General features: G+C 59.7%; 109 protein-coding genes, 2 pseudogenes and 1 riboswitch (2 of these 112 running past the window's edge). Of the genes and pseudogenes, 64 read left to right on the top strand and 47 right to left on the bottom strand.

What is annotated here, in order from left to right:
- The 9 genes and pseudogenes from ABTV87_RS27910 to ABTV87_RS27870 all read left to right on the top strand — a co-directional run.
- Positions 1-486, top strand: the 3' portion of a protein-coding gene (locus ABTV87_RS27910) for a sulfite exporter TauE/SafE family protein (RefSeq protein ID WP_433898685.1). It extends 297 nt beyond the left edge of the window; only the last 486 of its 783 coding nucleotides appear in the window; the start codon falls outside the window, past its left edge; its stop codon occupies positions 484-486.
- Positions 487-582: 96 nt separating this feature from the next.
- Positions 583-1,398, top strand: coding sequence for a prolipoprotein diacylglyceryl transferase (lgt, locus tag ABTV87_RS27905; RefSeq protein ID WP_007953463.1), 816 nt, complete (start codon positions 583-585; stop codon positions 1,396-1,398).
- Between the two features lie 50 nt (positions 1,399-1,448).
- Positions 1,449-2,117 (top strand): annotated as a pseudogene (locus tag ABTV87_RS27900) (thymidylate synthase); the annotation flags it as partial.
- A 126-nt stretch (positions 2,118-2,243) separates the two neighbouring features.
- On the top strand, positions 2,244-3,491 hold the full coding sequence (locus ABTV87_RS27895; protein ID WP_433898684.1) for a tyrosine-type recombinase/integrase: 1,248 nt from the start codon (positions 2,244-2,246) through the stop codon (positions 3,489-3,491).
- The gene (locus ABTV87_RS27890; protein ID WP_433898683.1) at positions 3,488-5,836 is read left to right on the top strand and encodes a site-specific integrase; all 2,349 of its coding nucleotides are present in this window, start codon (positions 3,488-3,490) and stop codon (positions 5,834-5,836) included. The genes ABTV87_RS27895 and ABTV87_RS27890 overlap by 4 nt, the downstream gene beginning before the upstream one ends.
- Complete coding sequence (locus ABTV87_RS27885; protein WP_433898682.1) at positions 5,833-7,914, top strand: tyrosine-type recombinase/integrase; 2,082 nt, start codon at positions 5,833-5,835, stop codon at positions 7,912-7,914. The genes ABTV87_RS27890 and ABTV87_RS27885 overlap by 4 nt, the downstream gene beginning before the upstream one ends.
- The gene (locus ABTV87_RS27880) at positions 7,911-8,417 is read left to right on the top strand and encodes a hypothetical protein (RefSeq protein WP_433898681.1); all 507 of its coding nucleotides are present in this window, start codon (positions 7,911-7,913) and stop codon (positions 8,415-8,417) included. Before ABTV87_RS27885 ends, ABTV87_RS27880 begins: the two co-directional genes overlap by 4 nt.
- A complete protein-coding gene (locus ABTV87_RS27875) occupies positions 8,414-9,247 on the top strand; it encodes a thymidylate synthase (protein ID WP_433898680.1) in 834 nt (277 codons plus the stop codon). The genes ABTV87_RS27880 and ABTV87_RS27875 overlap by 4 nt, the downstream gene beginning before the upstream one ends.
- Before the next feature lie 133 nt (positions 9,248-9,380).
- The gene (locus tag ABTV87_RS27870) at positions 9,381-10,577 is read left to right on the top strand and encodes a hypothetical protein (RefSeq protein WP_433898679.1); all 1,197 of its coding nucleotides are present in this window, start codon (positions 9,381-9,383) and stop codon (positions 10,575-10,577) included.
- Between the two features lie 52 nt (positions 10,578-10,629).
- Here the strand turns inward: ABTV87_RS27870 and ABTV87_RS27865 are convergent, their stop codons facing one another.
- Entirely contained in the window at positions 10,630-11,187 is a 558-nt protein-coding gene (locus tag ABTV87_RS27865; protein WP_433898678.1) for a helix-turn-helix domain-containing protein, read from the bottom strand.
- 104 nt (positions 11,188-11,291) lie between these two features.
- Here ABTV87_RS27865 and ABTV87_RS27860 point away from each other — a divergent pair, with 104 nt between their 5' ends.
- The 8 genes from ABTV87_RS27860 to ppa all read left to right on the top strand — a co-directional run bounded on the left by ABTV87_RS27860 (position 11,292) and on the right by ppa (position 15,875).
- Positions 11,292-12,026 (top strand): metallophosphoesterase, encoded by a 735-nt coding sequence (locus ABTV87_RS27860; RefSeq protein WP_433898677.1) that lies wholly within the window; start codon positions 11,292-11,294, stop codon positions 12,024-12,026.
- A gap of 76 nt (positions 12,027-12,102) precedes the next feature.
- A complete protein-coding gene (locus ABTV87_RS27855; protein ID WP_392489205.1) occupies positions 12,103-12,420 on the top strand; it encodes a hypothetical protein in 318 nt (105 codons plus the stop codon).
- Between the two features lie 97 nt (positions 12,421-12,517).
- Positions 12,518-13,015, top strand: a complete 498-nt coding sequence (locus ABTV87_RS27850) for a hypothetical protein (RefSeq protein WP_392489204.1) — start codon at positions 12,518-12,520, stop codon at positions 13,013-13,015.
- 80 nt (positions 13,016-13,095) lie between these two features.
- Positions 13,096-13,725, top strand: coding sequence for an HAD family hydrolase (locus tag ABTV87_RS27845; protein WP_433898676.1), 630 nt, complete (start codon positions 13,096-13,098; stop codon positions 13,723-13,725).
- A gap of 134 nt (positions 13,726-13,859) precedes the next feature.
- Positions 13,860-14,126: an antitoxin Xre/MbcA/ParS toxin-binding domain-containing protein gene (locus ABTV87_RS27840; protein ID WP_392489202.1), complete on the top strand. Its 267-nt coding sequence runs from the start codon at positions 13,860-13,862 to the stop codon at positions 14,124-14,126.
- Between the two features lie 249 nt (positions 14,127-14,375).
- A riboswitch (Fluoride riboswitch) is annotated at positions 14,376-14,437 on the top strand.
- Between the two features lie 142 nt (positions 14,438-14,579).
- Positions 14,580-14,963 (top strand): fluoride efflux transporter CrcB, encoded by a 384-nt coding sequence (crcB, locus tag ABTV87_RS27835; RefSeq protein ID WP_392489201.1) that lies wholly within the window; start codon positions 14,580-14,582, stop codon positions 14,961-14,963.
- Positions 14,964-14,973: 10 nt separating this feature from the next.
- Entirely contained in the window at positions 14,974-15,327 is a 354-nt protein-coding gene (locus tag ABTV87_RS27830) for a DUF190 domain-containing protein (RefSeq protein ID WP_433898675.1), read from the top strand.
- A gap of 2 nt (positions 15,328-15,329) precedes the next feature.
- Positions 15,330-15,875: an inorganic diphosphatase gene (gene ppa, locus ABTV87_RS27825; RefSeq protein WP_392489200.1), complete on the top strand. Its 546-nt coding sequence runs from the start codon at positions 15,330-15,332 to the stop codon at positions 15,873-15,875.
- 400 nt (positions 15,876-16,275) lie between these two features.
- On the opposite strand, the gene ABTV87_RS27820 is transcribed toward ppa, so the two are convergent.
- The 3 genes from ABTV87_RS27820 to arsN2 all read right to left on the bottom strand — a co-directional run bounded on the left by ABTV87_RS27820 (position 16,276) and on the right by arsN2 (position 18,373).
- Positions 16,276-17,361 carry a flavin-containing monooxygenase gene (locus ABTV87_RS27820; protein ID WP_433898674.1) on the bottom strand — a complete coding sequence of 362 codons (1,086 nt, stop codon included), beginning with the start codon at positions 17,359-17,361 and terminating at the stop codon, positions 16,276-16,278.
- 37 nt (positions 17,362-17,398) lie between these two features.
- Positions 17,399-17,734 carry an ArsR/SmtB family transcription factor gene (locus ABTV87_RS27815; RefSeq protein WP_433898673.1) on the bottom strand — a complete coding sequence of 112 codons (336 nt, stop codon included), beginning with the start codon at positions 17,732-17,734 and terminating at the stop codon, positions 17,399-17,401.
- 192 nt (positions 17,735-17,926) lie between these two features.
- A complete protein-coding gene (gene arsN2, locus ABTV87_RS27810; RefSeq protein ID WP_392489237.1) occupies positions 17,927-18,373 on the bottom strand; it encodes an arsenic resistance N-acetyltransferase ArsN2 in 447 nt (148 codons plus the stop codon).
- 144 nt (positions 18,374-18,517) lie between these two features.
- On the opposite strand from arsN2, the gene ABTV87_RS27805 reads away from it, so the two are divergent.
- Genes ABTV87_RS27805 through ABTV87_RS27775 form a run of 7 tightly spaced genes read left to right on the top strand, consistent with a single transcriptional unit; the run spans position 18,518 to position 23,394 of the window.
- Complete coding sequence (locus ABTV87_RS27805) at positions 18,518-18,940, top strand: arsenate reductase ArsC (protein ID WP_433898672.1); 423 nt, start codon at positions 18,518-18,520, stop codon at positions 18,938-18,940.
- Positions 18,937-19,293: a metalloregulator ArsR/SmtB family transcription factor gene (locus ABTV87_RS27800; protein WP_236166795.1), complete on the top strand. Its 357-nt coding sequence runs from the start codon at positions 18,937-18,939 to the stop codon at positions 19,291-19,293. Before ABTV87_RS27805 ends, ABTV87_RS27800 begins: the two co-directional genes overlap by 4 nt.
- A gap of 24 nt (positions 19,294-19,317) precedes the next feature.
- A complete protein-coding gene (locus ABTV87_RS27795; protein ID WP_433898671.1) occupies positions 19,318-20,601 on the top strand; it encodes an arsenic transporter in 1,284 nt (427 codons plus the stop codon).
- A gap of 16 nt (positions 20,602-20,617) precedes the next feature.
- Positions 20,618-21,088, top strand: coding sequence for an arsenate reductase ArsC (locus ABTV87_RS27790; RefSeq protein ID WP_392489195.1), 471 nt, complete (start codon positions 20,618-20,620; stop codon positions 21,086-21,088).
- Between the two features lie 47 nt (positions 21,089-21,135).
- Positions 21,136-21,849, top strand: a complete 714-nt coding sequence (gene arsH / locus ABTV87_RS27785) for an arsenical resistance protein ArsH (RefSeq protein WP_392489194.1) — start codon at positions 21,136-21,138, stop codon at positions 21,847-21,849.
- A gap of 20 nt (positions 21,850-21,869) precedes the next feature.
- Positions 21,870-22,292 (top strand): arsenate reductase (glutaredoxin), encoded by a 423-nt coding sequence (arsC, locus tag ABTV87_RS27780; protein ID WP_392489193.1) that lies wholly within the window; start codon positions 21,870-21,872, stop codon positions 22,290-22,292.
- Between the two features lie 28 nt (positions 22,293-22,320).
- Positions 22,321-23,394 (top strand): ArsO family NAD(P)H-dependent flavin-containing monooxygenase, encoded by a 1,074-nt coding sequence (locus tag ABTV87_RS27775; protein ID WP_392489192.1) that lies wholly within the window; start codon positions 22,321-22,323, stop codon positions 23,392-23,394.
- A 24-nt stretch (positions 23,395-23,418) separates the two neighbouring features.
- On the opposite strand, the gene ABTV87_RS27770 is transcribed toward ABTV87_RS27775, so the two are convergent.
- Entirely contained in the window at positions 23,419-23,970 is a 552-nt protein-coding gene (locus ABTV87_RS27770; protein WP_433898670.1) for an arsinothricin resistance N-acetyltransferase ArsN1 family B, read from the bottom strand.
- 1,167 nt (positions 23,971-25,137) lie between these two features.
- Entirely contained in the window at positions 25,138-26,229 is a 1,092-nt protein-coding gene (locus ABTV87_RS27765; RefSeq protein WP_392489191.1) for a TauD/TfdA family dioxygenase, read from the bottom strand.
- A 144-nt stretch (positions 26,230-26,373) separates the two neighbouring features.
- Here ABTV87_RS27765 and ABTV87_RS27760 point away from each other — a divergent pair, with 144 nt between their 5' ends.
- The 5 genes from ABTV87_RS27760 to ABTV87_RS27740 all read left to right on the top strand — a co-directional run bounded on the left by ABTV87_RS27760 (position 26,374) and on the right by ABTV87_RS27740 (position 36,443).
- Positions 26,374-27,336 carry a hypothetical protein gene (locus ABTV87_RS27760; protein WP_392489190.1) on the top strand — a complete coding sequence of 321 codons (963 nt, stop codon included), beginning with the start codon at positions 26,374-26,376 and terminating at the stop codon, positions 27,334-27,336.
- A 2-nt stretch (positions 27,337-27,338) separates the two neighbouring features.
- On the top strand, positions 27,339-30,644 hold the full coding sequence (locus tag ABTV87_RS27755) for a UvrD-helicase domain-containing protein (protein ID WP_433898669.1): 3,306 nt from the start codon (positions 27,339-27,341) through the stop codon (positions 30,642-30,644).
- A gap of 112 nt (positions 30,645-30,756) precedes the next feature.
- The gene (locus ABTV87_RS27750; RefSeq protein WP_433898668.1) at positions 30,757-31,470 is read left to right on the top strand and encodes a hypothetical protein; all 714 of its coding nucleotides are present in this window, start codon (positions 30,757-30,759) and stop codon (positions 31,468-31,470) included.
- Between the two features lie 186 nt (positions 31,471-31,656).
- Positions 31,657-34,884 carry a hypothetical protein gene (locus ABTV87_RS27745; protein WP_433898667.1) on the top strand — a complete coding sequence of 1,076 codons (3,228 nt, stop codon included), beginning with the start codon at positions 31,657-31,659 and terminating at the stop codon, positions 34,882-34,884.
- Between the two features lie 203 nt (positions 34,885-35,087).
- Positions 35,088-36,443, top strand: a complete 1,356-nt coding sequence (locus ABTV87_RS27740) for a DUF6602 domain-containing protein (protein WP_433898666.1) — start codon at positions 35,088-35,090, stop codon at positions 36,441-36,443.
- Positions 36,444-37,185: 742 nt separating this feature from the next.
- On the opposite strand, the gene ABTV87_RS27735 is transcribed toward ABTV87_RS27740, so the two are convergent.
- Positions 37,186-38,166, bottom strand: a complete 981-nt coding sequence (locus ABTV87_RS27735) for an Abi family protein (RefSeq protein WP_433898665.1) — start codon at positions 38,164-38,166, stop codon at positions 37,186-37,188.
- A gap of 337 nt (positions 38,167-38,503) precedes the next feature.
- Between ABTV87_RS27735 and ABTV87_RS27730 the strand changes: the two are divergent.
- Positions 38,504-38,818 (top strand): annotated as a pseudogene (locus ABTV87_RS27730) (thymidylate synthase); the annotation flags it as partial.
- Between the two features lie 172 nt (positions 38,819-38,990).
- On the opposite strand, the gene cadR reads toward ABTV87_RS27730, so the two are convergent.
- On the bottom strand, positions 38,991-39,440 hold the full coding sequence (cadR, locus tag ABTV87_RS27725; RefSeq protein ID WP_258712545.1) for a Cd(II)/Pb(II)-responsive transcriptional regulator: 450 nt from the start codon (positions 39,438-39,440) through the stop codon (positions 38,991-38,993).
- An 84-nt stretch (positions 39,441-39,524) separates the two neighbouring features.
- Here cadR and ABTV87_RS27720 point away from each other — a divergent pair, with 84 nt between their 5' ends.
- From ABTV87_RS27720 to ABTV87_RS27690, 7 genes are all read left to right on the top strand, one after another.
- On the top strand, positions 39,525-41,834 hold the full coding sequence (locus tag ABTV87_RS27720; RefSeq protein WP_433898664.1) for a heavy metal translocating P-type ATPase: 2,310 nt from the start codon (positions 39,525-39,527) through the stop codon (positions 41,832-41,834).
- 16 nt (positions 41,835-41,850) lie between these two features.
- Positions 41,851-42,714: a LysR family transcriptional regulator gene (locus tag ABTV87_RS27715; protein ID WP_007953452.1), complete on the top strand. Its 864-nt coding sequence runs from the start codon at positions 41,851-41,853 to the stop codon at positions 42,712-42,714.
- Positions 42,715-42,871: 157 nt separating this feature from the next.
- Positions 42,872-43,948, top strand: coding sequence for a putative 2-aminoethylphosphonate ABC transporter ATP-binding protein (locus tag ABTV87_RS27710; RefSeq protein ID WP_007953451.1), 1,077 nt, complete (start codon positions 42,872-42,874; stop codon positions 43,946-43,948).
- Positions 43,948-45,672, top strand: a complete 1,725-nt coding sequence (locus ABTV87_RS27705) for a putative 2-aminoethylphosphonate ABC transporter permease subunit (protein WP_433898663.1) — start codon at positions 43,948-43,950, stop codon at positions 45,670-45,672. The genes ABTV87_RS27710 and ABTV87_RS27705 overlap by 1 nt, the downstream gene beginning before the upstream one ends.
- Positions 45,673-45,707: 35 nt before the next feature.
- A complete protein-coding gene (locus ABTV87_RS27700; protein ID WP_064600170.1) occupies positions 45,708-46,733 on the top strand; it encodes a putative 2-aminoethylphosphonate ABC transporter substrate-binding protein in 1,026 nt (341 codons plus the stop codon).
- Positions 46,734-46,900: 167 nt separating this feature from the next.
- Complete coding sequence (locus tag ABTV87_RS27695) at positions 46,901-48,034, top strand: TIGR03364 family FAD-dependent oxidoreductase (protein WP_433898662.1); 1,134 nt, start codon at positions 46,901-46,903, stop codon at positions 48,032-48,034.
- Positions 48,034-48,594: a phosphonate degradation HD-domain oxygenase gene (locus ABTV87_RS27690; protein WP_433898661.1), complete on the top strand. Its 561-nt coding sequence runs from the start codon at positions 48,034-48,036 to the stop codon at positions 48,592-48,594. The genes ABTV87_RS27695 and ABTV87_RS27690 overlap by 1 nt, the downstream gene beginning before the upstream one ends.
- A 10-nt stretch (positions 48,595-48,604) precedes the next feature.
- Here ABTV87_RS27690 and ABTV87_RS27685 read toward each other — a convergent pair whose 3' ends face one another.
- Together ABTV87_RS27685 and ABTV87_RS27680 are read right to left on the bottom strand one after the other, a co-directional pair.
- The gene (locus tag ABTV87_RS27685; RefSeq protein ID WP_433898660.1) at positions 48,605-49,990 is read right to left on the bottom strand and encodes a GTPase/DUF3482 domain-containing protein; all 1,386 of its coding nucleotides are present in this window, start codon (positions 49,988-49,990) and stop codon (positions 48,605-48,607) included.
- Positions 49,983-51,356 (bottom strand): DUF2868 domain-containing protein, encoded by a 1,374-nt coding sequence (locus ABTV87_RS27680; RefSeq protein WP_221535574.1) that lies wholly within the window; start codon positions 51,354-51,356, stop codon positions 49,983-49,985. Before ABTV87_RS27680 ends, ABTV87_RS27685 begins: the two co-directional genes overlap by 8 nt.
- Before the next feature lie 85 nt (positions 51,357-51,441).
- Between ABTV87_RS27680 and ABTV87_RS27675 the strand changes: the two genes are divergently transcribed.
- Positions 51,442-51,954, top strand: a complete 513-nt coding sequence (locus ABTV87_RS27675) for a dihydrofolate reductase (protein ID WP_433898659.1) — start codon at positions 51,442-51,444, stop codon at positions 51,952-51,954.
- A 122-nt stretch (positions 51,955-52,076) separates the two neighbouring features.
- Here ABTV87_RS27675 and ABTV87_RS27670 read toward each other — a convergent pair whose 3' ends face one another.
- Entirely contained in the window at positions 52,077-53,468 is a 1,392-nt protein-coding gene (locus ABTV87_RS27670; RefSeq protein ID WP_433898658.1) for an L-cystine transporter, read from the bottom strand.
- Positions 53,469-53,708: 240 nt separating this feature from the next.
- On the opposite strand from ABTV87_RS27670, the gene ABTV87_RS27665 reads away from it, so the two are divergent.
- Positions 53,709-54,770, top strand: coding sequence for a haloacid dehalogenase-like hydrolase (locus ABTV87_RS27665; protein WP_433898657.1), 1,062 nt, complete (start codon positions 53,709-53,711; stop codon positions 54,768-54,770).
- Between the two features lie 201 nt (positions 54,771-54,971).
- Here ABTV87_RS27665 and ilvD read toward each other — a convergent pair whose 3' ends face one another.
- From ilvD to ABTV87_RS27635, 6 genes are all read right to left on the bottom strand, one after another.
- Positions 54,972-56,813, bottom strand: coding sequence for a dihydroxy-acid dehydratase (ilvD, locus tag ABTV87_RS27660; protein ID WP_007953430.1), 1,842 nt, complete (start codon positions 56,811-56,813; stop codon positions 54,972-54,974).
- 255 nt (positions 56,814-57,068) lie between these two features.
- Entirely contained in the window at positions 57,069-58,286 is a 1,218-nt protein-coding gene (locus ABTV87_RS27655; protein ID WP_433898656.1) for a multidrug effflux MFS transporter, read from the bottom strand.
- Positions 58,279-59,235 (bottom strand): diiron oxygenase, encoded by a 957-nt coding sequence (locus tag ABTV87_RS27650; RefSeq protein ID WP_433898655.1) that lies wholly within the window; start codon positions 59,233-59,235, stop codon positions 58,279-58,281. The genes ABTV87_RS27655 and ABTV87_RS27650 overlap by 8 nt, the downstream gene beginning before the upstream one ends.
- Positions 59,232-60,305 (bottom strand): SagB family peptide dehydrogenase, encoded by a 1,074-nt coding sequence (locus ABTV87_RS27645; protein WP_433898654.1) that lies wholly within the window; start codon positions 60,303-60,305, stop codon positions 59,232-59,234. Before ABTV87_RS27645 ends, ABTV87_RS27650 begins: the two co-directional genes overlap by 4 nt.
- Positions 60,306-60,744: 439 nt before the next feature.
- Entirely contained in the window at positions 60,745-61,941 is a 1,197-nt protein-coding gene (locus tag ABTV87_RS27640; RefSeq protein WP_085605910.1) for a class I SAM-dependent rRNA methyltransferase, read from the bottom strand.
- A gap of 123 nt (positions 61,942-62,064) precedes the next feature.
- Entirely contained in the window at positions 62,065-62,604 is a 540-nt protein-coding gene (locus tag ABTV87_RS27635) for a type 1 glutamine amidotransferase domain-containing protein (protein ID WP_085746705.1), read from the bottom strand.
- Positions 62,605-62,831: 227 nt separating this feature from the next.
- On the opposite strand from ABTV87_RS27635, the gene ABTV87_RS27630 reads away from it, so the two are divergent.
- The 3 genes from ABTV87_RS27630 to ABTV87_RS27620 all read left to right on the top strand — a co-directional run bounded on the left by ABTV87_RS27630 (position 62,832) and on the right by ABTV87_RS27620 (position 64,875).
- A complete protein-coding gene (locus ABTV87_RS27630; RefSeq protein ID WP_173940172.1) occupies positions 62,832-63,644 on the top strand; it encodes an HDOD domain-containing protein in 813 nt (270 codons plus the stop codon).
- Positions 63,645-63,669: 25 nt separating this feature from the next.
- Positions 63,670-64,482, top strand: coding sequence for a bifunctional DNA-formamidopyrimidine glycosylase/DNA-(apurinic or apyrimidinic site) lyase (mutM, locus tag ABTV87_RS27625; protein WP_433898653.1), 813 nt, complete (start codon positions 63,670-63,672; stop codon positions 64,480-64,482).
- A gap of 69 nt (positions 64,483-64,551) precedes the next feature.
- Positions 64,552-64,875, top strand: coding sequence for a hypothetical protein (locus tag ABTV87_RS27620; RefSeq protein ID WP_007953415.1), 324 nt, complete (start codon positions 64,552-64,554; stop codon positions 64,873-64,875).
- Between the two features lie 38 nt (positions 64,876-64,913).
- On the opposite strand, the gene ABTV87_RS27615 is transcribed toward ABTV87_RS27620, so the two are convergent.
- The 5 genes from ABTV87_RS27615 to ABTV87_RS27595 all read right to left on the bottom strand — a co-directional run bounded on the left by ABTV87_RS27615 (position 64,914) and on the right by ABTV87_RS27595 (position 69,501).
- Entirely contained in the window at positions 64,914-65,165 is a 252-nt protein-coding gene (locus ABTV87_RS27615) for a YfhL family 4Fe-4S dicluster ferredoxin (RefSeq protein ID WP_003195146.1), read from the bottom strand.
- A gap of 102 nt (positions 65,166-65,267) precedes the next feature.
- Positions 65,268-65,747, bottom strand: coding sequence for a pantetheine-phosphate adenylyltransferase (gene coaD / locus ABTV87_RS27610; RefSeq protein WP_007953414.1), 480 nt, complete (start codon positions 65,745-65,747; stop codon positions 65,268-65,270).
- 115 nt (positions 65,748-65,862) lie between these two features.
- Positions 65,863-67,458 carry a GMC family oxidoreductase N-terminal domain-containing protein gene (locus tag ABTV87_RS27605; RefSeq protein ID WP_433898652.1) on the bottom strand — a complete coding sequence of 532 codons (1,596 nt, stop codon included), beginning with the start codon at positions 67,456-67,458 and terminating at the stop codon, positions 65,863-65,865.
- A 42-nt stretch (positions 67,459-67,500) separates the two neighbouring features.
- Positions 67,501-68,046 (bottom strand): twin-arginine translocation pathway signal protein, encoded by a 546-nt coding sequence (locus ABTV87_RS27600; RefSeq protein WP_085605907.1) that lies wholly within the window; start codon positions 68,044-68,046, stop codon positions 67,501-67,503.
- A gap of 24 nt (positions 68,047-68,070) precedes the next feature.
- Positions 68,071-69,501, bottom strand: a complete 1,431-nt coding sequence (locus tag ABTV87_RS27595) for a coniferyl aldehyde dehydrogenase (protein ID WP_258712522.1) — start codon at positions 69,499-69,501, stop codon at positions 68,071-68,073.
- Between the two features lie 146 nt (positions 69,502-69,647).
- On the opposite strand from ABTV87_RS27595, the gene ABTV87_RS27590 reads away from it, so the two are divergent.
- Entirely contained in the window at positions 69,648-70,319 is a 672-nt protein-coding gene (locus ABTV87_RS27590) for a TetR/AcrR family transcriptional regulator (RefSeq protein WP_007953407.1), read from the top strand.
- A 28-nt stretch (positions 70,320-70,347) separates the two neighbouring features.
- Positions 70,348-71,202: a sulfurtransferase gene (locus ABTV87_RS27585; protein WP_115079521.1), complete on the top strand. Its 855-nt coding sequence runs from the start codon at positions 70,348-70,350 to the stop codon at positions 71,200-71,202.
- 4 nt (positions 71,203-71,206) lie between these two features.
- Here the strand turns inward: ABTV87_RS27585 and ABTV87_RS27580 are convergent, their stop codons facing one another.
- The 6 genes from ABTV87_RS27580 to ABTV87_RS27555 form a co-directional block, all read right to left on the bottom strand.
- Positions 71,207-72,037, bottom strand: coding sequence for an AraC family transcriptional regulator (locus tag ABTV87_RS27580; protein ID WP_102716712.1), 831 nt, complete (start codon positions 72,035-72,037; stop codon positions 71,207-71,209).
- Between the two features lie 4 nt (positions 72,038-72,041).
- Positions 72,042-73,040, bottom strand: coding sequence for a hydrolase (locus tag ABTV87_RS27575; RefSeq protein WP_085605900.1), 999 nt, complete (start codon positions 73,038-73,040; stop codon positions 72,042-72,044).
- Between the two features lie 63 nt (positions 73,041-73,103).
- Positions 73,104-73,712: a 16S rRNA (guanine(966)-N(2))-methyltransferase RsmD gene (gene rsmD / locus ABTV87_RS27570; RefSeq protein WP_433898651.1), complete on the bottom strand. Its 609-nt coding sequence runs from the start codon at positions 73,710-73,712 to the stop codon at positions 73,104-73,106.
- Positions 73,712-75,199: a M16 family metallopeptidase gene (locus ABTV87_RS27565; RefSeq protein ID WP_085605896.1), complete on the bottom strand. Its 1,488-nt coding sequence runs from the start codon at positions 75,197-75,199 to the stop codon at positions 73,712-73,714. Before ABTV87_RS27565 ends, rsmD begins: the two co-directional genes overlap by 1 nt.
- The gene (locus ABTV87_RS27560) at positions 75,192-76,547 is read right to left on the bottom strand and encodes a M16 family metallopeptidase (RefSeq protein ID WP_127800427.1); all 1,356 of its coding nucleotides are present in this window, start codon (positions 76,545-76,547) and stop codon (positions 75,192-75,194) included. The genes ABTV87_RS27565 and ABTV87_RS27560 overlap by 8 nt, the downstream gene beginning before the upstream one ends.
- A 152-nt stretch (positions 76,548-76,699) precedes the next feature.
- Complete coding sequence (locus ABTV87_RS27555; RefSeq protein WP_080511029.1) at positions 76,700-76,894, bottom strand: hypothetical protein; 195 nt, start codon at positions 76,892-76,894, stop codon at positions 76,700-76,702.
- On the opposite strand from ABTV87_RS27555, the gene ftsY reads away from it, so the two are divergent.
- The 4 genes from ftsY (at position 76,893) to rpoH (ending at position 81,101) form a co-directional block, all read left to right on the top strand.
- A complete protein-coding gene (gene ftsY / locus ABTV87_RS27550; protein ID WP_433898650.1) occupies positions 76,893-78,440 on the top strand; it encodes a signal recognition particle-docking protein FtsY in 1,548 nt (515 codons plus the stop codon). The genes ABTV87_RS27555 and ftsY overlap by 2 nt on opposite strands.
- Positions 78,437-79,108 carry a cell division ATP-binding protein FtsE gene (gene ftsE / locus ABTV87_RS27545; protein ID WP_007953396.1) on the top strand — a complete coding sequence of 224 codons (672 nt, stop codon included), beginning with the start codon at positions 78,437-78,439 and terminating at the stop codon, positions 79,106-79,108. Before ftsY ends, ftsE begins: the two co-directional genes overlap by 4 nt.
- Positions 79,105-80,130, top strand: a complete 1,026-nt coding sequence (gene ftsX / locus ABTV87_RS27540; protein ID WP_007953395.1) for a permease-like cell division protein FtsX — start codon at positions 79,105-79,107, stop codon at positions 80,128-80,130. Before ftsE ends, ftsX begins: the two co-directional genes overlap by 4 nt.
- Positions 80,131-80,246: 116 nt before the next feature.
- Positions 80,247-81,101 carry an RNA polymerase sigma factor RpoH gene (gene rpoH / locus ABTV87_RS27535; RefSeq protein WP_003229146.1) on the top strand — a complete coding sequence of 285 codons (855 nt, stop codon included), beginning with the start codon at positions 80,247-80,249 and terminating at the stop codon, positions 81,099-81,101.
- Between the two features lie 71 nt (positions 81,102-81,172).
- Here the strand turns inward: rpoH and mtgA are convergent, their stop codons facing one another.
- Entirely contained in the window at positions 81,173-81,895 is a 723-nt protein-coding gene (mtgA, locus tag ABTV87_RS27530) for a monofunctional biosynthetic peptidoglycan transglycosylase (protein ID WP_007953390.1), read from the bottom strand.
- Between the two features lie 74 nt (positions 81,896-81,969).
- Here mtgA and ABTV87_RS27525 point away from each other — a divergent pair, with 74 nt between their 5' ends.
- The 4 genes from ABTV87_RS27525 to trmB all read left to right on the top strand — a co-directional run bounded on the left by ABTV87_RS27525 (position 81,970) and on the right by trmB (position 84,213).
- Entirely contained in the window at positions 81,970-82,350 is a 381-nt protein-coding gene (locus ABTV87_RS27525; protein ID WP_221535382.1) for a DUF423 domain-containing protein, read from the top strand.
- A gap of 72 nt (positions 82,351-82,422) precedes the next feature.
- A complete protein-coding gene (gene thiS / locus ABTV87_RS27520) occupies positions 82,423-82,623 on the top strand; it encodes a sulfur carrier protein ThiS (RefSeq protein ID WP_007953386.1) in 201 nt (66 codons plus the stop codon).
- A 60-nt stretch (positions 82,624-82,683) separates the two neighbouring features.
- On the top strand, positions 82,684-83,478 hold the full coding sequence (locus ABTV87_RS27515) for a thiazole synthase (RefSeq protein WP_007953385.1): 795 nt from the start codon (positions 82,684-82,686) through the stop codon (positions 83,476-83,478).
- Between the two features lie 9 nt (positions 83,479-83,487).
- Positions 83,488-84,213: a tRNA (guanosine(46)-N7)-methyltransferase TrmB gene (trmB, locus tag ABTV87_RS27510; RefSeq protein WP_039767926.1), complete on the top strand. Its 726-nt coding sequence runs from the start codon at positions 83,488-83,490 to the stop codon at positions 84,211-84,213.
- 129 nt (positions 84,214-84,342) lie between these two features.
- On the opposite strand, the gene ABTV87_RS27505 is transcribed toward trmB, so the two are convergent.
- From ABTV87_RS27505 to ABTV87_RS27460, 10 genes are all read right to left on the bottom strand, one after another.
- Positions 84,343-84,666 carry a DUF3392 domain-containing protein gene (locus tag ABTV87_RS27505; protein ID WP_007953368.1) on the bottom strand — a complete coding sequence of 108 codons (324 nt, stop codon included), beginning with the start codon at positions 84,664-84,666 and terminating at the stop codon, positions 84,343-84,345.
- Between the two features lie 19 nt (positions 84,667-84,685).
- The gene (gene hemW / locus ABTV87_RS27500) at positions 84,686-85,891 is read right to left on the bottom strand and encodes a radical SAM family heme chaperone HemW (protein ID WP_085611979.1); all 1,206 of its coding nucleotides are present in this window, start codon (positions 85,889-85,891) and stop codon (positions 84,686-84,688) included.
- Positions 85,888-86,484: an RdgB/HAM1 family non-canonical purine NTP pyrophosphatase gene (rdgB, locus tag ABTV87_RS27495; RefSeq protein ID WP_011336379.1), complete on the bottom strand. Its 597-nt coding sequence runs from the start codon at positions 86,482-86,484 to the stop codon at positions 85,888-85,890. Before rdgB ends, hemW begins: the two co-directional genes overlap by 4 nt.
- Positions 86,481-86,915, bottom strand: coding sequence for a DUF4426 domain-containing protein (locus ABTV87_RS27490; protein ID WP_127800412.1), 435 nt, complete (start codon positions 86,913-86,915; stop codon positions 86,481-86,483). The genes rdgB and ABTV87_RS27490 overlap by 4 nt, the downstream gene beginning before the upstream one ends.
- Before the next feature lie 26 nt (positions 86,916-86,941).
- Positions 86,942-87,562: a methionine biosynthesis protein MetW gene (gene metW / locus ABTV87_RS27485; protein WP_007953362.1), complete on the bottom strand. Its 621-nt coding sequence runs from the start codon at positions 87,560-87,562 to the stop codon at positions 86,942-86,944.
- Positions 87,563-87,569: 7 nt separating this feature from the next.
- Positions 87,570-88,709, bottom strand: coding sequence for a homoserine O-succinyltransferase MetX (gene metX, locus ABTV87_RS27480; RefSeq protein WP_085605883.1), 1,140 nt, complete (start codon positions 88,707-88,709; stop codon positions 87,570-87,572).
- A gap of 189 nt (positions 88,710-88,898) precedes the next feature.
- Positions 88,899-89,186 (bottom strand): DUF167 domain-containing protein, encoded by a 288-nt coding sequence (locus ABTV87_RS27475; protein WP_127800408.1) that lies wholly within the window; start codon positions 89,184-89,186, stop codon positions 88,899-88,901.
- Positions 89,183-89,773 carry a YggT family protein gene (locus ABTV87_RS27470; protein WP_007953355.1) on the bottom strand — a complete coding sequence of 197 codons (591 nt, stop codon included), beginning with the start codon at positions 89,771-89,773 and terminating at the stop codon, positions 89,183-89,185. Before ABTV87_RS27470 ends, ABTV87_RS27475 begins: the two co-directional genes overlap by 4 nt.
- Before the next feature lie 10 nt (positions 89,774-89,783).
- Positions 89,784-90,602, bottom strand: coding sequence for a pyrroline-5-carboxylate reductase (gene proC, locus ABTV87_RS27465; protein WP_127800406.1), 819 nt, complete (start codon positions 90,600-90,602; stop codon positions 89,784-89,786).
- 23 nt (positions 90,603-90,625) lie between these two features.
- The gene (locus ABTV87_RS27460; RefSeq protein WP_039767933.1) at positions 90,626-91,312 is read right to left on the bottom strand and encodes a YggS family pyridoxal phosphate-dependent enzyme; all 687 of its coding nucleotides are present in this window, start codon (positions 91,310-91,312) and stop codon (positions 90,626-90,628) included.
- A gap of 56 nt (positions 91,313-91,368) precedes the next feature.
- Here ABTV87_RS27460 and ABTV87_RS27455 point away from each other — a divergent pair, with 56 nt between their 5' ends.
- On the top strand, positions 91,369-92,403 hold the full coding sequence (locus ABTV87_RS27455; protein ID WP_007953348.1) for a type IV pilus twitching motility protein PilT: 1,035 nt from the start codon (positions 91,369-91,371) through the stop codon (positions 92,401-92,403).
- A gap of 124 nt (positions 92,404-92,527) precedes the next feature.
- Here ABTV87_RS27455 and ABTV87_RS27450 read toward each other — a convergent pair whose 3' ends face one another.
- A complete protein-coding gene (locus ABTV87_RS27450) occupies positions 92,528-93,145 on the bottom strand; it encodes a C40 family peptidase (protein ID WP_007953345.1) in 618 nt (205 codons plus the stop codon).
- A gap of 249 nt (positions 93,146-93,394) precedes the next feature.
- Between ABTV87_RS27450 and ABTV87_RS27445 the strand changes: the two genes are divergently transcribed.
- Positions 93,395-93,829: an NINE protein gene (locus tag ABTV87_RS27445; RefSeq protein ID WP_007953343.1), complete on the top strand. Its 435-nt coding sequence runs from the start codon at positions 93,395-93,397 to the stop codon at positions 93,827-93,829.
- Positions 93,830-93,864: 35 nt separating this feature from the next.
- Here the strand turns inward: ABTV87_RS27445 and ABTV87_RS27440 are convergent, their stop codons facing one another.
- The 7 genes from ABTV87_RS27440 to gshB form a co-directional block, all read right to left on the bottom strand.
- The gene (locus ABTV87_RS27440) at positions 93,865-95,136 is read right to left on the bottom strand and encodes a dihydroorotase (protein WP_433898649.1); all 1,272 of its coding nucleotides are present in this window, start codon (positions 95,134-95,136) and stop codon (positions 93,865-93,867) included.
- A complete protein-coding gene (locus ABTV87_RS27435) occupies positions 95,133-96,137 on the bottom strand; it encodes an aspartate carbamoyltransferase catalytic subunit (protein WP_007913665.1) in 1,005 nt (334 codons plus the stop codon). Before ABTV87_RS27435 ends, ABTV87_RS27440 begins: the two co-directional genes overlap by 4 nt.
- 27 nt (positions 96,138-96,164) lie before the next feature.
- Entirely contained in the window at positions 96,165-96,668 is a 504-nt protein-coding gene (gene pyrR, locus ABTV87_RS27430) for a bifunctional pyr operon transcriptional regulator/uracil phosphoribosyltransferase PyrR (RefSeq protein WP_433898648.1), read from the bottom strand.
- A gap of 81 nt (positions 96,669-96,749) precedes the next feature.
- Positions 96,750-97,187 (bottom strand): Holliday junction resolvase RuvX, encoded by a 438-nt coding sequence (gene ruvX / locus ABTV87_RS27425; RefSeq protein ID WP_007953334.1) that lies wholly within the window; start codon positions 97,185-97,187, stop codon positions 96,750-96,752.
- Positions 97,187-97,759 (bottom strand): YqgE/AlgH family protein, encoded by a 573-nt coding sequence (locus tag ABTV87_RS27420; protein ID WP_007953333.1) that lies wholly within the window; start codon positions 97,757-97,759, stop codon positions 97,187-97,189. The genes ruvX and ABTV87_RS27420 overlap by 1 nt, the downstream gene beginning before the upstream one ends.
- 170 nt (positions 97,760-97,929) lie before the next feature.
- Entirely contained in the window at positions 97,930-98,829 is a 900-nt protein-coding gene (locus ABTV87_RS27415) for an energy transducer TonB (RefSeq protein WP_433898647.1), read from the bottom strand.
- 107 nt (positions 98,830-98,936) lie between these two features.
- A complete protein-coding gene (gshB, locus tag ABTV87_RS27410; protein WP_221535388.1) occupies positions 98,937-99,887 on the bottom strand; it encodes a glutathione synthase in 951 nt (316 codons plus the stop codon).
- A 225-nt stretch (positions 99,888-100,112) separates the two neighbouring features.
- Between gshB and pilG the strand changes: the two genes are divergently transcribed.
- The 10 genes from pilG to ABTV87_RS27360 all read left to right on the top strand — a co-directional run.
- Positions 100,113-100,517: a twitching motility response regulator PilG gene (pilG, locus tag ABTV87_RS27405; RefSeq protein WP_007953330.1), complete on the top strand. Its 405-nt coding sequence runs from the start codon at positions 100,113-100,115 to the stop codon at positions 100,515-100,517.
- A 60-nt stretch (positions 100,518-100,577) separates the two neighbouring features.
- A complete protein-coding gene (pilH, locus tag ABTV87_RS27400) occupies positions 100,578-100,943 on the top strand; it encodes a twitching motility response regulator PilH (protein ID WP_007953328.1) in 366 nt (121 codons plus the stop codon).
- A 10-nt stretch (positions 100,944-100,953) separates the two neighbouring features.
- Positions 100,954-101,493, top strand: a complete 540-nt coding sequence (locus ABTV87_RS27395; protein WP_007953327.1) for a chemotaxis protein CheW — start codon at positions 100,954-100,956, stop codon at positions 101,491-101,493.
- A 13-nt stretch (positions 101,494-101,506) separates the two neighbouring features.
- Positions 101,507-103,567: a methyl-accepting chemotaxis protein gene (locus tag ABTV87_RS27390; RefSeq protein ID WP_115079501.1), complete on the top strand. Its 2,061-nt coding sequence runs from the start codon at positions 101,507-101,509 to the stop codon at positions 103,565-103,567.
- Between the two features lie 35 nt (positions 103,568-103,602).
- Positions 103,603-109,518: an Hpt domain-containing protein gene (locus ABTV87_RS27385; RefSeq protein ID WP_433898646.1), complete on the top strand. Its 5,916-nt coding sequence runs from the start codon at positions 103,603-103,605 to the stop codon at positions 109,516-109,518.
- Entirely contained in the window at positions 109,511-109,981 is a 471-nt protein-coding gene (locus tag ABTV87_RS27380; RefSeq protein ID WP_433898645.1) for a chemotaxis protein CheW, read from the top strand. The genes ABTV87_RS27385 and ABTV87_RS27380 overlap by 8 nt, the downstream gene beginning before the upstream one ends.
- Positions 109,982-110,080: 99 nt before the next feature.
- Positions 110,081-111,751, top strand: a complete 1,671-nt coding sequence (mdcA, locus tag ABTV87_RS27375; protein ID WP_221535391.1) for a malonate decarboxylase subunit alpha — start codon at positions 110,081-110,083, stop codon at positions 111,749-111,751.
- Entirely contained in the window at positions 111,751-112,623 is an 873-nt protein-coding gene (locus ABTV87_RS27370; RefSeq protein ID WP_433898644.1) for a triphosphoribosyl-dephospho-CoA synthase, read from the top strand. Before mdcA ends, ABTV87_RS27370 begins: the two co-directional genes overlap by 1 nt.
- Entirely contained in the window at positions 112,623-112,922 is a 300-nt protein-coding gene (locus ABTV87_RS27365; protein ID WP_258712499.1) for a malonate decarboxylase subunit delta, read from the top strand. Before ABTV87_RS27370 ends, ABTV87_RS27365 begins: the two co-directional genes overlap by 1 nt.
- Positions 112,915-112,932, top strand: partial view of a biotin-independent malonate decarboxylase subunit beta gene (locus ABTV87_RS27360; RefSeq protein WP_433898643.1) — the start only. 834 nt of this gene lie beyond the right edge of the window; 18 of the gene's 852 nt are visible here — the first part of the coding sequence; its start codon is at positions 112,915-112,917; its stop codon lies beyond the right edge, outside the window. The genes ABTV87_RS27365 and ABTV87_RS27360 overlap by 8 nt, the downstream gene beginning before the upstream one ends.

Raw genomic sequence — 112,932 nt, 5'->3', positions numbered from 1 at the left:
GCGATCTCCGGGCCCAACCTGCAAAAGATCATCGGTGTGTTCGCCCTGGTGATCGCGGCGCAGCTGGCGCTGGACGTCAAACCCAAGGCCAGCCGAACGGTGCCCGGCAAGCTCGGTCTGACCATGGCCGGCAGTGTGATCGGCTGGGCCTCGGCGATTTTCGGGATTGGCGGCGGCTCGCTGACCGTGCCGTTCCTGACCTGGCGCAGCGTGCCGATGCAGCAGGCGGTGGCGACATCGTCGGCCTGTGGCCTGCCAATCGCTGTCGCCAGTGCAATAAGTTTCATGATTCTGGGCTGGCATGATCCGTTGCTGCCGGCCCATAGTCTCGGTTTTGTGTATTTGCCGGCGCTGCTGGGCATTGCCCTGACCAGCATGGTGTTCGCCCGTCTTGGCGCGCGGCTGGCGCACAGGTTGTCGTCGAAGTTGCTGAAACGGCTGTTCGCGGCTTTGCTGTTTTGCGTGGGCCTGAGCTTTCTGTTCTGAGCCGTCTGTTTTGGCCGGTCGCAATCCTGGCTTAATCCTGAGGTGACAGCGTCGCCCGGGAATTTTTGAAGATTTGAATGCTAACGAGGAGTCGCAATGCTGCCTTACCCGCAGATCGATCCGGTGGCTTTGGCCATCGGTCCGCTGAAAATCCACTGGTACGGCCTGATGTACCTGGTCGGCATCGGCGGCGCGTGGCTGCTGGCATCGCGCCGGCTCAACCGTTTCGACCCGACCTGGACCAAGGAAAAGCTGTCCGACCTGGTGTTCTGGCTGTCGATGGGGGTGATTGTCGGCGGGCGTCTGGGCTATGTGCTGTTCTACGACCTGAGTGCCTACATCGCCAACCCGACGCTGATTTTCGAAGTGTGGAAGGGCGGCATGTCGTTCCATGGCGGTTTCATCGGCGTGATGCTGGCCGCGCTGTGGTTCGGCAAGCGTAACGGCAAGTCATTCTTCCAGCTGATGGACTTTGTCGCGCCGATGGTGCCGATCGGTCTGGGCGCCGGGCGTATCGGCAACTTCATCAACGCCGAGCTGTGGGGCAAGGCCACCGACGTGCCGTGGGCCATGGTGTTTCCGCCGTTCAGCGACCCGGCGCAACTGCCGCGTCACCCGTCGCAGCTGTATCAGTTCGCACTGGAAGGCGTGGCGCTGTTCCTGATCCTCTGGCTGTTCTCGCGCAAGCCGCGGCCGACCATGGCGGTCTCGGGCATGTTCGCGCTGTTCTATGGCATCTTCCGTTTCATCGTCGAATTCGTCCGCGTGCCGGACGCGCAACTGGGCTATCTGGCCTGGAACTGGCTGACCATGGGTCAGGTACTCTGCGTACCGATGATCATCGGCGGGTTGTTCCTGATCTGGCTGGCCTACCACCGCGCCCCGGCGGCGCCGGTTGCACCGACAGCTTAAATATTCGAACCCCGGCGCCGTTTGCCGGGGCTCAAGGACACAGGTAACTCATGAAGCAATATCTCGATCTGGTGTCGCACGTCATCAACAACGGCACCAAACAGGCCAACCGTACCGGCGTGAACACCATCAGCTTTCCGGGCGCCATGCTGCGCTTCGATCTGCAGGAAGGTTTCCCGGCGATCACCACCCGCAAGATGGCCTTCAAATCGGCCATCGGCGAGATGTGCGGCTTTCTGCGTGGCGTGAACAGCGCTGCGGAATTCCGTGCGCTGGGCTGCAAGGTCTGGGATCAGAACGCCAACGAAAACGCGCAGTGGCTGGCGAATCCGTTCCGTCAGGGCGAAGACGACCTCGGCGAAATCTACGGCGTGCAATGGCGCAAATGGCCGGCGTACAAGCAGATCCCGTTGAGCAACACCGCCGCCATCGAACAAACCTTGAGCAACGGCTACAAGCAGATTGCCCAGGGCGAAGAAGACGGCCAGGCCTATGTGGTCTTGTACAAAGCCATCGATCAGGTACGCCAGTGCATCGACACGATCATCAAGGACCCGGGCAGCCGCCGTATCCTGTTCCACGGCTGGAACTGCGCCCAGCTCGATGAAATGGCCTTGCCGCCGTGCCATCTGCTGTACCAGTTCCACCCGAATGTCGAGACCAAAGAGATCTCTCTGACCCTCTACATCCGCTCCAACGACCTGGGTCTTTTATACCCCCGCGAAGAATCCGCACATTACGCAATGGCTGCGTAGTAAAGCTCTACCTTCCAAGCTCATTTATTGTGCCCCGGTACGAAATGCACATTGTGTATAGTACGGGCCGCTTTGAGGAGAACGGAAGCAGTGAAGGTCATCGCAATAAAGGGCAAACCCCTAGATTTCAGAGAGTCCCCAACTAGGCGGGACGACTCATCCGAAGAACTCCAATTTCATGAAGCTGTGAACGTCACAGGGACAGCCGTCTTTGATGATGATGAGCGCCTCATGCCTTTGATTTCGGGTTACCTATCCTACGCGCTCCGGGAAGCCGATATATCCCAGCAGACGGCTATCACCTATGGTCGCAACCTCGGGTACACCTGCAAATACCTGATGAACCGCCGTGAGTTTCGTGATTGCGAGCGTGACTCAGCGTTCTTGGAAATCCGCACCCACGTGATCGAGGAGTACTTCGCTCACTTGCGCGAGGCAGAAGGCCTTTCCAAGAAGACGGTGCGCAACCGCGATTCGTCTTTGATGGCGTTTTTCAACGATTCTCTATGTCGGGGAGTGGACGACGTACCCGCACCTCGTACCGCGCCTAACCCTTACACTGCCGGGTACCTATCTCCCCGTCCTAACAAGAACTTGGTGGTGGCCTGTTCCCTGAATAATCTCAGAGAGCTCATCCTGGCTACGCAGAGTGAGCGTGAACGTTGCTTGCTCCAGTTCATGTACGACGCAGGCGTGCGCCGCTCAGAAGTCCCGCGAGTCACGCTCAAGGCCATCGATGATGCCCTTCGATTCCAGGACACACTGTTCATCTCGCCTGGCGTCTCGGAGCCGGTGAATGCGGACTACTGCCCGCTGCACATTGATGGAAGCAAAGGCCCTGCCGACTCCTTCAAGCCCCGCCAGACGTTGGTCAGCCGCGCCACGCTGCTGCGCATCAAGAAGTACCATGCTTCGCCGCTGTACAAAATGACTAAGCGTCAATTCAAGGGGGCTGAGAACACCCCTGCTTTCCTGAATGCGGAGGGGGGTGAGTACACCCCTCGTTCGATCTCCAAGCTCTTGGAGCGTACGTCCGAGCGAGCGCTGAACCTGCTGAAAATCGACAGGATGATCTCTCCCCACAAGTTGAGGCACGGGAACGCCTATGCCCTGTTGAGGACGCCAGACATTGGTAGTGATTACCTTGACCGGCTAGTGACCGTGCAGAAGACGCTGGGTCACTCGCGTCTCAGCACGTCGGAAACCTATACCCAGATCCCCTACGACCTCTACCAGAAGCTCGTACGCCCCGGAACCGAGACCAAGACGAAAGCAGGCGAGATGGCTGAGCTTTCCCAACAGACGCGCTTGAAAATTGATGCGGGAGATATGAAATGAGTCGGTTGACTAGCGCTCAGGCAGACGCCGTCATTGAGTCATTTGTGGCTCGCGCCACTGATGATCGGGAGTCGTTGCTGAAGGTATGTCTGAGCAGGGGGGGCGTATTGGCGGTGGCTCCTAAATACGCCATCGAACAAACCAATCTAAACCCCGCAACGATCTCGAAACGTGCCTCAAGCTTTGAGCCGATCTTCGATGCGATGCGCGCTGAAGGGATTATTGTTCCTGGTCATCCGCCCACTGCCTGCGATTGGCGCCGTAGGCTGCTTGCCTGGTACGAAGGCATGTCTATGGAGGAGAAGCTGGCGATTCCAGTGACTGCCAATACCATCAGGGATCGTGGTTTCATGAGCGAGATCCCCGAGCTGGCGGGTCTTAAAGCAGCGAGGGCGAGCTTCGAACTGGTGCGGATCACGTTTGAGGGGATTCTCGATGATCTTCGCAGACTTGGTGTTCTTGATCCGAACTACCAAACCGTCGAGCAGCGTATCGCCTCGAAGACGGTAGTCGAAAAGACTGAGTCATTGCGGGACGTCTTCAACGCTTTGCGCTCAGTCCGCATCCATCGCCTGTCTGACCTCGCAAGCCCGGAAGCGGAGCGTCCCTTCCAGCACTTGCTGCACCTCTTCAGCGCTTCATCAATGAAGAGCAGTAGCACTTCTGGTCAAAACAATTTCATCGAAGCTTTCAAATACTACCGAGCCTATCTCACGGAGGCCAACTACACAGGCTTGGAGGATATCCGGGAGTTGGTAACCCCGTATTCCCTCCCCAAGTTCAGGGGATATCTCCAGGACAAGATTCTTGAGCGTTCACTGTCGACCAGCCACAGCAGCACCCTGATGAGCTCGGCTCGGAAGATGATGGCCCGTGCAGTCCAGATCGAGGGCCTAGGGCTGACCAGTTTCGTCGGCGCTGCAGGGTTTGATACTGAACGTGAGACTGACCAGTACAAGCCTTACCCCCAGGCCGTGCGAAACCGCATTTCGCAGGCCATTGAGCAAGAGATTGAGGAAACCAATCGCTTGGCCCAGCCTTACGTTCCAAGCGAGGTAGGGGAAGATCCGCTGAACCCTGACGGAAGAGTACGCCGGGGCTTTAACACTCTCGATAACGCGCGGTGGATTTTTGAGAACAAACTCGACTGCAAGCCCCTGAACTTCGAATCCGTTGATAAAAACGACCCCTATCAACGGGCGTTTATGTCGATTATTTCGACTTCGTCAATTTCGATCTTCGAGGTTTATAAAAGCTGGGGCGTGCAGTATCAGGTTGATGGTCGAGTCATTGCGCCATACATCGCTCGACTTGCCCAGGTCACCGGTATGAACGCTGACTCGCTGCTGGGACTGGAGCTGAATGATTTCATCGAGCGCCATGATTTAACTGATCGACCTTGCCTGCTGTATTGGAAAGAGCGTTCTGAAGGCGCGAAGATGCTTCATCTTGATATTTTCCATGCGGAAATCTCTTGGCTGACCACCTCTCAAGGCCGTGTGGTCAAACAGATCTTTGACGATGTGACGCATCTGACCCGTGAGATCCGCTTGAATGCGCCTGTCGAGGCTCAGAACAAGCTCTTCATCTACCGCTCAAGCTCTCCCAGGAAATACGGGGTTGTAGATTCCTTTGAGAACTCAGGTGCCAACCAGCTCAAGAAGACTCTGGATAAGTTCTCTCAGGATCACGGGCTGCTTGACGAAGATGGCAATCCTCTCACGCTCTCACCGTCACGTTTCCGACCAAGCTTCGTGAGCGAGCTGATCGAGCGCGGCGTCTCTCCGCGTGAGATTCAGGTGCTACTGGGGCATAAGAACCTGAGCACCACCATGGCCTATCTGGATCAGATGGACTTCAACCCCATGGCGCGCCGAATGTTGAACAAGGTTCTCCATGAAATGCAGCAAGACACGTTGGAGGAGGCTCCGAAGCTCATCCCGACCACGACTATCGAGTCCGCGCCTGAAGCTATGCCGCTGCGTTCTGGCCTGGCGACCTGCATGAACGTCTTTGATCCACCAGCATTCATCAAGGCTTTGGCAAGCTACGACCCCAGCAAGCCCTGCACGCTTTTCAACATGTGCCTTTCATGCAGCAACAGCATTATCACGGTATCGCACCTGCCAGAGCTCTTTGCCATGCGGCGCGACTATCAAAGGATAATTGAGGTCAACCGGGTGCTCGATACACCCTACGGAGCCGTCATCCTGGACAACCTTGATGTGCTCAACAATCTTCTAGATCCTGATACTTCGGACTTTTCCGCAGAAGAGCTGACCAAGGCTGAGCGTCTCTCTGAAAACCTGCAGGTCAGCATTCTGACCGAGGGAGTAACGCTGTGAACCATGCCCTGATCCCTGAACTTGCTGCGTACAAACAGTGGCGTACAGCTGCTCACACCCTGCTGCTTGAGTTGCACAAGAACGTTGCCGATCCGACCCCTGTGTCGATGGAAGCCCTCTCTTGGTACCAAGCGCTGATGGCGCTGCCTGTCAGTAAGACATCAGTCTTGGGCGACGCCGTCTGGGACTTCAATGAAGATCATCCGAACGCCGCCAGGAACGTCCAAGGAGCCAAACTACGGCTCAATTTTGAATCGTATCCATTGCTCAACCAGTCGGCGGTCTTGGAGGTCAAGGTGGCCCTGTATTGCTGGCTGAAGATGCCAGCGGCAACGCGCTCGTTTGCCTCCCCAAGGAACATCAAGGCCAACACCGCCATTTCATGCATGAAGGCTGGATTGAGCTTTCTGGATACGATGTCAGGTCAGGCGCGTCAGCTGATGACGGATGAGTTCTTCGAGGTTGGACACCATGGTCTGACGTACTTCGACGCGGGCATGTACCGGGAGGCAGCGCTCGTTCATCCCTACGCCTTTGGCCCTGATCTCAAGAAGTTCTTTACCTTGGTCAGGTCGCCATTTTTCGAGGAGCAGATTTTCGAAGAGCCACTGCCTTACGTTCAGCTGGAATCGCTCGCCTGGGCCAAGGTAATCAAGCACGTCCCTGATTCCGAGCGCACATACCGTATTTTGCCAAACGATGTGTTCGAGAAGGCTTCCCGCGAGGCGTCGTTCGCAGTCGTCGATTTCCTAAGCACTCTAGGGGAGCCTGTAGATGACTTGGTAGCCCTTACCCGCCAAAACGCTAGCGGCTACTCGTTGGCCAACGCTCAAGAACTGTCGCGTTACAATTTCGAGTTGTACGTAGCGCTTAGGCTGCGGAGAAAAGGCTATGACTCCGGTGCGATGGCGAATGCACTGTCCGCAGCTTTTGGCTGCATTCCATCTACGTTCCAATCTGGCTCTGGTCGACATGATTTTAAGGCGACCGAAACGTTACTCAAGCTCTCAGATTCCAAACTGGACGATGATTTCCGCAGGTACATCAATTTCGTCTCGTACAGTGCCTGCTATCTCGTGGCGCAGTACACCGGTATGAGGCCCTCAGAGCTCTCCGAGATCATGGTCGAGTCATGCATGGAGCAAGAGAGCGACTACTGGTTGCTGATCAGCAATGTGATCAAACATCGCCAAGGCTTGGCCAAGCTGTTCGACGACAAATGGATCGCGATCCCAATTGTGCGTGACGCTATTCGTGCAGCTTGCCTTATCGCGAAGGTAAAGCAGAACCCTTACCTGTTCTCCAATGTGGATACTGTCGCGCAGGACGCCGAACCAAACTCGATGTCCTCGCTTGGAATCACTCACCAGTTCAAAGCTTTCTTCGAGGATATTCTGACGGACGAGGAGTTCGAGGCGCTGGAATTCTCGCCTTACACGTTGCGACACACCCTGGCTTACCAGATGGCCAGGGCTGAGCTTGGGCTTCCGTTCATCTCTCACCAGTTGAAGCACTTTGGTGACCTCATCGGTAGTGCTGGCCAGAACAAAGCGTTCAGTGCTGTCACGCTTGGGTACGGAGCGATCGCTGAGATCTTGTCCAAAGGCGGGCGTTCGTCTAGCAAGACGCCGACGCAAATGGCAGAGGAGGAGTACATCCAGAGCTATTGCGATCCTGACGGGAACTACGCCGGCCCCAATGCAGAGAGCCATAAGGAGCGGATGAAGAAGGTGTTCAGCGGGTACATGGCGGCTGGCTACACCAAAGAGCAAATCATCGCCCAGATGGCCAAGAAACGCATGGCGATCATCAACGTGGGGCAAGGCTTCTGCTACGGTGGTCAGCGCGAGGTATTTGACGAGTCTCTGCCCTGCATCGGATCGCTGCGTTGCAACCCGAACCGCTGCAAAAACGCCGTGGTGACCAAGGCTCATGCCCCGAAATGGCGGGAAATCTATGTGCAGAACAGCTTGGCGTTGAGCTCTCCGAATTCTGCAGGTTCGGAGGAAGAGTTGAGGGCGGCGATGGAGGAGGCCAAGGGTGTGCTGGAACATCTGGGTGAAGAGGTTGAGGTATGACAGGCCAGGCGTTTGATGCCAAGAATAAGCTGGACTACGACCGGAACACTGAGCTGCTGGCTCAGGGGCTTATGCAGATTGCCTCTGATCCGAATTTGAAGCCGACGATGGCGGAGCTTAGCCGCATCACCGGCATTCATCGCAACACTATCCGGCAGCGTGACTTCCCGGCGCAGCGGCTTGAGGCGATCAAGGACAACCGCCGCATTGCAGTGCTCGCTCAGAGGGTCAAGGCTGAGAAAAAGCAGGATCCCAAGACGATTCTCATGCAACGCCTTGAAAAGAGTCGAGTGGAAGTGCTTTATTGGTTCAATAGGTATCAGGAATCTGAGAACTCTTGTGCAACGCTCGATAAGAGATTGGACACTGTCCGCGAGTCTAGGGACTACTACGTTCAGGTCGCAGATGAGCTGCGTAAGAAGATCAAAGAGCAAGAGACTGAAATTTTGAAATTGCGTGACGCGCTGGATTTGGTCAGCGCGAACATTGAGGAACCGAAATGAAGATGTACCACGATTTGCTGGCCGACGTGCTAGAGAATGGCGTCGAGAAAGGCGATCGCACCGGCACAGGCACGCTGAGTGTCTTTGGTCGCCAATTCCGCCACAACCTGGAGGATGGCTTTCCGCTCCTCACCACCAAGAAGCTGCATTACAAGAGCATCATCAACGAGATGATCTGGTTCCTGAACGGTGACACCAACACCAAATGGCTCAAGGAGCACGGTGTCAGTATCTGGGATGAATGGGCGACTGAAGACGGTGACCTCGGCCCGATCTACGGCAAGCAGTGGACGGCCTGGCCTACCCAGGACGGCAAGACCATCAATCAGATCGACTACGTCGTCAACACACTCAAGACGAACCCGAATAGCCGTCGCATTCTCTTCCACGGGTGGAACGTCGAGTACCTTCCCGATGAGTCGGTGAGCCCACAAGAAAATGCACGTAATGGGAAGATGGCATTGCCACCGTGCCATTTGCTCTATCAATTCTATGTAGCCAACAATAAGTTGTCGGCGCATCTATATATTCGGTCGTCAGATCTATTGCTTGGGAATCCCTATAATTTGGCTGGAGTTAGTTTTTTAACTCATATGTTGGCACAGCAGTGTGATTTGGGCGTTGGCGAAGTTGTAGTCACCATGGGTGATGCACATATTTACTTGAATCATATTGAACAAGTAAAACTGCAACTTACTCGGGAGCCTCGTCCTCTGCCCAAGTTGGTATTCAAGCGTAAGCCAGAGAGCATCTACGACTATAAGTTTGAAGACTTTGAGATTGTGGGCTATGACCCACATCCTCATATCCCCGCTCCTGTATCGATTTAACTGAATCGATGCCTGGCTAGCCAAATCTTGGTCGGCCAGGATGCGGGTGTTGAATGGCAAAACCAGGCCTACACTCATCGCTTTAGGCTTCAGGTCATGCAGGATGTAATCAGGCAACCGCCAAGGAACTCCCATGTACCTCACGATCATGAAGCCACAGGCGCTTCAGCAAGTCGCTGTTTTAGCCCGTGGATTGTGGATCGTTGAGGGCCCAGAAGGCTTCGTACTGGTAATCAAGGCAGGGAAAGAGCTGATTCTGGCCGCTCAGCAAAGACGTGAATTGAAGCTTTACCTCGCGCCATACAAGGCAGGCGAAACAATGGGGCTTACGCTTCTCACTGCCTGCTTTGATGACCCACAATGCCCACTGTTGATCAAAACCCCACTCATCCCTGGTGACCCACTCACCGAGGCACTGCAGAGTTTCCCTGACGAGTTCAGTGTGTGCTTTTTCGACGAGCACAACCGTGAGCTGTTCAGCTGTAAGGCCCAGGCCGAGCTCGGTCAGCTCCGAAAGGAACTCGGTACACTCAGCCACATTGGAGCAGACCACTGGCCCGAGATGTATGAGCAAGCGGACATATGGTTTAGCCTCACCACCTATGAGGACGACGCTCGTGCCACAACAGTGTTTCTTCAGGAGGATCTGTTCCCTTCCGACTATTTCATCACCGATCTTACCCGCCAGGACTTTCGAGGCTCCAAAGGCTTCTCCAACACACAGTTGGAGCGCACTGAGCCCGGTACCTTTCAGGAGCTGGATATTATCTATCTACTCCAGCGTGCATACGCGTCCGAGCGGCTCGTCCATGGGCCCTTGAAGGTGTCCGATGGCGAAGAGCTGGCTGACGTAGTGGTTATGGGCGACGAAGTGACTGTGCTGCTGCAGGCGAAGGACAGTCCCAATACACCAGCGATGTTGAACACAACGCTTGAGAGAAAGCGAAAGAAGGCCATAGGGCAGTTGAAGAATGGCCTTCAGCAACTACGTGGCGCTATTTCAACGATCAGGCGAGAAGGAAATCCAGCCTTGGCGCTTGTAGACGGCACGCCGTTGGACATTGATCTTGCTGCGCGCCCCCTGGTGGGGGTTGTAGTGGTCAAAGAGTTTTTTATCGACAACTATGATGAGTACAGCACCATGATTTTGAAATTCATGGATGAGGTAGGTGTCCGTGTCCTCGCGTTCGATTACAACGAGTTTGAGGTCATGACCCGCCACTGTCCTTCGGAAGATGCACTGCTTTCAGCGTTCTTCCAGATATCCAAATGCGCTGAGGAAAGGCGGATTTATCCTAGGCTGCGCTTCACGGATCTGCCGCCCCGTTAAATCGACTCGGGCAGGTGGAGAGCTTATCGCCTGTGACCTCGACAACTCCCTTCTAACTAGGCAGCTCTTTGAGCCAGTAACGCCTGACAGTCGCTTCAGGCAACCCCAGCGCTCGACTCACCTCCGCCTTCGACATACCACAGGCCTTGAGCTCCAGCACAGCTCGGATTCGATCTGGGCTGCTGGGTTTGCCTCGCGTGCGCTTTACCAGCCCTTCACCAGCGTCCCAGTGCTTCTTTAGGCCCTGTAAGCCTCCTAGGGCTATGAAGCTCTCCAGATCCTTCGAAGCCTTCGCCATGACATCGATAGGTGATGACCCATCTTGGAGAGCCTGACACAGCGCGACCAGAGCCACGAGGTCGAAATCTAGGGTCAGCGCGATCTTGCTCAGCTTGACCAAAGAGACCTGCGTTTTCCCTTGCTCCAATCGCGACAGATTGGCTTGGGAACTGATCTCGGCCAGCTCTTCCTGGGCAGATCCTTGCAGGTCGCGCAGAGCTCGGACTACCGCTGCTATCTCGTTCTGCATGCTGGAGGCGCTCAAAACGAAGAATAGGGCCACAGCGCTGACCGCCAATAAATATCGAATACTGGCAATAATGGCGCTCATCGTTTATCGTGGCCCCACTGATCACAGCTGTGCTGGCGCCGTCGGCATCGTAACGACCCAGATGATGATCAATTAATTGGAAAATCGTAGTCAGTGGGCCGAGGATGAAGCTTCATATACTGTCCGATCTGCATTGTGAGTTCGCTGATTTCGTTCCCCCGGTGGTGGACTGTGACGTGGTCGTATTAGCCGGCGACATCCACGTAAAGTCCAGGGGGGCCAGATGGGCCAGCCTGACCTTCGGCACGCCTGTCGTATATGCCCTGGGCAATCATGAGCACTACAGCGGGAATATAGATCGAACCCACAGCAAGCTGCTTGACGCTGCTGAGGAGCACGTCCACGTCTTGGAAAATCAGGTTTTAGAGCTCGGTGATGTGCAGTTTCTCTGTGCTACGGCTTGGACAAGCTTGGCCGCGACCGGCGACACAGTTGCTGCTTCTTGGTGTGCTCGTAACTCACTGAATGACTTTCGCGCTATCCGTGTCGGTGAACAGTATCGGCGTTTGCGCCCTGATGATCTGATCGCGAGAAACCGGAAAACGAAGGAGTGGTTAGAAGCTCAGCTGTCGCTGCCATTCAACGGAAAACGTGTAGTTGTGACTCACCATCCGCCCCTTATGAAGTTCGTGAGTGACCAAGGAGCCGATCCTCACCTGCGAGCAGCCTATGGCAACAATTGGGATGGCCTGATGGATTTCAAGATCGATCTATGGATCTTTGGCCATACCCACGAAGCTGTGGATGAGGTTGTTAATGGCGTCCGGTTTGTGAGTAATCCTCGTGGTTATCCCAATGAAGAGACTGGCTTTCGGCCAGACCTCGTTATAAATATCTAACGCCTGATAGGGCTGCCTAAAAGTTGGCATTTTCAGTAAGTGAGTAGGTTTCAAATTCGAACGTGATGGAGAATCCATGAGTTGTCTGAATTCCCAGGACTGGATGGCTGAGGGCGGAATACGATTGCCCAGTTTGGTGTCAGCCAAGTTGGCGGTTGCGCAGGCCCATGATTGGGGTGCGCTAGTGGACGCGTATCTGGTAGATGCGGCTGAAGTTGGTGATCGTTTCGTTGCGTACGTGTATGGCGATCTTTCAGGGCAACTGGTTGATGGGATGACAATTGTCACACCCCCTAGTGAGGTGATAGCGGAGGTCGAGGGCATGGCGTTATTGCGGACAGTGTCAGGCAACGATCATTACGTCATGGTCAGCCGATTGCCTGTCGCTGCTTGAGTGCCCTCGCGTCGTCAAGGACGCTATCTCTGCCTGCTTCATCGATCCGGGCGTCATCAAATTCGCTAATGGTTAATGTGTGTTTAAGGGAAGAAGCATGTCCGATTTAAAAAAGTTGACATTGACTGTTAAGAACTATGATGCTCAAGCGAGCGGTGATCTAGACGCTCTCTATCGACGTGTTAGATATGAAGATGAGCACGGCGCTACGCTCTATTTCAAAGAGGTTGTGATGCTGAAGTATCTAGCGAAACATGGTGCTTTGGCGACTGATGTTCCGCGAACTTGGTACTATAAGCATGCCTCAAAGAAATCGATAATTGTTGTCGCTTTTGAGAAGGCTGGTGGGAAAGTTGAGTGCGACTTAGATGATCTGCGGATTATTGCAAGGTCGACTTTGATAAAGGGTGTGGTTATATCGCTAGCAGCGTTCCCAGCTGGGCTTATTGCCGCAACGGCCACCTTTGGCGTTGGGCTTGTCATTATTCCGATGTTTTTGTGGTATGGGTACAGGAACGTCTTCAAGCTTCCGAAAATGCTGGGTCGAAAAACGCTGGTGGATGATTTTTCAAAATTTGGCGTTACCCTTCGATAGCTTAGTTTCTGGCTGTTGAACTAGATCCTCGTTAAAGTGGTTTGCTGTCTTGTGGGCGCTGGCCAGCGAAGGAAACTCAGATGAAGGCCCGTGCTGTAATCTTTGACGCCTTCGGAACGCTTGTAGAGATACGGCAGCCGACACACCCGTTTCGACAGTTGCTTCGAGAGGGGCGACGCCAAGGCCGCCTGCCTTGCGCTGATGACATTCGAACGATCATGACTCGTTGCCTTTCCTTAAGTGACGCTGCGCTGCACTTTGGTATCAAGATCTCTCCCTCCCAACTCGCATTTCTAGATCAATGCTTAGAGGAGGAGTTGGGTAGCATTCGGGCATATCCAGACGCGGTTGAGGCCGTTGGGCTACTGCAAGATGCAGGATTGAGACTGGCCGTATGCTCCAACCTGGCCATGGCCTACGGCCCCGTAGTGGAAAGAATTTTCCCGCACCTTGGGGCCTATGGTTTCAGCTATCGCGTTGGTGTTATGAAACCGCAAGCCGCCATCTACCAGTACACCTGCGATCTACTTAATGTCCAGCCAGAAAATGAGCTCCGTGGTCAGAGACGGATCGTCATGATTGGCGACTCAGAAAGGTGTGATCGGGATGGGCCTGGCCAGGTGGGTATCAAGGGTTACCTGTTGCGTAGGAGTGGAGACGGCGCTTCCAATCTTTCCCATTTTGCACGATCAGTGCTGAGCGATATGTAGCCACGAGCCGATCTTCAATTCGATGGTAAGCGTTGCGTCTGAGCTAAAGGGCCGCGCCACGAGGTGGCCCTGCCGGGATGCCCCCTGCACAGAGTACGAGGGGCGATCAGACCAGTATCACCAGAGGGTGAAGCATGAATGAGCTTAGGATTGTCGGGCGATGCGTTCGCTCCCCGATCGGCTGCTGGAGTGCTAGGCATCGCTGTTTTCAGACGCGTTACGAGCAGGTCTTCTCAATCGCGCTGGAAGTGTTTGGAAGCCGAAAGAAGGCGCAGCGATGGCTTGTAAGATCTGTAGTAGGTTTAGGCCGTCAGACACCCTGCAGGGTGCTGTGCACACCTATGGGATTCACAATTATCCATGACGAGATTATGCGGCTTGATCACGGCATATGTGCCTAATCCCATTTAGCCTGTTGTTGCTCTCTATCGAGTTAGTGGTCGCCATCCCAGAAGCTATGCGATTTATAGGTAAGCGTCTGCCGAACCCGTTTTGAACAACTGGATTGGAATTCCGATGTACCTATTTTCGAATTTCCATTGAGGTCGCTGGGGTAGGCTCAGGTCACTATGACAGTAGAGACAGCGTCCCTATAGGCCGCACTGATTTCGGTGCGTGGAGGTTGAAGTTATCGGTACTGTTGCTATAGGATCTTCTCAGGAGATGGCATTCCTCCTTGAAACCGCCTCGTGCTGATGATGCCTACGTAAACCCTGGACAGGGTGCGTAGGTGTGCCTCCCTGTCCCCTAATTTAGGACAGGATCTTGACTCCAAATCTCATATCAGCTCTCTATCGCAATCTGCGATTATCAGCACCTCCTCGGCTCTACCAGCCCAGAGGAGAATTGCAGCCATGCTGAAATCACTATTAGTTATCGCCATCGGTGCATCACTTGGTGCTTGGTTGCGCTGGCTCCTGGGCGTGAAGCTCAACGCACTCTTCCCGACAATTCCCCCAGGTACTGTGGTGGCGAACATGGTCGGGGGGTACATCATCGGCCTAGCCATCGCGTTCTTGGCCGCATCTCCCTCCTTAAGCCCCGAATGGCGCCTGCTAATCATCACGGGTTTTTGTGGGGGACTTACCACCTTTTCCACCTTTTCAGCCGAAACAGTTGCCCTAATCCAAGAAGGGAGATTGCTGTGGGCGCTCGGCTCAATTTCATTGCACGTCGTAGGTTCGTTAGCGATGACCGCTGCCGGACTATTGTCCTACCAAATGATTGGTACTCGCTGAGGAGATTAAAATGAAAGGTTATATGGTCGTTTTCTTCACCCAACAAAACCGTCGTTATCAAGGAAAGATGCTTGGCGAATGGATCGTCGACGTAGCTAAGGAAATGGGGCTGCGCGGTGCCACGCTATGTACTGGAATCGAAGGTTTTGGACACACTGGGAAACTACACTCATCGCACTTTTTTGAGCTGGCTGATCAACCCACGGAGATTCGCTTGGCAATCACGGAGGATGAGGCAGAGCGGTTATTCGAGCGACTGGACTGTGAGGAAATATCGGTGTTTTTCACCAAGACGCCAATCGAGATGGGCACACTTGGGAAAACACCTTCCAGCGCAGCCCCTTCCAAAGCTTCGGAGCTGTGAACATGAGCTATACGGACATTCCAGCTGGTAACGCGATCCCCGATGACTTTTTCACCGTTATCGAGATTCCTGCAAACCACTCTCCGATCAAATACGAAGTGGACAAGCCAAGTGGGCAGCTCTTCGTCGACCGCTTCCTCAGCACACCAATGTTCTATCCGGCCAACTACGGGTTTATTCCGAACACGCTAAGCGATGATGGCGATCCACTGGACGTACTGGTGGTCTGCCCTTATCCGGTCTCTACTGGCGTTGTCATTCGCAGTCGTCCGGTTGGCGTGATGTACATGACAGACGAAGCAGGCGCCGATGCCAAAGTAATCGCTGTTCCTCATGACAAACTCAGCTCGATGTACAGCGATATCAAGGAGTGCGAAGACCTTCCCGCACTTCTGCTTGCGCAGATCCAGCATTTCTTTGAGAACTACAAGGCGTTGGAACCGGGTAAGTGGGTGAAGATGGGGCGCTGGGGTAGCGCAGATGAGGCTAGGGAAGAAATCCGCAGGTCAGTAGCAGCCTACGTTCCAAAATGCCTGGTGTCTCACTAGAAAATCTGGACTGTTAGATGTGACTCCACTTATGCGGGAGTAGCTCAGTAATCTCACTCGCCCGCTGTGTCGGCAGGCGGGTACCCATCGCCAAAAATAACGAGCTAGCTGCCAACACGGGGCGTCCCCCACTTTGATCGATCCATCGTCCCACCATGGGCGAGCAAGCCCCTGCGACCAGCAGTCCCCAAGACAATCCAATCACTACGCTCGTAACTGACCATCCTGTTTCTTTGGTGATTGGTGTTGCAAGAACTGCTGGCAGGTAATAGGTCGAACTCCAAGCAAGGATTTGTGCGATGCCTAATGCCCACACAAGCTTGAATCGGTTGATAGGTCGTTGGCTGCTTTCTAGGTTTTTCACTAGCTACGGACTCTTGTTTTTTCGGACGCCAGCTGCTTAGTTTTGCGTCACGAGCGTAGGGGCGGCTTCCAACTTACGAACTCGCTTTAGCAGGTACGGAAGTATGTGTTCGGCGTCAGGCCCCACGCCTCGTAAGGTTGCAGAGGCGAAGTTGCGTTGTTTGGGCAAGCCTACAAAGTACAAGCCTGGGACGTAAGCAGCCCGCCCGTCGCGCTGCGCCACGCTTCCCCGGTCATCTATTACTGGAAGACCTTGGAGAAACTGCAGGTTCGGACGAAAGCCGGTGGCAAAAATAAGGCTATCAACGGTTTCATGCTGCCCTTCGGCCCAAATAACGCCTGTTGAAGTGACCTCGGCGAACATTGCTGCTTGATTGACGTGTCCAGATTTCAGAGCCTTTCTGTACGTACCGTTGTCCAGTACAGGTGTGCTTTGATCGTTTAGCCACTTGGTTTTCTCTAGCCCTGTCCATTTCAGCCAGGTATGAAAATCTGCTCCTAGTATCCGCTTTGGCGCGAAGCGAATCGCCTCTCGCGTAGCCAGGGTCACTGTTGCAACTTTGGATAAATCGTAAGCGATTTGTACAGCGGAGTTAGCGGCCCCAACTACGACGATGCGTTGCCCACTGAATGCTTCTGCATTCCGATAATGAGCACTGTGAAGCTGAGTGCCGCTGAAGCTTTTGAGCCCAGGGATGTCGGGTATGTAGGGACGACTGAAGGCTCCTGAGGCCACGACCACCGCTCTCGCCCAAAAGCGTTGTCCGTTCGTTGCAGTGATCTCAAATCGTTCGCCTTCCTGAGCTACGTTCGCGACCCTAATCCCTTGGAGGATAGGTAACCGGAAGAAGTCGGCATAACCTTCCAGATAACGCACTACTTCATCCCGAGAAGGGTAGTGGCCTGCTGCTCCAGGAAAAGGACGCCCCGGAAGAGAGGAATATGCAGCTGGCGAGAACAATTCAAGGCTATCGTAGTAATTACGCCAGTTTCCACCAGGCTGCGATTGCTCATCAAAAATGCAGAAATTGAGGCCGTGCTGCTTCAGGTGCCAGCCGGTCGCCAGCCCTGCTTGGCCAGCACCAATGACAATAACATCGAGCATTTCATTTATTATGTTCATATGTGCGCACTCATGCACGTATTTATGCGAAGAAGGATTAGTCCTTTTTGCCTGGACAGCACTGCGGGGCGATGCTTTTGGTGTGGACGAGGATGGCCTCTAGGCGTTTGATAATCGCTGGGCCGTCCACTTCATAGAACGTCTGGCGCCCTACCTTAGTGGCTCGAACAATCCCCGCCTCTAGTAGCACCTGGAGGTGGCGAGACACAACCGAACGCTCTTGTGGCAAGTCAGCCGCAATTTCAGTGATATCAGCACGGCCTAGTAGCATGACGCGCTTCAGCACTGCGATACGCGGCGGCTCGCACAGAGCTTTGAAGAATGCGCCGTCTAGCGATTCGATGGCAGCCTCGATCGCCTGGGTTCGGTTCATTGATATATTCATGTAACAACTATATGTGCATGTGTGTGCACATGTAAAGGGCGGGTTAACCTCGCACGGTTCTGCCAGCCCTCCGGAGGGCAGTGCCTATCTATTGACGAGCAACACCCCAGCCCAGGTGCCAAATGTCTCAATGGGATGATCGGCCAACCTTCTGCTGCAAGGCGTCGGTAGGCTAGATAATCAGCCATCCCCCATCGATAACGCCTTGCACATGTAGGACGCGGATCCAGGGCAGAGCTTTCTGAACTGTTCTGTCTGGGAAATCCGTGCCGGCTCAGAACCCCGTTGATGCACTGCGTACCCTTGCTGCTCAAAAAATCTTAGCGCTGTTGTTGTCAGCAAATGGAATCGAGCGATTCCCTGCTCGGCGGCTTTCGATTCAATAACCCGAAGCGCCGCAACACCAACCCCTTTCGATCTGTATGCCGGCTCTACGACCAGGGATCGCAGTAACCCGTCTGTGCCATGCGTTTCGAATCCTCCCCATCCGACAGTCTTGCCATCCCATGTGAACTCGAAAAAAGTTCGGCCCGGAAGATCAATATCTTCTGATGGAAGGTCAGCAGATCTCAGTGCATCTCGAAAGTGCTGCCATTGCCCACCGGCTATTTCCGTTGCCTGGATCATCATCTCCCACCCCATCCTGCCAGCTCCCTTGTGCCGCTTTGCATGGATCGTTAAGGCTCAAGCCGAAGCATCAGCGATCATATGCGCTTTACCGAATATTCGACAAAGCGTATATTCGATTTTCCATATGCATCGAGTTCAGCCATGAGCCCTCCTATCAAAGTGCTTTTCGTGTGCGTAGCCAACTCCGCCCGCTCCCAGCTTGCAGAAGCTTTGCTGCGCCATACCGATCAACGCTTTGAAGCCTTCAGCGCAGGATCCGAACCGTCTGGGGTTGATCCGCGCACGATTCAGGCACTGGAGGCAGTTGGGGTCGATGCAAAGGGCCTGCGCAGCAAATCCATCAGCGAGGTTCGAGCCGATCGATTCGATTACGTAATCACTCTTTGTGATAAATCCGCAAGCGAGTGCCTACCGATGCCCAGTGCAGGTGAAGTCATTGCATGGGATTTTCCTGACCCAGTAACGAGCGATGATCCTGGCGCATTTCGCCATACGCTTCACGACATTCACGAGCGCATCAAGCTCTTCGTTTTGGTCAAGACCAAACACCTGGAGGATCTATGACAGAACCCATGACTCCCACCACTTTATTCAAGTGCCTGGCGGATGACACCCGAGCAAAAATTTCGCTGCTCGTCGTGAGTGAAGGTGAGCTGTGTGTCTGCGAGCTAACGGCAGCACTCGACCTGAGTCAGCCGAAGATTTCTCGTCATTTGGCGCTGCTACGCTCTGCCGGTTTGCTCTTGGATCGTCGCCAGGGCCAATGGGTGTACTACCGACTGAATCCTGATTTGCCCACGTGGGTGACGGCAGTTTTGAAGGAAGTGGTAGACGCCAATCAGCAATGGCTGGAAACCGAAGCTAAGCGCCTCTGCGGCATGAACGACCGCCCGATCAACCAAGCCGTGTGTAGCTGATTCACGCCCAACCGGATTAATGAAATGCTGATTGCCGTATTGATCTTTATCGCCACCATCGTCCTGGTCATCTGGCAGCCCAAGGGGCTTGGGGTTGGCTGGAGTGCGACGTTCGGTGCCATCGTAGCGTTGCTGGCAGGCGTCGTTACCCTTGCAGACATACCAGAGGTCTGGCGCATCGTTTGGAATGCCACCGGGACTTTCATTGCGGTCATCATCATCACTTTGCTGCTTGATGAGGCAGGCTTTTTCAAATGGGCTGCGCTGCATGTAGCCCGATGGGGAGGCGGGAGCACCCGCAAGCTGTTCGCATTTATCGTCCTGCTGGGCGCAGCGGTGTCGGCCCTGTTCGCCAATGACGGAGCAGCATTGATCCTCACACCCATTGTGATCGCGATGTTGCTGGCGTTGCGTTTTTCTCCTGCTGCGACGTTGGCATTCGTCATGGCAGCCGGTTTTATCGCCGATACGGCGAGCTTGCCGCTGGTGGTTTCCAACCTGGTCAACATCGTTTCTGCCGACTATTTCGATATCGGTTTCAACGAATATGCTTCGATCATGGTGCCGGTAAACGTCGTCAGCGTGGCGGCGACGCTAGCCATGCTGCTGTGGTTTTTCCGCAAAGATTTACCAAAGACCTATGACCTCAACCAGCTGGACAATCCGGACGAAGCAATTCACGACCGCGCCACGTTCGTAGCCGGCTGGTGGGTGCTGGCGTTACTCCTGATCGGCTTCTTTGTCATTGAGCCATTGGGGGTGCCAATCAGCGCCATTGCAGCCGTCTGCGCATTCGTTCTCTATGCCATTGCGGCTCGTGGTCACGCCATTAACACGAGCAAGGTGCTCAAAGAGGCGCCATGGCAGGTGGTGATTTTTTCTTTGGGTATGTACCTGGTTGTTTATGGCCTGAAGAACGCCGGCCTGACCGACCACATCGCGCAGATCCTGAACGTGTTCGCCGGTTATGGCGTTTGGGGCGCGTCCCTGGGTACAGGGCTGCTAACAGCATTGCTGTCTTCGATCATGAACAACATGCCCACCGTTCTGGTAGGCGCTTTATCTATTCATGCCGCCGAAGTCGATGGTGCAGTCCAGCAAGCGATGGTTTACGCCAACATTATTGGCTGCGACCTGGGCCCGAAGATCACCCCAATTGGGAGCTTGGCGACTCTGTTGTGGCTGCACGTGCTGGCCCGGAAAAACATAACGATTAGCTGGGGTTACTACTTCAAGACCGGGATCGTGCTGACCGTGCCCATCCTCATCGCCACATTGTCCGCCCTGGCACTGCGCCTCAGTTTCTGAATCAAGGAATCGTCTGATGAAAGTCTTGTTCATGTGCACCCACAACAGCTGCCGCAGCATTCTGTCCGAGGCGCTTTTCAATCACTTGGCGCCCCAGGGTGTGGAAGCCGTCAGCTCAGGAAGTTTCCCCAGTGGCCGAGTGAATCAACGGGCATTGCAAACTCTGGAGGCGGCGGGTATCTCCACTGCGGGCTTGAGCAGCAAGGCTTCGGATGCTTTTGAAGGCTCGCCTCCAGACATCGTGATCACTGTCTGTGACCGGGCAGCGGGTGAGGCATGCCCAATCTTCTTCGGGCCAGCTTTGAAAGCGCATTGGGGGCTGGCCGACCCGTCTGAGGCTAGCGGGTCGGAAGCCGAGATCACCGCAGCGTTTGAAACCACACTAGCCAAAATTCACGAGCGCGTGAGCGCATTTCTTGCGCTGCCGCTGAAGACCATCAGCGCTGACCAGTTGAAAGCTGAACTGAACCGCATCGGTTCGCTTTAAAGATCAACCGAGGCGGTACCCAACCAGGCGCCGCCGTAGGAGTTTGTATGCAAGACACATTGCCGAACGTACACGCCGACCTGATCGACATTCCTTCGCTGGAGCAACTGGCGTCCCGTACGCCTTCGCTCCATAAACCTCGCATTCTCCTGTTGTATGGATCAACGCGAGAGCGCTCATTCAGCCGGTTGGTCACCCAGGAGGCGGCACGCCTGCTGAATGAATTTGGCGCTGAAACCAAGATCTTTGACCCATCAGGTCTCCCGCTGCCGGATGACGCTCCTGAAACACATCCCAAGGTCGCTGAGCTGCGCGAGCTGATGCAATGGTCTGAGGGGCAGGTGTGGTGCTCCCCTGAGCGTCACGGCTCCATGAGTGCAGTATTCAAAGCCCAAATTGACTGGGTACCGCTGGCGATGGGCGCTGTACGGCCTACGCAAGGCAAAACCCTTGCGGTGATGCAGGTCTGCGGCGGCTCGCAATCTTTCAACGTGGTCAATCAGCTACGCGTGTTAGGTCGATGGATGCGAATGTTCACCATCCCAAACCAATCTTCCGTGGCCAAGGCGTTCACTGAATTCGATGAAGCAGGCCGTATGAAACCATCCTCCTATTACGACCGTCTTGTGGACGTGATGGAGGAGTTGATGAAGTTCACGCTGTTGTTGAGGGATCGGCAAGACTATCTGGTTGATCGGTACTCCGAGCGCAAAGAGTCTGCCGAAGAGCTGTCCAAACGCGTTAACCAGCGCTCCATTTAATGCCAGTGCGAGGAAGTTGTATGAGCCAGATCACGATCTATCACAACCCGCAATGTGGCACCTCTCGCAACACCTTGGAGCTGATCCGCAACAGCGGAGAGGAACCGACTGTTATCGAGTACCTACAGACACCACCTGAACGCACCACGCTTGTCAGGTTGATCAAGGATATGGGTATCGAGGTGCGGGCCCTCCTTCGAATCAAAGGCACGCCTTACGAGGAGCTCGGGCTGGGCGATACGTCACTTACTGATGATCAGCTCATCGATGCCATGATGGTTCACCCCATCCTGATCAATCGCCCCATCGTCGTGACGCCCTTGGGCACACGGTTGTGTCGTCCGTCAGAGGCAGTCCTCGACCTACTACCGCAAGAGCAGCGCGGCAGCTTCGTCAAAGAAGACGGACAAGTCGTCATTGATGAGAATGGCCGCAGGGTCTAAACCGTTGTAAAGCAGGTGGGCCAGGGGGATGCTGGTGAATCAAAACTCGAAATTTGATGTAGTGATCATTGGCGGTGGCCAATCCGCGCTCACCGTAGCCTATTTCTTGAGGCGGACGGGCCTTTCCTATGTATTACTCGACGCCGAGTCAGCACCGGGAGGGGCTTGGCGGCATGGGTGGGATTCTCTCCGACTATTCTCGCCGTCTGCTTGGAGCTCAATTGCCGGCTGGCCCATGCCAGCAGTATCCGAGGATACTCCTGGGCGGGACGACGTTATCGACTATCTAACTTTGTACGAGCGTCGATATGACTTTCCCATCATCCGATCCACGCGGGTGAACCGTGTCGAGAAAATCGAAGGCGGATTACGGGTTGTCTCCGAGGACAGAGCCTGGGAGGCCAAAGCGGTTATCAGCGCAACTGGCACTTGGAGCCGCCCATTTATCCCAAGCTATCCTGGACAGGAGTTGTTCATCGGGCAGCAGCTTCATTCCGCTCATTACGTGGGGCCGAATGAGCTTGAGGGAAAAACTGTCCTTGTCGTCGGTGGTGGCAATTCGGGAGCCCAGATTTACGCCGAGGTTTCTAAAGTGGCTCAGGCAACCTGGGTAACTCAAGAAGCCCCGAAGTTTCTACCCGATGAGGTTGATGGGCGCGTCCTGTTCGAACGAGCGACAGCTCGATTGAAGGCGCAACAAGAGGGTGTGGAGCCTGAGCAGCCCACAGGCGGGCTGGGCGACATCGTAATGGTGCCATCGGTGAAGGATGCTCGTGAGCGCGGTGTATTGAGCGCGGTACGGCCATTCACACACTTCACATCGACAGGCGTTGCGTGGCCATCGGGAGACGAAACAAAGGTGGACGTCGTCATCTGGTGCACGGGATTCTCTCCAGCGCTTGACCACCTGAGCAGCCTGGGTGTTGTGGGCCAGGATGGTAAAGTGGCTGTGGACGAAAATAGAAGTGTTGCATCACCCAATTTGTGGCTGGTGGGTTACGGCGATTGGACGGGGCTCGCTTCAGCCACATTGATCGGCGTCACGCGTTCCGCTCGAAATGTGGTTAACCAAGTGGAAAGCTATTTGGCTGGTGAAGCCTGATAGCTTGCACGCAGTCCGGTGAACCTACCGTGGTGCCATTTCAAGCTTGGGGAAGAGAATAGGATCTAACGGAGGGGTTGTCTGACACAGCCCCAGTCTCCAATAGCCGACGTCGTGCCATTTCCCAAGCTTGAAGCCTACTTCCGGATAGGTGCCGATGTGGACGAAGCCCAGCGACTCGTGCAGCCCAACGCTGCCTTCATTTGGTTGCGCAATTCCGGCGTAAGCTGCGCGAAATCTCTGTTTTTCCAAGATCGGAAGCAAAGCCTCATAGAGCTCACGGCCAACGCCCTGCCGGCGAGCCGATTCAGCCACATAAACCGTGACGTCGACAGCCCATCGATAGGCAGCACGAGCCCTGTGTTGGCTTGCGTAGGCGTAGCCCTTGATCTCGCCATCCTCTTCAGCCACCAGGTAAGGATATGTCTGAAGTGTCGTCGCTATCCGCTGGGCAATTTCCTCAACGCTTGGCGGGGTCTCTTCGAATGAGATCGCTGTATTTAGAACAATGGGAGCATAAATGCTCTGGATGGCTTCTGCATCGGTGATCACTGCCGTACGAATTTTTAAGCCCATCTCAGCCATCCCTGATCTAAAGCAAAAAGATTAACTTTTCCGACCAGCTCTTGGTAAGGCCGGAATGTGACGGTATCGAAATTTTGGGATGCATGTCTGATCAGCGCTCAAGACTCGCAGCTGGCGAATCGAAACTCCCCAAAATTGGAATTTTCTCCGAGATTAAAGACTCATTTGATAGGTTTTCGATGATTTTCTAGCAATAGATGAAATTGACAAATGGGCAATTTTTTTACCGTTCGTCGTCTGAGTCCGTTTTATTTTCACCCCCCCTCTTGAAAATTTTTAAGCTACACGGAGTTCTTATATTTGAGGGCAAGAGAAAAAGCTGCGGTGGCCCAGGTACCGCATGTCCCGCAGGATCACGCCGGCTTTTCCATGTGATATTTACGGCTTCTAGATCACACGGTTTTGAGGACTGGAGGTGAATCTGAGGTTGGAATGATGGGGTTGGGGGCGGAGAAGAAATCGCTCTACTTTGCAGCCGCAGGCTGCTGCTTACGCTTTGACGTCAAACAATAAGGCTCTTTTGCTGGGATCAGTCCGTCTGAAATTCCACCCGTCTCGGACAACAGGCTTGGCTGGCGTCCGTCGCCTTCAATGTTCCAGCAAGACGCACTCGGTGACCTAGGCGCTTCGAAATTCGGATCTGTAAACTAAATTTTTGATCTGTAAACCTCAGCGGTTAACACGTCAAAAAATTGGTTTACAGGTGGATCTGGATTCTGGCCGCGCTTGGGGCTATTTTGCCAATTTATTGATAACGCGAGCCCGATGACCCTACTGTCTGATGGTCAGCTCTGGTCTCTTGCCTGCAAAGCTTATGGGGATGATCTTCCTGGAATCCTTGGATCGATTGTGAGCGCCTACGAGCGTCGTCCGGGGCTGAACAATCTCATCCGTGTCCACAGGTCGTTTGTCGGCGTTGATGGCTTTACAGCGCTCCGAGAGGCTCTTACTACGCACGGCTCTAGCTTCCATCAGCTCGAAGGCTGCTTGGAGATCCGTGAGCCTCTGGCGTGGCATCTCGTACGCCATCTGCAGCATAGGCTGATAATCGATGGGCAGGCCCCTGCTTCAATCCGTGATCAGTGTTTTGCGGGAGGCCTAGGGCTTTGACCTTATCCCATTGAAACACTTATCAGTGCCGAGATGCTCGCGTTGTATCTACGGGTACAGCATGAAAGCGCTGCCTTCATGCCACTGGGTAGGATCGATTTCCGTGATGTCCAGCCCATAGGTGCGTAGGAGCCAACGTGTTTGCTCGCCGTATTCACTTCCAGGCTCACTGCGACCATGTAGCGCAATGCGATTGTTGACCAAGGCGATATCGCCTGGCTGCAGAGCCACAGGTATCGCACAGTCAGCACATGCATGCTTCAAGGCGTCCATTGCCTCCTGAGCAGATGTTTGTCCGATATCAGCAATCTGCGTGGTGCGGTGGCTGAATCGAATCCACCAGTTCCCATTCACTTGGAAGAGCAGCTGCGCATCATCGACATCAAGCTCGTCACCAAGGATGGCTGCCATTCCATCGCGGAAGGTCTCCTGTGAACCGATGATGTACTGGGGCTTCTGGAGCTCATCGATATGCTCTTGGCTCAGCCGCGCCATGAGATGGTCGAGTGGCATCACCGTGGTCGGCACTTGCTTCGGGTTACGCAATGCCGACAAGCACACGAAATCCGGAGAAGGTGCAATGCGGTCATTGAGGGGGTCGCGATACCCGCGCAGTGGGAAGGTCACGCCATCGGTGTGCCCGCTCATCTTTTCCGTCGATTTGACTGTGAATTTACCTCGGCCAGGCGGGAATACCACCAGGTTCACGAACAGATCGCCTCCGTTCTCGGAGCCGTAGGAAACTGTGGCGGAATTGATAGCCGCAAGGCACGCGATCGCAGTTACTCGGGCAATGACTGTGCCTTCTGCTTCAGGCACCGGGCAAAAATCAATGGGGGTGTCGGGTAGGTCATCTGGCTGGAAGATACCCTCCAGGGTCAGGCAAGGCTGCGCCCACGCAAAGGCTTGCACCTCTGCACAGCTACTACCCCGGCTATTGAGCTCGCGTTCGATCGCAGGCTGCAGCTCACGTCCCAGATCGCTAGGGCGCTCCAAGTACTCAAGCACTTGCTCAAAGGTCATGTTCGCTCGCCATTCGCTGACTGCGACACGCACTGATTCTGAAAAGATTGCCTGGATCAATTGTGTCCCTACACGCGCGAGTGATATAAAAGTGATGTATGCCAGCGTGATTCTCACGCACGATCTCACCAGCGACCAAATCTGTCTATGAAAATGCCTAAGCTTCAGCCTGCCGATTATCTCCAAGGGTGCGCTAGTTTCCTAGCCTGCCTTAAGCCATTCATGCACCTGCGGGAGACCTCCCAGGGGATTGAGTGCGAGATGACCCTGGCTAATGGCCAGCCTGTGGTGGTCACTGGCAAGGACGAGCCGCATCTGCTGCTTGGCTTGATGTCCGTGCTCGTAGAACTGATTCCTCAAGTTCCTGCTGACGAACGGTCAGCGATGTCACCTGTCTCACGCACAGCGCCTGCGGTTAAGCAGACTTTGGAGACGACCATGCAACCTACCGCTACTACCAAAAATATCGATGAACGAACCCAAGCCCGCTTGCAAATTGGTTTAACAACCAAGGTCTCGCTTCACGAGTTGGTAAGAGACGTAGCAAAACGCCGTGGGGTATCGCTGTCGATCGCTGCGCGAGATCTGGTGCAGGACGGGCTGACTCGGTTCGATAAGGAATCAAGGACAGTAGACCCTTCGGAGCTGCTGACCGATTACGAGCGTACTGCCAATGATTACGCAGGTGCCGACTCGGAGAGTTGGATCATTCGGGCTGACAGGCGTCTGGTGATGAGAACGCGTTTACGCGCAGGCGAATATGAGCGCTCGTTGTCATCATTTGCCAACTTCCTTCTCGCCAACGCGTTGAGCCATTGCCCTCACGCTGCCGCCGTGCGTGAGGAAATGGCTAGTTCGTTTACCAGTGATGAGGCTGTCGAAGAGGCTATCAAGGCGATCGAGCAGGTCAGTGGGGTTAAAGCTCGTGCTCTCGCCCCTCAGATCGATCTAGGTGATCAACGCGGCCTGACCAACATGATCCTCGGTGGTTCGGTACTCGCGCCTACGCGTGTCTTGGCGAAGCTGGCCGTCGTTTTGAAGAAGCCGTTGGACGTTGTGTCGGTAGCCTTGGAGCGGCGGTTCGCCACCCAATGCGTTCCAGCGTTCAAAGCGACTGACGGAAAACCCACTGTGCAAGCGGAACGCAAGACGTGGAGTGTTGCAGTCAAAGAGCTTCAGCTGCCGGCTGAGGAGCAAGAGCGTCTCCTGAACCTAGAGGGCTAACTGTGAATCCATTCGACCGGGCACGTCGGCAAGCATTCGAAACCCGAGAAGCCCTGGTCGGATTGGCCGCCTCTCTAGGTGGGGTTAGCTCCTCTGAGCTCCTGGCTCATGTTGAGGACACGCTCGAAATCGCAATTGAGCGCTTACCTTTCGGGCACCCAGAGCTGGGTGGCGGAAGCGGGGTGCTCAAGCGAGAAATCCAAACCATCTACATCCGCAACGACGTGTCTCCTGGAGAAACGGCCTATCTCATCGCTCATGAGTTGGGTCACTGGTACCTCGACGGCGATCGCCCGGCACAGACGGTCGCTCATCTGGCCAGCATGACGGACTCCTACGGGAGTCAGGCAACGGTCGCGGTGGAAGCATACGGTGCTCGTGAGCGCTTGGAGCTTCAAGCCAACGTGTTTGCCCGTGAGCTACTGCTACCCCGTGGTGTCGCGAGCCAACTGTTCCATGGCGGTAGTGGTGCCACGGTCATCGCGGCCACTCTGGAGGTACCGCTGGAGATCGTTCGCCTTCAGCTCTTCGACGGCATTTTGCTCCCCATATTGCCTCCTGCTCCACCTCCTCCTCTGCCGCTTATGACGCAGGGACAGCAAGATGCTGCTACCGCGCCGGAAACCTTCGTCAACGTTGTTGCCGGGCCAGGTACTGGTAAAACGACGACACTGATTCATCGCATCAAACACCTGGTCGAGCGGGGTATACCTCCCAGCCAAATCTTGGTGCTGACCTTCACGAACAAGGCGGCTCATGAATTGGTGGAGCGCCTGAAGGTATCTGGTATCGCCGGAGCCGCCGACGTGTGGGCCGGTACTTTCCATGCATTCGGGCTCGAATTCCTTCGCAAATATCATCAGATTTTCGGCTTGGAGTCCGATGTTCGGCTCGCAGATCCGCTGATGCAAGTTCGCCTGATGGTGAGCACGCTGCCCAAGGTGCGGCTCAAGTATTATCTGCGGCTTCAGAACCCCTACGATTGGCTACCTGGCGTTCTGGGCCATATCAAGCGACTCAAGGAAGAATGCCTTACTGTTGCTGACTACCGAGCACGCCTGGCTGCACTGCCGGCCTGCGAGCCGGATGTAGCCAATGAACGCGAAGACATCGCCACCCTGTTTGAAGCCTATGAAACCGCAATGCGGGCTGAGCATTTGGTCGACTACGTTGACCTTATTGCCCTCCCTGCATCCCAGGCCAAGCGGGATCGAACGAGCGTTGCTCAGTACATCGACCATTTCTCGCACGTGCTAGTGGACGAGTATCAGGATGTCACCGAGGTCATGGTCGACCTCCTTCGGCAATTGGCTCTCAATGCTCAGTCATTCTGGGTCGTTGGTGACGTGCGCCAGGCCATCCACCACTGGCGAGGCGCATCGATCCGTAGCTTGATGAACTTCGGCGCCACCTTCCTGAGCACCATTCCCGGAGCCACGGTGCGCCGTTACGCTCTCGACCTGAACAGGCGAAGCACCCCTGAGATCCTGGAGCTATTCTCCTGCGCTGGCATCCATCATGCACTCAACGATCGGATGCCTCTGGAGCCAGTCGCAGCGTTTCGTCCCTCGATCGGGGTCATACCAACCCTGTATGAATGCGACTCGAAGCCCTCCCAAGCCGTCACGATCGCTCAGCGCATTGATGGGCTGGTGCAGAGGGGTGTCCCGTACAGGGATCAAGTCGTGATCAGCCGTAAATCGGCAAACGTTGAGCAAATTGTTGAAGCACTTGAAAACCTGAATGTGCCAGTGCTGCACATCGGCGATGTCTGTCAGCGCCCTGAGATCAAGAAGCTGCTGTGCCTGATGGAATTGCTGTGCATGCGACAGCCGCGCTCCTTGGTCGGGCTGATCTCTGAGCCAGCATTTCGGATGCCACCCCAAGACATCGAGCACCTCATATTCCTGACCCGCAAAGGCGCGGGATTGAGCATGCAGCGAGGCCGTTGGCTGTGGCTGCCTACGCCAGGCCTATCGCCCGCTGGCCAGCAAGCCAAGTCAAATTTGGCGTCGCTGTTGGAAGGGCTCAAGCGCAATTCAAGGCCTTGGGATTTTGTCTCCAAAGTACTGCTCGATCAGCGCTACGGTCTTCCAAACCCTGCTGATCAGACCATACAAGCCCATACTCAGCGCTTGGCAACATGGCTGTTCGTCTACGCCGTACGCAATGGTGACGGCGATGTCCGCCAGGCACGGCTTTCTCAGTTCCTGCTTCGCGAGGAGCTACGCCGTAGGATCGGAGAAAAGCTAGGGGATCGTGGTTTACCGCCTGAAGCGCGAGTCCTGGATGCGGTGAGCGTCATGACCGTGCATTCCAGCAAGGGGCTTGAGTACCCAGCAGTTCACGTCACCGATGTTGACGACGCGTCATACGGCGCCAATCGACCCTATGCATACGATGTGCGGGGATTAGATCTCATCCCCCCGGAAGTGCTTAACAGCAACGGGGCAGAGTTCATGTTCGAAGAACGGGTGGAGCGCAATAACCTGCTCTATGTCGCTCTGTCTCGGGCCCGTGATTACCTATATCTCTATGAGATCAGCGGGTGGCCACGTCCAGTTCCGCTCAATCGCGCTGCTGCCACGAGTCTGGTTAAGCGCTCGGGGGTGAAGGTACCGCCCGCACCCATCATACCTCTGCCGTTGGCTAGCAGCACCGTGATACCCACTGTGAGCTATGAGGCCTTCCAGGCCTACATGAGCTGTCCCCTCCAGTACCACTATCGCTATGAGCTAGCGCTCACTGCCGAGCAGGAAATCGACGTCTCGATCCGTGCTCGTTGGGCGATTATGGACATGCTGTTGGCCGTGGCGAGGGACGGCACTGATCCCAACACGGCATTTCAAGCCGCATGGGCGTTACACGGTCTACCAGATAGCGCAGAAGATCCTGGCTTGATGGATGACGCGATTGCCGCCGCCAAACGTGGGCTGGTGGTGGTAAACAGCGTCGGCGGTTCCGTTGAAGAAGGGATGGTTTCCGAAGTCAACGGTGTGCGCATTGAGCTCCCTTGGATGATCGCCGATAAAGGGCAACTGCACTGGATTCGAGCTCAGACGGGGATCCAGTACACCCTTAGTCACCTCCGGCCCATGATGCTTGATATCAATGGCTCTCGAAGGCCGAGTGCGAAGATCTATTCCATAATCACTGACCAGCACGTGATGGATGGCCCTTCCAGGCAGGTCGCAAGTACGTCCGTATACAAGATGGCTCAACGTTTTGCTGCAGGTGATCGCTCTGCTTCCAGAGGTCGCCATTGTGGGCGCTGCGCCTATCTGAGCATCTGTGCCAACATCCCCTGATTAACCTCGTACTCCAGCGCTGTATCGCTGGGCTATCTCTCAAAAGCGCGGAAAGGCGTGTGCTGAGATGAGGCGATTGCTTGGCCACCATTACACAAGGACAGTTTTGGGTATGACCTACATTAACCTGCCGAGTAATCAGCAAGCTGCAATCAGCGACGTCGACGAGACAGCGCTTCGGACAGCAGTGCGCAAGTGCCTGGATGAAGAGCGCATAGGGCCGATTCATGGCCTTGGGCTCAGTGACTGCGGCCCTTACGTGGCTACTAGGCTTCATGGGTTCCAACAAGCGATCGCTGAGTACAGCAAAGCCAAGGCCCATGCCAAGCGCGAACGCACTCGGCAGGATGCGCTGTATGCCGGCGATGACCTCATTCACGCTTTGCAACAGATGAAAGGGCGGCTCGAAACTGAGCGTAAAGAGGGTGAGCTGTTCTTCATTGATGATCAGATCAGGCCGCCTTTCCATCTCAGCAAGCGGCTATCGGTGTCTGTGTCGTTTCGCTGGCGAGCGTCGCCCTCTGCGGACTGGAAGCACGGGCACCTGACGTTCGTCTACGATTTCTCCCCTCAGCCGAATTACACCTTGCCGCTGCCCAAGCGCAAACCCAGCGCGGCACAGGTGGAGAGGGATCTTGAAGACAGTCGGTACCGAGAATGGGAGCGCCTAAAGGCTCAGGCGCTCTTCTCTATGAGAGAGTTCTTCCGCGATGGCGGCGATGGGGATGCTGTGCCTGAGGTGTTCGCGGTTAGGCCTAGTCCCTACGGCGGTGGCTTGAATAACTTCAGCTGCAATTTCTGGCAGTCCGAAAGGCCGGCCCGATAAATTTGGCAAGCCATCAGATTCGAGCCGGTGGCTGATACAAACGAGCGTGTCCGCCCACCATGTCTGCGTGGGCGTCCCGCAGCGTCGCGAACCGAAGACTAACACGATGACGTCGTGCCTTTATTGACCCAGGGCCAAGCGTCGGTGGTAGCCGGGCGATGCCATTGGTCATTTCAGGAGTGGATGATGGAAAAGGAACGATCGGCTACCAAGATCGCTGGCCCTAAGCCGCAAGACTTCCTGCGAGCGAGGCGTCCGGAACAGTTCTCAGATTCTGTGAAGCTACAAGAGTCGACCATCGACCGCACCATGCTGGAGTACCATTTTGAGACTCTGAATAATCGAAGCCAAGAGCTTGAGTTCGAGATCTTCGTACGGAAACTGTGCGAGCGGGAAATTTGTCCGAATTTGGTTGCTCAGACTGGCCCGACTGCGGGTGGAGACGGAAAAACCGATACCGAGACCTACCCTGTTTCCAGCCAGATCGCCTTTTTCTGGGGGCTAAACGAGACCCCGGAGTCCGAGCGATGGGCATTCGGTGTCAGCACCCAGAAAGATTGGAGGGCAAAATGCAGGAAGGACGTCGAGAGCGTCATGTCGACAGGGCGTGGCTACGTCCAGATCTTCTGTGTCACCAGCCGTTTCATCAAGAACAGCTCCAGAGCGGAGCTGCAAGACGAGCTTTCCAAAAAGTATGACGTCAAGGTCACTATCCTTGATCGAACCTGGCTGCTTGATAAAACGCTACAACCCAAGAATCAGCATCTTGCTATCGATTACCTAGGTCTCACAGGCAATATCGAGAGCAAGATTCAGATCGGCCCGTTCGATGCTGACAAGCAAATCCAGCTAACAGCGATCGAACGCCAGATCGAGCAGATCGAAGACCCTGGCCATTTGACGCTCTCTCAGGTCGACCTCTACACCAAGCGCGCCATCATCTACAAAGAGCTGGAACGGGATGCGGTTGCCGTTGAGCATCAGTTCAATATCGCTGTGCGGACAGCGAAAAAGTTTGGTACCCAGAGGCAGCATTTCGATGCCCTTTACCAACTGACCTGGGCTGCGTACTGGTGGCTGGAAAATGCGGAACTCTTTGAGGAAACGTTTGAGAAAGCACTCGGCGTGGCTCAAGAGACCGAAAACGTGGAGGTGTGGGAGAAAGTCGTAACGTTGTTCAATTTGATGGTCACCAGTCATCGAGACGGTAAGTGCACGCTCGATGTGGACTCCTTGGAGACCACCATTAGAGGGAGATTGAACTCGATAGCCGCTAACGCGGATATGGTCAGCGGGGCATTGCAAGCCAAGACCTCTTTGGCGCTTCTAGATCTGCTGGTTGCGGAAAATGAGGAGCAAGCCAACAACACCTTCCAGTCTTTGAGCGAAATCGCTGATAGTGCTCATAAGCTGATTGGCTACCCTATGGCTCGTCTCGTCAATTTGCTCGAAGCACTCGATGTGGCCTTCGGAGATCTCAAGGCCTACGAAGATCTCATGGATAAGCTCATTGATGATGCCGGTGCACGGGAAAACAGCCGGATTAAGGCAGATAAGTACCTGAGGCGAGGAGCGCTGAGCAGCGATAAAAAGGACTACTACAGGGCGATCAAGTGCTTCGGATTATCCCTGTATGGGCTGTATAGCAGTGAAAGCAAGGCAGAAGTCTTCGCTGCCCTGTATATGTTGTCGCATGCATACGACAAGCAGGGCCTGCTCTGGGCTGCGCGAGGAGCAGCGCTGATGGCCGCCTACGTGGTAACCACTGACGCACTGAAGGAACAGCGAAGCAGTGCTAAGCAAGCTGCTATTTACCAACGACTCATGTGGATTGAAGGCCAGCTAGGCCGCGTGGGCCAGTCTTTGATTTGGTATCACTTAGCTCAACTGATCTCTCAAACGCTGGATGAAAGTCAGTGGACAGAAAATCAGAAAATGAATTATGAGGTTCTGATTGGTAAGCTATTTCTCAATGCCAATTTTTCAGACGTTGAAAGAATCGCCTGGCTGCCGGACAAGTTAAATCAACTGGATCTAGGGCTCAGTGCAGATGCGCTATTAGTTTGCTTAGGTCATGAAGATAAGGCGGGGCCTGAGGGTGAGCCAATTGATCTCAACTTTATGAACATGTGGCGCAGTGTTGATATGGGAGCCCCGGTGGCCCCGCTCGACCTCTATCTGGATCGTTGGACGACCATAAGTTCATATATCCTCGGTTGTAAGGTGTCTGTGTCTTTTCCGGTGAAATCACCATGCATTGAGTTAGCGCAGCAATTGCTGGCTGTACTTGAGAGCTTCTGCGCACCGATGATGGCAGACCATGCAGCGGCTACAGTGCCCGCCGTGAATATTGATGTCCTGCTGGAAGATGAGGACGACTTCATACTGCGGCACAGCTTCGACACCGCTGCGCAGGTAACCTCTGCAGAAATCCTCTGCTCGCCATTCAGCATTGCCAATTTGACCGATGAACAACGAGACACGATCCGGCAATTTTACAGTGAATTCTGCCTCCACTTTGTGTCCACCATCTGTCCTCAAATTGGCTGGTCGAAATTCGAAGTGATGCTTCGAGACGACAAAGCCCTGGAACGAGCAGTCGTCTTCAACTGTAATATCGGATTGGACAGCTATTTCATGGGGCGTGATGCCGTCCCTGGCATCGGGTCTCATCAGGACGCTACCCTTGAATTGCATAAGCCAACACGGCGTGTGACTTGGTTTGAGCACCACAATATAGCGCCCATGGATTGGCCGCCTAAGTCTGATGTGCCTGAGGAACGTCCAAAACATCCGTTTCAGTTTTCAACAATCAAGCATCGAGAGCTAAAAGTTGTTTCTCTCATCCAAGAGAGCCTGTGGAATCAAGCCGGCTGGAAGGGGTTGGGCTTTCAAACATGCGAAGGCGAAATTCCAGTGTTGATTTTCGGCTTCGAGAATGCCGCTGTTGGGCATAAGATATTCGAAAATATCGCGAAAACCATCGGGGATAAAGATCCAAATAACGCGCTGCGCATCGCATTGATACGAGGCATTAGCAGGCAGAACCCTGCGCATTATCGCGTGGCCGTCACAAGTAATCTTGATCGTTCTGATGATGGGGCTTCGAGGATCCAAACGGCACTCTCTAGGCTTCATACTATGACCCCGAACTCTTCTGAGAATATTGAAAGGTTTTTGAAAGATTACGAAGTGCATAAGAAGTGTCATGTTGCCACGGTGAACGGCAAGGGGAAGCTTGTAAGCCATCTAATAACTTCTGGCGTAATTGTCATTCATGCCTGGGGAATCGATGAAAACGACCAGGAGATTTCGGCAATTCAGCCTGAGGACGATATCTTTGTGCCGGCAGGCGTGGAAAACCCTCCAATCAGCCGTGCTCTGGCGAAGATTCGTTCATTTGAAGTTAGGTAGAGGTTATTCACCTACGAAGGTTGCTCCAGAAAAGTCTTCTCGACTATCCGGGGCAAGGTGCCTTCTATGCTGACTAGTAGTTTGATGCAGACAAACCTCATCTTGTGGTGTGAGGTTGACGTCGCTGATTATGATCGCTCTTGGGTTTATTTTCTCAAGAGTTTTTGATTTGTCCCACAGGATTATGGCGGGGTATAAAGCGGGTGAAAGTCATCGCAGAGATTCTTCGGAAACTTTATGATCAGAAGGTTGCGTTGTTGAACGGTCACAAGTCAAAGCAATCAACGCTGATGGGAAGTATGTATGAAGGTCTTACTATCGAGCTATTGGAAAAAATTGACCTTTCCCGTTATGGATTAAAAGTAGTCTCCGGGGTCATCACATCTGGCGACGAAGAGTCGCAGCAGATTGACTGTATGGTAGTGGTCGGAGAGGGGGAGCCGTTTCACTGCACTTCACAGTTTTCTTATCCGATTGAGCAGGTTTTGGCCGTATTCGAAGTAAAAAAGACGCTCTATGGTAAGAGCCTTAGCAAGGCATATGGGCAGCTTGAGGAAGTATTTCAGTTGTCCAAGCGTGATTATGAGCGTCGGCAGGCGCAAGGCACTCTGGAATTCAGTACCCGCAAGGTTGCCCATGAATATCTAAACCTCTTCCGTGAGTGGCCATGTCATTATGAGGAAAGCGCCAAGCTCGCATTCAACAAGCGCGTTGTTTACCACAGCTTGGTCAGGGATATGCTGACCCCCCTACGCATCGCCATCGGATACAACGGCTATAAAACCGAGAAAGGCCTGCGCAATGCGTTTTACAATCTGTATCACGGCAATGAAGAGGTTGAAGGTTACGGGGTAATCAATATGCCAAATCTGATGATCAGTGAGGGATATTCCGTCATCAAACTTAATGGCATGCCTTACAAGGGTGTATGGAGCGAAGAGTTCGAGGAGTGGTGCTGGCTTGGCTCTACCAGCGCTGATCCGATGGTGCTGATCCTAGAGCTCCTTTATGATCGAGTGGAGCTTGCGCTTAATATCAAGTTGGACAGGGGCGACGATCAAAGTGAGGAGCCGTGGTTTCCACTAATGATTAGCAAGCCGATCGCCCGTGATGGCGCCGTCTCAGGATGGATCCATAAATACAATAACGCACCTATTCCGAAGGCTGATCCCCAGCAACGCACATGGGCGCCGTTTATGATCTCAACTATCGAAAAGGAATTTCTTAGATTGCTCGTTCAGCAAGGGCCCCAATTTATAGGGTCTGACAAGCTAATTACGTTTATGGAAGAACATGGCATCGATGACATTCGTGAATCAATGCGCACTCTATTCACCGCTCGGATAGTGCTGGATGTCGATGGTGGCTTTTCAATATGTGCGGGTTATTGGACTCTAGCGAAGGTTAGAGGCGAATTTTATTGTGGTGATAATTCCGGGAATCGGTTCGAGAAATGGCTCAGCAAGCATACGGTACCCATGCGGTACCCACTAAAAATGATCAAGGTTAGTCCGAGGGACTTCGGGCCCAACACACTTGGCCCGCTGAATAAGATATGAAATTGGCCTTTACAGATCTGTCCCGAGTGAATTTTTTGCCACTGATAGCTCGCGATCCGCTCTGTCGACGCCCTATACCTGCATTCGGCTGATAAGCATGCTACATGCGCTGCCATGGGACAGGCTCAGCTCACCCTTTCGATCTATACTCGGGGTCTAAGCCGGGCGAAAGCCCATCGCAGTCAGCCAAAAGGGTGGGCAGCAGGAATGGCTGCCCCGCTAGGTGAAATATTTGAAGATGCAGAGCTGGCCGGGACTCCTTACGTAACGATGGTGATGGTAGCGGCATAGCTGAGTCACGTTTGCCCAGCCAGACCAGCGCTGTAGAGACCTAGGCGACTACCGCTGCATTTTCTGGAAGCTGCCAGGCCAAAAAACCTCACTAGGGATAGACACCCAACTCACACGTTGTGTACTATGAGGGTGTAGGCGCTTGGGCTTAATCGTCAGCAGGTTAAGAGCACCACTGAAGATCCAAGGGCAATGAAGTACGTGAAAAGGCCACCCCTAAAGGGTGGCCTTTTCCTTTCTCACATATCAAGAAAAGCCAAGGCTACCGCTGCGTCAGCGCTGCTACGCGTGAAGCTCCCCTCCTTTGGCTTCAAACCACCGCCTGCAGTGCGTTTCTCCCTGCCGCCCCATTCTCGGTTCAAGCACCCAGATTCAATCCTGGCGGCTGTTCTGTGTGCGGTTGTTCTGGAGGTGCGGTGAGTGAGCAGAACGGCCACACGCCTGTGAGGCCTCAGTGAGTGGGATAGAAATTTCCAATCACTTTTTGCTGGTGCGAGATCTGGATTGGTTTGCCACCTTTGAGTACCAGTTTCATGCCCCAGGATTTGGTCATGCTGCTGAGCTTGACGTCCGAGTGGGTGTACCCGCGCTTGAAGCCGTCCAAGGCCTCGTGGGTCATCAGGTACAGAGTTTTTTGATGAAATTCTGATTGCTCATGGTCACTAGCTCTATCGCTCGACAGCCAATGGAGTGTCTGGGTGATTCGGCGATAGAGCATGTTCAGTCGGGCCAGCACTTCTGCCTCTGTCGTGGGAGCGGGGTGCTCGACATTGACCGTTACCCCCTTTGCTTCTTTTTTCTCTTCTTTGATGTCCGGGATTTTCCACAGCGGCTCGAAATGGGCGACCCGGTTGCGCAGCGACCTGACGGTCTCAAGGCGGGCGTAGACGGTGCCTACGTTCGTCTTGTTGTTCCAGTGACCAGCGTTACTCGCGTAGCGATGGTGAGGAAAAATCGTCGGGATGATCGTGTCCCAAGACAGGTTGAGATCCAGCAGTGGTGCCCAGAAGCCGAACGTCATATTCGCGATCACTTGATTGGGGCTGACCGGGTGAAGTTTCGGGGTGTAGGTGTGTCGCTTTTGAGCCTTGTTCCAGTACCTGTCGTGAGTGACGGCCTGCACCTTCTCCGAGCTTTTGCCGCTCAATCTCAGTACTTCGTACCAATTGTTGGCATCAGCGCTGCCGATGATCCTGGAAGGATGCTGGGCCATCGCGTACTGGCTAAGGGCGAGGTGGAAGCGATTTCTCAGCGCCACTTCCACGATGCCTGTTAAGCGCATGAAATTCGTGGATAGAACCTCGTTCCAGCAATACAGGCCGTACAGCTCAGAGTCGGACGCCGGGATGAAAAAACGTCTGTAGGAGGACAGCCTGGCAGCTGAAATTGAATCCAGCGAGCTGAGTAGGTTGAGCGGCGTCGGGTTGTACATGGTTGCTTCCACTGCGATGTCAGCGCTAGCTCGTCTGGCATGCACTGGGTTAGGACTCGATTACTGGTCAGTGGGTTACAGGGTACTGGCCATGGGCCGCCTTAATATCACATCCTGTTACTTGTAGGGGGATTGGCTTCTCGAAGGACTGCCCTGAGGGTGGGGTAGGCAGAACGGGGTCAATGGATGTCCGCAAAAGGCGGGGCGTAATACTGTATTTATATACAGATTTGCGGTTGCTTGTGGGATGTGCAATTGTTATAATGCACACATAGTTAAACGCTTTGAAGGTAAAGCATCTAAGCGTAATGTGCAGTAAATGTGGGGGGTGAAATTGCTGGGCACGCCGTTCAACCTCACCGAAGGCGCCGCGCTTCTGAGCCTGATCGGTCGCCTGACCGGCTACACGCCGCGCTGGTTCACCTATTTCATCGGTGACGCCCACGTCTACGAAAACCACCTGGACATGCTCAACGAACAGCTCAAGCGCGAGCCGTTCGCCATGCCGAAGCTGAAGATTTCGGACCGCGTGCCGGAGTTTGCCAAGACCGGTGTGTACCAGCCGGAATGGCTGGAGCTGGTGGAGCCGAGCGACTTCTCGCTGGAAGGCTACGAGCACCATGCGCCGATGACTGCGCCGATGGCGGTCTGAAGCACGAGTGACAAACAACTGAGGGAGCCAAATGGCTCCCTCAGTTGTTTCTGGTGGTCAGATCGTTCCCACGCTCTGCGTGGGAATGCTGCCATGGACGCTCTGCGTCCAAAGTGACGCAGAGCGTCACGGGATTCATTCCCACGCAGAGCGTGGGAACGAGCGACAGTTGTTAGTGGCCGTGGCTTCTGCCCACATGCGAATGCTCAACCTCCGCCGCCACAACCCCGCCACTCACCTCCAGCCGCTGCAAAATCCCGCACTGATCCGCCTCCGGCCCTTCGCCACAGCGCTGGCGCAGGTCGAGCAGCTGCGTCTGCAACGCCAGTAAACCATCGATTCGCGCCTTGACGTGCTGGATGTGTTCGTCGATCAGCGCATTCACGCTTTCGCACTGGTCCTGCGGGCTGTCACGCAAGGTGAGCAGGCTGCGGATTTCTTCGAGGGTCATGTCGAGGGTGCGGCAGTTGCGGATGAAGGTCAGGCGCTCGGCGTGGGCCTGGGTGTAGACGCGGTAGTTGCCGTCGCTGCGGGCCGGTTCCGGCAGCAGGTTTTCACGTTCGTAGTAGCGGATGGTTTCCACGGCGCAATCGGTCTGTTTCGCCAGTTCTCCGATCTTCATGACGGCAATCTCCAAAAGGGTGCTTGACCCTATAGTGGCTACAGGGTCTTTACTTGGCAACAGGCACCTTCATGGACGCGACCAATGAGCGATTCCCTGCACACCCACAAGCCCGGCGACGGGCACGATCACAGTCACAAACTGCAGCCTGTGCATAAACATGCCCACGCCGGCGATTCCTGCTGCGGGTCGAAAACCGTTGCGCCTGCGCCGGTTCGTTCGAGTGAAGACTCTTGCTGCTCGTCGAAAGCCGCCGCGCCTTCACTGGTGCAACTGAGTGAGGCAAAAAGCGCCGACGCCCGGCTGAGCAGCTTCCGCATCGAGGCGATGGACTGCCCGACGGAGCAGACGCTGATCCAGAACAAGCTCGGCAAACTGGCCGGGATTCAGCAGCTGGAATTCAACCTGATCAACCGCGTGCTCGGCGTGACCCACAATCTGCCGGACACCGCGCCGATCATCGACGCGATCAAATCCCTCGGCATGCAGGCCGAGCCGCTGGAGGCGGGCGTCGACGCGCCAACGCCGGCGCCGGTGAAAAAACACTGGTGGCCGCTGGCACTGTCCGGCATCGGTGCGCTGGCCGCTGAAGTGATCCACTTCACCAGCGCCGCCCCGACCTGGGTGGTGGCGATCATCGCATTGATCTCGATCCTCAGCGGCGGCCTCACCACGTACAAGAAGGGCTGGATCGCCCTGAAGAACCGCAACCTCAACATCAACGCCCTGATGAGCATCGCCGTGACCGGCGCCGTGTTGATCGGCCAATGGCCGGAAGCGGCGATGGTGATGTTCCTGTTCACCGTGGCCGAGCTGATCGAAGCGCGCTCGCTGGATCGCGCACGCAACGCCATCAGCGGTTTGATGCAGATGACGCCGGAGCAGGCGACCGTGTTGCAGGCGGACGGCAACTGGGTCGAACTGGACGTCAAAAACATCGATCTCGGCGCCCGCGTGCGGGTGAAACCCGGCGAGCGCATCGCGCTGGACGGTGAAGTCGTCAGCGGCAGTTCGACCATCGATCAGGCGCCGATCACTGGCGAAAGCCTGCCGGTGGAGAAAACCGCCGGCGACAAAGTCTTTGCGGGCACCATCAACCAGGCAGGTTCGCTGGAATACACAGTGACGGCAGCGGCGAACAATTCGACTCTGGCGCGGATCATCCACGCCGTGGAACAGGCGCAGGGCGCGCGGGCGCCGACTCAGCGCTTCGTCGATCAGTTCTCGAAAATCTACACCCCGGTGGTCTTCGTCTTGGCCCTGGCCGTGGCGATCATCCCGCCGCTGTTCATGGGCGCCGCGTGGTTCGACTGGATCTATCGCGCGCTGGTGCTGCTGGTGGTCGCTTGCCCGTGTGCATTGGTGATTTCCACTCCGGTGACCATCGTCAGCGGCCTCGCGGCGGCGGCGCGCAAAGGCATTCTGGTCAAGGGCGGCGTGTACCTGGAGGGCGGTTTCAAGCTCGACTATCTGGCCCTCGACAAGACCGGCACCATCACCCACGGCAAACCGGTGCAGACCGATTACCTGTCCCTCGACCCGACCGCCGACGCCACGGCCCCGGCGATTGCCGCCGCGCTGGCCGGGCGCTCCGATCACCCGGTGTCGCTGGCCATCGCCAACGCGGCTGTGGATAAAGGATTTGCGGCGCTGGTTGTGGATAACTTCGAAGCGCTGGCCGGCCGTGGGGTAAAAGGCGAGGTCAACGGTCAGGTCTACCACTTGGGCAACCATCGTCTGGTGGAAGAACTGGGCCTGTGCTCGCCGCAGCTGGAAGAAAAGCTGTTCGCGCTGGAGAAACAGGGCAAGTCCGTGGTGTTGCTGCTCGACCGTTCCGGCCCGCTGGCACTGTTCGCCGTGGCCGACACGGTCAAGGAAACAAGCCGCGAGGCGATCCGCCAACTGCACGAACTGGGCGTGAAAACCCTGATGCTCACCGGCGACAACGTCCACACCGCACAGGCGATTGCGGCGCAGGTCGGGATCGATCAGGCCAAAGGCGACTTGCTGCCCACCGACAAACTGCAAGCCATCGAAGAACTGTATGCCCGGGGCCGTCGGGTCGGCATGGTCGGCGACGGCATCAACGATGCGCCGGCACTGGCGCGGGCGGAGATCGGGTTTGCGATGGCGGCGGCCGGCACCGATACGGCGATCGAAACCGCCGATGTCGCCCTGATGGACGATGATCTGCGCAAGATTCCAGCCTTCATCAGCCTGTCGCGCCATACCGCCGCTATCCTCAAACAGAACATCGCGCTGGCGCTGGTGATCAAAGCGATCTTTCTTGGGGTAACCTTCGCGGGGCTCGCCACCATGTGGATGGCGGTGTTCGCCGACATGGGTGTGAGCCTGCTGGTGGTGTTCAACGGTTTGCGCCTGTTGCGCAAATAGAGGAAGAGGGGCGGTTGTGCTGAGTGCCGAGCTGAAGGCTTTTTACATGGTGGCCCGCTTGGGCAGCATCACGCTGGCGGCGAAAAAGCTCGGCCTCAGCCAACCGACCGTGACCACTCAGATCCGTAATCTGGAAAGCCAATATTCGGTGGAACTGTTCTACCGTGGCGGCAGGCGCCTGAGTGTCAGCGACGAAGGTGCGCGGCTGTTGCCGATGGTCAAGGCGCTGTTGCAGCAGGAAGCCGATATCGAGTTCTTCCTGCGCAACAGCGGCCAGGTCCAGGGCACGCTGCGCATCGCCGCCACCGCGCCGTATTACATCCTCGATCTGGTGAAGACCTTCCGCGAGCGTTTGCCGCAGGTGGAGGTCTCGGTGGAAATCGGCAACTCGCAGCAGGTGCTCGAAGCGCTGGAGGATTACCGGGTGGATGTCGCGGCGTCGTCGCAGTTGCTTGACGATGCACGGCTGATCCGCCGGGTGCTCGGCAGCGATCCGCTGGTGCTGGCGGTGCATCGCAATCATCCGCTGGCGGCGCACGACCATGTCACTCTGAGCGCGCTGGCCGGGCATACCTTGCTGATGCGTGAATCCGGCTCGACCACCCGTCGCCTCACCGAAGAGTTGCTGGCCAGCGCCGGGGTCAGTTTCGGCCCGTTGCTGGAGATCGGTAGCCGCGAATCGATCCGCGAGGCGGTGCTGCGCAACATCGGAATCAGCATCATCGCCCGCCAGGAAGTGCCGCACGATCCGCAGTTGCGGGTGTTGACCCTGGAGAATGCGCCGCAGATTCCCGAATACCTCTACTGCCTCAAGGAACGCAAAAACGCCCGGTTGCCGGCGGCGTTTCTCGGGTTGGCGCAGGAAATGTCCCCCGCTTGATCGTAATGATCGTTCCCACGCAGAGCGTGGGAACGATCCGCGATCCGCGGGGAACCCAAATCCCTGAATACCACTATCGGTCGATTTTGCCTTGTTGCCATATGACCGACGCATTACAACTCTAGGATTCGTCTCATCTGCTTGATGAGGCCTGTCCATGAACCCTGCAATCGCAACTGCCCTGACCAACCCCGGCGCACCGATGAAAGTGCGCGGCGTGCAGAAGCGCTTCGGCGCTTTCACGGCGCTGGATAACGTCTCCCTCGATGTCGCGGCCGGTGAGCTGGTGTGCCTGCTCGGCCCGTCGGGCTGTGGCAAGACCACGCTGCTGCGTTGCATCGCCGGTCTGGAAAAGCAGGACAGCGGCGAGTTGTATCTCGGCGAGCGCGACGTTTCCCACCTCGCCCCGCAGGCTCGGGACTACGGCATCTTGTTCCAGTCCTACGCGCTGTTTCCCAATCTGACCGTCGAAGCGAACATTGCCTACGGCCTCGCCGGCAGCGGTCGCGATGAAGTGCGCCGTCGTGTCGGTCAGATGCTGGAACTGGTCGGCCTCACCGGCAGTGAGAAAAAGTACCCGGGCCAGTTGTCCGGCGGCCAGCAGCAACGGGTGGCACTGGCCCGGGCCCTGGCCCCTGCGCCTTCGCTGTTGCTGCTGGACGAACCGATGTCGGCCCTCGACGCCCGGGTGCGCGAGCATCTGTGCACCGAGCTGCGCCAACTGCAACGCAACCTCGGCATCACCACTCTGATGGTCACTCACAATCAGGACGAAGCCATGCTGATGGCCGACCGCATCGCCGTGATGAACAACGGCAAGGTCGAGCAGTACGCCACCCCGCAGGAAATCTACAACCGCCCGGCCACGCCGTTCGTGGCCGAGTTTGTCGGCCAGGGCAACTGGCTGCCGTTCCAGCGCAGCAGCGACAGCCACGCCAAGGTCGGTGGGATGAACCTGCGCCTGGCCGATGGCAGCGTCCACAGCCCGTCTGGCCGACTGTTCTGCCGCCCGGAAGCGATCAACGTCAATCCGCTGGTGCATGAAGAAAACCTGTTCCCGGCCAAGGTCCGCGAGATCACTTTCCTCGGCAACCGCTGCCGTATGAGCTTCGAACTCGATCAATTGCCCGGTCACGCCTTGCTCGCTGAACTGGCGCCGGAAGCCATGCCACGCCTCGGCGCCCAGCAGATCATGGTCGCCTTGCCGCCACGCAGCCTGCAGGTGTTTGCCTGATGAACAGCAACCTCGCACTGCCGCTACCGCAAAAGCAGGCGCGGCAGGTGTCCGGGGCCGAGGTCGGCGACCGGATCTTCGTCCTCGGCGGCAAACTCCTGCTGCTGGTGCTGCTCGGTGTGGCCGTGCTGTTGCCATTGCTGGCGATCTTCTGGCGCGGCTTCAGCAGCGAAGCCGGGCAGGGTGGTGGCTGGCTCGCCGCCAAGGAGCTGGTGAGCAGCGACAATTTCCACTGGTTGCTCGGCAACAGCCTGAAGGTTTCCCTCAGCGTCGCGACGATCGTCGTACCGCTGGCCTACCTGTTTGCCTACGCCTTGCAGCGCACGTTGATTCCCGGCAAAGGCATCTGGCGCGGGATTTCGTTGCTGCCACTGATGGCGCCGTCGATGCTGCCGGGGATCGCGCTGGTCTATCTGTTCGGCAATCAGGGGATGTTGCGCGGGCTGCTGTCGGACAACATCTACGGTTTCTGGGGGATTGTTCTGGGTGAGGTGATCTACACCTTCCCACACGCCTTGATGATTTTGCTGTCAGCCCTGTCGCTGGCGGATGCGCGATTGTTCGACGCTGCGTCGAGCATGGGCGCCAGTCCGGCGAAAGCCTTCCGCAGCATCACCTGGCCGGCGACCCGTCAGGCCGTGTTCGCCGCGTTCTGTCTGGTGTTCACCCTGACGATCACCGATTTCGGTGTGCCGGTGGTGGTCGGTGGCGACTATCAGGTGCTGGCGCTGGAAGCCTACAAAGCCGTGGTCGGCCAGCAGCAATTCGGTCGCGGCGCATTGATCGGCATGGTTCTGTTGCTGCCGGCACTGTTCAGCTTCGGCGTCGATGCCTGGCTGCGCCGCCGTCACGGCGACTCCATGAGCGGCCGCGCCCAGGTGTTCAAACCGGCACCGTCGAAGAAGCGCGATGCTTTTTATCTCAGTGTTGTGCTGCTGATCAGCGCCGCGTTGCTGCTGGTGTTCGGCATGGCGGTGTTCTCGTCGCTGGTGAAGTTCTGGCCGTACAACCTGTCGCTGTCGCTCAACCACTATCAGTTCAACGAGACTGCCGGTGGTGGTTGGCTGGCCTACGGCAACAGTTTGAAGATGGCGCTGGGCACGGCGTTGATCGGCAGCGTGTTGATCTTTACCGGCGCCTACCTGATGGAAAAGACCCGCAACCAGCGCGGGCTGAATCTGACACTGCGCATGCTCAGTTTCGTACCGATGGCGGTGCCGGGGCTGGTGCTCGGTCTGGGTTACGTCTTCTTCTTCAACCTCACCGGCAACCCGCTGCACGTGCTGTACGGGACCATGACCCTGCTGATCGTCTGCACCATTGCTCACTATTTGACCACTGCGCAAATGACCGCCACCACCGCGCTGCGTCAGCTCGATGCCGAGTTCGAAGCTGCCGCGCTGTCGCTCAAGGCGCCGCTGTACCGGCATTACCTGCGGGTCACCGTGCCGATCTGCCTGCCGGCGCTGCTGGACATCGTGCGCTACCTGTTTGTCTCGGCCATGACCACCGTGTCCGCCGCGATCTTCCTCTACAGCCCCGACACCATCCTCGCGGCGGTGGCGGTGCTGAACATGGATGACGCCGGCAACGTCGGCGGCGCGGCGGCGATGTCGACCCTGATTCTGTTCACCTCGGCGGGCGTGTCCTTGCTGCTGGCGTGGGCTTCGCGCGGCTTGCTGCGCCGTTCCCAGGCCTGGCGGCAAACGGCGCCCGGCCACTGATTTTCCCAACCTCAACTCAAGACAGGAAAACGATCATGTTCAAGCCTATGGCCCTGGCCGCTGCTGTGCTCGCTACTTTCAGCCTGAATGCCTTCGCGGCAAAAACCGAGTTGACGGTGTACACCGCCCTCGAAGCCGAGCAGTTGAAGTCCTACAAAGAGGCCTTCGAAAAGGCCAACCCGGACGTCGAGATCAAGTGGGTGCGCGACTCCACCGGGATCATCACCGCCAAACTGCTGGCCGAAAAGGATCGTCCGCAGGCCGACGCGGTCTGGGGCCTGGCGGCGTCGAGCCTGGCGATTCTCGATCAGCAAGGCATGCTGCAAAGCTATGCGCCGAAGGATCTGGGCAAGATCGGCGCGAACTACCGCGACGCCGCCAACCCGCCAGCCTGGGTCGGCATGGACGTCTGGGCCGCGACGATTTGCTTCAACACCGTCGAGGCCGAGAAGCAGGGCCTGACCAAACCGGTGAGCTGGCAGGACCTTACCAAGCCTGAGTACAAAGGCAAGATCGTGATGCCGAACCCGGCCTCGTCCGGCACCGGTTTCCTCGACGTCAGCGCCTGGCTGCAAACCTTCGGCGAGAAACAGGGCTGGGCCTACATGGACGGCCTGCACCAGAACATCGGCCAGTACGTTCACTCCGGCTCCAAGCCTTGCAAACTGGCGGCAGCGGGCGAATTCCCGATCGGCATTTCCTTCGAATACCCGGCCGTTCAGCTGAAGCGCCAAGGTGCGCCGCTGGACATCATCCTGCCGAAGGAAGGCCTGGGCTGGGAGATCGAGGCGACTGCCGTGATCAAAGGCACGCCGCACGAAGAGGCCGCGAAGAAACTGGCCGACTTCTCCGCCAGCGCCCCGGCGATGGATCTGTACAAGGAAAACTTCGCCGTCCTCGCGCAACCGGGCATCGCCAAACCGCAGACCGAACTGCCGGCCGATTACGAGCAGCGCCTGATCAAGAACGACTTTGCCTGGGCCTCGAAGAACCGCGACGAAATCCTGACCGAATGGCGCAAGCGCTATGACGGCAAGTCCGAGAAAGTCGCTGCCAAGTAAATCTTCTTACCCGATCGTTCCCTGACGGAGCATTGATCGTTCCCACGCTCCGCGTGGGAATGCAGCCAAGGACGCTCCGCGTCCTCTGTGACGCAGAGCGTCACGGTATTCATTCCCACGCAGAGCGTGGGAACGATCAACGTGGGAACGATCATTGAGGTAGCTACATGACACAACACAAAGACTTGCTGATCGTCGGCGCCGGCATCCTGGGCCTGTCCCACGCCTATGCCGCTGCCCGGCGCGGTCTCAAGGTCACGGTTTTCGAACGCACCGCCACGCCACTTGGCGCGTCAGTACGCAACTTCGGCCAGGCACTGGTCACCGGCCAGCCACCGGGCCCGATGCTCGAACTGGCCAAGGCCAGCCGCGACATCTGGGGCCAGTGGGCGCAGCTCGCCGGCCTGCAACTCAAGCGCAACGGCTCGTACCTGTTCGCCCGCACCGAGGCCGAAGAGCACTTGCTCGAAGCCTTCTGCACCGGGCGCGCCGTTGAGCATGACTACCGCGTCGAGCTGCTGCGCGGTGCCGAATTACGCGATTTGTACGGTGGTCAGTTCAGCCATCACCGCGCCGCGCTGCACGGCATGGACGATCAGCAGCTGTATTCCCGGGAGGCGATTCCGGCGCTGATCGAATACCTGCGTCGCGAACTCGACGTCGAGTTTCACTTCTCGACGCTGGTGCGCGACGTCGAGCCTGGACGTCTGCAAAGTACTGTCGGCACATTCTCCGCTCAGCAGATCATCGTCTGCTCCGGCCACGATTATCAGACCTTGCTGGCCGAGCCGATTGCCGCCCTCGACCCGCAAATCTGCCGCCTGCAAATGCTCCGTGCCCGGCCGCAGATCGACCTGAACTTGCAACACGCCTTGCTCACCGGCCTCAGCTGTGTGCATTACGGCGCCTTCGCCGATCTGCCGGAAGCGGCCGCAGTGCAGGCGCAAATCCTGCGCGAACAACCGCACTTGCAGGAAAACGGCATTCACCTGCTGATCAGCCCGACGCCGTATGGCGAACTGATCATCGGCGACTCGCACCATTACGGCAGCGATCCTTCACCGTTCAACGCCGAGCAGGTCGACAACTGGATGCTCGAACTGGCCGAACAGACCCTCGGCTGCAAGGTGCAGGTGGTCGAGCGATGGCAGGGTGTCTATGGTTCCCGTGGACCGGGGCCGTTTTCGTTTCTGCGTCCGGCGCCGGGGCTGAGTGTGGCGCTGATGCACAGCGGCGTCGGCATGAGCGTCGGCCCGGCCATGGCCGAGCGCAATGTTGCACAGCTTATTGGAGAGAATTGATGTTGAGACAGGAGCAAGTCATCGACCGGGTGTTCGGCCTCTATGAGCGCTTCGGCGCCAGCGACTACATCGGCGAACCGGTGTCGCAGATCGAACACATGTCCCAGGCGGCGCAACTGGCCATCGCCGAAGGCTTCGACGACGAAGTGGTGCTTGCCGCGTTCTTCCACGACATCGGCCACTTGTGTGCCGAAGGCGCGGAAAACATGGGCGGTTACGGCGTGGTCAGCCACGAACGCCTCGGCGCAGACTATTTGCGTGAGGCCGGATTCAGCGAGCGCATGGCACGACTGGTGGAATATCACGTACAGGCCAAGCGTTATCTGACGCTCAGGGAAACCGGCTATTACGAGCGCTTGAGCGAAGCCAGCCGCCGCACCCTGGAATATCAGGGCGGGGTGATGACGGAGGCTGAAGCGGATGCGTTCGAGCAGGATCCGTTGTGCGCCGTCAGCCTGCGGATGCGCCAGTGGGATGAACTGGCGAAGGAGATGGCGGTGCCGGTGATGGATCTTGCCGTTCTCAAGCGCAAGGCTGAAGTTTTGTTGTCGACCGGGTAAGGGCGCGGATCTAAAGCTCTAGCACCTTCCCGACCAACAACTCAATCTGCTCCTGCCGCTCCGCCTGATTCAGCTTCGGATGCGGATTCAGCGAAGACCATTGCGGATGCGCCCGCGCCTTGTTCAGTGCCTCCGGCAACTTGCCTTCGCGCCAGGTCTTGTCCTGCGGCGTCGCCACCTGAACGGCATCCATCGCCGCATGGCCTCGGGCATTCAGCGCTTGCAGCAGTTGCCGCTGACGCAGTGCCAACAGGCGCAACACGTTGTCGTCGACGGTCAGCTCTCGTTGCCCTTTGATCTTGCCGAGCAGACGGTTGCCATAGCTGCGGGCGGTTTGCAGGGCGCCGCCGGCAATGGCCCCAGCCAGAGCGGCGGCGCCGAGGGTGATGCCGCCCACCAGCAGATCCACACCCGCACCGGCTGCGGCACCGGCGGCAATCCCGCCACCGACTCGCACGCCGAGTTGCTTGAGGGTTTCCGGGTTGAACAGGTCATCGCCCCAACGCCCGTCGAGCAGCGGCAGATCGCTGGCGGCGGCGTCCTGCGGGCGGAAGGCGTAAAGCTTGAGCAGCGCTTCGACGCAGCGTTGTTCGCGTTGGCGCACGGCCTTGCGCAGTTCACTGATGGCCTGTTGTTCCTGTTCAGCGTTGCTCGCCACACTGCGTCGGCACGCGGCGCAGTCGATCAACAGTTCGGCGATCAAGCGTGCAGCGCTTTGCTCGCGGGCGAGGCGTTGCGCCTGTTGATCGGCGATCAGCCGTTCAAGTTGTGGGCGGGCGTTTTCCAGCAACAGTGCGAGGCTTTCATACAGCCGCCGCTCGCCATCTTCCGGCGGGGCGACGCTGTCGAAACGCACCAGCGCATGCAGGCCCAGACGCGCCAGCGCTTCGCGCCAGTCCGGCTCGCGGTGGTTGGCGCTGCTGACGAAATTCAGCACCGGCAGCAACGGCTTGCCACAACTGGCCAGCACTTCCAGCTCATCGCGGTACTTGGCCAGCACCGGTTCGCGGGCGTCGATTACGTACAGGCCGGCATCGGACTCGAGCAGCTGCCGCAACACTTTGGCTTCCTGTTCGAAACGCTGGCGCGCTTCGCTGCCGTCGAGAAACCGCGCCAGCCGTGCCGGGCCGTCGAGGCGTTCGCCGGGACGTTCCAGTCGTTCGAGGAAATCCAGCAGGGCGATGGCGTCTTCCAGGCCGGGCGTGTCATAGAGGTCGAGCAACGGTTCGCCATCCACCGACAACCGCGCGCCTTCGACATGCCGCGTGGTGCTCGGGCGATGGGAGACTTCGCCGAAGCCGACGTCGCGGGTCAGGGTGCGCAACAGCGAAGTCTTGCCGACGTTGGTGTGGCCGACCACCGCCAGTTTCAGCGGCGCTTTCCAGGCATCAGTCATGTCCGTGCTCCAGCCAGCTCAACGGGGCGCAATCGGCAAACGGCAGCTCAAGCTGTTGCAGCGCCACATGCCAGTCACCGAGGCGTTCGGCGTCCAGCGCCTGTCCTTGCGGCGCCTGCAACAGCCAGACGCGGGTCGCGGCGGCGTTGCGCGCCAGCTCGGCGATCAGCGCCAGGCTGCCGCGATCCGGTGAACGCCGTGGGTCGCAGGCAATCGCGAGGCGCGCCGGCGGGAAGCGGCTGAGTTGTTCGAGCAGTTTGTTGCGCGATTCGCGACTATCGAGGATGCCGGCGTTGCTGACGTTTTTCGGCAGTGTCGGCGGCCATGAGTGTTGATCGTCGAGTTCGATTGCCACGAGCAACGCGCCATCGCTGGCGTGTTCGCCGACGGTGCTTTCGACGCGGTGCAATTGCGCAGGTTCTGGATCGGTGATGCCGAGGCGTTCGCTGGTCGGCATCAGGCGTTCGCGCAGTTGTGCGTAGCCGGGCAGGTTCAGGTCAAGACGCAGCGCAGCTTTGCCGCTGTTCCAGCGCCAGAAGCAGAACAGCGCCAACAGCAGGCGCGGCAACACGCCGTACACCACCAGCACGCCGACCAGCCAGGTTGCCCACGCCTGACGGGCGCTTTCGATGTTCAGCGCGGTGTCGCCGCTGGCGCGGATCATGTCCACGGTCGGCACGTTGAAGCCCAGTAGCGCCGGCAATGCGCCGAGGGCCTGGGTCATGGTGATGAACGTGTCGGCGCTGAGAATCGTGGTTTCCCAGACGAAGCCGTAGCGCCGGGTCGCCATCAGGGTTAGCAGCAAAACCAGCGCGCTGAACATCGCCAGCAACCACAAGCCATTGACCAGCGTGCCGAGCGCCCAGCGATTGAGCTTTTTGCGTTGCAGCATCAACAGCAAGGCCGGCGCCAGTTGTGCAGCTTTGGCATCGCGGGCGAGTTTTTCACTGAGCCATAGCCACAAGCGCCCGAGGGTGGCGCCATGTTCGCCAGCGAAGATCAGCCCCAGCACCCAGCTCAACAGCAGAATCAGGTTCAGCCCGAGCAGACTGCCCAAGGCCCAGAACACATTGACCGGCGTCTGGCCCAGTGCAGCGAAGGCCAGGCCGGCGCCGCTCAGTACCGCGAAGATCGCCAGCAGCACCAGCGCCAGACGCGCGCCTTGCAGCCAGTGCTTGAGCGCCGAGGTCAGGCCGTCGCGCTCGGCCAGCCACAGGGCGCGGCGTTGAATGCGTCCCGGCAGGTCGCCGCCGGCCGCGCGGGCCAGGCGATTGGCTTCCAGATCGTCCAGCGGGCCTGCGTGTTCTTCGCGCAGGCGCACGGTTTCGGTGAGCCAGAGGTTTTGCAGTGAAGTCAGTTCAGTCACGCGGCATCCCGTTGCTTGATTGAGCCGTGAGCATAACCGCTGTGGCGCTTATCGGGGTAAGGGCGGCTCTGGTATCCTCGCCGGCATGACTAAATCACTCCCCCTCAGCCTGATCGCAGCCCTCGGTGAAAACCGCGTGATCGGCGTCGACAACAGCATGCCCTGGCACCTGCCGGGGGACTTCAAATACTTCAAGGCCACGACGCTCGGCAAGCCGATCATCATGGGCCGCAAGACCTGGGATTCGCTGGGCCGTCCGTTGCCGGGTCGTTTGAACATCGTGGTCAGCCGCCAGACCGGTCTGGTGCTGGAAGGCGCGGAAGTCTATCCGTCGCTGGAAGCCGCCGTGGTTCGCGCCGAAGAGTGGGCGAAGGAGCAGGGCGTCGACGAGTTGATGCTGATTGGCGGGGCGCAGTTGTATGCGCAGGGGCTGGCGCAGGCGGATCGTTTGTATCTGACCCGTGTGGCACTGAGCCCGGAAGGGGATGCGTGGTTTCCGGAGTTCGATCTGAACCAGTGGAAGCTGGTGTCGAACGTGCCGAATCCGGCTGAAGGCGACAAACCGGCTTACAACTTCGAAGTCTGGGAGCGGGTTTAACTCAATGTGATCGTTCCCACGCTCTGCGTGGGAATGCAGCCCGTGACGCTCTGCGTCACTGGACGCGGAGCGTCCCTAGAGGCATTCCCACGCAGGAGCGTGGGAACGATCAGTATCAAGACTTACGCCTGAGCAAGCTCCGCATGCTCATCGGCATCCAGCAGTGCCTTGTCGGTCTGCTGCATCGCCTGGCTGGTAATCGCGCCAGCGGTGATCGAACCGCTCACGTTCAGCGCCGTGCGACCCATGTCGATCAGCGGCTCGACCGAAATCAGCAACGCCACCAGCGAAACCGGCAAACCCATGGCCGGCAGCACGATCAGTGCCGCGAAGGTCGCACCGCCACCCACGCCCGCCACACCGGCCGAACTCAGGGTTACGATCGCTACCAGCGTCGCGATCCACAGCGGATCCAGCGGGTTGATGCCCACGGTTGGCGCAACCATTACCGCCAGCATTGCCGGGTACAGACCGGCGCAACCGTTCTGGCCGATGGTCGCGCCGAACGAAGCGGCGAAGCTTGCCACCGATTGCGGAATGCCCAGACGACGGGTCTGCGCTTCGATGCTCAGCGGGATGCTCGCGGCGCTGGAGCGGCTGGTGAACGCGAAGGTCAGCACCGGCCAGATCTTGCGGAAGAAGCGCAGCGGGTTGATCCCGGCCGCCGACACCAGCAAGCCATGCACCACGAACATCAGGCCCAGACCGAGGTACGACACGACCACGAAACTGCCGAGCTTGATGATGTCCTGCAGGTTGGAACCGGCGACCACTTTGGTCATCAGCGCCAGCACGCCGTACGGGGTCAGCTTCATCACCAGACGCACCAGACGCATCACCCAGGCTTGCAGGGTGTCGATGGCGTTGATCACTTTCTGACCTTTCTCGACGTCATCCTTGAGCAGTTGCAGCGCGGCAACCCCCAGGAACGCGGCGAAGATCACCACGCTGATGATCGAGGTCGGCTTGGCCCGCGCCAGGTCGGCGAACGGGTTCTGCGGGATGAACGACAGCAGCAGTTGCGGCACATTCAGGTCGGCGACCTTGCCGGCGTAGTCGGTCTGAATGGTTTGCAGACGGGCCATTTCCTGAGTGCCGGCGACCAGGCCTTCGGCGGTCAGGCCGAACAGGTTGGTCAGGCCGATGCCGATCAGCGCCGCAATCGCGGTGGTGAACAGCAGCGTGCCGATGGTCAGGAAGCTGATCTTGCCCAGCGACGATGCGTTGTGCAGACGGGCCACGGCGCTGAGGATCGAGGCGAACACCAGCGGGATCACGATCATTTGCAGCAGTTGCACGTAACCGTTGCCGACCAGATCGAACCAGCCGATCGAGGCTTTCAGCACCGGGTTGCCGGCACCGTAAATCGTGTGCAGCGCGACGCCGAATACAACGCCCAGCACCAGCGCGAGCAGGACTTTTTTCGCCAGGCTCCACGAGGTGTGACGGGTTTGCGCCAGGCCGAAGAGCAGGGCGAGGAACACCAGCAAGTTGAGAATCAGGGGCAGATTCATGAGGACTCCAGAAAAGACTGTGCCAACAACCTTCCGGGGCTGTTGCGAACCGGCAAGCCTAACAGTTTGATTTCCAATGATTTAATACCGAAATCAAAGGTAGTCCGTCGTTTTTGGAATAAGCGGGTGTCGCTCTCGGAGATGCAACTGGCGCGAAACGGACGTGGACGGTCGCTGACAGACGGGGACTGTCACATTTATTTGTTAGCGTCGATTTCTTTGACCCAGGGAGAAGCGCCAATGAAGTTTGCACCGAAATTTCTGGCTGTCGCACTGACTGTGGGGATGGGCCTGGCCACTCAGGCATTCGCCACCGACCTGAAACACTGGCCGGCGGATCAGGCCAAGGCACTGGACGCTATGATCGCCGCCAACGCCAACAAGGGTAACTACGCGGTGTTCGACATGGACAACACCAGTTACCGCTACGACCTCGAAGAGTCGTTGTTGCCGTTCATGGAAAACAAGGGCCTGATCACCCGCGACAAGCTTGACCCCTCCCTGAAACTGATGCCGTTCAAGGACACCGCCGACCACAAGGAAAGCCTGTTCAGCTACTACTACCGCCTCTGCGAAGTCGACGACATGGTCTGCTATCCATGGGTCGCGCAGGTGTTTTCCGGCTTCACCCTCAAGGAACTCAAGGGCTACGTCGATGAGCTGATGGCCTCGGGCAAACCGGTGCCGGCGACCTATTACGAAGGTGAGGTGGTCAAGAACCTGGATGTGAACCCGCCGAAGATCTTCACTGGCCAGAAAGAGCTGTACAACAAACTGATGGAGAACGGCATCGAGGTCTATGTGATGACCGCCGCTTCCGAAGAACTGGTGCGCATGGTCGCGGCCGATCCGAAGTACGGCTACAACGTCAAACCGCAGAACGTGATCGGCGTGACCACGTTGCTGAAGAACCGCGAGACCGGCGAACTGACCACTGCGCGCAAGCAGATCACCGCCGGCAAATATGACGAGAAGGCCAACCTCGGCCTCGAACTGACCCCTTACCTGTGGACCCCGGCGACCTGGATGGCCGGCAAGCACGCGGCGATCCTGACTTACATCGACGAGTGGAAAAAACCGGTACTGGTGGGTGGCGACACGCCGACCAGCGACGGTTACATGCTGTTCCACGATGTGGACGTGGCCAAGGGCGGCATTCACCTGTGGGTCAACCGCAAGGACAAATACATGACCCAGATCCAGGGCATGATGGCCAAGCACGCGGCAGCCCAGGCGAAAGAAGGTTTGCCGGTGACGGCGGACAAGAACTGGGTGATCGTGAAGCCGGAAGAAATCCAGTAATTGCTACGGTGATCGCTCTCGAGCAGAGCGCGATGATCGTTCCCACGCTCCGCGTGGGAATGCAGCCCGTGACGCTCCGCGTCACTGGACGCAGAGCGTCCCTTGAGGCATTCCCACGCGGGAGCGTGGGAACGATCAAAACCTGAAGGCAAAAAAATGCCCCGCACTTGGCGGGGCATTTTTGTTTCTGCGATTTGACGCTTACAGCCCGTCGAGCATCGCCTTGTTACGCACAGCACCCTTGTCGGCGCTGGTCGCCAGCAGGGCGTAGGCCTTGAGGGCGGTGGTCACTTTGCGTGGACGCTGTTCGACCGGTTTCCAGCCTTTCTTGTCCTGCTCGACCCGGCGTGCCGCCAGTTCTTCGTCGCTGATCAACAGGTTGATCGAGCGGTTCGGAATGTCGATCAGCACCTTGTCGCCGTCCTGCACCAGACCGATCGCGCCGCCGGCCGCAGCCTCTGGCGAAGCGTGGCCGATGGACAGGCCGGAAGTACCGCCGGAGAAACGGCCGTCGGTCAGCAGGGCGCAGGCTTTGCCCAGACCTTTGGATTTCAGGTACGAGGTCGGGTAGAGCATTTCCTGCATGCCCGGGCCGCCTTTCGGACCTTCGTAGCGAATGATGACGATGTCGCCTTCCTTCACTTCGTCGGCGAGGATGCCGCGTACGGCGCTGTCCTGGCTTTCGAAGATCTTCGCGTTGCCTTCGAACACGTGGATCGACTCGTCGACGCCGGCGGTTTTCACCACGCAGCCGTCCAGGGCGATGTTGCCGTACAGCACGGCCAGGCCGCCTTCTTTCGAATAGGCGTGCTCGAAGCTGCGGATGCAGCCGTTTTCACGGTCGTCGTCCAGGGTTTCCCAGCGGGTCGACTGGCTGAACGCGGTCTGCGTCGGAATGCCGGCCGGGCCTGCCTTGAAGAAGTGGTGCACGGCTTCATCGTCGGTCTGGGTGATGTCCCACTTGGCGATGGCTTCTTCCATGCTGCGGCTGTGCACGGTCGGCAGGTCGGTGTGCAGCAGGCCGCCACGGGCCAGCGAACCGAGGATGCTGAAGATGCCGCCGGCGCGGTGCACGTCTTCCATGTGGTACTTCTGGATGTTCGGCGCAACCTTGCACAGCTGCGGCACGACGCGCGACAGGCGATCGATGTCGCGCAGATCGAACGCAATCTCGGCTTCCTGGGCAGCGGCCAGCAGGTGCAGGATGGTGTTGGTCGAACCGCCCATGGCGATGTCGAGCATCATCGCGTTCTCGAACGCCTTGAAGTTGGCGATGTTGCGCGGCAGAACCGACTCGTCGTTCTCGCCGTAATAGCGTTTGCACAGCTCGACGATGGTGCGGCCGGCCTGCAGGAACAGCTGTTCGCGGTCGCTGTGGGTGGCCAGGGTCGAACCGTTGCCCGGCAGTGCGAGGCCCAGGGCTTCGGTCAGGCAGTTCATCGAGTTGGCGGTGAACATGCCGGAGCACGAACCGCAGGTCGGGCAGGCGCTGCGCTCGTACTCGGCAACCTTCTCGTCAGAAGCGCTGGAGTCGGCGGCGATGACCATGGCGTCGACGAGGTCGAGACCGTGGCTGGCCAGTTTGGTTTTGCCGGCTTCCATCGGGCCGCCGGAAACGAAGATCACCGGAATGTTCAGGCGCAGGGCGGCCATCAGCATGCCCGGGGTGATCTTGTCGCAGTTCGAGATGCAGACGATGGCGTCGGCGCAGTGGGCGTTGACCATGTACTCGACGGAGTCGGCGATGATTTCGCGGCTCGGCAGCGAGTAGAGCATGCCGTCGTGGCCCATGGCGATGCCGTCGTCCACGGCGATGGTGTTGAATTCTTTTGCAACGCCGCCAGCGCGTTCGATCTCACGGGCAACCAGTTGACCCAGGTCCTTCAGGTGAACGTGACCCGGTACGAACTGGGTGAAGGAGTTGGCAATGGCGATGATCGGCTTCTTGAAGTCGTCATCTTTCATCCCGGTGGCGCGCCACAGTGCGCGGGCGCCGGCCATGTTGCGGCCGTGGGTGGATGTTTTCGAGCGGTAATCTGGCATGGAGCACTCCGGGCGGCTAATCAGGTATCAAAGGGGAGTGAGCTTCTATTGACGTCTGGAACACTCAGAAATGGCCGTGTGTCCTGATGTTGCCGATGACGTTGCGGGATCGCCGCTGGTCTCAGCCTGAGCTCATAAACCCGCCGGGGATGAATGGCGATGAATCTCGCGATTCTACACCGCTGGCGTCAGGAGGGAATGGCGCAAAGCGTTGTTCCAGTGCTGACGAAGCGTGCGGGATGACGACCGGCAGGATTAATCGCTGTCCGGTTGCCCCACCAGATCGTTGCGCCGACTGATCCGCGCGTTCAACGCCAGTGCCACCCCGCTGAGGATCAGAAAGCTGTAGCCCAGCGTGGATTGCAGGTTGGTCGGGCTCAGGCTGATCAAGGCACTGATCAAACCACCGCAGATGAAAATGATCGTGCTGCCGGCCGAGGCCGAGGTGCCGGCGTTTTCCGGAAACAGGCTCATGGCCCGGGACGTGGCCGCCGGCCGGGCAATGGTGGTGCCGGCGGTACAGATCAGCATCGGGATCAGCACGGTCGCCGGAGCCAGTGCAAAGTTCGACGACAGGTACAGCATGGTCACGCCGGCGAACAGGATCAGGCTCAGGCCGACGACCATCTGCTGGCCGCTGTTGATGCGCCTGCTCAGCACGCTGGCGAGGATGCCCCCGGTGACGTAAGCCGCACCGTAGATCAGCAGGACCAACGAAAACTCGTAAGCGGACAGTTGCAGTCGATCCATGAAGATCAGCGGCGAGATCACGATGAATGAAAAGTGGCAGGCGAAGGCAAACGCTGAAATCAGCCAGTAACCGACGAAGTCGAAATCCCCCAGAACCCGTCGATAGACCGTGAGGAAGTTCGTACGTGTGCCACTGGCGGTCGGTCGGGTTTTCTCCAGAAACAGCCAGGCCTTGAGCAGCACTGCGGCTGATAATGCGATGAACACCCAGAAGCTGCCGCGCCAGCCCAGCGTCGCCTGAAGAAAGGTGCCAGCCAGCGGCGATATCGAGATGAAAATCCCGCCGGCGGTGACCATTAAAATCCGTAAGCGGTCACGTTCTTCGCCTTCGAACAGGTCCTGCACCAGCGCCTGTGACAGCACGAAGCAACCGCACCCCAGCGCCTGCACCACCCGGAACATCAGAAACAGCGAATAGTCCGAGGTCATCACGCACCCGAGGGCGCCGAGTATTGAAACGCTCATGCCGGCGAGCAGCAGCCCCTTGCGCCCGATCACGTCCGACAGAGGGCCGATCAGCAACTGGGCGAAGGCAATTCCGACCGCGAACAGGCTGATCGACAGGGCGATGTCCGCCGGGGTGCGGCGAAAGTGTTCGGCCAGTGCCGGGAACGAAGGCAGCAGGACATCCAGTGGAAAGACGCCGAGCAACACCATTGCCAGCAGAAGACTGACAGCCCCGCGCCGCTGTCGTCGGGTCACCACCGATTGTCCGTCATCCATCGATCAGTCCTGCCCTGGCAAATAATGTCTGGTTTTGAGGTTCGGCAAAAAATCCGGCTTTTTTCAGTGCGTTCAATGTAGCGAGGCTGCCGGCGCGCGCCTGTCGTCGACGGGCCTGGGTCGTTGTCATCGTGCCGAGAATGTCCATCACCGTCGTGTTTGCAATGCCCGCGCCACAGAGGCTTTCCTGCAGCCAGTGCTCATCCACTTCGAAGAAGATTTGCAGAATGTCGAGCAGGGTCGTCGCGGTGAACGTTCGCTGTTGCGGGTTCAGGTGCAACCAGAGGTAGTGGAACACCTCGGTGAAATAGCGGCTGTGGCGCGCTTCGTCGGTGAGGTGATCGCGCAACATGTCGTTGACGCCGGACACCAGGCTGTCGCGACAGACATCCAGCAGTTCACGGGCGATGATCGTTTCCGAAACGAAGCCCAGAAGAAAGCACGCCAGCGGCCGTTGCTCCTGTGTTGTGCGTGCGACCAGCAGGTTCATCCGGGTGATCCGTCTGGGCATGACCGGGCGCCCGGTGATGGCATAGAGGCTGGCGATCTGCTCTGCTACCTGACTGGAAAACAGGGCGTGATAGCCCTCGTCGGTGTAGAGCTGGAGCGCGGCGGTTTTCATCGGCGCCGGCACCGCGACCGGCAGCTCGCCGTGGACGATGGTTTCGACGGCGCGGTTGACGATCCGGTGTTCGAGTAACGTGGTGTAGTCGAGAAAATGCACCAGATGCCGGGCCGTAAGCCGATGCAGCATCGAACGGCCCGCTGCTTCAATGGCCGGGTGGGCCAGATAGGGCAGGAATGCCGGCGGAAACCAGTGCCGGGTCTCCAGTTGTTCCTGCACGTTGTCCGGCAAGCGGTAATCGTGAGGGCTGGTGCGGACCGAGGCGCGGCTGTTCCAGTCACTCAGGGTGAACTGAAAGACCGGTTCCGGGGCGAGGGGGTTCATGATTGTGCCTCACGCAGCAGGTCACGCATTTGCTGACACATCGCCTGACCGTCGCTTTCCCCGCAACCGACAAAGAACAAGGGTTGCTCCGCACTGTTCTCGAGCTTCAGCAACGTTTCGACCTGATCGTCGGAAAACGCGCCCGTGAGCCAGGTGTTCATGCCCAGCGCTGTAGCCACCAGTTGAAACGTCTGCGAAAGGTGCCCGGCTTCGACGAACGCCATTCGATAGGCGCGCGAGTGCGGGTATTTCCACCAGAGCCGGTCGAAGCGGGCGGTGATGAGCAGCCCCAATGGCAGGTTATTGATGAAATGCTGGCCCCCCAGCAGATTGCCGGGCTCGGTGTCGGGCAAGGGGTTGATGAAGCTCAAGGCGTGTTCGACGGGGTGGTAGGCATAAACGGCGGGCGCCAGTCCGTCGACGTTCTGTACAAACACGAACCCGGCGCAGGCATTGAGCCCGCCGCCGGAAGGACTGCTACGCCGTGCGCCAAGCCCGTCGGCAATGCTGTCGTCGCAATCGGCTTCGCGTTCTCGCAGGTAACCGAGTGACAGGTAGAGCAAGGTGCCGACATCGTCCAGCGACACGGCGGCGCCGGTGAAGGATCGGCAGGTCTTTCGCCGGGTCAGTGAACTCGACAGGCTGTCGTCATTCAGTGCCAGCGGTTCGGGCAGGGCGATGAGTGGGGTCGGACAGGTATCTGCAGGAATGTCGGCCGGCGGTGGGGTGGCAAGCACTGTGTTGCAGTGTTCGAGGTATTGCCTGGACCATTCCTGAATGTTTCGTGGAGTGTGTTCGCAAGGAATATCCCGAGTCCCGATATGGTAGATCCTGGACAATTCATCCCAGCCCCAGACAGGCGCTGAGATTTTTGAAGAAGTCAGTATTCCGGCATTTAATAACTGTGTGTCTATTATGTTGCTGTTGTCATATGAATCAGGGTTGTGAATAAGTTGCGCCAATCGGGAGGAGTACTCAAGATCAAGTTCATGTTGAGTATGGTCTTTGTAGTTCCAGACTATCTGGCCGGGCGTTCGTGGCAGTATGAATAAATAAGGGTTTATATGCATGTTGGGGCAAGCTGCTCTGGATAGGTGCTTTGTCAGAGGCGCTGGGTAGCCGGCTATACCCAGCGCCGACCTTACTTAACGGGCTTTAGGTGCGACCAGAAAAGCCAGGTTTGCGAGGGTGCGGGATTCCAGAGTAATTGCTTTCATGATTGAACTCCTTGTTCATTGTTGCTTCGTGGTTAGTTAGTGTCACCTCCGTGGTGACGACTTAATAATAGTTTGTAATGGGTTAATCGCAAGCAAATATTAAGTAGGAATAATCCAGTAATTTTGTCGGAGTGATCTTTGGCTGGAAGTCAGTGTGTAAGTTAGATATCAGTAAATAAAGTATTCGCGGAAATATCCTGCACGTCGGCAGGACGCTAAATGTAGGAAAGCAAAATCAAGGCAAAAAGAAGGGGAGCCCGTGGGCTCCCCTTCTTTATACGCATCGATCCCGTTAGCTGTTGGGCAGCAGGCGGCAGGTGATGCTTTTGATGTAGCGGGTTTCCGGGATGGCCGGGTGTACCGGGTGATCCGGGCCCTGACCGCCGCGCTCCAGCAGCTGGATGTTGCGGTCCAGGTGACGGGCGCTGGTCAGCAGGATGTTCTGCAGGTCATCTTCCGGCAGGTGCATCGAGCACGAAGCGCTGAACAGGATGCCGTCCTTGGTGAGCAGGCGCATGGCTTGCTCGTTCAGGCGACGGTAGGCGCCTTCGCCGTTCTTCAGGTCTTTCTTGCGCTTGATGAACGCAGGCGGGTCGGCAACGATCACGTCGAAGCGCTCTTCGCTGGCCTTGAGTTCCTTCAGGGCTTCGAAAACGTCGCCTTCGATGCAGGTCATCTTGTCGGCGAAGCCGTTGAGTGCGGCGTTGCGCTCAACGCCGTCGAGGGCGAAGCCCGATGCGTCGACGCAGAACACTTCGCTGGCGCCGAATGCGGCGGCTTGCACGCCCCAGCCACCGATGTAGCTGTACAGATCCAGCACGCGTTTGCCCTTGGCGTAAGGGGCCAGGCGGGCGCGGTTCATGCGGTGGTCGTAGAACCAGCCGGTTTTCTGACCTTGAACCACCGGTGCTTCGAACTTCACGCCGTTCTCTTCCAGCGCCACCCACTCCGGCACCACGCCGAAGACGGTTTCGGTGTAACGCTCGAGGCCTTCGGCATCGCGCGCGGCGGAGTCATTCTTGAACAGGATGCCGCTTGGCTTGAGCACTTGGGTCAGTGCCGCGATCACGTCATCTTTATGCGCTTCCATGGTCGCCGAGGCGAGCTGGACCACGAGGATGTCGCCGAAACGGTCGACCACCAGACCCGGCAGCAGGTCGGAATCGCCGTAGACCAGACGATAGAAAGGCTTGTCGAACAGGCGCTCGCGCAGCGACAGGGCCACGTTCAGGCGATGCACCAGCAGCGACTTGTCCAGCGGCAGCTTGATGTCGCGCGACAGCAGGCGCGCGCAGATCAGGTTGTTCGGGCTCATGGCGACGATGCCCAGCGGCTTGCCGCCGGCGGCTTCGAGGATCGCCTGGTCGCCGGCTTTGAAGCCGTGCAACGGGGTCGCGGCCACGTCGATTTCGTTGCTGTAGACCCACAGGTGACCGGCGCGCAGGCGACGGTCGGCGTTGGCTTTGAGGCGCAAGCTAGGCAGGGACATGACGTCGCTCCGGAAAAAAGAGCGGGAGTATACCGTGTTGCGCCTTATGCCGGGTTTGGCGTGCGATGAAACGCGGCAGACCTCATCACGAGCAGGTCCGCCCCGTATCCATACGCTTATGCTCTATGCCGACAGCGCGTCGATCAGCGCATTGCTGAACGCCGGAATATCGTCCGGTTGGCGGCTGCTGATCAGGTGGCCGTCTTTTACTACCTCCTGATCAACCCAGTTTGCCCCCGCATTCACCAGATCGTCCTTGACGGTCTTGTAGCTGGTCATGGTCTTGCCATTGACCAGCCCTGCCGAAATCAGCAGCCAGCTGCCATGACAGATCACTGCGATCGGCTTGCCGGCGGACGCACCGGTCTTGACCAGGTGCTGGGCGTCCTGATCGATGCGGATGGTGTCAGAGTTCTGCACACCACCAGGCAGCACCACAGCGTCGTATTGATCGATGCTGGCGCCCTGGAAGGTCTGGTCGACCTTGAAGTCGTCCGCCGGTTTATCGTGGTTCCAGCCTTTGACGCTGCCGGCTTCGGCGGAGAGGATGTCAACCTGCGCTCCCGCCTGCTCCAGTGCCTTTTTGGGGCCAGTCAGTTCAACCTGCTCGAAACCGTCGGTTACCAGAAAAGCGACGCGCTTGCCGCTGAGAGAAGTCGCCATCGTTAAGCTCCTGAGTCTGTTGGAATTACTGCCCGAGAAAGATGGAGAACTGCTCCGGGCACTACAGATTCCGAAGGCTGGTGGAAAGTGAAAGTTCCTGCGAATTGCCCACTGGTGTGTCGTCCGTCGGTTTTTAGAGGTTAGAATCGCGGCCTGTCCCAGAGTGTGTACTTATGTCCCAAGAGCTGACCACCGAACAGATTCAACAGTCCCTGCAAGGCATCAGCGTGCCTGCGCAGCCGCAGATCATGGTGGATCTGCAAATGGAGCAGTACATGCCCGACCCGGATCTGGAGACGATCGCCAAGCTGATCTCCCAGGATCCCGGCCTGTCCGGCTCGCTGCTGAAAATCGTCAACTCGCCGTATTACGGCCTGAGCAACAAGATCACTTCGATCAAGCGCGCGGTGAATCTGCTGGGCAGCCGTTCGATCATCAATCTGATCAACGCGATGTCGATCAAGGGCGAAATGAACGACGACACTATCGTCACCCTCAACCGTTTCTGGGACACCGCCCAGGACGTGGCCATGACCTGCCTGACGCTGGCCAAGCGCGTCGGCACCGAGGCGAGCGACGAGGCTTACGCCTTGGGCCTGTTCCACGACTGCGGCGTGCCGCTGATGCTTCAGCGTTTTCCGGATTACATGAAGACACTCGAACTGGCTTATGCCAACGCGAGCGCCGAGCGCCGGGTCGTGGACACTGAGAACGACGTTTACAACACCAACCACTCGGTGGTCGGTTATTACACCGCCAAGTCGTGGCGCCTCCCGGAACACGTCAGCGCGGCGATCGCCAACCACCACAATGCCTTGGCGATCTTCAGCGACGAGACTTCGCGCAACAGCCAGATGAAAAACCTGCTGGCGATCCTGAAGATGGCCGAGCACATCTGCGCGTCGTACCGAGTGCTGGGCAATCAGACCGAAGATTTCGAATGGCAGGCCGTCGGGCCGCTGGTGCTGGAATACATCGGCCTTTCGGATTACGACTTCGAAACGTTGAAGCAAACCATCCGCGAACTTGGCGCACACTGATTTAGCAAACTGATTCGAGACCCCCATGCCTGAATTGCCGGAAGTCGAAACCACCCGCCGCGGCATCGCCCCGCACCTGGAAGGCCAGCGAGTCAGCCGGGTGATCGTGCGTGATCGCCGGCTGCGTTGGCCGATTCCCGAAGACCTTGATGTGCGGCTGTCCGGGCAGCGCATCGTGCTGGTGGAGCGGCGCGCCAAGTATCTGCTGATCAACGCCGAAGTCGGCACACTGATCAGCCACTTGGGCATGTCGGGAAACCTGCGGCTGGTGGAGATCGGGATGCCGGCGGCCAAGCATGAGCATGTCGATATCGAACTGGAGTCGGGCCTGGCCCTGCGCTACACCGATCCGCGGCGCTTCGGGGCGATGCTCTGGAGCAACGACCCGCTCAATCACGAGTTGCTGATCCGCCTGGGCCCGGAGCCGTTGACCGATCTGTTCGATGGCGAGCGTTTTTATCAGCTGTCACGCGGGCGTTCGATGGCGGTCAAGCCGTTCATCATGGACAACGCCGTGGTGGTGGGGGTTGGCAATATCTACGCGACCGAAGCGCTGTTCGCCGCCGGTATTGATCCGCGCCGTGAAGCCAAAGGCATTTCCCGGGCGCGCTATTTGAAGCTGGCGATCGAGATCAAACGCATCCTCGCTGCCGCCATCGAGCGCGGCGGCACTACGTTGCGTGATTTCATCGGTGGCGACGGGCAGCCGGGGTATTTCCAGCAGGAACTGTTTGTCTACGGTCGCGGCGGCGAGCACTGCAAGGTCTGCGGCACGGGCCTGCGGGAAATGAAGCTCGGCCAGCGCGCGAGCGTCTGGTGTCCGCGCTGCCAAAGCTGAACAAAGCGTCCGAAAAAGTCCTACGGTCTATAGTGAGTTGTCTCACTGTTCAGCCCGAAGGATCGTGCCATGAAGTCCTTGCAAACCCTCATCGTCGCACTGTTGCTGTGCTTCAGCCTGACCGTTCAGGCCACGGAAGGCGGCAGCGGTGACCCTCGTTACGCCATCCAGAATCCACCGGCCTACGCCATGCTCGGCGATCTGCTGATTGCCCGACCATTGCTGGTGGTGGCGACGGTGATCGGTGCCGGGGCGTTCGTCGTGTCGTTGCCGTTCACCGCGCTGGGTGGCGGGATTGGCGATGCGGGAGAGGCGCTGGTGGTGGCGCCGGCGAAAGCGGCGTTCGTGCGTTGCCTAGGCTGCACAGGGGAGGGGTTCGAGCAGCGTGAATGATGCGATCGCAGCCGGGAGCTGCGATCGTATTCAGTGGCTCAAGCCTTGCCGGTAATCTTGCGGTACTTCTCCATCAACTGTTCTTCAGTCTCCGGATGGGCTTCGTCCAGCGGAATGCAATCCACCGGGCAGACCTGCTGGCACTGCGGCTCGTCGTAGTGGCCGACGCACTGGGTGCACAGGTTCGGGTCGATCACATAGATCTCTTCGCCTTGGGAAATGGCGGCGTTCGGGCACTCGGGTTCGCAGACGTCGCAGTTGATGCAATCGTCGGTGATGATCAGGGACATGCTAACTCCAGCCGGGGCGGGGAGCCCGGGCGCTATGAATCAATGCGCGCAATTGTGCCGCATTGGCGCCCGTAGTGCACGCGGGCGCCGTTTGAACGGTCGTTACTTCTTGAAGCGCAGGGTCAGGGCTTCGGCCACCGCCGGGTGGACGAACTTGCTGATATCGCCGCCCAGGGCCGCGATTTCCCGCACCAGGGTCGAGGAAATGAACGAATAACGCTCGGACGGGGTGAGAAACAGGCTCTCCACATCCGGAGCCAACTGGCGGTTCATGTTGGCCAGCTGGAATTCGTATTCGAAGTCCGACACCGCGCGCAGGCCACGCAGGAACACGTTGGCGTTCTGCTCTTTGGCGAAATGCGCCAGCAGCGTCGAGAAGCCGACCACTTCCACGTTCGGCAGGTGTTTGGTCACCTCGCGGGCCAGCTCGACCCGTTGTTCCAGCGGGAACAGCGGATTCTTCTTGGGGCTGGCGGCGACGGCGATGATCACGTGGTCGAACAGGCGCGAGGCGCGTTCGACCAGATCGCCATGGCCCTTGGTAATAGGGTCGAAGGTACCTGGGTACAACACTCGGTTCATCGCGTCGTCCTGGCGGGAATCCGTTGGGGAGTCGGATGGTATCGCAGCCGTCCCGGTCGGGAAAGTCGCCTGTTGGGTAAGAAAGCACTATAGACGATCGGAATTTTCGTCTTTTTCACGGGTTTCTCAACCGTTCGCCGAGGGATGTCGCCAGTTGCGCCGTCAGACCGTACACCGACAACTGCGGGTTGGCACCGATGCTGGTGGGGAACAGCGAGCCGTCGTGAATCGACAGATTGCGCAGTTGATGATGGCGGCCGAGGCTGTCGGTGACCGCGGTTTTCGGGTCTTCGCCCATCGCGCATCCGCCCATGACGTGGGCGCTGCCCAGGCGGGTGCGATACAACTCCAGACTCAGGCTGTCGATCAACGAGCGGGCCTCGGCCAGACTGTTCACGTAACGCGCATCGGCGTGCATCGGCATCACCGCTTTGGCGCCGCCGGCGAACTGGATCTCGGCCATGCTGTGGAATGACCGGCGCAAGCCTTCCCAGGTGTAAGGCGACACCTGATAGTCGAGCACCGGCGAACCGTCACCGCGCAACTCGACGCTGCCGCCCTGGCTGTCCGGGTGAAAACCGTCGCGCAGCAGGGCGAGCATCGCGTGGGTGTGCGGCAGGTCCGCCATGTGTTGCGCGCTTTCCTGACCGAAACCACCGAGCAACGTGGCGGCCAGTGCCGGGTGCAGCGGCGGCACTTCGAGTTTGTAGGCCATCGGGCCGGTGTTGCCGTCCTTCCACTGGAAATGATCCGAGTAGATCGACTGCGGCGCGCCGTAGAACGGGTTGATGACCTCGTCGAAACGCCCGGCGGACATGTTCACCAGATGCAGAAAGGTGCGCTTGCCCAGCCGTTTGTGCGGATCCGGTGCGTCCGAGCGCATCAGCAGCGCCGGGCTGTTGATCCCGCCGCCGGCCAGCACGTAATGCCGCGCCTTGACGGTGATCGTGCGTCCAGTCGGTTCGACGCAGCGTTCGTCCATCGCCACGCACTGCAGGCCGGTGACCTTGTCGCCGCTGATCAAAAGCTTTTCGGCGCGGGCCAGATACAGCAGCTCGCCGCCCTTTTCCAAAGTCGCCGGAATGGTCGTGACCATCATCGATTGCTTGGCGTTGGTCGGGCAGCCCATGCCGCAGTAGCCCAGATTCCAGCAGCCGCGCACGTTGCGCGGGATCACATGCCAGCTGTAGCCGAGTTGTTCGCAGCCTTTGCGGATCACATCGTTGTTGGCGTTGGGTGGCACCATCCACGGGGCGACGCCGAGGCGCTGCTCCATTTTTTCGAACCACGGCGCCATGTCGGCGGGGCTGTGGCCTTTGACGTTGTGCTCTTTGGCCCAGTGTTCGAGGGTCGGCTCGGGCGTGCGAAAACTCGATGTCCAGTTGATCAGCGTGGTGCCGCCGACCGCGCGGCCCTGAAGGATGGTGATCGCACCGTCCTTGCTCATGCGGCCGATACCTTCCTGATAGAGACTGCTGTAGGCCTGGTCTTCCAGCAGTTTGAAATCGCTGCTGGTCTTGAGCGGGCCTTCTTCGATCAGCAGTACTTTATAGCCGGCGGCGCTGAGGATTTCCGCCGTGGTGCCGCCACCGGCGCCGCTGCCGATGATGGCGACATCGGCTTCCAGGGTCAGGTCATCGGTGAGTTGCGCGCCGTTGTAGGTTTTCCAGCCACGGGCAAGGCCTTCGCGAAACGGGTCGGGTACGGGCATCGATCAGGTTCTCTTATTATTGTTTTGCGTGGGTCGCCAGGCTCAAACGGCGGGCGGGCCGGGGTAACCGCAATGGGCCCAGGATTCGGCGCGGGTGTACCAGGCCATCATCACCATTTGCAACAATGAGCTGTGGCCCATGCGCAGCAGGCTCAGCGAGCTGTTTTCCCAGCGTTCGAGGAAGTGGCGGATCGCCTCGGGGCTGGCGTTTTCCCAACTGCCCCAGATTCCGGTCAATGGCCCGCGCGTCACCGCCATGCCCAGCACATCGAACAGTTGCCGGGTGAGCTTGAGCATTTCCGGCGACAGATGATCGAGGCTGTAATCCAGCGACTTCAGGGTTCCATCGACAGCGGCGGGCAGCTTTTCCACAGCTACGGCGCCCTCCAGCAGCACTGGAATCAGCGCGCGCAGAAACAACAGATCGCCGCTGCGCAACGTGGCGAATCCATTGGCCGATACGCTCGACGAACAGCCACTCAGGCTGGCACCAAGGCCGGCGGTGGCGAGAAAAGCCGTGGCGCCCAGGCTGAATTTCAGCAGGCCACGGCGCGACAGGGCAGGTGTTTCGGTCAGGCTTGGGTGCATTGTTGTTATTACCCGGCGGTGACGTTAGCGAATGAACAGTTTCTGGATCAGTTTCTGAATGGATTTGCCGTAGGGCGGGTAGATCAGCTTCGCCGCGTTGAAGCGCTGTTTGACCAGCACGCCCTTGGCCTTGCTGAACGTCAGGAAACCCTCGTGCCCGTGGTAATGGCCCATGCCCGACGGGCCGATGCCGCCGAACGGCATGTCGTCCTGCGCCACATGCAGCAGCGTGTCGTTGAGGCAGACGCCGCCGGAATGAGTTTCGCTGAGCACGCGCTTCTGTTCGCGCTTGTCGTAGCCGAAGTAGTAAAGAGCCAGAGGACGTGGCCGCTGATTGATGTAAGCAAATGCCTGATCCAGATCCTGATACGGCACGATCGGCAGCAGCGGGCCGAAGATCTCGTCCTGCATCACCGTCATCTCGTCGCTGACATTCAGCAGCAGGCTGTGCGGCATACGTCGGCCCTGGCCCTGGTCGAACAGCGGAATCAGCAGCGCGCCCTTGCTGGTGGCGTCGCTGAGATAGCTGTTGAGCCGCGCCAGTTGGCGCTCGTTGATGATCGCGGTGTAGTCCGGGTTGTCGGCGAGTGTCGGATAAAACCCGCGCACCGCCTGGCGATAGGCTTCGACGAAACCGCCGATGCGCGCTTCCGGCACCAGCACGTAGTCCGGGGCCACGCAGGTCTGGCCGGCGTTGAGGGTCTTGCCGAAAGCGATGCGTTCAGCGGCGTCCTTGAGCGGTACGTCGTGGGAAACGATGGCCGGGGATTTGCCGCCCAGCTCCAGGGTCACCGGTGTCAGGTTTTCCGCCGCTGCGCGCATCACATGCTTGCCGACGCTGGTGGAGCCAGTGAACAGCAGATGGTCGAAGCGCATCTTCGAAAACGCCACGCCGACATCGGCCTCGCCGAGCACCACGCACACCAGATCTTCGGGGAAGATCCGCGCCAGCAGTTCCTTGAGCAGCAGGCCGGTGGCCGGGGTCGATTCGCTGAGCTTGAGCATCACCCGGTTGCCGGCCGCGAGCGCGCCGGTCAACGGGCCGATGGCCAGGAACAGAGGGTAGTTCCACGGCACGATGACGCCGACCACGCCTAGCGGCTGGTACACGACTTTCGCCGACGCCGGCTGGAAAGCCACACCCACTTTGCGCCGCGAAGGTTTCATCCATTGACTGATGTGCTGACTGGCATAGTGAATGCCGTGCAGGCTCGGCATCAGTTCGGCGAGCAAGGTTTCATCGGCGCTGCGGTGGCTGAAGTCGGAGCTGATCGCCTCGATCAGGGCCTGCCGTTCGCTGCTCAGCAAATCGCGCAGGGCCTTGAGCCATTGCTGGCGCTGGGCCGCAGCCGGCATCGGGTTGGCGGCGTAGGCGGCACGCTGCGCATCGAACAGCCGGTTGAGCTCTTCCAGCGGCTGTTGCAGCGTTTGCAGGTAGGCAATATCGGCAGTCATTGTCAGCTCCGGAGATGTTGTTATGAGGAACTTTTTAGAGTCTATGCTCTAGAAAGTCAAATGGCTTCCTTGCGCATCCTGGTTTTATCCCGTTCCGGTTAGGTCGTAAGATGCCCCCCAACGCACTCTGAATTAAAGCTCAAGCCATGGCCCCACGGATCAAAACCAGCGAGCGCATCGTGCAGAACAGCCTCGAGCTGTTCAATCAGCAGGGCGAGCGCAGCATCAGCACCAATCACATCGCCGCCCACATGGAGATTTCTCCGGGCAATCTGTACTACCACTTCCCCAACAAGCAGGCGATCATCGCCGTGCTGTTCAGTGAGTACGAAAGCCTGGTGGACAGCTTCCTGCGTCCACCCCAGGGCCGTGCCGCGACGGTCGAAGACAAGCGTTTCTATCTCAAGGAATTGCTGTCGGCGATGTGGCGCTACCGTTTCCTGCATCGCGATCTTGAGCACCTGCTCGACAGCGATCCGGATCTGGCCGGGCGTTACCGGCGCTTTTCCCAGCGCTGCGTGATCCAGGGTGCGGCGATCTATGAAGGCTTCGTTGCCGCCGGGATCCTGAAGATGGACCGGGTGCAGATCGAGTCCCTGACCCTCAACGCGTGGATCATCCTCACCTCATGGGTGCGCTTCCTGTGCACGACCCGGGAGAATTCCAATCACCTCAGCGAGCAGGCCATCAAGCGTGGCGTGTATCAGGTGCTGGTGCTGGAAGCAGGGTTCGTCACCGAGCAGGCCCGCGATGAGGTCAACGCCTTGTTCGAAGAGTTTTACGTGCCGCTGGCCCAGGCCCTCGAAGAAAGACCGTAATTCCATTTCCTCACTGGAGTCGTTCGCTATGCCGATTGCGCAACTGATCAGCCCGACCGCACTGGATGCCCGCAAGGCGCAGCCGGGGCTGGTGATTCTCGATTGCCGTTTTGCCCTCGAAGACCCGGATTACGGCCAGCGCAGCTACGCCGAGGGGCACATTGCCGGGGCACATTTCGCCGATCTTGAGCGCGACCTCAGCGGCCCGGTGACCAAGGGTGTGACCGGTCGCCATCCGCTGCCGGAGCCGGCGGCGCTGATCGAACGCCTGCAAGCTTTCGGCATCGACAACGACAGCGACGTGGTTCTGTATGACGACGGCCCGGGCGCCTATGCGGCGCGGGCCTGGTGGTTGCTGGCGTGGTTGGGCAAGCGTGACGGCGTGTTCATTCTCGATGGCGGGCTCAAGGCCTGGCATGCGGCGGGGCTGCCGTTGAGTCTTGATCCACCGTCAGCGGCCCGGGGCAACTTCAGCGGCCAGCCGGACATGAGCCTGCTGCTCAGCGCCGAGCAATTGCAGCAGCGCCTCGGCCAGCCGGCCCTGACCCTGCTCGATGCCCGCGCCTTGCCGCGCTTCAAGGGTGAAGTGGAACCGATCGACCCGATCGCCGGGCACATTCCCGGCGCGCAATGCGCGGCGTTTACCGACAACCTGGGCAGCGACGGGCGTTTCCTGCCGGCCGATCAGCTCAAGCAGCGTTTCGCCGCGAAACTCGGTGAGCGCTCGCCGAACGATCTGGTGGCTTACTGCGGCTCCGGGGTGACGGCGTGTCACAACCTGTTCGCCCTGTGCCTGGCGGGCTATCCATTGGGTTCGCTGTATGCCGGATCGTGGAGCGAGTGGATCAACGAGCCGTCGCGCGGTATCGCCACCGGCGAGTAACCGTTCAGCGATCCAGCCGCGCACTGCGATAGGCCGCCGGCCCCACGCCATAAACCTGTTTGAACTGCCGGCTCAGATGGCTCTGGTCGGCAAATCCCAGCTGAGTGGCAACTTCCACCGGCAGGCAGCCGCTCTGCAACAAGCCCCGCGCGCAGGCGATCCGCTGCTGCATCAGCCAGCTGTGCGGCGGCATGCCGGTGGCGCGGCGGAACACCCGGGCGAAGTGGAAGGGCGAGAGGTTCACGGCCGCCGCGAGTTCTTCCAGCGAGGGCGGCGCCGCCAGTTGCGCGTGCAGCAACTCCTTGGCCATCGCTACCGCGCGGTGTTCTTTGCCGGGATTGCCGTTGATCTGCACCGCCGCATGACGCTGCAACAGCAACATCATCATTTCGCGCCACACCGTTTGCTGCTGCAACGCGGTGGCGGGGCTTTCCAGCAAGCGATGCAACTGACAGAAACCGTTGACCAGATCCGGGTCGCGATACAGCGTCGCACCGAAGGCCGGCATCGGTGCGGTCGGCAGTTCCAGCTCATTCAGCAGCGCGACGATCTGCCCGGTGTCGGGATAAAACGCCCGGTACAGCCAGCCGTCCTCGGTGCCCTTGTGGCCGTTATGCACTTCGTCCGGATTGATCAGCACCAGCGTGCCGCTGCCCGCCAGGTGTTCGGCGCCGCGATATCGGTAGCGCTGGGCGCCGGCCATGATCATGCCGATCACATAACCGTCGTGGACGTGCGGGGCGAAACGATGCTCGATGTAGCGCGCGGTCAACAGCTCGACCCCTGCCAGGGGCGCGGCTTGCCAGAAACGGATCGACTCGCCCTGATCGCTCATGACCTCACCCGCGCCCCGCGTCGGCCAGCCACTGCGGAATCCGTCGCTCCAGGTAATAACCCGGCTGGCGGAACGTGCCGTCGACGAAGCCGACATGTCCGCCCTTGCTCTGCAATTCGAACTGGGTCGTGGCCGACAACTCACTGGCCTGCGGCAGGCTGTGGGGAAATACGAACGGGTCGTCGGCCGCCTGAATGATCAGGGTCGGCGTGCGGATCTCACCGAGAAAATAGCGGCTCGACGCGCGGCGATAGTAATCCTCGGCATCGGCGAAACCGTGCAGCGGCGCGGTCACCCGGCCATCGAAATCCCAGAAGGTGCGCATGTTTTCCAGCGAGCCGAGGGCAGCCAGTGCGGCGAGACCGTCCTCGCGCCCGTCGTGCTGGAACTGGCGCTGCTTGTTCTTGATGTAGGCCACCATCTCGCGCATAAAGTGCGCCTGATAGACCTTCGAGAAACCCTGGCCGATACGGTCGGCACATTGATCGAGGCGAAACGGCACGGACACCGCCACCGCACCGAGCACGCCGCTGGCGCTGCCGGTTTCCCCCAGATGCTTGAGCAGCACATTGCCGCCGAGGGAATAGCCAACCGCATACAGCGGTGCCAGTGGCCGCTTGGCTTTCAGGTGGCGAATGGTTTCGGCGAGGTCTTCGCTGGCGCCGGAATGGTAGCTGCGCGGCAACAGGTTCGGTTCGCCCGAGCAGCCGCGCCAGTTCAGCGCGACACTGGCCCAGCCCTGCGCGGCGAGCGCTGCTTGGATTCCCGCGACGTAAGGCGAATTGGAAGAACCGGTCAGCCCGTGCAGCACCAGCACCAATGGCGCTTCAGCGCTATGCGGGCCGTGCCAGTCGAGGTCGAGGAAGTCACCGTCGTCCAGCCACAGTCGTTCGCGCTGGCGATCAAGGTGCACGGTTTTGCGCCACAACGGCCCCCACAAGGTTTGCAGGTGCGGATTGCCGAGGCCGAAGGCGGGGATGAACGGTTTTGACGAAGGGGACACGATTGCTCTCGATGCAGCGCAGCGAGCCTCGGCTGAGACTCGCCGCTTTTTCAGGCCGGTCGGTTAACCGGCGATCACTGCCATACGTTGCCACAACGCGTAGTACACCCGCCCGGATTTCTGCTCGCGGTGCAGGCGCCAGTTGCCCGGCAGGCCGAGGGTCGATGGCGCGGTTTCGCTTTCAGTGTAGATCCACGAATCGTCGGCCAGCCATTGGCGCTCTTCCAGCAATGTGCACACCGTCGGCAGCAGGTTCTGGTTGAACGGCGGGTCGAGGAACACCAGGTCGAACGCGGTTGCGGTCTGGGTTTCGAGGTAGCGCAGGGCATCGGCGGTCTGCACGTGGCCGTTGGTGCAGCGCAGGGTGCCGAGGTGTTCTTTCAGGCGGGAGACTGCGACGTGGCTGGCATCCAGCGCCTGACCCATGGTCGCGCCACGGGACAGCGCTTCCAGAAACAGCGCGCCGCTGCCGGCGAACGGATCGAGCACCTTGGCCCCGGCAACGTAGGGCGCGAGCCAGTTGAACAGGGTTTCACGCACCCGGTCCGGCGTCGGACGCAGGCCCGGCGCATCGGGAAAGCTCAGCTTTCGGCTGCGCCATTCGCCGCCGATGATGCGCAACTGGTTCACACCGTTGTGCAGTTTTTGTACAGGTTTCTTTGGACTGGCCATTAATGCTCCGGAACCCCGAGCGGCTGCTCGGCAGGTTTATCAGATGGGGCCGGTAACGGCTTTTGCGGCACGGTCGGGCCAGCGCTGACGATGACCAGTTTATCCGTGCTCAAGTGTTTGTTCAGAACGTCGCGAACCTGCTCGACCGTCAGGCTCTGGGACTGACGCATGAAGTCGTCCAGATAACTCAGCGGCAGGTTGTAGAAACCCATGGCGCCGAGCTGGCCGACAATATCGGCATTGCTCGCGGTGGACAGCGGGAAGCTGCCGGCCAGTTCGCGCTTGGCGTCGTCGAGTTCTTTCTGGGTCGGGCCGGTCTTGAGGTAGTCGGCGAGCACGTCCTGCACCAGCTTCAGGGTGCCTTCGCTCATTTCCGCGCGGGTCTGCAGGTTGATCATGAACGGGCCGCGAGCCTGCATCGGGCTGAACGCCGAATACACGCCATAGGTCAGGCCGCGCTTCTCGCGCACTTCGCTCATCAGCCGGGTGCCGAAACCGCCACCGCCGAGGATCTGGTTGCCCATCGACAAGGCAGCGTAGTCCGGGTCATCACGGTCGATGCCCAGTTGCGCAATCATCAGGTTGGTCTGCTTCGACGGAAACTCGATGTGGCCGATGCCGGCTTTCGGCTCGGTCGGTTGCTCAACCTTCGCCAGCGCCGGGCCTTTTGGCAGCGCAGCGGACACCTGATTGGCAATCGCCTCGGCTTCGCTGCGGGACAGATCACCCACCAGCGCGATCACCACGTTACCGGCCGCGTAGGCCTTGGCGTGGAACTCTCGCAGTTGCGCCAGCGTGATCTTCGGCACGCTTTGCGCGTTGCCGTCGCTGGAATGGGCGTACGGGTGATTGCCGTACAGGCGCTTCATCAGTTCCAGACTGGCGAGTTTGCCGGGGTTCTGTTTCTGGTATTCGAAACCGGCGAGCATCTGGTTCTTGATGCGCGCGAAGGAGTCAGCCGGGAAGGTCGGTTTGCCCACTACTTCCGAAAACAGCTTCAGCGCTGGCTCGCGTTTGTCGGCAGCACTGAGGCTGCGCAGCGACGCGATGGCCATGTCTTTATAGGCGCCGTTGCCGAAATCCGCGCCCAGGCCTTCGAAACCTTGAGCGATGGCGCCGACGTCCTTGCCCGCCACACCTTCGTTGAGCATGGCGTTGGTCAGCAAGGCCAGGCCCGGCGCGTTACCGTCCTGGCTGCTGCCGGCGGAAAAGATCAGGCGCATGTCGAACATCGGCAGTTCGCGGGCTTCGACGAACAGCACCTTGGCGCCTTCGGCGGTGTTCCAGGTCTGCACGTCGAGCTTGCGGCTGGCCGGGGCCTTGCCGTCGAGTTCGGCCAGCGATTGCAGCTTCTGACTGGACTTGGCGTTATCCAGCGCTTCGCTGGCCTTGCTGTTGTCGCTCGGTACCAGATAGAACGCAGCGGAGCCGATGATGGCCACGGCGATCAGGCCGAGCAGCAGGCGTGGGGTTTTGCGCTCACTCATGAGTCGTCTCCAGTGGCAGGACGTGGGCGACGCTGAGACGTTCGCGGGTGAAATACAGCTTGGCGGCGTTCTGGATGTCTTGCGGGGTGACGCTTTCCAGATCGGCCAGTTCGGTGTCCATCAGCTTCCACGACAGACCGACGGTCTCCAGCTGGCCGATGGCGGTGGCCTGGCTGGTGATCGAATCGCGCTCGAAGACCAGACCGGCGATGACCTGCGCACGCACGCGCTCCAGCTCTTCGGCGGACGGCGCAGTGGTTTTCAGTTGTTCCAGCAGTTTCCACAGGCCGGCTTCAGCCTGGGCCATGGTCTTTTTCTTCTGGGTGTTCGGTGTGGCCGACAGAGTGAACAGGCTGTCACCGCGGGTATAGGCGTCGTAGCTCGACGAGCCGCCGGACACCAGCTCTTCGCCGCGCTCCAGTTGGGTCGGGATGCGACCGCTGTAGCCGCCGTCCAGCAATGCCGAAATCAGGCGCAAGGCGTTGACCGAACGTTTGTCTTCGGCAGTGGCGATGCTCGGGACGTTGAAACCGAGCATCAGGCTCGGCAGTTGGGTCTGCACGTGCAGGGTGATCTGGCGTTCGCCGGGTTCAGCCAGCTCCAGCGGCTTTTTCGCCGGCGGTACGTCGCGTTTCGGGATCGGCCCGAAGTAGCGCTGGGCGAGGGTCTTCACCTCGTCCGGGGTCACGTCGCCGACCACCACCAGCGTGGCGTTGTTCGGCACGTACCAGGACTGATACCAGTGACGCAGCTCTTCGACCTTCATCCGCTCAAGGTCGGCCATCCAGCCGATGGTCGGCGTGTGATAACCGCTAGCCGGATAGGCCATGGCCTTGTAGCGCTCGTAGGCCTTGGACATCGGCTTGTCATCGGTGCGCAGGCGGCGCTCTTCCTTGATGACTTCGATTTCCTTGGCGAACTCGTCAGCCGGCAGACGCAGATTGGCCATTCGGTCGGCTTCCAGTTCGAAGGCCACGCCCAGACGGTCGCGGGCCAGCACCTGGTAATAAGCGGTGAAGTCGTCGCTGGTGAACGCGTTCTCTTCGGCGCCGAGGTCGCGCAGGATCAGCGAGGCTTCGCCCGGACCGACTTTCTCGCTGCCCTTGAACATCATGTGTTCGAGGGCGTGGGACAGACCGGTCTGGCCCGGGGTTTCGTAGCTGGAACCGACCTTGTACCAGACCTGCGACACCACCACCGGCGCGCGATGGTCTTCGCGCACGACGACCTTCAGGCCGTTGTCGAGGGTGAATTCGTGGGTCGGTTGCGGGTCGGCCGCCAGGGCCGAAAGGGGCAGGCAGACTGTGCTGAGCAGCAGGCCTGCGGCGCGGCGGGCTAGAGCATTCATTCGTTTTTAAACCTGTTGGGCTGCCCGCTTGGTCTTAGCGTCGGCGGGCGAGAGGGTGCTAGGATACTGATCCGTTTTACCGGCGACCACGCCTATCCGGTTTTGAAACCTTGATCAGGTTGTAAGGGTTTGCGGCAGAAGGCTTTGGTTTATCAGCTAAACTTCGCTTTTTCGCCGATTTTGCCGGCCAGTCCTTCATTAAAACGATTCCTTTGAGGTGCCGTTGGTGCCTCGACAAAATGTTGCGCGTGAACAAGCTGGGTGAAACACAGTCTGTTCTGCATCGAATATTTATTTGCCGGGGCGCCCCTGTGGCGCGTCGCTACCGTGAGATAGCCGTCCTCCATGTTTGGTTCCAACGACGACAAGAAGACCCCAGCTGCGGCTGGCGAGAAGAAAAGCCTGTTCGGATGGCTGCGCAAGAAACCGCAGGAACCCGTCGTCGAACAGCCGACTACCATTCCTGAGCCAGCCCCTGCGCCCGCTCCCGTAATAGAAGAAGCGCCGGCGCCGGTTGTGCTGCCGATCGCCGAGCCGGTGCTGCAACCGGTGGCCGAGGCCGAGTCTGAAGCGCCGGCTGCCGCTGAGTTGCCGCTGTCCCCGGCCAGCGAGCCTTGGCTGACCTTGCCAGTGGCGGAAGAACCGGTGGCGCTGGTTGAAGAGGCTGCGCCGCATGTTACGCCGCCGATTCCTGCGCCGGTTGCGTTCGCTGCTGAGCCTGTTCAGGCGCCGGTGGTGGAAGCTGCTCCGGTCATTCCAGAACCTGTGGTTGTTGCCCCGGTTGCCCCAATTGTTGAAGTGCCCGAACCTGCACCTGCACCTGCACCTGCACCTGCACCTGCACCTGCACCTGCACCTGCACCTGCACCTGCACCGGTCGCCGTAGCGCCAGCCGCGCCAGTCGCTCCTGTGGAAATCCAGGTTGAAACCCCGGTCGAGGCCCCGCGCACCGAAGAAACCAAGGCCGGCTTCTTTGCCCGTCTCAAGCAAGGCCTGTCCAAGACCAGCGCCAGCATCGGCGAGGGCATGGCCAGCCTGTTCCTCGGCAAGAAAGCCATCGATGACGATCTGCTCGACGATCTCGAAACCCGCCTGCTGACTGCCGACGTCGGCGTCGAGGCGACTTCGGTGATCATCCAGCGCCTGACCCAGAAGGTCGCACGTAAAGAGCTGGCCGATTCCGACGCCCTGTACAAATCCCTGCAGGCCGAGCTGGCCGCAATGCTCAAACCGGTCGAGCAGCCGCTGAAGATCGCTTCCCAGAACAAGCCATTCGTGATTCTGGTGGTCGGCGTCAACGGCGCCGGCAAGACCACCACCATCGGCAAACTGGCGAAGAAACTGCAGCTGGAAGGCAAGAAAGTCATGCTGGCCGCCGGTGACACCTTCCGTGCCGCGGCTGTCGAGCAGCTACAGGTCTGGGGCGAGCGCAACAAGATTCCGGTGATTGCCCAGCACACGGGCGCGGACTCGGCTTCGGTGATCTTCGACGCCGTGCAGGCCGCCAAGGCTCGTGGCATCGACGTGCTGATCGCCGACACTGCCGGTCGCCTGCACACCAAAGACAACCTGATGGAAGAACTGAAAAAGGTTCGCCGGGTGATCGGCAAGCTCGACGCCGATGCGCCGCACGAAGTGCTGCTGGTGCTCGACGCCGGCACCGGCCAGAACGCCATCAACCAGGCCAAGCAATTCAACCAGACTGTCGAACTGACCGGCTTGGCGCTGACCAAACTCGACGGCACCGCCAAGGGCGGGGTGATTTTCGCCCTGGCCAAGCAGTTCGGCCTGCCGATCCGCTACATCGGCGTCGGTGAAGGCATCGACGATCTGCGTACCTTTGAAGCCGAACCCTTTGTCCAGGCACTGTTTGCCGAGCGGGAGCGTTCATGATTCGTTTCGAACAGGTCGGTAAGCGCTACCCGAACGGTCACGTCGGCTTGCATGAGCTGAGCTTTCGAGTCCGTCGCGGCGAGTTCCTGTTTGTCACCGGCCACTCCGGTGCCGGTAAATCCACGTTGTTGCGCCTGTTGCTGGCGATGGAACGTCCGACCAGCGGCAAGCTGCTGCTGGCCGGGCAGGACCTGAGCACCATCAGCAATGCGCAGATTCCGTTCCTGCGTCGGCAGATCGGCGTGGTGTTCCAGAACCATCAACTGCTGTTCGATCGCACGGTGTTCAACAACGTCGCACTGCCATTGCAGATTCTCGGGCTGTCCAAGGTCGAGATCGCCAAGCGCGTCGATTCGGCGCTGGAGCGCGTGGCGCTGTCGGACAAGGCAGAGCTGTATCCGGGCGATCTGTCCACCGGTCAGCAACAGCGCGTCGGTATTGCCCGCGCCATCGTTCACCGTCCGGCCCTGCTGCTGGCGGACGAACCGACCGGTAACCTCGACCCACGTCTGGCGGCCGAGATCATGGGCGTGTTCGAAGACATCAACCGTCTGGGCACCAGCGTGCTGATCGCCAGTCACGACCTGGCGCTGATTGCGCGCATGCGCCATCGCATGCTGACCCTGCAACGCGGCCGATTGATCGGCGACGGGGAGGCCGGTGTATGAGTGCAACACGCAGTCCGAAGGTTTCCGAGCGCGTGGCCCCGAAGGCCGCCGATCCGCAACCGCCAAAGAAGAAAAAGCACGACGATGACGACGGTCCGGACTTTGCCACGTTGTTCCGTGCCTGGATCGAAAGCCATCGCGCCAGCTGGATCGACAGCCTGCGCCGTCTCGGCAAGCAGCCGATCGGCAGCTTCTTCACCTGCATGGTGATGGCGGTTGCGCTGAGTCTGCCGATGGGCCTTTCGTTGCTGCTGAGCAACGTCGAGCGTCTGGGCGGCTCGTGGCAGCGCGCGGCGCAGATTTCGCTGTACCTGGAACTCGAGGCGAGTCCGGCTCAGGGCGAAGCGTTGCGCGACCAGATCAAAGGCATGCCGGGCGTAGCTGATGCTGAATATGTCGGCCGCGATCAGGCGCTGGAAGAGTTCCAGCAGCAGTCCGGATTGGGCGAAGCCCTGCGCGAGCTGCCGGAAAACCCGCTGCCTGGCGTGGTGCTGGTGACGCCGAACGAGGTCGACAAGTCGACCCTGGAAGCATTAAGACAAAAACTTTCCGAGCTGCCCAAGGTACAGCAGGCGCAACTTGATCTAGTCTGGGTCGAGCGTCTGGCCGCCATCCTCAAGCTCGGTGACCGTTTCGTGTTCGGTCTGACGGTGTTGCTGGTTTCTGCATTACTTTTGGTGATAGGCAATACCATTCGTCTTCATATTGAAAACCGCCGCACCGAGATAGAAGTGATTAAACTCGTCGGCGGCACCGACAGCTATGTGCGTCGTCCCTTCCTCTATATGGGTGCGTTGTATGGCTTCGGTGCGGGGCTGCTGTCCTGGGGTGTATTGGCGTTCGGCCTGAACTGGCTGAACGACGCGGTGGTCGGGCTGGCCGGCTTGTACGGCAGTGATTTCGCACTGGCCGGCGTGCCGGTTGCCGACGGTCTGTCGCTCTTGCTTGGCGCGGTGCTGTTGGGTTATATCGGTGCATGGATTGCAGTCGCACGTCATCTCAGGGAGCTGGCGCCGAAGTAGAATCTTTTTTTGCGCGTGATTGACCTTTCAGTGGTTAAGGAAACTTTCATTTGAGTTTCCGGTCAATTTTTCGCAATGCTGAAAAGCATGAGTATGTAAGTCGGAGGTTTTTTCGTATGACCAATTCTTTGCAACCTGCGTATGCATTGGTTCCGGGCGCAAACCTGGAAGCCTATGTACACACCGTCAACAGCATTCCATTGCTGACGCCGGAGCAGGAGCGTGAACTGGCCGAGAGTCTCTACTATGAGCAGGATTTGGGGGCGGCTCGGCAGATGGTGCTCGCCCACCTGCGGTTTGTCGTACACATCGCCCGTAGCTATTCCGGCTACGGTCTGGCTCAGGCTGACCTGATCCAGGAAGGTAACGTCGGCCTGATGAAGGCCGTGAAGCGTTTCAACCCGGAAATGGGCGTGCGTCTGGTGTCCTTCGCGGTGCACTGGATCAAGGCCGAGATTCACGAGTTCATCCTGCGCAACTGGCGGATCGTGAAAGTCGCGACCACCAAGGCCCAGCGCAAGCTGTTCTTCAACCTGCGCAGCCAGAAGAAACGTCTGGCCTGGCTGAACAACGAGGAAGTCCACCGTGTGGCGGAAAGCCTCGGCGTCGAGCCGCGTGAAGTGCGTGAGATGGAAAGTCGCCTGACCGGCCATGACATGGCCTTCGACCCGGCTGCGGAAGCGGACGACGACAGTGCTTTTCAGTCGCCGGCCAACTACCTGGAAGACCACCGGTACGACCCGGCGCGTCAACTGGAAGATGCCGACTGGAGCGACAACTCCAATCACAACCTGCACGAAGCGCTGGAAGTGCTGGACGAACGCAGTCGCGACATCCTCTACCAGCGCTGGCTGGCAGAAGAGAAAGCCACGCTGCACGACCTGGCGCAGAAGTACAACGTGTCGGCCGAGCGGATCCGTCAGCTCGAGAAGAGCGCGATGAACAAGCTCAAGTTGTCGATTGCCGCATAACCGGCAGTCCGGCAATAAAAAAACGCCCCGATCAGTGATGATCGGGGCGTTTTTGTTTGCCTGTCAGAAAGTCATTGGGCCCAGGGCGCGCGGCGCGAATCATTGAGTGTCAGCAGGTAGCTGTCGCCACCCAGCTGGCTCATCTGTTGGCGAATCCATCCGGCACGGCGTGACACGTAAGCGGTTGGGTGGCTGGCGCTCCAGACCCGGGGATTCGGCAGCACAGCCGCCAGATAACTCGCCTGCTGCCGGGACAGCGACCTGGCGCCTACGCCAAAGTGATGCCTTGCCGCCGCTTCGGCGCCGAACACGCCGTCATCCCACTCGACGCTGTTCAGGTACACCTCGAGAATCCGCTGCTTGGGCCAGAACACTTCGATCAGCGCGGTGAACCACGCTTCCAGGCCTTTGCGCAGATAACTGCGGCCGGACCACAAAAACAGGTTCTTCGACACTTGCTGACTCAGGGTGCTGGCGCCGCGAATCGAGCCGCCGAGTTCGTTGTGGGCCAGTGCGGCCTTGATCGCACTCAGGTCAAAACCCCAGTGCTCGGGGAATTTCTGGTCTTCGCCGGCAATCACCGCGACCTTCAGGTCATCGGAGATCTCGTCCCACGGCTTCCAGGTGCGTTGCAGATCGATCGGCTCGCCGTCGACCCAGGATTCGATCTTGCGCTCGACCATCAGCGCCGTGCCCGGTGGCGGCACGAAGCGAAACACCAACACCAGCAATACGCTGCCGCCCGCGAACCAGAGCAGGGCCTTCGTGAAACGACGGAGAAATAAACGCAGCATAGAGATGGCTTGGCCGAACCGGTTGAGCGGGCCATTATACAGACCCTGCCGATCGAGTCTGACTGGAGTTCTACATGCTGCGTAGCTTTCTGATGCTGGCTGCCTTCTTTGGTTTCACTGGTGTCGGCCTCGGCGCATTCGCCGCCCATGGCCTGAAAAACCGCCTGACCCCGGAGTATCTGGCGATCTTCCACACCGGCGTCACCTACCAGTTGGTGCACGCACTTGCGCTGTTCGGCGTGGCGCTGCTGGCCACCCAGTTTCAGGGGCGTCTGGTCGCCTGGGCCGGCATTTCGTTCACCGTCGGTATCCTGCTGTTCTCCGGCAGCCTGTACCTGCTGACCACCATCGGCATCGGCAAGCTCGGCATCATCACCCCGTTCGGCGGCCTGGCGTTCCTGATCGGCTGGCTGTGCCTCGGACTCGCCGCCTGGCGCCTGCAGCCAACCGCTTGACGCTTGGTGCTGACCTTTAGGTCATGATCGGGCTAGAATGCCACCCCCTAAAAAGTGATGGCGGCGTTGCGCATGCGCATTCAGTTGAACGGTGAATCCTTTGAACTGCCCGACGGTGAAACCGTTGCGGCCCTGCTGACCCGTCTGGATCTGACCGGACGCCGCGTCGCGGTCGAACTCAATCTGGATATCGTCCCGCGCAGCCAGCATGCCGACACCACTTTGAACGACGGCGACAACGTCGAAGTGGTGCATGCCATCGGCGGCGGCTGATCACCAGGCCTGCAAGGGCCGAGAATTCTGCAAGACCCTCACCCCAACAGAGGATTCCCCATGAGCATCGTTCGTAGCGACAAGCCTTTCGTTCTGGCCGGTCGTACTTACCAGTCGCGTTTGCTGGTCGGTACCGGCAAGTACCGTGACATGGAAGAAACCCGTCTGGCCATCGAAGCCTCGGGTGCCGAGATCGTCACCTTCGCCGTGCGCCGCACCAACCTGGGCCAGATCGAAGGCGAGCCGAACCTGCTCGAAGTGCTGTCGCCGGATCGCTACACCTTCCTGCCGAACACCGCCGGCTGCTACGACGCTGTCGAAGCCGTGCGCACCTGCCGTCTGGCTCGTGAGCTGCTCGACGGCCACAACCTGGTGAAGCTGGAAGTGCTGGCCGACCAGAAAACCCTGTTCCCCAACGTGATCGAAACCCTCAAGGCCGCCGAAGTGCTGGTCAAGGAAGGCTTCGACGTGATGGTTTACACCAGCGATGACCCGATCATCGCCCGGCAACTGGCGGAAATCGGCTGCATCGCGGTCATGCCGCTGGCCGGCCTGATCGGTTCGGGCCTGGGGATCTGCAACCCGTACAACCTGCAGATCATCCTCGAAGAAGCCAAGATCCCGGTGCTGGTGGATGCCGGTGTCGGCACCGCTTCCGACGCCACCATTTCCATGGAGCTGGGCTGTGACGCGGTGCTGATGAACTCGGCCATCGCCCACGCCCAGCAGCCGATCATGATGGCCGAAGCCATGAAACACGCGATCGTCGCGGGCCGCCTGGCCTACCTCGCCGGCCGCATGCCGAAAAAACTCTATGCCAGCGCCTCTTCGCCGCTGGATGGTCTGATCAAGTAAGAGCTATTGATGACTGAATCGAACGACACGCCAATCCAGACGGAAGAAGGCGACGAGCGCCAACACCGCCGCATCAAGAGTTTCGTGATGCGCGCCGGGCGCATGACCGAAGGCCAGCAGCGCGGCCTGGATCAGGGCGCGCCGAAGTTCGTCCTGCCGCTGGCCGATGCGCCGGTGGATTACGACCAGGTGTTCGGCCGTTCCGCGCCGCGTTCGCTGGAGATCGGTTTCGGCATGGGCCATTCGCTGCTGGAAATGGCCGCCGCTGCGCCGGAACAGGATTTCATCGGTGTCGAGGTTCACCGTCCGGGTGTCGGCGCGCTGCTCAATGGCGTGCTGACTCAGGGCCTGACCAACCTGCGGGTCTACGATTGCGACGCGATCGAAGTACTCAACCGCTGCATCGCCGACAACAGCCTCGATCGCCTGATGCTGTTCTTCCCGGATCCGTGGCACAAGAGTCGTCACCACAAGCGCCGCATCGTTCAGGCATCCTTCGCTGAGCTGGTGCGCAGCAAGCTGAAGGTTGGCGGCATTCTGCACATGGCCACCGACTGGGAACCGTACGCCGAATACATGCTGGAAGTGATGAACGTCGCCCCGGGCTATCGCAACCTCGCCGAAGACGGCAAGTGCGTACCGCGCCCGGCCGAACGCCCGATCACCAAGTTCGAACGCCGCGGCGAACGTCTTGGGCATGGCGTGTGGGATCTGAAGTTCGAAAAACAGTCGTAAGTACTGCGCAGTGATCGTTCCCACGCTCTGCGTGGGAATGCCTCAATGGACGCTCCGCGTCCGCTTCGGGGGACGCAGAGCGTCCCGGGCTGCATTCCCACGCAGAGCGTGGGAACGAGCACGTGAGATTCAGCGGCGATCCGCGACCACGCCAATCAACACCAGCACCACCAACAACACCGGCGCCAGGCTGTAGTTGTTGAACTGGCTCAGCCCCTTCACTACCCACGGCGTCGCGTAGATCAGTGCTGCGCCGCTGCCGATCAGGCACAGCAGGGCCATCAGTGGGACGCGCAGGGCGCCGGCGATGCTGCCCAGGCGTTGCTCGACCCAGGCCTTGAAGTCAGCGCCGAACAGCACCAGCAGGCAGCCCACCAGGGCCAGCGCGATTTCCGAGAGGTTGCTGCGGCTCCAGCGGGACACGGTGGCGAGCAGGTCGAGTATCAAATCCATGCGGTTTCCTTAAGAGCGGTCAGCTCAGAAATTTCTGCAGCAAGTCGTTGAGGAACAGTTGTCCGCGCTCGGTGGCCGCCAGACGTGACGGTTCGACCTGCAACAGGCCGCTTTGTTCGGCCTCGCGCCGGTGTTCGTCGAGGCTCTCCAGCGGCAGGCCGGTGCGCTCCGGGTACAGGCGCGATTCGACGCCGGCGGTCAGGCGCAGGGCGTTCATCAGGAACTCGAACGGCATCTCGTCGTTGGTCAGGGCTTTCTCGCCGGCCTGGAAGCTTTTGGCCGGGTTGAGGTAATCCTTCGGCAGGCGCGTCTTCCAGGTGCGCACGATGCGCCCGTCCGGGTGACTGAGCTTGCCGTGGGCGCCGGCGCCGATGCCGATGAAGTCGCCGAAGCTCCAATAATTGAGGTTGTGTCGCGCCGGGCGACCCGGTTGGGCATAGGCCGAAACTTCGTACTGCGCGTAACCGTGCTCGGCCAGCAGCGCCTGTCCGGCCTCTTGAATGTCCCACAGCGTGTCGTCTTCCGGCAGTACCGGCGGCTGGTTCCAGAACACGGTGTTCGGCTCCAGCGTCAGCTGATACCAGGAAATGTGCGTCGGCTTCAGCTCGATCGCCTGGCGCAGATCGCTCAGGGCATCGTCCAGCGACTGGTCCGGCAAACCATGCATCAAGTCGAGGTTGAAGTTATCGAACCCGGCCTGGCGCGCCATGCCGGCGGCGCGTACCGCTTCGTCGCCATTGTGGATGCGGCCGAGGGCCTTGAGCTTTTCCTGCTGGAAACTCTGGATGCCGATCGACAGGCGATTGATCCCCAGTTTGCGGTAGGCGACGAACTTCTCTTGCTCGAAGGTCCCGGGGTTGGCTTCCAGGGTGATTTCGATGTCGTCGGCAAACGGAATGCGCTGTTTCACGCCTTCCAGCAAGCGGCCCAGGGCTTCGGCACTGAACAGGCTCGGGGTGCCGCCGCCAAAGAAGATCGAACTCAATTCACGGCCATACACCGCGTGCAGATCCTGATCGAGGTCGGCCAGCATCGCGTCGACGTATTCCTGCTCCGGCAACACCGGGCTGGCGGTGTGGGAGTTGAAGTCGCAATAGGGGCATTTGCGCACACACCACGGGATGTGGATGTACAGCGCCAAGGGCGGCAGCGTCGGCAACGGCGCCCGAGGCGAGGAGGCGGCGCCGCCGATAATCAGCGACGACGCGGAGGAGCTATCGGTCATTTCAAGCCCAGACGCTGGCGCAGCAGATCCATTGCACGGGCGCGGTGGCTGATCTGGTTCTTGTCGCTCGGGCTCAGTTCGGCGCTGGACACGTTACGCTCCGGCACCCAGAACAGCGGGTCGTAGCCGAAACCGTGCTCGCCACTGGCGGCGGTCAGAATGCGACCGTGCCACAGACCTTCGCAGAGGATCGGCAGTGGATCGTCGGCGTGACGCACCAGCGCCAGCACGCAGACGAACTGCGCGCCACGCTCGGCTTCAGGCACGTCCTTCAAGGCGTCGAGCAGTTTGGCGTTGTTTGCCGCGTCGCCCTTGCCGTCGGCGTAGCGCGCCGAGTAGATGCCCGGCGCACCGCCGAGGAAATCCACCGCCAGGCCCGAATCGTCGGCCAGCGCCGGCAGCCCGGAAATGCGCGCGGCATTGCGCGCCTTGAGAATCGCGTTCTCGACGAACGACAGACCGGTTTCTTCCGGCTCCACGCTGCTGAATTCGCCAATCGAGCGCAGTTGCACCGAATCGCCGAGCATGGCCTGGAGTTCCTTGAGCTTGCCGGCGTTATGGCTGGCCAGTACGAGTTGCTTGAGATTGATCATTGGCCAGGGAAAAGCTCTTGGTTGAAATTGATGATGTTGATCTTGTCGCCGGTCTGCACCTTGATTTCAAAGGTGCGGGTTTCCTGCTGCTCCACCGGGTATTGGGCGATGTAGTAGATCGCGCCCTGTTCGGTGATCTGGCGGAAAGTCAGCGGCACGCTCTGGCTGGTCAGGTCTTTGACGGTGCCGGTGACCTGGGCGATCAGCGGTTTGCCGTCCTTGATCACCGAGACATTGATCACGCCCTGGTTCTTGCTGCGGATCAGCTCGGCAGCCTTGGCGATGTCCGGCGTCAGGAAGGTCGAGTTGAAGGTGTTGTAATGCACGGTGACATCACCGAACACTTCCTTGCGTTCGCCCTTGATGGCATCGGCGGCCACGGCCGACAGGCTCAGGCAGGCGGCCAATAGCGCGGTAATCAAGCGTCCCATGTTCGTTCTCCTCGCAATGTCGTGGTTCAGACCGCGATTCTGTGATCCGCAAGCCCCGGGCTGCTGACGCGGTAGATACCGATCTCACCTAACAGATTAGGCCATAGCTTACTGGCCCACCCGTGGCGGTGCTGTTGATCCACGGCAAGCCGATCAATGACCTTCGCCTCACGTTCGCGACAAAGTTCTTCAAAGTCTTCGAAGGTGCAGAAGTGGATGTTCGGCGTGTTGTACCAGGTGTACGGCAGGAATTCCGACACCGGCATCCGACCCTTGCTCGCCAGGTACCAGCGGCAGCGCCAGTGACCGAAATTCGGGAACGTGATGATGCACTGGCGTCCGACCCGCAGCATTTCGTCGAGGATCTTGTCCGGGTAGTGCACGGCTTGCAGGGCCTGGGTCATCACCACGATGTCGAAGCTGTTGCTGGCGAAGTTGCCCAGGCCCTTGTCCAGGTCCTGCTCGATGACGTTGACGCCCTTGGCCACGCACTGCGCGATGTTGTCCGCGTCGTTTTCCAGGCCATAGCCGGTGACCTGCTTGTGGTCGCGCAGCCAGGTCAGCAACTCGCCGTCACCGCAACCGAGGTCGAGCACGCGGCTGCCGGCGGGGATCCATTCCTGGATGATTTCCAGATCAGCTCTCATGGCTTTCTCACAACGTAATGCGGTTCATGTAATTGCCGAACGCCTGCAAATAACGCGGGATCGGAATCAGGAAGGCGTCGTGGCCCTGCGGCGCGTCGATTTCCAGGTAGCTGACGTCCTTGCGTGCGGCCATCAGCGCGTCCACCAATTCCCGCGAGCGGGCCGGGGAGAAACGCCAGTCGGTGGTGAACGACATCACGCAGAACTTGGCTTTTGCACCTTCGAAAGTTTTCGCCAGGTTATCGTTGAAGTTCGCCGCCGGATCGAAGTAGTCCAGCGCCTTGGTCATCAACAGATAGGTGTTGGCATCGAAGCGTCCGGAGAACTCTTCGCCCTGATAACGCAGGTAACTTTCGACCTGGAACTCGACGCTGTGGAAGTCGTAGTTGAGCTTTTCGCTCTTCAGGCCGCGGCCGAATTTCTCGCCCATGGAGTCGTCGGACAGATACGTGATGTGCCCGACCATCCGCGCCAGCATCAGGCCGCGTTTGGGGATCACGCCTTGTTCCTGGAACGAGCCGCCGTGGAATTCCGGGTCGGTGAGGATCGCCTGGCGCGCCACTTCGTTGAAGGCGATGTTCTGCGCCGACAGCTTGGGGGCCGAGGCGATGGCCAGGCAGTGGCGAACTCGATCCGGATACGTGATGGTCCATTGCAGCGCCTGCATGCCGCCGAGGCTGCCGCCGATCACCGCTGCCCACTGGCTGATGCCGAGCAGGTCGGCCAGGCGTGCCTGGCTGTGCACCCAGTCTTCCACGGTCAGCACCGGAAAGTCGGCGCCGAACGGCTTGCCGGTTTCCGGGTTGAGGCTGCTCGGGCCGGTGGAACCGTTGCAGCCGCCGAGGTTGTTCAGGCTGACCACGAAGAACTTGTTGGTGTCGATCGGTTTGCCGGGGCCGATGCAGCTGTCCCACCAACCGGGCTTGCGGTCGTCGACGCTGTGGTAACCCGCAGCGTGGTGGTGGCCGGACAGGGCGTGGCAGATCAGCACGGCGTTGCTCGCTTGCGCGTTCAGCGTGCCGTAGGTTTCGTAGATCAGGTCATAATCGGCCAGCGAACGGCCGCAGGCCAGGGCCAGCGGTTCGCTGAAGTGCGCCGTTTGCGGCGTCACCAGACCAACAGAATCGGGGGGAAAGGCAGCTGGCATCGACCCTGCTCTCGTTGAAATGAGGCGTAAGTCTAAAGACCGGTGGGGTTAGCGGCAAGCAACCATCAGGCCTGATTTGCGCTCGTTCCCACGCTCTGCGTGGGAATGCATCCCGGGACGCTCCGCGTCCTACTCCGAAGCGGGCGCGGAGCGTCCAATGAGGCATTCCCACGCGGAGCGTGGGAACGATCAGCGGAGTAGTCCAGGCAAATCCGGCAACTTCTTCGGCGAGCAGATCTTCACTCGCTTCTGCCGGTTCAACTCGCCGCCGATCAGGCTGACCTGGCTTTTGGAAACCCCAAAAGCCTTGGCCAGAAACCCCATCAGGTACGCATTGGCCTTGCCCTCGACCGGCGGCGCGGTCAGGCGGATCTTCAGGCGATCGCCGTGCAGCCCGCAGAAATCATCGCTGCGGGCGGCCGGTTGCAGGTGACATTCCAGAATCAGGTCGTCACCGTCCCAGCGAAACCAGCTCACATCAGCAGGCGCAGGATTTCCGGCATCATCGTCATCGCCGCGAGATTGTTGATCACCAGCATGTCGATCAGCTTCAGCACGAGGAAGGCGAAGATCGGCGACAGGTCCAGACCACCGAGGTTCGGCAGGATGCGGCGGAACGGCGCCAGGGCCGGTTCGCAGATCTGGTTCACCAGTTCGGCGCCCGGATTGTGGCTGCCCGGTGCGACCCAGGACAGGATGATGCTGATGATCATGGCCCAGAAGAAAATCTTCAGGAACAGCGCCGTCACGCCGATCAGCGACCAGATCAGCAGTTGCAGCGGGTTACCGGTGGTGCCGTAGGTCAGCAGCAGGGTCAGCGCCATCAGCGCCAGTTGCACCAGAATCGCCAGCACCAGCGACGACATGTCGAGGCCGAACATGCTCGGGATGATCCGGCGCAGTGGCTTGAGCAGCGGCTGAGTGGCCTTGACCACGAACTGGCACAGCGGGTTGTAGAAGTTCGCCCGCACCAGTTGCAGGACGAAGCGCAGCAGCACGATCAGCAGGTACAGGCTGCCGAGGGTTTGCAGCACGTAGACCGCTGCGGTGTTCAATCCAATCATGTAAGGCTCCTTATTTGCCCAGTTGTTCGGCCATTTCGGCCGAGCGGTGCGCGGCGGCGCCGAGTGCTTTTTCCACCAGGGCTTCGAAGCCGCCGGCCTGGAACGATTTGATCGCGGCTTCCGTGGTGCCGGCCGGCGAGGTCACGCGGCGGCGCAGTTCGGCAGCGTCGACGTCGCTGGACACGGCCATGTGCGCGGCGCCCAGCGCGGTCTGCAAGGTCAGCTGCTCGGCGGTTTCCTTCGGCAGGCCGAGTTTGACGCCGGCGGCGGTCATGGCTTCGATCAGCAGGAAGAAGTACGCCGGGCCGGAACCGGAAACGGCGGTGACCGCGTCCAGTTGCTGCTCTTCGTTCAGCCACAGGGCGATGCCGACGGCGGACAGCAGTTCCTCAGCCTGTTGGCGTTGTTCGGCGCTCACTGCGCTGGTTGCGTACAAACCGCTCACGCCCTGACGCAGCAGCGCCGGGGTGTTCGGCATGCAGCGCACGATCGGCTGCTCGCCCAGCCAGGCAGTCATGCTGGCGCAGGTGATGCCGGCGGCGATGGAGACCACCAGTTGATTCGGTTTCAGGCTCGGGCGAATCGCTTCGCACACAAGCTTCATGGCTTGTGGCTTGACCGCCAGTACCACCACGTCGGCGCCGTCGATGGCTTGGGCGTTGTCGGCGAAGGTTTCGATGCCGTGTTCGGCGCTGACTTTGGTGCGGGTTTCTTCGCCCGGATCGCTGGCGCGAATGTGTGCAGCTTCCAGACCCTTGGCCCGCAGGCCGCCGATCAGGCTGGCGGCCATGTTGCCGGCACCGATAAAGGCAATACGTGTGTTGCTCATGTCAGGTCCTTATCTGGAAATGTTCAAGATTGGGAATAGTCGCGGGCGCCGAACAGTGCCGTACCGATACGGACCCAGGTCGCGCCCTGGGCAATGGCCGACTCGAGGTCGTGGCTCATGCCCATGGAAAGTGTGTCGAGCGGCAGATCGAGGCTGGCCTGCAACTTCTGAACGGCAGCGAATGCCGCGTCCTGCTCGGCGCGATCTTCGGTCGGCTCGGGAATCGCCATCAACCCGCGTAGCTTCAGGCGCGGCAGGGCGCTGATGGCCTGGGCCAGGGCCGGCAGGTCTTGCGGCGTGCAGCCGGACTTGCTGGCTTCACCGCTGACGTTGACCTGAATGCAGATGTTCAGTGGCGGCAGATCCGCCGGGCGTTGTTCGGACAGGCGTTGGGCGATTTTCAGACGATCCACGGAGTGCACCCAGGCGAAATGCTCGGCAATCGAGCGGGTCTTGTTCGACTGAATGGGGCCGATGAAGTGCCAGATCAAGGGCAGGTCGGCCAGTTCGAGCTGTTTGCCCAGGGCCTCTTGCAGGTAGTTCTCGCCGAAATCACGCAGGCCGGCGGCGTACGCTTCGCGCAGGGCTTGTGCCGGTTTGGTCTTGCTCACGGCCAGCAGCTGGACGCTGTCTTCGCTGCGATTGGCAGCTTGGGTCGCTGCCTGGATGCGCGAACTAACCTGGAGAATGTTGTCTGCTATCGTGGACATCAAGAGGTGCCAGCGGTCTGAAGGTTCGCGGCATTCTACTGGAATTGAGGGACGCTATGGATATCACTGAACTGCTGGCCTTCAGCGCCAAACAGGGCGCTTCCGACCTGCACCTGTCGGCCGGTCTGCCGCCGATGATCCGCGTGGATGGCGATGTGCGGCGGATCAATCTGCCGGCGCTGGATCACAAGCAAGTGCATGAACTGATCTACGACATCATGAACGACACCCAGCGGGTGGACTTCGAGAAACATCTGGAAACCGACTTTTCCTTCGAAGTCCCCGGCGTGGCGCGCTTTCGGGTCAATGCCTTCAACCAAAACCGTGGCGCTGGCGCAGTGTTCCGGACCATCCCGTCGAAAGTGCTGAGCATGGAAGACCTCGCCATGGGCGACGTCTTTCGCAAGATCACCGATGCGCCACGCGGGCTGGTGCTGGTGACCGGGCCGACCGGTTCCGGCAAGTCCACAACCCTGGCGGCAATGATCGATTACCTCAACACCCATCGCCATCACCACATCCTGACCATCGAAGATCCGATCGAATTCGTCCACGAATCGCGCAAATGCCTGATCAATCAGCGCGAAGTCCATCGCGATACCCGCAGTTTTGCCACCGCCTTGCGTTCAGCGCTGCGCGAAGACCCGGACGTGATCCTGGTGGGCGAGATGCGCGATCTGGAAACCATCCGACTGGCTCTGACCGCCGCCGAGACCGGGCATCTGGTGTTCGGCACCTTGCACACCACGTCGGCGGCCAAGACCATCGACCGGGTGGTGGACGTGTTCCCCGGGGACGAAAAGTCCATGGTGCGCTCGATGCTCTCGGAGTCGTTGCTGGCGGTGGTGTCGCAGACGCTGATCAAGAAGATCGGCGGCGGCCGGGTGGCGGCGCACGAGATCATGCTGGGGACGTCGGCGATTCGTAATCTGATCCGCGAGGACAAGGTGGCGCAGATGTATTCGGCGATACAGACCGGCGGGTCGCTGGGGATGCAGACACTCGACATGTGCCTGAAGGATCTGGTGACCAAAGGCTTGATCAGCCGCGAGCATGCGCGGGAAAAGGCGCGTACGCCGGATAACTTCTAGGCAAAAAAAATCGCAGCCCGTGGGCTGCGATTTTTGTTCTGATCGTTCCCACGCTCTGCGTGGGAATGCAGCCCGGGACGCTCTGCGTCCCAAAGCGGACGCAGAGCGTGCGGACGAGCTGGCTTCAGCGCTGAACGACGCGCATCTGCCCCTGTTCTTTCGGCAATACGCGTTTGGCTACGACGTAATGCTTTTCCCAGTACGGCTTGTTCAGTGTGTCGATGCTCACCGACTTGCCGCGCCGTGGCGCATGGATGAAACGGTCGTTGCCCAGGTAGATGGCAACGTGATTGACCCGACGGCTCTTGATGTTGAAGAAAATCAGGTCGCCAGGCTTCAGGTCCTTGCGTTCGACTTTCTCGCCGTGACCGCTGGCCATGGCGTTCGAGGTGCGTGGCAGGTCGAAGGTGGCGTCGTTGAACGCGTATTTCACCAGACCGCTGCAGTCGAAGCCTTTACTCGGGCTGCTGCCGCCCCAACGGTAGGGTGTACCGAGGACGTTTACCGCGCGACTCAGGACGTTGCTGCTTTCCTTGGTCGCCATCGGTGGCACCAGCTTGCTGCGGCCGTTGCTGCTCAGCGTGGTGTGTTTGACCTGTTTGCCTTTGTTCGAAGGAGCAGAGGCATGGGATTTAGGGGTGAAACCGTTAACGTTTGGAAGACGTTGCTCACGATTGGTGGCGTGGGCGGCCAGTGGCATTAATAGGCAAATGGTTAGCCATGTCTTGAAAAATGGACGCATTAGGCAGGGCTCTTGGTGTGTTAGCGCGCAACTTTATAACAGCTTTTTTGTCCCTTCCGAGGCCGTTGGTCGATTCAATCGGGTGCCAACGGAACCAAATAAGCGGCAAAAAGACGCAATTGTCGGACAGGAGTCCGGTGCTATAAGGCTTTGACGGGAGATACGGTAGCATTTGCCATACGTCGGCTACCTGTAAAAAAGTCACAAAGAATTAAAGAATATTTATCTATCGCGTGTATCGAGGTCTTAATGAACGGCTATCAGCTGCCCCGTGTGAAGGAAAAAGACACCCATAGCAAGGTGATCGGCTACCTGTTGTGGATTTTCGGTTTCACAGGCTCTCACCGCTTCTATTACGGCAAACCGGTGACCGGCACGATCTGGTTTTTCACCTTCGGGTTGCTGGGGATCGGCTGGCTGATCGACGTGTTCCTGATCCCGGCGATGGATCGCGAAGCCGACCTGCGATTCGCGGCGGGCCCGATCGAGTACAACGTGGCATGGATTCTCCTGACCTTCCTCGGCGCGCTCGGCGTGCACCGGATGTATCAGGGCAAGTGGATCAGCGGGGTGGTGTATCTGCTGACCGGCGGGTTGTTCTTTCTGGGGGTGCTGTATGACTTCTGGACGCTGAACGATCAGGTGTCGGTGCGTAACGCCGAAGGGCGGGGCGCCTTTCAGTAAGTGATGGCGAGGGAGCTGGCTCCCTCGCCATTTTTTTACGCCTGATGGCTGATCCGGCCATCCACCAGCGTGTAACGCACAACACCCGGCAGGCTATGGCCGAGGAACGGGCAGTTCTCGCCCTTCGACAGCCAGGTTTCGCCGGCCACGGTCGAGGCCTTCGGATCGAACAGCACGATATCCGCCGCGCCGCCCACTGCCAGCTTGCCCGCCGGCAGGCGCAGGGCCTCGGCCGGGCCGGCGCTCAGACGGGCCAGCAGGGTCGGCAGATCCAGCAGACCGTCCTCGACCAGGGTCATCGCCAGCGGCAGCAGCAGTTCGACGCTGCTGATGCCCGGCTCGGTCGCGCCGAACGGTGCCAGTTTGGCATCGCGCTCGTGGGGCTGGTGATGGCTGGAGATGGCCGAGACCACGCCGGACTTCACCGCCTCGCGCAGACCATCGCGGTCGGCGCGGGTGCGCAGCGGCGGTTGCACGTGATACAAGCTGCTGAAGTCGATCAGGGCTTCGTCCGTCAGGATCAGCTGATACAGGGCGACATCCGCCGTGACTTTCAAACCACGGGCCTGAGCCTGAGCGATCAGGGCCACGCCGCGAGCACTGGTCAGTTGGCTGAAGTGCGCACGCACGCCGGTCTGCTCGACCAGCAGCAGATCCCGGGCCAGGGCCACAGTTTCAGCCGTTTCCGGAATGCCCGGCAGGCCGAGGAAGCTGGCGGTGGCACCTTCGTGGGCCAGGCCGCCGTCGGCGAGGTCGTGATCCTGCGAGTTGAAAATCACCGTCAGGTCGAAGGTCGCCGCGTAATCCAGCGCCCGGCACAGGGTGCGGGTGTTGCGGAAGCTTTCGAGGCCGTTGCCGAATGCCACGCAACCGGCGTCGCGCAGGGCGACCAGCTCGGCCAGTTGTTCGCCATCCAGACCTTTGCTCAGCGCACCGATCGGGAACACTTTGGTGTTGCCGGCCTCGCGGGCGCGATCGAGGATCAGCTCGGCCACGGCGGAGGTGTCGAGTACCGGTTTGGTTTTCGGCGGGCAGCACAGGCTGGTCACGCCGCCGGCCGCAGCGGCGCGGGTTTCGCTGGCGATGGTGCCTTTGCGGCTGTAGCCCGGCTCGCGCAGGGCGACGTTCAGGTCTACGAGGCCTGGAGCGGCAACAAGGCCTTGGGCGTCGATGGTTTCGACGGCGGCGAAACCGGCCGGTGCCGCGCCGAGGGCGACGATCTTGCAGGCTTCAACGTGAATATCGGTGATTTGATCCAGGCCGCTGCTTGGATCGATGACGCGGGCGCCGAGAATGCTGAGCTTCACTGGGCGTTCTCCTGCTCGAATTGACGCTGCGCTGTTTGTCCGCTCATGGCCATCGACAGCACGGCCATACGGATCGCGATGCCGTAGGTGACTTGATTGAGGATCACCGAGTGCGGGCCGTCGGCCACCGCCGACTCGATCTCCACGCCGCGGTTGATCGGCCCCGGGTGCATGACGATGCAATCGGGCTTGGCGCCGGCCAGGCGCGCGGTGGTCAGGCCGAACAGGCGGTAGAACTCGCCTTCGCTCGGCAGCAGGCCGCCGGTCATGCGCTCACGCTGCAGGCGCAGCATGATCACCACGTCGACGTCTTTCAGGCCTTCGGTCATGTCGGTGTAGACCTTCACGCCGTACTGCTCGATGCCGATCGGCAGCAGGGTCTTCGGTGCGATCACGCGGATGTCCGGGCAACCGAGGGTCTTCAGGGCGAGCATGTTCGAGCGCGCCACCCGCGAGTGCAGGATGTCGCCGACGATGGCCACCGAGAGGTTCTCGAAACCGCCCTTGTGGCGGCGGATGGTCAGCATGTCGAGCATGCCCTGAGTCGGGTGCGCGTGCCGGCCGTCGCCGCCGTTGATGATCGCCACTTGCGGGCAGACATGCTCGGCGATGAAGTGTGCAGCGCCCGAATCACCGTGGCGCACGACGAACATGTCGGCGGCCATGGCTTCCAGGTTACGCAGGGTGTCGAGCAGGGTTTCGCCCTTGCTGGCCGACGAGGTCGACACGTTCAGGGTGATCACGTCCGCCGACAGCCGCTGGGCCGCCAGTTCGAAGGTGGTGCGGGTGCGGGTCGAGTTTTCGAAGAACACGTTGCACACGGTCTTGCCGCGCAGCAACGGGACCTTCTTCACGGCCCGGGCACCGACTTCGAGGAACGAGTCGGCGGTGTCGAGGATTTCCGTCAGCAACTCGCGGCGCAGGCCGTCGAGCGAGAGGAAGTGGCGCAGCTGGCCCTGATCATTGAGCTGCAGCGGGCGCTTGGTATCTAGAGGCGTCATCGCGAGGGGGACTCTCAATAGGGCGGATTAAAGGGCAAGGTCTTGCAGTTCGAGGGCCAGCTCCGGCCCGGACAGCTTGACCCGCTCGTGGGCGGCCAGCGACAGGGTCGCGCCAACCACGTTCGGGCGGATCGGCAGTTCGCCGGCGTCCAGGTCCAGCAGGCAGACCAGCGTCACGCTGGCCGGGCGGCCGTAGTCGAACAGTTCGTTCATGGCGGCGCGGATGGTCCGGCCGCTCATCAGTACGTCGTCGATCAGCACCAGATGCTGGCCTTCGATTTCGAAGGGCAGGGCGGACGGGCGCACTTGCGGGTGCAGGCCGTTCTGGCTGAAGTCGTCGCGGTAGAAGGAAACATCCAGCGTGCCCAATGGCGCGTCGCTGCCCAGCTCTGCGAGCAGGGCCTGGGCGACCCAGACGCCGCCGGTGCGGATGCCGATGTAACGCGGTTCGTTGATATCACGCTGGGCAAGGTGCGCCTTGAGGCGGGTCGCCATCTGGCTGATCAGATCGGCGGGATTGGGCAGGCTCATGGTTGCTCCTTCTTGGGGTCGAGCCGGTTCTCGCGAACCGTGGCTCGGGTTGTAACCAAAAGAAAAGCGCCGTAGCGCTTGTCAGGATTCAAATAGTGCGGTGTTTTCGTCGAGCCAGCCTTGCAGCAGCAGGGCGGCGGCGATGGCGTCCACCGGGTTGTCGCGGTAGCTGCCTTTCTGTCCGCCGCGCACCAGTCGCTCGCCCTTGGCTTCGAAGGTCGTCAGGCGTTCGTCGTGGGTATAGAAAGGCAGGTTGAAGCGGCCGTTGAGGCGTCGGGCGAATTTCTCGGCGCGGGCGCACATCTCGCTGGGCGTGCCGTCCATGTTCAGCGGCAGGCCAACCACCACGGCGTCGGGTTTCCATTCCTTTATCAGGGCTTCGACCTGATTCCAGTCCGGCACACCGTTTTGCGCCTTCAAGGTGCACAGTTCGCGGGCCTGGCCGGTAATCACCTGGCCGACCGCCACGCCGATCTGTTTGGTGCCGTAGTCGAAGCCGAGGATCAGGCGCAGGGCCATCAGGCGTGTCCTGCCTGGCTGGTCAGCAGGCTGAGGTTGATCCCCAGGTGCTTGGCCGCCGCTTCCAGGCGCAGTTCACTGCTGGTGTTGAACAGGATGTCGGCGTCGTACGGGCAGGTCAGCCAGGCGTTGTCGGCCAGCTCGGCCTCCAGTTGCCCGGCTTCCCAGCCCGCATAACCAAGGGTGATGACGCTTTTGGCCGGGCCCACGCCGTCGGCGATGGCGAACAGCACGTCCTGCGAGGTGGACAGGGCCAGATCGCCGTCCAGCTCGACGGTGGCCTGGAAGGTCTTGCCCGCCGGGTGCAGGACAAAACCGCGATCAGTCTGCACCGGGCCGCCGATGAAGATCGGCACATGCTGGCACAGCGCTGGCGGATCGATGTCCGGGCGCAATTGTTCGAGGATGTCGGCCAGATTCAGCTCTTGCGGTCGGTTGACCACCAGCCCCATGGCGCCATTGGCCGTGTGCTCGACGATGTAGGTCAAGGTATGGGCAAAGTTCGGGTCGGCCATGTGTGGCATGGCGATCAGGAAGTGATGCTTGAGGTAGCTGGGGCTGACGTTTTTCATGTGCGCTAGTGTGGCGTTCGGGGGGCGAACTGACAAGCTGGAGATGTAAGCAATACACCGATCCAATGTGGGAGCGAGCCTGCTCGCGGAAGCGGTGTGTCATTCAATATCGATGTAGCTGATCCACCGCATTCGCGAGCAGGCTCGCTCCCACAGGGGGCTGCGGAGGGTCAGTTACTGGAGAGCTTGTCACCGCGAGCGAATTTCCAGGTGCGGATGATTTCCAGTCGGTCGATGTCCGACAGGTCCCCGGTAAACGGTGCAAACGGGGCTGCCAGGCGCACGATGCGTTGTGCTGCCTGATCCAGCAGCGGCTGGCCGGAAGACTCCAGCACCAGCACTTCATACAGCGAGCCGTCGCGGTTGATCGACACCATCAGGCGCAGATTGCCGTAGATCTGCTTGCGCCGGGCTTCGTCGGGGTAATTGAGGTTGCCGATGCGCTCGACCTTCTTGCGCCACTCGTCCTTGTACCAGGCGCCCTTGTCGCGCATGGTCGACGCCGCGCTCAGGCGGTGAATGCGCGGGCGCTTGGCGTAGAGCTGTTGTTCGTTGGCCAGTTCGGCTTCGAGGCTGGCGATGTCGCTGGAGAGCTGCGAGCTGTCGAAGGTCGGGGCGTCGACCGTCGGTTTGGTCTCGGTCTTGGCTTCTTCTTTCTTGGTCGGCGCCTTTTTCGGTTTCGGCGCGACGGTGGTCACCGCTGCTTTGGGTGCGGCTTCCTGCACTTCCGGCTTGGCGGCTGGCGGCGGGGTGACTTTCTTGACCTGGTTGTCCTGGAACGGCGCGACCTCGGTGGTCTTGGGGATCGCCTTCTTGTCGAGGGTGCCGCTGCCTTCCTGGTTTTCCTGGGCGAGGAAGTCAGCCTTCGCCGGCTTCTTTTCGCTCTTGAAGGTGGCGAGGGTGATTTCCAGGGTTTTGCTGATCTGCTTGGGCTCGACCATGGTGAAACCCACGCCGAGCAGCAGCGCCAAATGGATCAGCGCCGCGAGAAACAGGGTAAATCCGAGGCGATCGACCGGGCGCACGCCTTTATGGGCGAGTTCAGCGGGCAGATCGGACGGAAGTGTCATGACAAGAAAACCAACATCGCGTTTTTCACAGGCCGCGCATGATAACGCAATGTTGGTTTCACGCCTTTAGCTTCAAGCATCAAGCGACAGGCTGCATGTGATGCACATCAAGCTTGCAGCTTTTTCTCGATGGCATCCATCAGCAGGCCGCCGATGTCGGTGCCGAAGGCATTGTCGATTTCGCGGATGCAGGTCGGGCTGGTGACGTTGATTTCGGTCAGGTGCTCGCCAATCACGTCCAGGCCGACGAACAGCAGGCCTTTTTCGCGCAAGGTCGGGCCAACCTGGGCGGCGATCCAGCGATCCTTGTCGGTCAACGGACGAGCTTCGCCACGACCACCGGCCGCGAGGTTGCCACGGGTTTCGCCCTGGGCCGGAATTCGCGCCAGGCAGTAATCCACCGGCTCGCCGTCGATCATCAGGATGCGCTTGTCGCCGTCCTTGATTGCCGGCAGGTAGGCCTGGCCCATGATCTGCTGGGCGCCGAGGGCGGTCAGGGTTTCCAGGATCACCGACAGGTTCGGATCGCCGGCGCGGTGACGGAAAATCGAGGTGCCGCCCATGCCGTCCAGCGGCTTGAGGATCACGTCGCCGTGTTTGGCGGCGAATTCACGCAGCACGTCGGCGCGGCGGCTGACCACGGTCGGCGGCGTGCACTGCGGGAACAGCGTGGCGAACAGCTTTTCGTTGCAGTCGCGCAGGCTCTGCGGCTTGTTGACCACCAGCACCCCGGCGGACTCGGCCTGTTCGAGCAGGTAGGTGGAGTAGACGAACTCCATGTCGAACGGCGGATCCTTGCGCATCAGGATCACGTTCAGGTCGCTGAGCGGCGAATCCTGCTCGGTGCCCAGTTCGAACCATTTTTCCGGGTTGGCGAAGACTTTCAGCGGCTTCATCCGCGCCCGTGCCTGGCCTTCGCCCTGATAAAGGTCTTTCTGTTCCATATAGAACAGTTCCCAGCCGCGCTTCTGCGCCGCCAGCAGCATGGCCAGCGAGCTATCCTTTTTATAGGAAATGCTGGCGATAGGGTCCATGACAATCCCGACGCGAACGCTCATTAGGTTTTCCTCGAAAATTGGCTACCGGATCGGTATGAAAAAAGTGCCGCCAGAGTGGCGCCGGGCGGGTTTTCGGTCAAGGAAAAACCCGTCGATAGATTGGATCAGGAGACTGTGCTAAAAAGGCTGCCATGTCGTGCTGGCCCTTGAACATCAAGGGTTTCCAGCCATTACGCATCGCAAAACGGACAAATTGATTCGCAAAGGCGACGGTAGAGCCCCCTTATGGAACAGCAGTCCAGCGCCTTGAAGGTCATGGTGATCGACGACTCGAAAACGATTCGTCGCACCGCCGAGACCCTGTTGAAAAATGCAGGGTGCGAAGTCATCACCGCGATCGACGGTTTTGACGCCCTGGCGAAGATCGCCGACCACCATCCCGGGATCATCTTTGTCGACATCATGATGCCGCGTCTGGATGGTTATCAGACCTGCGCTTTAATCAAGAACAACAACGCGTTCAAGGGCACGCCGGTGATCATGCTGTCGTCCCGGGACGGGCTGTTCGACAAGGCCAAGGGGCGGATTGTCGGTTCCGATCAATTTTTGACCAAGCCTTTCAGCAAGGAAGAACTGCTCGACGCGATTTCGGCCCATGTTCCGGGCTTCGCTGCCGCTTTGCCGCAGTAAGACACGCACAGAGACGCTCGGCCAGCGGGCCCGGTGTCGACAAGAAAAATGGGGAAGACCATGGCACGTATCCTGATCGTCGATGATTCGCCGACCGAAATGTACAAACTCACCGGCATGCTGGAAAAGCACGGGCACGAAGTGCTGAAAGCCGAAAACGGCGCCGACGGCGTGGCCCTGGCCCGCCAGGAAAAACCCGACGCGGTGCTGATGGACATCGTCATGCCCGGCCTCAACGGCTTCCAGGCTACCCGTCAGTTGACCAAGGATGCGGAAACCAGCCACATCCCGGTGATCATCATTACTACCAAGGATCAGGAGACCGACAAGGTCTGGGGCACCCGCCAGGGCGCCAAGGACTACCTGACCAAACCGGTCGACGAAGACACGCTGATCAAGACCCTGAACAACGTGCTGGCCGGTTGATCGCGCCGCCATGAGCGAGTCGCTGACCGCGTTCGAACTGTTGTGGCAGATCGACCAGCGCTGTCGCCTGCTGGCGGCGGACCTGCCGTCGCAACCGGCGCGTCAGGATCGCTGGAGCGGCATCGGCTTTCGTCTGGGCGAGCACTGGTACGTCACGCCGATGGGCGAAGTCAGCGAAGTGCTGCCCGAACTGCGCGTCACCCAGTTGCCGGGCGTCAAACCGTGGGTCAAGGGCGTGGCCAACCTGCGCGGGCGACTGCTGCCGGTCATGGACCTGTGCGGCTTTTTCGGCCATGAGCTGTCACCGATGCGCAAACAGCGGCGGGTACTGGTGGTAGAGCATCAGGACGTGTTTGCCGGGTTGCTGGTCGATGAAGTCTTCGGCCTGCAGCACTTCGAGCAGGACAGCTTCGAATCCGTCTCGATCAGTAAACGGCAAGGCTCCAAGGGCGAGTTCATCAAGGGCTATTTCCGGCGCGAGCAGAACTGGCGGGTGTTCAGCCTGTTTGCGCTGGCGCAGTCACCGAGTTTCATGCACGTCGCGGTTTAACAGGCGAGGACCGATGATCAAAGCAAAAACAGGCAAGCCCGCAGAAGGCTCGCGCAGCCGCTCGCAGATCATCGTGCTGTTCATCGCACTGATCGTGTTCATCATGCTGCTGTTCGCCAACTTCGCTTACCTCAACACCCAGGCCAACTACGACAAGCAGTACATCGGCCACGCCGGCGAGCTGCGGGTGCTGTCGCAGCGGATCGCCAAGAACGCCACCGAAGCCGCCGCCGGCAAGGCCGCCGCGTTCAAACTGTTGAGCGATGCGCGCAACGACTTCGCCCAGCGCTGGGGTTACCTCAAGAAAGGCGACCCGGCCACCGGCCTGCCGCCGGCGCCGTCCACCGTGCGCCCGGAAATGCGCGCCGTGCAACTGGACTGGGAACGCCTGCTGAAAAACACCGACGCGATTCTCTCCAGCGAACAGACCGTGCTATCGCTTCATCAGGTGGCCGCGACTCTGGCCGAAACCGTGCCGCAGTTGCAGATCGAATACGAAAAGGTCGTGGAAATTCTCCTGCAACGCGGCGCTCCTGCCGCGCAGGTGGCGATGGCCCAGCGTCAGTCGCTCCTGGCCGAGCGGATTCTTGGCGCGGTGAACACCGTGCTGTCGGGTGATGAAAACTCCCAGCAGGCTGCCGATGCCTTCGGTCGCGATGCCGCACGCTTTGGTCAGGTGCTTAACGGCATGCTGCAGGGCAACCCGGCGCTGAAGATCAGTCAGGTCGAAGACCGCGACGCCCGCGCTCGCTTGAGCGAAATTTCCGAGCTGTTCCAGTTTGTCTCAGGTTCCGTGGATGAAATCCTCGAAACCTCGCCTGAGCTGTTCAAGGTCCGTGAATCGGCCACCAATATTTTCAGCCTGTCGCAGACCCTGCTCGACGAAGCCTCGCACCTGGCCAGCCGTTTCGAAAACCTCGCCGGCGGGCGCAACACCGACACCATTGGCGGTTATGTGCTGGGCCTGTTGGCGCTGGCTTCGATCATCCTGATCGGCATGGTCATGGTCCGGGAAACCAACCGTCAGTTGCGCGAGACCGCCGAGAAGAACGAGCGCAACCAGAATGCGATCATGCGCCTGCTCGACGAGATCGAAGACCTCGCTGACGGCGACCTGACCGTAACGGCCTCGGTGACCGAAGACTTCACCGGGACCATCGCCGACTCGATCAACTATTCCGTCGACCAGTTGCGCGATCTGGTGGCCACCATCAACCTCACCGCCGGCCAGGTCGCCGCTGCGGTGCAGGAAACCCAGGCCACCGCCATGCACCTGGCCCAGGCCTCGGAGCATCAGGCCCAGCAGATTTCCGAAGCCTCGACCGCGATCAGCGACATGGCCCAGTCCATCGATCAGGTGTCGGCCAACGCCGCTGAATCCTCGGCGGTGGCCGAGCGGTCGGTGGAGATCGCGAACAAGGGCAACGAGGTGGTGCACAACACCATCCACGGCATGGACAACATCCGCGAACAGATTCAGGACACCGCCAAGCGCATCAAGCGTCTGGGCGAGTCGTCCCAGGAAATCGGCGACATCGTCAGCCTGATCGACGACATCGCCGACCAGACCAACATTCTTGCCCTCAACGCGGCAATTCAGGCCTCGATGGCCGGTGACGCCGGGCGCGGTTTTGCGGTGGTGGCCGATGAAGTGCAGCGGCTGGCCGAGCGTTCCTCAGCCGCGACCCGGCAGATCGAGACGCTGGTGCGGGCGATCCAGACCGACACCAACGAAGCCGTGATTTCCATGGAGCAGACCACCACCGAAGTGGTGCGCGGCGCGCGGCTGGCGCAGGATGCCGGTGTGGCCCTGGAAGAAATCGAAGGCGTGTCCAAGACCCTCGCGGCGCTGATCCAGAGCATTTCCAACGCGGCGCAGCAGCAGACGTCTTCGGCCGGGCAGATTTCCCTGACGATGAACGTGATCCAGCAGATCACCTCGCAGACCTCGTCCGGCTCCACGGCCACCGCCGAGAGCATCGGCAACCTGGCGAAAATGGCCAGCCAGTTGCGTCGCTCGGTGTCCGGGTTCACCTTGCCGGCGGCGCCTGCGCCCGTCGCGGACAAGGCGTGAGGCCTGCGGGCGAGTCCATGTCGAGCGGAGTGGTTATGGGTGACCGGCACGACTACGTGGCCCTCGAATGGGTCAAGGGTGAAATAGCCGAGACGCTGAGGCAGGCGCATCAGGCCATCGAAGCCGTGCTCGACGATCCGCAGTCGGTGCCCGGGCTGGACGAATGCCTGGCCTGCATCCATCAGGTGCACGGCAGCCTGCAGATGGTCGAGTTCTACGGCGCGGCATTGCTCGCCGAAGAAATGGAACACCTGGTCGAAGCGTTGCAGAACGACCGCGTCAGCCACCGCGACGAAGCGCTGCACTTGCTGTTGCAGGCGCTGGGTCAGTTGCCGATCTACCTCGACCGCGTGCAGGGCGCCCGCCGTGATCTGCCGCTGGTGGTGCTGCCGCTGATCAACGACTTGCGCAGCGCCCGGGGCGAAAGCCTGTTGTCGGAAACCAGCCTGTTCAGCCCGCAGTTGCCCGAGCTGGCGCCGCTGGGCGAGGAAACCCTGGCGCTGCTGGAACCGGCGGAGCTGCCGAACGTGCTGCGCAAATTGCGCCAGATGCTGCAAATGGCGCTGGTCGGATTGCTCCGCGAACAGGACGACCAGACGCACCTCGCTTATCTGGCCAAGGTCTTTACCCGTCTTGAAGCACTCAGCGGTAACTCGCCGCTGAGCCCGTTGTGGCAGGTCGCCTCGGCACTCGTCGAGGGCATGCGCGAAGGGCGTATCGCCAACAGCCCGGCCCTGCGCAGCCTGTTCAAGGACGCCGACAAGGAACTCAAGCGCCTGCTCGAACAGGGCATGCGCGGCCTCAACCAGCCGCCACCGCCTGAACTGCTGAAAAGCCTGCTGTTTTATATCGCCAAAGCCGAACATCCCACCGGGCAGATGCTGACCATGAAAGATCGCTACTCCCTGGACGACGCGCTGCCGGACAGCGCGATGGTCGACGAAGAACGCGCGCGCCTGGCCGGCCCTGACCGCGATGCCATGCGCTCGGTGCTCGCGGCGCTGTGCGAAGAGCTGGTGCGGGTCAAGGAACGCCTCGACCTGTTCGTGCGCAGCGACCGCCAGCACGCCTCGGATCTGGACAGCCTGCTGGCGCCGCTGCGGCAGATCGCCGACACCCTGGCGGTGCTCGGTTTCGGCCAGCCGCGCAAGGTGATCATCGATCAACTGGCGGTGGTGCTGAGCCTTGCGCAGGGCCAGCGCGAGCCGAACGACGCCACGCTGATGGACGTCGCCGGCGCCTTGCTCTACGTCGAAGCGACGCTCGCCGGGATGGTCGGCACGGTGGAACCGGAGAGCCCCGAGGACTCGCGCCTGCCGACTACCGACCTGACGCAGATTCATCAGATCGTGATCAAGGAAGCGCGCATCTGCCTGCAACAGGCCAAAGACATGATCGTCGACTACATCGACGCCGACTGGGATCGCCAGCAACTGCAAAGCCTGCCGGCGCTGCTGACCCAGGTGCGCGGCGCGCTGGCGATGATCCCGCTGGCGCGTGCGGCAAGCCTGCTCGAAGCCTGCAACGGATTTATCCGCGAACATCTGTTGCTCGACCCTCACGAGCCGGGCTGGCAGCAACTCGACAGCCTCGCCGACGCCATCACCAGCCTCGAGTATTACCTCGAACGCCTGACCGACGACCCGCAGGCACCGAGCGAGCATTTGCTGGATATCGCGCAGAAAAGCCTCGCCAGTCTCGGTTTCTTTCCTGACGAACAGCCCGGCGAGCCGCATGTGCCGGTGCTCGATGATGTTCTCAGCCCCAGCGAAGCGCTGGTGATGCAGGATTTGCAGGAGCTGGACGACCCGCAGATCGTGCAGTCGTTGGCCGAAGTGCTGGCCAGCCCGGTGTCGGCGGTCAACCCGCCGGCGCTGACCACGCCGGGTAGCCTGCTGCCGCCACCAGCCGATGAAGAGCCGGTGGATGACGAGTTGCGCGAAGTGTTCCTCGAAGAGACCGGGGAAGTGCTCGAGGTGCTGAGCGAATACCTGCCGCGCTGGTCTGCCGAGCCCGATGACCGCGCCGCCCTGAGTGAACTGCGCCGCGCCTTCCACACCCTCAAGGGCAGCGGCCGGATGGTGCGCGCGCTGGTCCTCGGCGAGCTGGCCTGGGCAGTAGAAAACCTGCTTAACCGCGTGCTGGAACACAGCGTCGAACCCGGCCCGGCGGTGCGCCAGTTGCTGGCCGACACCCTGCTGCTGTTGCCGGATCTGATCGCCGAATTCGCCACCAACGGTCAGCGTCAGCGCCACGATGTCGATCAACTGGCGGCCCGGGCCCACGCGCTAGCCAAGGGCGACACGCCGCTGCCGGCCGAAGACGTGGAAGACGTCGCGGCCCTCGATCCGTTGTTGCTGGAGATCTTCCGCAACGAAGCCGAAACCCACCTCGCCAGCCTCAACCGTTTTCTCGATCAGGCCGCCGAGCATGTGCCATTGCAGGCCAGCGACGAGTTGCAGCGCGCGCTGCACACCCTCAAGGGCAGCGCATCGATGGCGGGGGTGTCGCCGATTGCCGAACTGGCGGCGCCGCTCGACAAACTGGCCCGGGAATTCAAGGCCCATCAACTGGCGCTGGACCTCGACGAAGTGGAGCTGCTGCTCGAAGCCGAAGGCCTGTTCCGCGTCGGTCTGCGTCAGCTCAAACACGATCCGCTGGCGCCGATTGTCGGCGCGCAGTCGCTGATCAAACGCACCGAAACCCTGCTCGGTGAGCGTCTGGAATCGATCCTCAACGCCCCGAGCAGTGCGTTGCGGGTCAAGCGCGATCCGCAACTGATCAACAACTTCCTGGCCCAGGGCATGGACATCCTGCTCGACGCCGAAAACCTCCTGCAGCGCTGGCAGCAGCACCCCGGTGAACGTCAGGAACTCAGCACGCTGCTGGATGAGCTGACCACCCTGGGCGAAGGCGCGCACCTGGCGGATCTGCTGCCGGTGGACGTGTTGTGTGAAGCCTTGCTCGACCTGTACGGCGCCGTCGAAGAGAGCAGCCTGGCGGTCAGCGAGCGGTTTTTCCATGAGGCGCAGCAGGCCCACGAAGCGCTGATCAACATGCTCGACGAACTGGCCGCCGGCCAGGAAATCACCCCGCAACCGCAACGTATCCGCGCCTTGCACGAACTGCTCGACGAGAGCCTCGATCCGTCGGCCATGGGCCTGATCCGCAGCGACGGCAGCCGCACCCTGAGCATCCGCGAACTGGGCAGCGCCACCGCCGAACTGCAACAACACAGCGTCGACAGCGGGCCGGACGACGAGATCGTCGAGATCTTCCTCGAAGAGGCGGTCGACATTCTCGACAGCGCCGGCCAAGCCTTGCAGCGCTGGCTGAAGGATCCGGAAAACGGCGCACCGCTGTCGTCGCTGCAACGGGATTTGCACACGCTCAAGGGCGGTGCGCGAATGGCTGAAGTGGCGGCGGTCGGCGATCTGGCCCATGAGTTGGAAGGCCTTTACGAAGGGCTGGTGGATCGGCGTTACAGCCACAGCGAAGCTCTGGGTCGGTTGTTGCGCCAGAGCCACGAGCGTCTGGCGCAGTTCCTCGAACAGTTGCACCGGCACCAGCCGCTGGATCCGGCACAGGACCTGATCGAGGCGATCCGTCGCTTTCGCCAGGGTCCGAGCGCCAGTCCCGAAACGCCATCAGCCACTGTCACGCAGGACGGCCCCGGACACGATCCGGAGCTGCTGGAGATCTTCCTCGAGGAAGGTTTCGACATCATCGAAAACTCCGGTGCCGCGCTGCTGCGCTGGCAGGCCGAGCCCGGCAATCGCCAGGAAGTGGAAACCCTGCTGCGTGACCTGCATACCCTAAAGGGCGGCGCGCGGATGGTGGAAATCGGCCCGATTGGCGACCTCGCTCATGAGCTGGAAAACCTCTACGAAAGCCTGTCCGCCGGCACCCTGCAAGGCAGCGCCGAACTGTTCGCGCTGTTGCAGCGCGGCCAGGACCGCTTGGCGCAGATGCTCGACGCGGTGCGCGCCGGTCAGCCGTGTCCGCCGGCGGACCGGCTGATCAGCGCGATCCAGAATTTCAGCCATCCGCTGGTCGTGCAGACCCCGGCGCCCGTGCCGTCGGTGGCGGTCAAGGTCGAGCCTGCTGCCCCGGCGCCCGAGGCCGGGGCGGACATGGTCAAGGTCTCCGCCGAGCTGCTGGATGAGCTGGTCAACCTCGCCGGCGAAACCTCGATTTTCCGTGGGCGAATCGAACAGCAAGTCAGCGATGCGCAGACCGCCCTGCACGAGATGGAAACCACCATCGAGCGTATGCGCGACCAGTTGCGCCGGCTCGACACTGAAACCCAGGGCCGGATCCTCAGTCGTCAGCAAGTGGATGCCGAACGGCTCGGCTACGAAGATTTCGACCCGCTGGAAATGGACCGCCATTCGCAGTTGCAGCAGCTGTCACGGGCGCTGTTCGAGTCCGCTTCCGACTTGCTGGATCTGAAGGAAACCCTCGACCGGCGCACCCACGACGCCGAGAACCTGTTGCAGCAGCAGGGGCGGATCAACACCGAGTTGCAGGAAGGCCTGATGCGCACGCGCATGGTGCCGTTCGAACGCATGTTGCCGCGTTTGAAACGCATCGTCCGGCAGGTCGCCGAAGAGCTGGGCAAGGACGTCGCGTTCAGCGTCGGCAACGCCGAAGGCGAGATGGACCGCAACGTCCTCGAACGCATGGCCGCACCGCTGGAGCACATGCTGCGCAATGCCGTCGACCATGGTCTGGAGTCCGCCGAAGTCCGGCTGGCGGCGGGCAAACCGGCACAAGGGCAGATCAGCCTCGACCTGTCCCGCGAGGGCGGCGACATCGTGTTCGACATCCGCGACGATGGCGCCGGCGTGCCGCTGGATGCCGTGCGACGCAAGGCGATCAAGCGCGGTCTGCTGGCGCCAGACGCCGACATCAGCGACCGCGAAGTGCTGCAGTTCATCCTCCAGCCAGGCTTTTCCACCGCCGAGAAAATCACCCAGATTTCCGGGCGCGGCGTGGGCATGGACGTGGTGCACGAAGAAGTCCGGCAACTGGGCGGCACCATGAGCATCGACTCGGTGCCGGGGCAGGGCGTGCACTTTCGCATTCGCCTGCCGTTCACCGTGTCGGTCAACCGTGCGCTGATGGTGCAGTGCGGTGAGGATCAGTACGCGATTCCGCTGAACACCATCGACGGCATCGTCCGCGTTCTGCCGAACGAACTGGACGGGCATTTCCGTCTCGATCCGCCGAGTTATCAGTACGGCGGCCAGCGTTATGAACTGTGCTACCTCGGCGAGCTGCTGAAAACCGCGCCACGGCCAAAACTGTCCGGCCAGAGCCTGCCGGTGCCGGTCTTGCTGGTGCAGTGCAACGACCGGCACATCGCGGTGCAGGTCGACACGATGGCCGGCACCCGCGAAATCGTAGTCAAGAGCCTCGGCCCGCAGTTCGCATCGGTGCAGGGCGTGTCCGGGGCGACAATCCTCGGCGATGGCCGGGTGGTGCTGATTCTCGACCTGCTGGCGCCAATCCGCGCGATGCAGGCGCGGTTGCCGCAGCGTCCGGCCAGTCACGAAATCGAGAGCGAACCGCAGAAGCCGTTGCTGGTGATGGTGGTCGACGATTCGGTCACGGTGCGCAAGGTCACCAGCCGTCTGCTCGAACGCCACGGCATGAACGTGCTGACCGCCAAGGACGGGGTCGATGCGATGCTGCTGCTGGAGGAGCACATGCCGGACCTGATGCTGCTCGACATCGAAATGCCGCGCATGGACGGCTTCGAAGTGGCGACCCAGGTGCGTCACGACGAACGCCTGCAACACCTGCCGATCATCATGATCACCTCGCGCACCGGCCAGAAACACCGCGACCGCGCGATGGCCATCGGCGTCAACGACTACCTCGGCAAGCCGTACCAGGAATCGGTGCTGCTCGAAAGCATCGCCCTGTGGAGCAAAAAACATGCATGAACGCCGGCACAACCAGCGCAGCAGCCAACTCACCGGGCTGCTGCTGCCGCTGGCGGATCGCAACCTGATCCTGCCCAACGTCGCCGTCGCCGAGCTGATCGACTACCAGTCGAGCGCCTTCGATCTTGATACGCCGCCGTGGTATCTCGGTCGGGTGACCTGGCGCGAGCGGCAGATTCCGCTGCTGAGTTTCGAGTCGGCGTGCGGCAACAAGATCGTCATCGGCGAACGGGCACGGATCGTCATCCTCAACGCCCTCGGCGGGCGGCCGGAGTTGAAGTTCATCGCGCTGCTGGTGCAGGGGATTCCGCGCTCGTACAAGCTCGACAGTCAGTTGAGTTATGTCGACGTGCCGTTGTGTGCGCTGGAGCAGGCGGCGGTGCAGGTCGGGGAGCAGGTGGCGAAGGTGCCGGATTTGTTGGCGCTGGAAACATTGTTGGTGGATGCGGGGCTTGTCCACTGATCGTTACGCTCACCGTAACGGTTCGCCACTGCGCTTGATTGATGCCCCTCGATCACACTCCTAAGGTAGCTCCACGACAGCGAACCCCGTGGAGTGAGCATGACAACAACCATTTCCCCCGACTCGCGCTGGACGCGGCGGCGTGACGAGAAGCAGCGGCGCCTCGACAAGGTGCGCGGGCTGGCCGACGGTGCGGTGTTGCCCACCGACAAAATCGTCGCGGCACTCGAAGCGCTGATCCATCCGGGCGACCGTGTGGTGCTGGAGGGCAACAACCAGAAGCAGGCGGATTTTCTTTCCCGTGCGCTGGCCAAGGCCGATCCTGAAAAGCTCCACGATCTGCACATGATCATGCCCAGCGTCGGTCGCTCCGAGCATCTGGACCTGTTCGAACGCGGCATCGCCCGCAAGCTCGATTTCTCCTTCGCCGGCACCCAGAGCCTGCGCATCAGCCAGTTGCTCGAAGACGGTCTGCTCGAAGTCGGCGCGATCCACACCTACATCGAACTCTACGCCCGACTGGTGGTGGATCTGATTCCCAACGTCGTGCTCTCGGCCGGGTTCATGGCCGACCGTGCCGGCAACATCTACACCGGCCCGAGCACCGAAGACACCCCGGCGCTGATCGAACCGGCCGCTTTCAGCGACGGCATCGTCATCGTCCAGGTTAACCAACTGGTGGACGACGTCAGCGAACTGCCTCGTGTGGACATCCCCGCATCGTGGGTCGATTTCGTGGTGGTGGCGGACAAGCCGTTCTACATCGAGCCGCTGTTCACTCGCGACCCGCGCCACATCAAGCCTGTGCACGTGCTGATGGCGATGATGGCGATCCGCGGGATCTACGAAAAACACAACGTGCAGTCGCTGAACCACGGCATCGGTTTCAACACCGCGGCCATCGAACTGATCCTGCCGACCTACGGCGAATCCCTCGGCCTCAAGGGCAAGATCTGCCGCAACTGGACGCTCAACCCGCACCCGACGCTGATCCCGGCGATTGAAAGCGGCTGGGTCGAAAGCGTGCATTGCTTCGGCACCGAACTGGGCATGGAAAACTACATCGCCGCCCGTCCCGACGTGTTCTTCACCGGGCGTGACGGCTCGCTGCGTTCCAACCGGATGTTCTGCCAACTGGCCGGGCAATACGCCGTGGACCTGTTCATCGGCGCAACCCTGCAAGTCGATGGTGATGGTCATTCCTCCACCGTCACCCGTGGCCGTCTCGCCGGTTTCGGTGGCGCGCCGAACATGGGCCACGACCCGCGCGGCCGCCGTCACGGCACTCCGGCCTGGCTCGACATGCGCCTCGACGACTCGCAGCAACCGATGCTCGAACGCGGCAAGAAACTCGTGGTGCAAATGGTCGAAACGTTCCAGGAGGGCGGCAAACCGACCTTCGTCGAAACCCTAGACGCAGTGGAGGTGGCGAAGAAAAGCGGGATGCCGCTGGCGCCGATTATGATCTACGGCGACGACGTTACTCACCTGCTCACCGAAGAGGGCATCGCCTACCTGTACAAGGCGCGTTCGCTGGAAGAGCGTCAGGCGATGATCGCTGCAGTCGCCGGCGTCACCGCCATCGGCCTGCGCCACAACCCGAAAGACACCGAACGCATGCGCCGCGAAGGCCTGATCGCCTTGCCCGAAGACCTCGGCATCCGTCGCACCGACGCCACCCGCGAACTGCTCGCGGCGAAGAGCGTGGCCGATCTGGTCGAGTGGTCCGGCGGCCTCTACAACCCGCCCGCCAAGTTCAGGAGCTGGTAATGCACGCACTCAACCTGCAACCGAAAACCATCACCCTCGCGGAACGGCTGGCGGATCTGGCCGTGGACGCGCTGATCGACGAAGCCGACCTGTCACCAAAACCGGCGCTGGTGGACCGACGTGGCAACGGTGCGCACACCGATCTGCACCTGGGATTGATGCACGCTTCGGCACTGGCGTTGTGGCCGGCGTTCAAGGAAATGGCCGAAGCCGCGCTCGAATTCGGCGAGATCGGCTTGCCGCTGCGCGAAGCCATCGGCCGCATCGGAAGGGAAGGCGAGCAAGCGATGCTCGCCACCACCAACGGCGTGAACACCCATCGCGGGGCGATCTGGGCGCTGGGCCTGCTACTCACGGCTGCTGGGCTGGACACCAAATCCACCAGCGCTGGAGCCGTCACCCTGCGCGCTGCGCGTCTGGCATTGCTCGATGACCGTTATGCGCCGCGTCCGCTGAGCCACGGCGCCCAAGTCGCCCAACGCTACGGCGCTCGCGGTGCCCGGGAAGAAGCGCAACTCGGCTTCCCGTCCGTGGTGCAACGCGGCCTGCCGCAGCTCAAACGCAGCCGCGCCGCCGGCCATGGCGAACAGAACGCCCGGCTCGATGCCTTGCTCGCAATCATGACTGAGCTGACCGACACCTGCGTGCTGTACCGCGCCGGCGAACAGGGCCTGCACGCCATGCAGCACGGCGCCCAGGCAGTGCTCGACGCCGGTGGCAGCGCCAGCCTCACCGGTCGCCGCCGCCTGCACGAACTGGATCAACAACTCATCGCATTGAATGCCTCGCCCGGTGGCGCCGCCGACTTGCTCGCCGCCACTCTGCTGCTTGATCGAATCGAGCGCGACGGCATCCTTCAGGGAGCGTTTTGATGGAAACCTTATCCTTTGAATTCCCCGCCGGGCAGCCGCCGCGCGGTCGGGCGCTGGTCGGTTGTGTCGGTTCGGGCGATCTGGAAGTGCTGATCGAACCGGGCCTGGCCGGCAAACTGACAATCAATGTGCAAACCTCGGTCAACGGCGCCGAGCAGCGCTGGCAGCATCTGTTCGCGCGGATGTTCGACGGCACCACGCCACCGGCGATGGCCATCGATATTCACGACTTCGGCGCGACCCCGGGCGTGGTGCGCCTGCGTCTGGAGCAAGGCTTCGAGGAGATCAGCCATGACTGATACCTCAGCG

Source organism: Pseudomonas sp. PSE1(2024) (assembly GCF_050990555.1).
GTDB classification, from domain to species: Bacteria; Pseudomonadota; Gammaproteobacteria; order Pseudomonadales; family Pseudomonadaceae; genus Aquipseudomonas; species Aquipseudomonas aphyarum.
The sequence above is the reverse complement of the archived record's forward strand: the minus strand, read 5'-3'. Positions and strand labels throughout refer to the sequence as shown.

Coding starts and splice junctions, on each gene's coding strand:
- lgt (WP_007953463.1), top strand. CDS start 583: ATGCTGCCTTACCCGCAGATCGATCCGGTGGCTTTGGCCATCGGTCCG.
- ABTV87_RS27890 (WP_433898683.1), top strand. CDS start 3,488: ATGAGTCGGTTGACTAGCGCTCAGGCAGACGCCGTCATTGAGTCATTT.
- ABTV87_RS27880 (WP_433898681.1), top strand. CDS start 7,911: ATGACAGGCCAGGCGTTTGATGCCAAGAATAAGCTGGACTACGACCGG.
- ABTV87_RS27875 (WP_433898680.1), top strand. CDS start 8,414: ATGAAGATGTACCACGATTTGCTGGCCGACGTGCTAGAGAATGGCGTC.
- ABTV87_RS27870 (WP_433898679.1), top strand. CDS start 9,381: ATGTACCTCACGATCATGAAGCCACAGGCGCTTCAGCAAGTCGCTGTT.
- ABTV87_RS27865 (WP_433898678.1), bottom strand. CDS start 11,187: ATGAGCGCCATTATTGCCAGTATTCGATATTTATTGGCGGTCAGCGCT.
- ABTV87_RS27860 (WP_433898677.1), top strand. CDS start 11,292: ATGAAGCTTCATATACTGTCCGATCTGCATTGTGAGTTCGCTGATTTC.
- ABTV87_RS27855 (WP_392489205.1), top strand. CDS start 12,103: ATGAGTTGTCTGAATTCCCAGGACTGGATGGCTGAGGGCGGAATACGA.
- ABTV87_RS27850 (WP_392489204.1), top strand. CDS start 12,518: ATGTCCGATTTAAAAAAGTTGACATTGACTGTTAAGAACTATGATGCT.
- ABTV87_RS27845 (WP_433898676.1), top strand. CDS start 13,096: ATGAAGGCCCGTGCTGTAATCTTTGACGCCTTCGGAACGCTTGTAGAG.
- ABTV87_RS27840 (WP_392489202.1), top strand. CDS start 13,860: ATGAATGAGCTTAGGATTGTCGGGCGATGCGTTCGCTCCCCGATCGGC.
- crcB (WP_392489201.1), top strand. CDS start 14,580: ATGCTGAAATCACTATTAGTTATCGCCATCGGTGCATCACTTGGTGCT.
- ABTV87_RS27830 (WP_433898675.1), top strand. CDS start 14,974: ATGAAAGGTTATATGGTCGTTTTCTTCACCCAACAAAACCGTCGTTAT.
- ppa (WP_392489200.1), top strand. CDS start 15,330: ATGAGCTATACGGACATTCCAGCTGGTAACGCGATCCCCGATGACTTT.
- ABTV87_RS27820 (WP_433898674.1), bottom strand. CDS start 17,361: ATGAACATAATAAATGAAATGCTCGATGTTATTGTCATTGGTGCTGGC.
- ABTV87_RS27815 (WP_433898673.1), bottom strand. CDS start 17,734: ATGAACCGAACCCAGGCGATCGAGGCTGCCATCGAATCGCTAGACGGC.
- arsN2 (WP_392489237.1), bottom strand. CDS start 18,373: ATGATCCAGGCAACGGAAATAGCCGGTGGGCAATGGCAGCACTTTCGA.
- ABTV87_RS27805 (WP_433898672.1), top strand. CDS start 18,518: ATGAGCCCTCCTATCAAAGTGCTTTTCGTGTGCGTAGCCAACTCCGCC.
- ABTV87_RS27800 (WP_236166795.1), top strand. CDS start 18,937: ATGACAGAACCCATGACTCCCACCACTTTATTCAAGTGCCTGGCGGAT.
- ABTV87_RS27795 (WP_433898671.1), top strand. CDS start 19,318: ATGCTGATTGCCGTATTGATCTTTATCGCCACCATCGTCCTGGTCATC.
- ABTV87_RS27790 (WP_392489195.1), top strand. CDS start 20,618: ATGAAAGTCTTGTTCATGTGCACCCACAACAGCTGCCGCAGCATTCTG.
- arsH (WP_392489194.1), top strand. CDS start 21,136: ATGCAAGACACATTGCCGAACGTACACGCCGACCTGATCGACATTCCT.
- arsC (WP_392489193.1), top strand. CDS start 21,870: ATGAGCCAGATCACGATCTATCACAACCCGCAATGTGGCACCTCTCGC.
- ABTV87_RS27775 (WP_392489192.1), top strand. CDS start 22,321: ATGCTGGTGAATCAAAACTCGAAATTTGATGTAGTGATCATTGGCGGT.
- ABTV87_RS27770 (WP_433898670.1), bottom strand. CDS start 23,970: ATGGGCTTAAAAATTCGTACGGCAGTGATCACCGATGCAGAAGCCATC.
- ABTV87_RS27760 (WP_392489190.1), top strand. CDS start 26,374: ATGACCCTGGCTAATGGCCAGCCTGTGGTGGTCACTGGCAAGGACGAG.
- ABTV87_RS27750 (WP_433898668.1), top strand. CDS start 30,757: ATGACCTACATTAACCTGCCGAGTAATCAGCAAGCTGCAATCAGCGAC.
- ABTV87_RS27745 (WP_433898667.1), top strand. CDS start 31,657: ATGGAAAAGGAACGATCGGCTACCAAGATCGCTGGCCCTAAGCCGCAA.
- ABTV87_RS27735 (WP_433898665.1), bottom strand. CDS start 38,166: ATGTACAACCCGACGCCGCTCAACCTACTCAGCTCGCTGGATTCAATT.
- cadR (WP_258712545.1), bottom strand. CDS start 39,440: ATGAAGATCGGAGAACTGGCGAAACAGACCGATTGCGCCGTGGAAACC.
- ABTV87_RS27720 (WP_433898664.1), top strand. CDS start 39,525: ATGAGCGATTCCCTGCACACCCACAAGCCCGGCGACGGGCACGATCAC.
- ABTV87_RS27710 (WP_007953451.1), top strand. CDS start 42,872: ATGAACCCTGCAATCGCAACTGCCCTGACCAACCCCGGCGCACCGATG.
- ABTV87_RS27705 (WP_433898663.1), top strand. CDS start 43,948: ATGAACAGCAACCTCGCACTGCCGCTACCGCAAAAGCAGGCGCGGCAG.
- ABTV87_RS27700 (WP_064600170.1), top strand. CDS start 45,708: ATGTTCAAGCCTATGGCCCTGGCCGCTGCTGTGCTCGCTACTTTCAGC.
- ABTV87_RS27695 (WP_433898662.1), top strand. CDS start 46,901: ATGACACAACACAAAGACTTGCTGATCGTCGGCGCCGGCATCCTGGGC.
- ABTV87_RS27690 (WP_433898661.1), top strand. CDS start 48,034: ATGTTGAGACAGGAGCAAGTCATCGACCGGGTGTTCGGCCTCTATGAG.
- ABTV87_RS27685 (WP_433898660.1), bottom strand. CDS start 49,990: ATGACTGATGCCTGGAAAGCGCCGCTGAAACTGGCGGTGGTCGGCCAC.
- ABTV87_RS27675 (WP_433898659.1), top strand. CDS start 51,442: ATGACTAAATCACTCCCCCTCAGCCTGATCGCAGCCCTCGGTGAAAAC.
- ABTV87_RS27670 (WP_433898658.1), bottom strand. CDS start 53,468: ATGAATCTGCCCCTGATTCTCAACTTGCTGGTGTTCCTCGCCCTGCTC.
- ABTV87_RS27665 (WP_433898657.1), top strand. CDS start 53,709: ATGAAGTTTGCACCGAAATTTCTGGCTGTCGCACTGACTGTGGGGATG.
- ilvD (WP_007953430.1), bottom strand. CDS start 56,813: ATGCCAGATTACCGCTCGAAAACATCCACCCACGGCCGCAACATGGCC.
- ABTV87_RS27655 (WP_433898656.1), bottom strand. CDS start 58,286: ATGGATGACGGACAATCGGTGGTGACCCGACGACAGCGGCGCGGGGCT.
- ABTV87_RS27650 (WP_433898655.1), bottom strand. CDS start 59,235: ATGAACCCCCTCGCCCCGGAACCGGTCTTTCAGTTCACCCTGAGTGAC.
- ABTV87_RS27645 (WP_433898654.1), bottom strand. CDS start 60,305: ATGCATATAAACCCTTATTTATTCATACTGCCACGAACGCCCGGCCAG.
- ABTV87_RS27640 (WP_085605910.1), bottom strand. CDS start 61,941: ATGTCCCTGCCTAGCTTGCGCCTCAAAGCCAACGCCGACCGTCGCCTG.
- ABTV87_RS27635 (WP_085746705.1), bottom strand. CDS start 62,604: ATGGCGACTTCTCTCAGCGGCAAGCGCGTCGCTTTTCTGGTAACCGAC.
- mutM (WP_433898653.1), top strand. CDS start 63,670: ATGCCTGAATTGCCGGAAGTCGAAACCACCCGCCGCGGCATCGCCCCG.
- ABTV87_RS27620 (WP_007953415.1), top strand. CDS start 64,552: ATGAAGTCCTTGCAAACCCTCATCGTCGCACTGTTGCTGTGCTTCAGC.
- ABTV87_RS27615 (WP_003195146.1), bottom strand. CDS start 65,165: ATGTCCCTGATCATCACCGACGATTGCATCAACTGCGACGTCTGCGAA.
- coaD (WP_007953414.1), bottom strand. CDS start 65,747: ATGAACCGAGTGTTGTACCCAGGTACCTTCGACCCTATTACCAAGGGC.
- ABTV87_RS27605 (WP_433898652.1), bottom strand. CDS start 67,458: ATGCCCGTACCCGACCCGTTTCGCGAAGGCCTTGCCCGTGGCTGGAAA.
- ABTV87_RS27600 (WP_085605907.1), bottom strand. CDS start 68,046: ATGCACCCAAGCCTGACCGAAACACCTGCCCTGTCGCGCCGTGGCCTG.
- ABTV87_RS27595 (WP_258712522.1), bottom strand. CDS start 69,501: ATGACTGCCGATATTGCCTACCTGCAAACGCTGCAACAGCCGCTGGAA.
- ABTV87_RS27590 (WP_007953407.1), top strand. CDS start 69,648: ATGGCCCCACGGATCAAAACCAGCGAGCGCATCGTGCAGAACAGCCTC.
- ABTV87_RS27585 (WP_115079521.1), top strand. CDS start 70,348: ATGCCGATTGCGCAACTGATCAGCCCGACCGCACTGGATGCCCGCAAG.
- ABTV87_RS27580 (WP_102716712.1), bottom strand. CDS start 72,037: ATGAGCGATCAGGGCGAGTCGATCCGTTTCTGGCAAGCCGCGCCCCTG.
- rsmD (WP_433898651.1), bottom strand. CDS start 73,712: ATGGCCAGTCCAAAGAAACCTGTACAAAAACTGCACAACGGTGTGAAC.
- ABTV87_RS27565 (WP_085605896.1), bottom strand. CDS start 75,199: ATGAGTGAGCGCAAAACCCCACGCCTGCTGCTCGGCCTGATCGCCGTG.
- ABTV87_RS27560 (WP_127800427.1), bottom strand. CDS start 76,547: ATGAATGCTCTAGCCCGCCGCGCCGCAGGCCTGCTGCTCAGCACAGTC.
- ftsY (WP_433898650.1), top strand. CDS start 76,893: ATGTTTGGTTCCAACGACGACAAGAAGACCCCAGCTGCGGCTGGCGAG.
- ABTV87_RS27555 (WP_080511029.1), bottom strand. CDS start 76,894: ATGGAGGACGGCTATCTCACGGTAGCGACGCGCCACAGGGGCGCCCCG.
- ftsE (WP_007953396.1), top strand. CDS start 78,437: ATGATTCGTTTCGAACAGGTCGGTAAGCGCTACCCGAACGGTCACGTC.
- ftsX (WP_007953395.1), top strand. CDS start 79,105: ATGAGTGCAACACGCAGTCCGAAGGTTTCCGAGCGCGTGGCCCCGAAG.
- rpoH (WP_003229146.1), top strand. CDS start 80,247: ATGACCAATTCTTTGCAACCTGCGTATGCATTGGTTCCGGGCGCAAAC.
- mtgA (WP_007953390.1), bottom strand. CDS start 81,895: ATGCTGCGTTTATTTCTCCGTCGTTTCACGAAGGCCCTGCTCTGGTTC.
- ABTV87_RS27525 (WP_221535382.1), top strand. CDS start 81,970: ATGCTGCGTAGCTTTCTGATGCTGGCTGCCTTCTTTGGTTTCACTGGT.
- thiS (WP_007953386.1), top strand. CDS start 82,423: ATGCGCATTCAGTTGAACGGTGAATCCTTTGAACTGCCCGACGGTGAA.
- ABTV87_RS27515 (WP_007953385.1), top strand. CDS start 82,684: ATGAGCATCGTTCGTAGCGACAAGCCTTTCGTTCTGGCCGGTCGTACT.
- trmB (WP_039767926.1), top strand. CDS start 83,488: ATGACTGAATCGAACGACACGCCAATCCAGACGGAAGAAGGCGACGAG.
- ABTV87_RS27505 (WP_007953368.1), bottom strand. CDS start 84,666: ATGGATTTGATACTCGACCTGCTCGCCACCGTGTCCCGCTGGAGCCGC.
- hemW (WP_085611979.1), bottom strand. CDS start 85,891: ATGACCGATAGCTCCTCCGCGTCGTCGCTGATTATCGGCGGCGCCGCC.
- rdgB (WP_011336379.1), bottom strand. CDS start 86,484: ATGATCAATCTCAAGCAACTCGTACTGGCCAGCCATAACGCCGGCAAG.
- ABTV87_RS27490 (WP_127800412.1), bottom strand. CDS start 86,915: ATGGGACGCTTGATTACCGCGCTATTGGCCGCCTGCCTGAGCCTGTCG.
- metW (WP_007953362.1), bottom strand. CDS start 87,562: ATGAGAGCTGATCTGGAAATCATCCAGGAATGGATCCCCGCCGGCAGC.
- metX (WP_085605883.1), bottom strand. CDS start 88,709: ATGCCAGCTGCCTTTCCCCCCGATTCTGTTGGTCTGGTGACGCCGCAA.
- ABTV87_RS27470 (WP_007953355.1), bottom strand. CDS start 89,773: ATGATTGGATTGAACACCGCAGCGGTCTACGTGCTGCAAACCCTCGGC.
- proC (WP_127800406.1), bottom strand. CDS start 90,602: ATGAGCAACACACGTATTGCCTTTATCGGTGCCGGCAACATGGCCGCC.
- ABTV87_RS27460 (WP_039767933.1), bottom strand. CDS start 91,312: ATGTCCACGATAGCAGACAACATTCTCCAGGTTAGTTCGCGCATCCAG.
- ABTV87_RS27455 (WP_007953348.1), top strand. CDS start 91,369: ATGGATATCACTGAACTGCTGGCCTTCAGCGCCAAACAGGGCGCTTCC.
- ABTV87_RS27450 (WP_007953345.1), bottom strand. CDS start 93,145: ATGCGTCCATTTTTCAAGACATGGCTAACCATTTGCCTATTAATGCCA.
- ABTV87_RS27445 (WP_007953343.1), top strand. CDS start 93,395: ATGAACGGCTATCAGCTGCCCCGTGTGAAGGAAAAAGACACCCATAGC.
- ABTV87_RS27435 (WP_007913665.1), bottom strand. CDS start 96,137: ATGACGCCTCTAGATACCAAGCGCCCGCTGCAGCTCAATGATCAGGGC.
- pyrR (WP_433898648.1), bottom strand. CDS start 96,668: ATGAGCCTGCCCAATCCCGCCGATCTGATCAGCCAGATGGCGACCCGC.
- ruvX (WP_007953334.1), bottom strand. CDS start 97,187: ATGGCCCTGCGCCTGATCCTCGGCTTCGACTACGGCACCAAACAGATC.
- ABTV87_RS27420 (WP_007953333.1), bottom strand. CDS start 97,759: ATGAAAAACGTCAGCCCCAGCTACCTCAAGCATCACTTCCTGATCGCC.
- ABTV87_RS27415 (WP_433898647.1), bottom strand. CDS start 98,829: ATGACACTTCCGTCCGATCTGCCCGCTGAACTCGCCCATAAAGGCGTG.
- gshB (WP_221535388.1), bottom strand. CDS start 99,887: ATGAGCGTTCGCGTCGGGATTGTCATGGACCCTATCGCCAGCATTTCC.
- pilG (WP_007953330.1), top strand. CDS start 100,113: ATGGAACAGCAGTCCAGCGCCTTGAAGGTCATGGTGATCGACGACTCG.
- pilH (WP_007953328.1), top strand. CDS start 100,578: ATGGCACGTATCCTGATCGTCGATGATTCGCCGACCGAAATGTACAAA.
- ABTV87_RS27395 (WP_007953327.1), top strand. CDS start 100,954: ATGAGCGAGTCGCTGACCGCGTTCGAACTGTTGTGGCAGATCGACCAG.
- ABTV87_RS27390 (WP_115079501.1), top strand. CDS start 101,507: ATGATCAAAGCAAAAACAGGCAAGCCCGCAGAAGGCTCGCGCAGCCGC.
- ABTV87_RS27385 (WP_433898646.1), top strand. CDS start 103,603: ATGGGTGACCGGCACGACTACGTGGCCCTCGAATGGGTCAAGGGTGAA.
- ABTV87_RS27380 (WP_433898645.1), top strand. CDS start 109,511: ATGCATGAACGCCGGCACAACCAGCGCAGCAGCCAACTCACCGGGCTG.
- mdcA (WP_221535391.1), top strand. CDS start 110,081: ATGACAACAACCATTTCCCCCGACTCGCGCTGGACGCGGCGGCGTGAC.
- ABTV87_RS27370 (WP_433898644.1), top strand. CDS start 111,751: ATGCACGCACTCAACCTGCAACCGAAAACCATCACCCTCGCGGAACGG.
- ABTV87_RS27365 (WP_258712499.1), top strand. CDS start 112,623: ATGGAAACCTTATCCTTTGAATTCCCCGCCGGGCAGCCGCCGCGCGGT.